The organism is Novosphingobium sp. BL-S-34 (assembly GCF_056857015.1).
This window is the reverse complement of the sequence record NZ_CM166472.1, coordinates 792,257-906,052: the sequence shown is the minus strand read 5'-3', so window position 1 is coordinate 906,052 and position 113,796 is coordinate 792,257. Positions and strand designations below refer to the sequence as shown.

Below are 113,796 nucleotides of genomic sequence, written 5' to 3'. Positions count from 1 at the left end.
TCTGGTCCTTGGTCAGCCCGGCTTTTGCCAGCACCTTGTTGGCCGCCGGCACGGGGCCGTTGAGCATGAGGGTAGGGCAGTCTCCCGTCTCGGCCATGGCGACGATGCGCGCACGCGGCCTGAGGCCGTGCTTCTCGGCATAGTCCTTTGACGCCAGCAGGATCGCCGAGGCGCCGTCCACGACGCCGGACGATATGCCCACATGGTGGATCGGCTTGACGTCGAGATCGGGATAGACCTGCCTGATCAGTTCTACATAAGTCTTGCCGCCCGGCACGGAAGGCATGTCGAAGAACATCTTGAAGGCGGGCTTGAGCTGGGCGAGGCTTTCGGCCGTGGTGTCCGGGCGCGGGTATTCCTCATGGTCCAGGATGACATTGCCCTGATCGTCGCGGACCACGATGGTGGACTTGTCGAACCGGCCCTCTGCGATGGCCTGCGCGGCGCGGCGCTGGCTCTCGACGCCGAGCGCTTCCAGTTCCGCGCGGCCGATGCCTTCCATCGCCGCGATCGCATCGGCGGCGACGCCCTGGTTGGTCTGCGGATGCCTGGCCTGAAGCCGCGGATTGCCGGCGCCCATGCCCGCGCTGCCCAGCCCGGCCTCGCGCAACTTCATGCCATGGGCATTGGCGTAGGAGAGCATGTCCATCCCGCCGGCCACCATGAGATCCGACATGCCCGACATGATCATTGCGGAGGCGAGGCTGGTCGCGGTGAGGCTGGAGCCGCAGAAGCGGTTGAGCGTGACGCCGCCGGCCCGGATGTCGTAGCCGGCATCGAGCGCGGCCATGCGGCCGATGTCGCCGCCCTGAAGGCCGATGGCCGCCGAAACGCCCCAGATCACGTCGTCCACATCGGCCGTGTCGATGCCGTTGCGGTCCTTCAGCGCAGCCAGCACCGTGGCGGACAAGTGTTCCGGGTGCATGGCGGACAGCGCGCCCTTGCCCATCTTGCCGATGCTGCGCGGGGTGCGGACGGCGTCGATGATATAGGCGTCGGTCACGGTCTGCTCTCCTCGAAAATCCGCGCGGATCGGGCTTGCCTGCGCGCTTTGTCCGGGGTGATGCTGGCCCGGCCGGGGAATTGCAATTGGCGGCACGGCTCCTATCGCCTTGGCGATTGCCGCTGCGCCCAAGCATATCGTGGGGGCGGGGCCGGGTGCGAGGAAGGGGCCTGTTCGGTCAGCCGCCTTGACGCTGCGGCCACCCTCGCCATCATCTCCAGACAGAAAAATGCGAAAGGGCGGGCATGACGGGATTGGAACGGGCGGAGCAATCGGGGGGCGCCTTCGCACCTTTGCGCGAACCCACGTTCCGGCGGATCTGGACGGCCAGCCTGTTCTCGAATTTCGGACAGCTCTTCCTGGGCGTCGGCGCGGCCTGGGAAATGACGCGGCTCAGCAATTCGCCGAGCATGGTCGCGCTGGTGCAATCGGCGATGATGTTGCCGCTCGTCCTGGTGACGCTGCCTGCGGGCGCCATCGCCGACATGTTCGACCGTCGCCGCATCGCCATGACGGGCCTGACGTTCAGTGCGATCTGCGCGGCGGTGCTGGCGGTGGTGGCATTCCTCGGCCTGATCACGCCGTGGCTGCTGCTGTTGTTCTGCGCGCTGATCGGGGGAGGGGTCGCGCTCTATTCGCCGTCCTGGCAAGCGTCGATTCCCGAGCAGGTGTCGCGCGCGCATCTGCCTGCGGCGGTGGCTCTGGGGACGATCAGCTACAATGTCGCGCGCAGCTTCGGACCGGCCCTCGGCGGCCTGATCGTGGTGATCTACGGGGCCAAGGCTGTTTTCGGCATGACCTCGCTGCTCTATCTGCCGCTGCTGTTCGCCTTCTTCCTCTGGCGCCGCCGCCATGCACCTTCGCGGCTGCCGCCCGAGCGGATGGACCGCGCGATCATCGGCGGCGTTCGCTATGCGCTCCACGCCCCGGCGATCCGCACGGCGCTGGTGCGCGTGCTGGTCTTCGGCCTGAGCACGGCGACGGCCTCTGCCCTGGCGCCGCTGATCGCGCGGGACCTGCTGCACGGCGATGCGTCCACGTTCGGTGTGCTGCTCGGCGCGCAAGGCGTGGGCGCGGTGGCCGGCGCGCTGTTCGTCAGCCGCATCCGCGAGGCGATCTCGACCGAGTTGGCCGTGCGGATCTTCGCCATCGGGACCGGGCTGGCGCTTGTTGCGATCGGCATGAGCCATGACATCGTGGTGACCTGCGCGGCATTCCTGATCGTGGGCGCCTGCAATATCCTGACCGTCGCCATGCTCAACGTGACCGTGCAGCTCTCCGCGCCGCGCTGGGTGACGGCGCGGGCGCTCTCGCTGTTTTCCTCGGCCATCACCGCCGGAATCGGGCTGGGTGCCTGGGCCTGGGGCGAAGTGGCGGCGGGGTGGAGCGTGGCCTTTGCGCTGGTGGCTTCGGGCATCGCCGTTGGCGCGACCGCGCTGCTCGGACTGCTCATGCCCATCGGCGGCGACCAGGCCGATACCGAGGAAGTGCCGCTGGGCCACGAGCCCGCTGTGGGCATGGCCCTGACATTGCGGTCCGGGCCAGTGGTGATCGAGGTGGACTACGACGTCGATCCCGAACGCGCGCGGGACTTCTATGCAGTGATGATGAAAATGCAGTCGATGCGCAAACGCAACGGCGGCTTCGAATGGTCGCTTGCGCGGGACATCGCCGATCCCGCGCTCTGGACGGAGCGCTACCACTGCCCGACCTGGGGCGACTACTTGCGCCTGCGCGACCGCTTCACCCAGGCCGATATCGAGCTTCAGACCCAGGCCGATGCGTTCAACCGCTCCCACCAGGGCAACCGGGTGCGGCGCCGGCTGGAGCGGCCGTTCGGCTCGGTGCGATGGAAAGCCGATTCGCCCGACCCGCAGCAGGATACCGTCAGCTGGATGGCGCCCTGAACCCGCCGTTCCCATCCGGGGATTGCGGGAGTTCATGACCAGCGGCCAAGTCCGCACGAGACAAGAAACGGGAGAGAAGCGATGGAAGGCCGAAACTGGCGCGTCATCCAGTGGGCGACGGGCAATGTGGGCAGCCGCGCCTTGCGCACGGTGATCGAGCATCCCCGCATGGACCTTGTGGGGCTCTGGGTCAGCTCGCCCGAAAAGGTGGGCAAGGATGCAGGCGAACTCTGCGGATTGCCGCCCACGGGCGTGAAGGCCACCAATTCGCTGGACGAACTCGCGGCGCTCGATGCGGACTGCGTACTCTATATGCGGCAGGGCACCGACTGGGACGAGATCTGCACGCTGCTCGCATCGGGCAAGAACGTGGTCACCACGCGCGGCGACTTCCACAATCCCGCGCGGATGGACCCTGCACTTCGCGCACGGGTGGAGGAGGCCTGCCGCTCGGGCCAGACCTCGATCTACAGCACCGGATCGAGCCCCGGCTTCGTGACGGAAGCCCTGGCGATCCCGCTCCTGTCGCTCCAGCGTACGCACGGGCTACTGACCATTGACGAATATGCCGACGTCTCCAGCCGCAATTCGCCCGAGATGCTGTTCCAGGTCATGGGTTTCGCAGCGCCGATGGCGCCATTCGACCAGCGCCGGGCCGAGCATCTCAAGGGCGATTTCGGCAGCTCGCTGTCGCAGATTGCCGATGCCGTGGGCCTCAAGGTGGACGAGATCGAGGCGGTGGGCGAACTCTCGCCGACCCTCAAGGACCTGACGATCGCGGCGGGCACCGTCCCGGCCGGCACCGTCGGCGCGATGCGCACCACGATCACCTGCAAGAGCGGCGGCCGCCCGGTCATGCGGTTCCGCGCGAACTGGTATGTGACGACCGAGATCGAGCATGATTGGGACCTGCGCGAATCCGGATGGCGGATCACCACCGAGGGGGACACGCCGGTGAAGGTGGACATCACGTTCCCGGTCGCGGAGGAAGACTATGCCGCCTACACGCCGGGGTTGACGGCGCACCGGCCGGTCAATGCCATTCCCGCCGTCTGCGCTGCACCGCCGGGTATCCGCACGACGTCCGACTTGCCGCAGATCCTGCCGATCTACGGTTAGGGTCGAGAATCGCCGATGCGTGCCTGATCACACGGCCGAGAAGGCGCGGTTGCGGAACAGCGCGACCGCGTCCTTCGCGGACATCGGCCGTCCATAGTAATAGCCCTGGATCTTGCGGCAGCCGAGCTTGCGGATCATCTCGACTTCCTTTTCGGTCTCAGCGCCTTCCGCGGTCGTCGACATGTCGAGGCTGTCGGCCATGGCGACCACGGCGCGGATGATCGCCAGGCTTTCGGCATTGCCGGTGGCGGCGCCCTGCACGAAGGAGCGGTCGATCTTGATGGTCGAAAACCGCAACTTGCGCAGGTAGCCGAGCGAGGAATAGCCGGTGCCGAAATCGTCGAGCGCCACCTTGCAGCCCAGCGCCATGATCTTTTCGAGCGCGGAACGGGCGAGGGTGGCATCGCGCAGGAAGATGCTTTCGGTCACTTCCAGTTCGAGGCGCGCGGCCGGAAGCCCGCTTTCGGTGAGGGCGGAGACGACGCTGGTCACGAAATTCGGGTCGAGCAGTTGCTCGCCCGAGACATTCGCGGCCACGCGCACATGGTCCGGCCAGTTCATCGCTTCCCGGCAGGCTTCGCGCAGCACCCATTCGCCGATCGGGATGATCAGCCGGGTATCCTCCGCCAGGGGGATGAACTTCACCGGGCTGACCGCGCCGTGTTCCTTGCTGTTCCAGCGCAGCAGGGCCTCGAAGCTGACGACGGTTTCGTTCTGGGTATCCACCACGGGCTGGAAGTTGAGCGTGAACTCCTTGCGTTCCAGCGCCGAGCGCATGGACGATTCCAGCTTTCGGCGTTCCTCGGCGCGGGTGTGAAGCGCGGGTTCGTAAGTGAAATGGGCGTTGCCGCCTTCGTCTTTCGAGCGGTAGAGCGCGAGATCGGCATTGCGCATCAGCGTTTCCACTGCATCGCCGTCGCGCGGGCCGATGGCCGAGCCGATCGAGGCGCCCACGAACAGCGTATGGTGATCGACCTGGTAGGGCTGCGAGAGGCTCTGGATCACGCGCTGCGCCACGCGCTTGACGTAGTCGAGATCGGTGGCATCGCGGATGACGATGGCGAATTCGTCACCGCCCAGACGGCCGCAGACCTCGCGTTCCGTCATCTGTTCCTTCAGGCGCTCCGCCACGCGGGCCAGAAGCTGGTCGCCGACGTGATGCCCCAGGGTGTCGTTGATCGCCTTGAAGCGATCGAGGTCGATCATCAGGAACGCGCAGCGCATGCGCCACTGCGAAGCGTGGGAGAGTGCTTCGCCGAGGGCTTCGCCCAGCATCAGGCGATTGGGCATGCCGGTCAGCGGGTCGTACCGCGCGAGCCAGGCGATCTTGTCGGAGTTCTCGCGTGCTTCGGTCACATCGGAGCCGACGCCGTGGAACCCGTCGAACTGGCCGGTTTCGTCCACGTTCGGCGTTCCGGACAGCTCCCACCAGCGCGCCTTGCCTGACAGGGTGACGCGAATGAGCAAGTTGGAGAAGCTTTCGCGGCGCTTCAATCGTTCGGCCAGATCGTGAAGGCTTGCGGGGAAATCGCCGGTTTCCCAGTTCGCGCCGGCAATGAGCTGAAGGAACGGCAACCCTTCGATCTCGCGCGGTTGCTTGCCGAGCGCGAAGGCGAAACGCGGCGAGACGGCGCGGACCCGGCGGGTGGTGTCGATCTGCCAGAGCCAGTCGGCCTCGCCTTCCTCGAATTCGCGCAGCAGCAGCGAGACCACTTCGTCCCGCTCGACCATGCCCGCTTCGGCCACTTTGCCGGTAAGGAACTGCCGGGCGGACTGGATGGCGCCGGCCACGACCACGGCGATGAAGGCGGAAGCGACCAGCGCGACGTCGTAGAGGCCGAGCGCGAGGAAACAGGCGATGGCGGAACCGCCGGCAAGCCCGGTGAAGACGAGTGTGCCCATCGGCACGCCCGGGATCAGCACTGCGAAAGCCGTCATCAGCATCGCCAGGACGGTCCAGAGCTTCACTTGCACGTCCGCAGCCAGGAACGGCCCGAAGCCGCAGACCGGGATCGACCAGACCAGGCCCTTGACGATGGTTGCCGCCAGATAGGCGCGGGCCTCGCCGGGCCGCAGGTTCCGTCCCTCGGCTGCGGAAACGGCGTTGTCGATTCGGGCACCGTACCAGGCCGCGGCGCAGACGAGCACGGCCCAGCCCAGGATCAGCCGGGGATCGAGGCGCGGCGCCAGCAGTCCGGCGGCGGCCAGCATGGCGGCGAACTGCGTGACGAATCGGGCGACAGGCGCGCGGGAAAGGCACGAATATTGAATGCCGCGCAGACGCGCCCAATCCCCCTCCGCCGGCTGGGTCAGCCCAAGGATAGCGGAGACTGGCAGCTCCTTCGGGAGCGGTTGAGTGGGTTGCGACCGCTTTCTCACGCGGAGAGCCTATCGGGTGAAGGTTAGCGCGGAGTAAACCATCAGGCTGTTTTCAGGCGTCGTGCAAGATGGCCGGCAGCCGGGAAAATGCGCGCTGCCGCCATGATGGCCGCCGGGCTTCGGCTCGACCTGCGGCAAGGTCGAGCCGAAACGGCCTCTATTCGACGGTCACGCTCTTGGCGAGGTTGCGCGGCTGGTCGACGTCGGTGCCCTTCACGCAGGCGACGTGGTAGGCCAGCAGCTGCACCGGGACCGCATAGACCAGCGGGGCGATGAGCGGGTGGACGCGGGGCATCTCGATCGTGGCAATGCAGCCTTCGCCGGCTTCGGCAATGCCTTCGGCGTCCGAGATCAGCACGACCTTGCCGCCGCGCGCGCGCACTTCCTGCATGTTGCTGACGGTCTTCTCGAACAGCGGGCCGGAGGGGGCGAGGACGATCACCGGCACGGCTTCGTCGATGAGGGCGATGGGTCCGTGCTTCATTTCGCCCGAGGCGTAACCTTCGGCGTGGATGTAGCTGATTTCCTTCAGCTTCAGTGCGCCTTCCAGAGCCAGCGGATAGTCGGGGCCCCGGCCGAGGTAGAGCACATCGCGCGCCGGTGCGATCAGATGCGCCATGGCGGCGATCTCTTCGTCGAAGGCAAGCGCGGCGTTGAGGCTGGCAGGCGTTTGCAGCAGGTGGTGGACGACGTCCATCTCCTCGGCCCGGTCCATGCGCCCGCGCTTGACGGCGAGGTGCGCGGCCAGCGCCGCCAGCACGGCGAGCTGGCACGAGAAGGCCTTGGTGGAGGCCACGCCGATTTCCGGCCCGGCGTGAGTCGGCAGCAGCAGGTCGGCCTCGCGCGCCATCGTGCTGGTGGGCACGTTGACGACGACGGCGATCGTCTGCCCGGCCGCCTTGCAATGCTTGAGCGCGGCGAGCGTGTCCGCCGTCTCGCCCGATTGCGAGATGAACAGGGCCAGGCCGCCCGGCTCCAGCACGGGGTCGCGGTAGCGGAATTCGGAGGCCACATCGATGTCGACCGGCAGGCGGGCGAAGGTTTCGATCCAGTATTTCGCCACCATGCCCGCATAGAAGCTGGTGCCGCAGGCGACGATGGTGATGCGCTTGATCGCGGAAAGGTCGAAATCGATCTGCGGCAGTGCGACCGACTGGTCCACCTGGTGGATGTAGCTGCGCAGCGTCTGCGCCACCACGGTCGGCTGCTCGAAGATCTCCTTCTGCATGAAGTGGCGGTAATTGCCCTTCTCGATGGCGACGGCCGAGGCACCCGAGGAGACGATCTCGCGCTCCACCGGGTTGTTGTCGGCATCGAAGATCTGCGCGCCTTCGCGGGTGATGACGACCCAGTCGCCCTCGTCGAGATACGTGATGCGCTGGGTGAGGGGGGCCAGGGCGAGGGCGTCCGAACCGAGGTAGGTCTCGCCTTCGCCGTAGCCGACGACCAGCGGCGAGCCGAGGCGGGCGCCGATCAGCAGGTCGGGGTGCTGGCGGAAGGCGATCGCAAGCGCGAAGGCGCCGCGAAGCTGCGGGAGGACGACTTTCACGGCCTCTTGCGGGGAAAGCCCGGCCTCGACCTGTTCGGACACGAGGTGGGCTACCACTTCGGTGTCGGTCTGGCTCTCGAAAGTGCGGCCGCGCGATTCGAGGGCTTCGCGCAGCGGCTTGAAGTTCTCGATGATGCCGTTGTGGACCAGCGCCAGGTGCTCGGTGGCGTGGGGGTGCGCGTTGGCGGCCGTCGGCGCGCCGTGTGTGGCCCAGCGGGTGTGGGCGATGCCGATCAGGCCCGGTGCGGGATCGCGGGCAAGCTCGTTCACGAGATTGACCAGCTTGCCCTGCGCGCGGCGGCGGATCAGCTGGCCGTTCTCTACCGTGCAGACGCCCGCGCTGTCATAACCGCGATATTCCATGCGCCGAAGACCGTCGACCAGTCGATCCGCGACTTCTTCCTTGCCGACGATGCCGATGATTCCACACATTGCGCTTGCGTTACCTTAGTTCGAGCCGAAACTGGCGTGCCGTTACACCGATAATGGTTGGCGTTTGGTGGCGCCACCATGAAGGCTTGGTAATGTGTGCAAATCGGATGGGTTTTCGGATGTAATCCGAAGCGGTCAATCGTCCCCGCCGATCATCGCCGCAAGGCCGCCTACGGCGCCGAGGCCGAGCATGGTGCTCTCCCCGCGGTTCTGCCCGCCGTAAGGCACGGCGGCAGCCATCATCCGCCCGGCCAGACGCGAGAAGGGCAGGGACTGGATCCAGACGCGCCCGGGCCCGCGCAGCCGCGCGAAGAACACGCCCTCGCCGCCGAAGATCATCGACTTGACCGAACCGGCCCGGATCACGTCGAAGTCGATGCCCGCGGTGAAAGCGGCAACGCAGCCGGTATCGATGTGAAGTTCCTCGCCCGCGGCCAGGGTGCGTTCGATCACGGTGCCGCCCATCTGCACGAAGACCCAGCCATCGCCTTCGAGGCGCTGCATGATGAAGCCTTCGCCGCCGAACAGGCCGGTCATGATCTTCTGCTGGAAGTGCACCCCGATCGAGACCCCGCGCGCGGCGCAAAGGAAGGCGTCCTTCTGGCAGATCAGGCGGCCGTCCACGTCATCCAGCTTGATCGGCAGGATCGAGCCGGGGATCGGCGCGGCGAAGGCCACGCGGGCCTTGCCGCGGCCCTCATGGGTGAAGACGGTGGTGAACAGGCTCTCGCCCGTGACCAGCCGCTTGCCCGCGCCGAGCAGCTTGCCCATGAAACCGCCGCCCTGCTGCTCGGAGCCGTCTCCGAACACGGTAGACATGGCGATCGACGAATCCTTCCACACCATCGCTCCTGCCTCCGCAACCGCGCTTTCGCCGGGATCGAGCTCGATCTCCACGAACTGCAGCTCGTGGCCCTTGATCTCGAAATCGACATCGTCCGCGATCGCGGAATTTCGGCTGTGGCTCCAGGGGTTGTTGGACATGGATACTCCGTAGGCGGGAAAGATTCGGTGCCTGATATCTGGGTTTCGTGAAAGTTCTTGTCAAACCGCGTCCGTCGGATAGTCTGCAGGCTTCGACGAACACTGTTCCGACGACAATCGACCGGCAAAGACCGGCATACGATCGGTGTTCCTGGAGAGGATGTTCCTGGAGAGGATCGGCCGATGAACTTCATCAAGAAGTCGGTTTCATTTACTTCTATCGGTCTGGCCGGTGCTGTTGTCGGGATGGTCGCTACGGCCGGTTCCGGAGCTGCTTTCGCGCGTGACATCGGCGGCAGTGCCGCGGTGGTGAACACGGCGCTTCATGTCGAGAGCCAGAACGGCGTCAGCAAGGGCTTTGCCCTGATCCGTGCCGGCAAGCCCGCGCAGGCGGTAAAGATGTTCGATTCGGTGATCCTGGCCAGCGAGCAGGCGCTGAGCGGCGATGCCCGCCCGCGGCTCTGCCAGTCCCAGGCTGCGGATGCGCCGGTGGCCGCGGGCAAGGCGGTCGCGGTGAGCAGCGCCGTCTGCGATGCGCACTTTGGCAAGGGCTTCGCGCTCGTCGATCTCGGCCGGGGCGACCTTGCCGAGGGCGAGCTGCGGCGCGCCACGGAGCTGGCGCCGGACAATGCGCATTTCGCCAACGAATATGCGGAACTGTTCAAGTCCCGCCGTGAATGGCAGCGCTCTTACGATCTGTTCTCCCATGCCTGGGCGCTGGTGGACAAGGACGCCAAGGGTACTGACGCATCGGTGGCGGCGCGCGCGCTGCGCGGGATGGGCTACAACAAGATCGAGATGGGCCAGTTGGACGATGCCGCCAAGCTGTTCCGCCAGTCGCTCGATTACGATCCGAGCAACGCCGGCGCCAAGAGCGAACTGGACTTCATCGCCCAGAAGCAGGCCATCGGCGCCTGATCGGCCGGTTTCCTCGCAGACATGACGACGGGCGGTCCATGACCGCCCGTTTTCGCATCAGCCTGCCGACTTTTCGGCTTTTTTCTTCTTCATCGCATCGTGGAAACGGTCGGCCCAGCCGGGCTTGACCAGTTGTTCGCCGCGCACCAGCCGCAGCTCGCCGTCAGCGACGTCGCGGGTGACCGTGCTGCCGGCCGCGACGATGGCGTCGGCACCGATCTTGACCGGGGCGACGAGGGCGCTGTTCGAGCCGATGAAGGCGCGCTCGCCGATGACGGTCCGGTGCTTGAAGTAGCCGTCGTAATTGCAGGTGATGGTGCCTGCGCCGAGGTTGGCCTTGGCGCCGATCGTGGCATCGCCCACGTAAGTCAGGTGGTTGGCCTTGGCGCCTTCGCCCAGTTCGGCGTTCTTCACTTCGACGAAGTTGCCGACCTTGGCGCCCTTGCGCAGCACCGCGCCGGGGCGCAGCCTGGCGTAGGGACCGATGGCGACACCGCTTTCGAGGGTCGCGCCTTCGAGGTGCGAAAAGGCGTGGATGACGACATTGTCCGCCACGGTCACGCCGGGGGCAAAGACCACGTTGGGCTCGATGGTGACATCGCGGCCGAGCACGGTGTCCCAGGCGAAGAACACCGTTTCGGGTGCGATCAGGGTCACGCCGTCCGCCATGGCGGCGATGCGGCGCCGGGCCTGCCAGCGGGCTTCGGCCTCGGCCAGTTCGCCGCGGCTGTTGATGCCGCCCACTTCATCGGGATCCGGCGTGACGATCACCGCGCAGGCCCGTCCTTCGAGCGTCGCCACATTGACGATGTCGACCAGGTAATATTCGCCCTGGGCATTGTCGTTGCCGACACGGGCGAGCAGGTCGAACAGGTCTGCCGACTTCACTGCCATCAGCCCGGAATTGCAGAGGCGGCAGGCGCGCTGCTCTTCGGTGGCGTCCTTGTATTCCACCATCATCGCGATGCGCCCGTCGTCATGGGCGAGCACGCGGCCATATTGCAGCGGCTCGTCCGGCTCGAACCCGAGCACGACGACGGCCGGCGAATCGTCGGCATGGAGCCGGTCGATCATCGCGCGCATCGTTGCGGTGCTGACGAAAGGCACGTCGCCGTAGAGAATCAGCACGTCGCCCGCGAATCCCGAAAGCGCCGTTTCGGCCTGCTGCACCGCATGTCCGGTGCCGAGCTGGGGTTCCTGAACGGCAATCGCCGCGCGGCCGCCAAGGGCCTTTTCCAGCTGTTCGCGGCCGTGCCCGGCCACCACCACCTGCCGCTCTGGCGCCAGCGCTGCTGCACTTTCGAGCAGGTGTTCCAGCATCGGCCGCGCGGCTATGGGATGGAGAACCTTGTGCAAGTCACTCTTCATGCGAGTGCCCTTGCCGGCAGCGAGAACGACGATAGCGAGGGGCGTTGAATGTTCGACCATGTGCATCACTTGCCAGCAAATTGTTGCGGTTTCCACAGCGACAAGCCACTGATCGGGGAATGACGGACTTCCCTTTCGATATCGTCGGTTTCGATCTGGACGGAACCCTGCTGGATTCGCTCGGCGATCTGGCCGTAGCCCTCAACCATGCCTTGTCTCTGGAGGGGCGCCCGGCGATTCCCTTCGATGCCGTGCGCGACCTTGTGGGCGGCGGCGCCAAGAAGATGCTGGCCCGGGGGCTGGAAGTCACCGGCGGTCCGGTTTCGGACGCGCGGCTAAGCGCGCTGCACCAGGCGCTGATCGATTTCTACAGCGACCATGTCGCCGTGCAGACCCGGCTCTATCCGGGCGGAGAGGCCATGCTCCAGGGGCTGGCGGCGCGCGGCGTCAGGATCGCGGTGGTGACCAACAAGCTGGAGCACCTGGCCGTGAAGATATTCGCGGAGCTGGGCCTTTCGCATCATTTCTTCACGGTGATCGGCGGCGATACGCTCGGCCCCGGCCGGGCCAAGCCGAAACCGGATCTGATCGAACTCATGCTGGAGCGGGCCGGCAGCGCCGACAGGCCCATCCGCGCGGCCTTCGTCGGCGATACCACATACGATACCGGCGCGGCGGCCGCTGCGGGCATTCCCTGCGTGGCAGTGAGCTTCGGCTTCAACGATCGCCCGGCGCAGGAGCTTGGCGCGGCCGCCGTGATCGACCACTTCGACGAACTGATCCCCACGCTCGAACGCATCGGCGCGGCCGCGGAAGCGGTGTGATCGCAACGCCCCGCCGATAAGCGGGGCGCCGGCGGCCCTGGGCATACCGGGCGGCTTGTCCGCTCCCGGCAATCGTGCGAGCCCTCGCTCGACAAGAGCGGGAGAGAAACGCGATGCCGACGCCGGGTGAGAAACTGCGCGCGCTGATCGAGAACGGTGAGCACTTCGTCGCGGCCGAGGCCTATTCGGCCCTGACCGGGCGCATCGTCGAGCATGTCGGCTTCAAGGCGGCCTATCTTGGCGGCCATGCCTGCTCGGCGTTTCATTATGCGGTGCCGGACAACGGCGTGTTCAGCCAGGTCGAGATGATCGAGCAGTCCGCCCGGATCGCGCAGGCCATCGACATCCCGCTCATCGTCGACGCGGATACCCTGGGCGAGACGGTGGCCGACGCCTATCATTTCACGCGCCGTTACGCCGCGGCCGGGATCGCGGGCTACCATGTCGAGGACGAGGTCAATCCCAAGCATTCCAAGCATGTGAACGGTCTCTGTTCGGTCGAGGACATGCAGCTGCGAATCGAGGCCGGGGTGAAGGGACGGGGTGATTCCGGTCTGGTCATCATCGCGCGCTGCGACGAACTCTATACCAGCGCCAATGGCGGCGGCGGGGGCGGATCGGTCGAGGAAGCCATCCGCCGCGGCCACGCTTATGCCGAGGCCGGCGCCGATGCCATCGTCTTCGCCAGCGCACCGCCCGAGCAGCAGGCCGAAGTGATCCCGCACATGACCATCCCGGTCTGCACGCTGGGCTTCAACCTGCCTGACACGGCCTTCACCCTCTCCACCGCCTGGGGCTGGGTCTCGGCTGCGGTGGGCCATCTTGCCATGGCCCGCGAGCTGATGGAAACCGGCGCGGTGAAAAGCGCGATGAACGCTTTCACCAACTTCCCGGAAAAATACGACCTGATCGACCAAAGCCTCTACGACGACCTCATCGCCGAATGGGCGGAGCGCACCGGCCGGCCCACCCGCCCCAACCACGCGCGCTAGAGGGGGGCTGCACTGGCCTTGCAGTTCGGGCGGGCGCTTAAAGCCCGATCCCTCAAGGCCTGGGCGATTCGGCGCCCTCGGGCAAGGCCAGGACCTCCAGGCCCTCGTTCGGATCGAGATAGCGCTGTGCCATCGTCTGGAGGTCTCCGGCCGTGATCCTGATCAGCCGCTCGCGGGCCTGGGTGAAGCGGGCGATGCGGTCGGGCTGGCTCTGCGCGCGGTCGACCAGCGAGAGCCAGGTCGCGTTGCCTTTCAGTGCGTTCTGGTAGGCTTCGAGCAGGGGGGCGCGGGCGCGCTGCAGCACGTCGTCGCTGACGGGCGCGGCGCGGAGATCGAGCAGGACCTTGCGGATCGCCTCGCGGCTGGCGGGAACGTCGGCAACGTCGATCGAGGCGGCGATGGCGAACGTGCCGTAACCCTTCCAGTAATGCGACAGCGAGCTGCCGGCCGAGGGTGAATAGGCCTTGCCCAGGGCTTCGCGCAGACTGTCGGTCAGCTCGATGCGGACGACACGCTCGAGCATTTCCAGCCTGAGCGTGTCGAGCGGGTCCGAATCGTCGCGCGTGGGCCAGGTCAGCCGCAACAGGGCCTGATCGGCAGGGCCGGTGTGGCGAACCACCCGGGCGCTGCGGTCTGCCGTGAAGGTGCGCTGCGGCTGTTCGTCATAAGCCCGGAACGCCGCTTCACGCGGCGGGAGAGCGCCCAGCGTCCCGGCCACGAAGGCGATGGCCTTGTCCTCGTCGAAATCGCCGACGAGGCCCACTTCCACGGCGCCATGGGCAAGGCGATCCGAAATGCTCTTCTGCAGCCGGGCATAAGTCAGCCGCCGATAGGTCTCGACCGGCTGGAGGCTGAAGCGCGGGTCGTTGTCGGAAACGATGCGGCCAAGATCCGCGCTCATCGCCGAGGACGGCGTGGCGCGAAGCCGGGCGAAAGTGTTGTTCACCTGCTGGCGGTACTGCACTTCACCCTCTGCGCGGTATCCGGGATCGGTGACCAGGGCGGTGAGCAGCTGAAGTTGCAGTTCCAGGTCGCGCGGGGTGGTGACCGTCTGTGCGTCGAAACTGGCCGTGCTGCTCGACAGGCCGAAGCCCAGCGTATGGCCCGCCATGATGCTGTCCAGATCGTCGCGGCTGTGCTTGCCGAGGCCGCCCTTTTCGAGCCAGCCCACCATATCCGTGGCCAGGGGGTCGTCCCGCGTCTCCAGCATGTCGCCACCGTCGATGGAGAGGCTGACGCGCACGCGATCCTTTTCCAGTTCGGTCTGCTTGAGATTGAGCATGACGCCGTTGGAAAAACGCAGCTCGCGAATGCCCAGCAGGGGATCGCGGGTATCGCTGACGACCGCGCCGGGCGTGCCGAAGGCGGTATAGCCGAAGTTCGCGGCTGCGGCCGCGTTTTCGCGAGGCACGGGGCCGCGCATGGCTTGCTGCCAGGCGCTGCGCAGGGCTGGTTCGCCGCCGTCCGGCGCCTTGCGGCCCTCGAAGCGGATCAGGGGCTTGTCGAGCGCCAGCGCCTCGCGCCGGACAGCGGCCAGCACGGCCTTGGGCGTGATCCGGGGCGCAAAAGCCTCGAAGCGTTCGAGCCCGGAGGCCGGCGTGGAGGGCACCAGCCGATCGTCGACGAGCGCCAGCGCGATAGCCGCCAGCACCGCATTGCTGCGGGTATTCGCCGAACCGGCCGCATCGACGAGCGAACTGCGCAATTGGGCGAGCTGTTCGGAGACTTCGGCGGCGCTGAAACCGTGCGCCAGGGCGCGGCGATACTCGCGGGCGACGGCGGCCACGCCGTCCGCCCATTTGCCGTCCACGCTGTCGATGATGAGGCGGGTGGAGCGAGCGGTTTCGAAAACGTCTCCCGTGCCGAAGCCGGCGCCGCGGAATGGGGGCTGGGCACTGCGCGAAAGGCGCTGCAGGCGGCGGTTGACGATGGCGTAGCCGATCGAGCGCAGCAGGTTCTCCTGCCGCTGGGCGATCGTGTCGGGCTCGTCCAGCCAGGCGCCGTTGCGCTGGATGGTCAGCCGTTCCGACAGTGCGGGATCGACCCAGATGCCGGTGCGCTTGCGATCCTTGGCATCCACCGGCCCGGCATCGGGCTGCAGCTCGGCCTGCGGACCCTGCCAGTCTCCGAAGTGGCGCACGATCCCGGCCTCGACCGCTGCCGGATCGAAGTCTCCGACGATGACCAGGATGACATGGCCTGGAACATATTCGCGCGCATAGAACGCGCGCAGGTTCTGTGCGTTGGCGGCATTGAGCGTGGCGACGGTGCCGATGGGGAAGCGGCTGGAATAGAGCGCGCGGGGGTAGAAGAAGCGCGTCGAATCGATGGTGTTGCGCAAGGCGAAGGTGTTGCGATCGCGCATTTCCGAAAGGATCACGCCGCGCTCGCGGTCGATCGCGGCTTGCGAGATCGTCAGCTCGCCCGCGGTCTCGCGCATGAGCATGAGCGCCGTGTCGAGAAGGGCGGCGTCGCTGCGCGGCAGGTCCAGCTTGTAGACGGTGCGTTCGAAGCTGGTGGAGGCATTGGTGTCCGCGCCGAAAGCCAGGCCGTCGCGTTCGAGAAGAGGGATCATCTGACCTTCGGGCACGCGCTTGCTGCCGTTGAAGGCCATGTGCTCCACGAAATGCGCGAAGCCCTGTTCGTCGTCATGCTCGTCGAGCGAGCCGGCGGCGACTTCCATCCGCACCACGGCGGTTCCGACGGGGGTGGCATTGCGCCGCACGATATAGCGCATGCCGTTGGCGAGGCGCCCGAAGCGGAACTCGGAATCGAGCGGGATGTCGCTCTTTTCGAAGGCCCAGCTGGTGTCGTTGGTGCCGGCTCTCTCGGCGCGCGGCACGGCCTCTCGGGCCGATGCGCCGAGCGGCGCGGCAAAGAGCAGGGCGGTGAGGAGAATCTTCCGCATCGCGCGGGAGTGCCTCACCAAGTCGCTGATAACAAGAGGCTGCGGCCTTCCGCTATCCTGGCGAGGCGGACAACGGGCAAACGAAAAGAGCCCGGCGCGCCTCGTGGCGGCCGGGCTCTTTTCAAGGTCCTGCGAGACTTACTTGCCGCGCAGCTTGCGGTGCTTCGACAGGTCGAGCACTTCGCTCGGGCCGTTGTCGTCCTGCAGCAGGCCGAGGCGGCGCGCGACTTCCTGGTAGGCCTCTTCTTCACCGCCGAGGTCGCGGCGGAAGCGGTCCTTGTCCAGCTTTTCGCCGGTGAACATGTCCCACAGGCGGCAGCCGTCAGGGCTGATCTCGTCCGCCAGGATCACGCGGCTGTAGTCGCCGTCCCAGATGCGGCCGAATTCGAGCTTGAAGTCCACGAGGCGAATGTTGATCGCCGCGAACATGCCGCACATGAAGTCGTTCACGCGGATCGCCATCGCCGAGATGTCCTGCATCTCTTCGTTGGTGGCCCAGCCGAAGCAGGCGATGTGCTCTTCGGCGATCATCGGATCGCCCAGCGCATCGTCCTTGTAGTAATATTCGATCAGCGTGTGCGGCAGGGGCTCGCCCTCAGGAATGCCCAGGCGCTTCGAGATCGAACCGGCCGCCACATTGCGCACCACGACCTCGATCGGGATGATCTCGACCTGGCGGACGAGCTGCTCGCGCATGTTGAGGCGGCGGATGAAGTGGTTGGGCACGCCAATGTGATTCAGGCGCGTGAACACGTACTCGCTGATGCGGTTGTTGATCACGCCCTTGCCCTGGATCGTGCCCTTTTTCTGCGCGTTGAACGCAGTGGCATCGTCCTTGAAATACTGAATCAGGGTGCCGGGTTCAGGGCCTTCGTAGAGGATCTTGGCCTTGCCCTCGTAGATCTGGCGGCGACGGGACATGCGTGTTCGTCCTTGAAACTGTATAAAGAGCAAACCCCGGCTTGTAGGACGTCGGGCGACCGCGGGCCGGGGCGTTCGAGCGGGCATATAATGGAAGCAGGGGTAAAAGCAAACCGGTTGGGCCCGTCCGGCAGGGGCGCCCATCGGTGGATCGCTCCAGAGCTATCCGTACGCCGGGGTCAGCGGCCCGATCCGGCGATTTCCGCCACGAGATTGCGGGCCGCCTCGCGCACCTGACGCCAGGTCGTCTCGAAGCCTTCGGGGCCGCCATAATAGGGATCTTCCACGTCCTGCCCTTCCAGTCCGGGCACATGGTCCAGGAGGAGCGAAAGGCGGGCGGAATGGCCGGCAGGGGCGATGCGCCTCAAATTCGCGAGATTGCTGGCGTCCAGCGCGACGATGCGGTCGAATCTGCGGAAGTCGTCGGCTTTGACCTGCCTGGCGCGATAGGATGAGATATCGATGCCGTGGCGGAGCGCCTCGGCGCAGGAGCGCGGGTCGGGGCCTTTGCCGATATGCCAGGCGCCGGTCCCGGCAGAGTCGATATCGAGGTCCAGTCCCGCTTCGTCCGCCGCCTCGCGAAGCGCCGCTTCGGCAACTGGGGAGCGGCAGATATTGCCGAGGCAGACGAAAAGGATGGACGCTGGAGGCACTACGGACATGGCGCCTAGCCTACAGGCGGTCGGTGCCGATCTCAAATGCGTTTGGAGGGTGGTCCGGGGTCAGCGATGCCCGAACAGGCGTTCGAGGAAAGTGGGCTGGTCCATCGGCTGGATGGGGCCATGGAAGCGGCGGCGCAGGCCGGGATCGAGCGGCGCGCGCGGCGTCCAGATCCGTTCCGAGCGATAAGTGCTGTCTTGCGTCAGGGCCATTGGCGGCTCCATTTCTAGGGATCATTCCTGAGAATAAACCCTAGGACGCGCGGAAAGTTTCCTTTTCCGCGCGCCGCGGAGCCGTTGTCCGAGGTTCAGCGGGCGAGGGCGCCGGCCTCTTCGGCGAGCTGGCGGACCATGGCGCCGACTTCCCGGCCCAGGAAGGGCTTGCCCAGCATGGGCCGCTCGCTGTGGTCCTTGGGCAGGTGCTGACGGTCGTAGCCGCTGACGAAGGCGAAGGGCGTGGACCTTGCTGCCAGTTCGTCCGCCACGGCGTCGATTCGCTCGCCATTCAGGTTGCCGTCCAGGAGGGCGAGGTCGGGGCCGGTCTCGCGGATCATGGCAATGGCCTGTTCGCAGGACGTGGCAGGGCCGAGAGCGATGGCGCCCGAGTCCTCGATCTCCATCATCAGTTCCATGGCCACCAGCGGCTCGTCCTCGACGATCAGCACCCGCAGGCCCTGCGGGCTCGGGCGGTGTGCCGCCGCATCGACGGCGAGGGCGTCGGCCGACATTGAGTCAGCGGCCAGGGAGATAACAGACTGAGGGCCAGCGGCCTCATGGATCGCCGCGGCGGGCGCGCCGCCAGCAGTTTCGCTTACCAGGAGCGGTGGCGGTTCGAGTGCGGCATCGTCGGCCAGCGGCAGTACCAGGTGCCAGCGCACGCCTTCGGGGGCATATTCGGCGCTGATGCGGGCGCCGTCGGCAGCCATGCTGCTTTCGATGAGGGTCGAGCCGAAGCCCCGGCGCTGCGGCGCGACGACCGGCGGACCGCCCCGTTCGCTCCATGTGAGCGAGAGGACATGGCGCGTCAGCGACCAGTCGAGCGCGACCGTGCCGGTCTCGTTGGACAAAGCGCCGTACTTGTGCGCGTTGGTGGCCAGCTCATGGAGGATCAGCGAAAAACGCAAGGCGAGTTCGGGCGGCAGGTCCACGTCGGGTCCGGCCAGGCGCAGCCGTTCCTCGCTCACGGCGCCGATCGCCACCTGGTCCGCGATGAGCCGGCGCAGGCTGGCGGGTTCCCAGGTCGTGGCGCTGAGGAGCGAATGGGCGCGGGCGAGAGACTGCAGGCGCCCACCGAACGATTGCTGGAATTCCTCCGCCGAACGGGCATGGCGGAACCCCTGCGAGGCGATGGCCTGCACTGTGGCCAGCGTGTTCTTCACGCGGTGGTTCAGCTCGCCGATCAGCAGGCGCTGCGTTTCCTCGGCGCGGTGGCGCTCGGTCACGTCGAGCAGTTCGATCATCACGCTGGCCCCGCGCGAGCCCGTGCCCGCCAGCGAGGAACAGTACCATTCGCCTTCGCGCAGAGCCTTGTCGGCCCGCAGGAAGCGGTGCTCCTGCGTTTCGCGGCGATCTTCCCCGCCGAGCAGGGCGCGCATGCCTTCGACGAAGCGCGCGCGGTCGGCCGGGGCCAGGAAGGGGGCTTCCTCCACTTTCAGGCCGAGCACGTCCTGCGCGGAGAAGCCGATCTCGCGCTCCGCGCTGCGATACCAGCTGACGATCCGCAAGTTGGCGTCGATCTCCAGCACGGCGAGCGGCGAATTGTCGCCGTGCGCGCGCAGGCGACCGAGCGCGAGGCCGAGTTCGTCGCGCTGGCGTGCGATCTCGCGGCGCTGGCGGGCGAGTTCGACGAAGACCGCGACCTTGGAGTTCAGCTCGACCATGTCGAGCGGCTTGAGCAGGTAATCGACGGCCCCGGCTTCGTAGCCACGGAACCGGCGGCGTTCGTCGGTGGCGAGCGCGGTCAGGAAGATGATGGGGACGGCGCGGGTACGCTCTGTACCGCGCATCAGTTCGGCCAGTTCGAAGCCGTCCATCTCGGGCATCATCACGTCGAGCAGGGCCAGCGCGAAATCGTCGCGCAGCATGGCTTCGAGCGCCTCGAAGCCGGACGAGACGGTGACGAGTTCGACACCCGGCTGGTCGAGCGCGGCTTCCAGGACGAGCAGGTTCTCCCGGATATCGTCCACGGCCAGGATCTTGAGCGGCTCATTCAGCAAAGGCGGCCTCCTGGACGTCGTGTTTGGTGCGTCGCCAGATCTTTTCCATTGGCGCGAACTCGGCGAAGCTATCGCCCTCTGCGGAGAAGTGCACGGTTTCCTTCGAGCCAAGCCCCAGGAATCCGCCGGGCGGAAGGGACTGCGCGAACAGGCCGAGCGCGCGGTCCTGAAGCGCCCTGTCGAAATAGATCAGCACGTTGCGGCTGGACACCAGTTGAACCTCGGAGAACACGGCGTCGCTCGCCAGATTGTGGTCGGCGAAGACCGCGCGGCGGCGCAGGGTCGGGTCGAACCGGGCCACGCCGTAGTTCGCGGTGTAATAGTCCGCAAGCGACCCCTGGCCGCCTGCCTCGTGATAATTGCGGGAAAAGCCTGCGATCCGGTCGATCTCGTAGACCCCGGCTTCCGCCTTGGCGAGGGCGGCGGGGTTGATGTCGGTGCAGTAGAACAAGGTGCGTTCTTCCAGCCCTTCCTCGCGGAACAGGATGGCCAGCGAGTAGAATTCCTCGCCATTGGCGCAGCCGGCCACCCAGACCTTGATCGAGGGCCAGGTGCGCAGATGCGGGATGACCTGTTCGCGGATGGCCCGGAAATACTCGGGGTCGCGGAACATCTCGCTGACCTGGATGGTCAGGAAACCGATCAGGACGTTGAGGCTCTCGGGATCGTGGAGAATCCGATCGAGCAGGCTGGAGAGGTGCGGATAGCCGAAATGGGATTGCGCCCGCTGCAGCCGGCGCAGCAGCGAGGCGCGGGAATAGTCCCGGAAATCGTACTGGTATCGCCGCCAGATCGCCTCGATGAGGAGGTCTACCTCGATATCCTCCACCGCTTCGACGGCGCGCCGTCCAAGGAGTTTCATCGCGGCATCCACACGCGGACGAGGCTGAGCAGCTTGTCGACGTCTAGCGGCTTGGAGAGATAGTCGTTGGCGCCGGCTTCCAGGCACTCGCGATGGTCGCGTTCCATGGCCTTGGCGGTGAGGGCGATGATCGGCAGGCCCTTCCACTGCGGGTTCTTGCGGATTTCGCGCGTGCAGGCGAGGCCGTCCATTTCCGGCATCATCACGTCCATCAGCACCAGGTCGACACCGACCCCGCCGCTGTCGCGGATATCGCTGTCCGCGACGCGGGCGAGTTCGTTCAGAGCCTCGATGCCGTTACGGGCGATGCGGACGTGGACGCCATGCGGTTCGAGCACCGAGGTGAGGGCGTAGATGTTGCGGATGTCGTCTTCCACCACCAGGATCTGGCGGCCTTCCAGCGCGGCATCGCGGCCCAGCGAGCGGGCGAGGAGCTGCTGCTTCTCGTCCGGCATCTCGGACACGACCTGGTGCAGGAACAGCGTCACTTCGTCGAGCAGGCGCTCGGGGCTCTTGGCGCCCTTGACGATGATCGACTTGGAATAGCGCCGCAGCCGCATCTCTTCCTCTTCGGAGAGTTCGCGGCCGGTATAGACGATCACCGGCGGGAAGCCGACGCTCTCGTCGTGGGAGAGACGTTCGAGCAGGTCGAGACCGGACATGTCGGGCAGGTTGAGATCCAGCACCATGCAGTCGAAGGTTTCCTCGCCAAGGCGGGCAAGGCAGTCGGCGGCGCTCTGGACGTCCACGGTCTCGACATCGCGCGAGGCGAGGAGGAGGTGGATCGCCTCGGCCTGGCGGGGGTCGTCCTCCACCACCAGCACGCGGCGCAGGCGTTGGTCCATGCGGGCTTCGAGGCCCTCCAGCATGCCTACCAGCGTGTCGCGGCTGACCGGCTTGAACAGATAGCCCACCGCGCCGCTGGCCAGCGCGGCATGGTCGTCGTGATCGGCAGAGACGATGTGGACGGGGATGTGGCGCGTGCGGGTGTCGCGCTTGATGCGGTCGAGCACGGAAAGCCCGGTGTGGTCGGGCAGGTGCATGTCCAGGATCACCGCCTGCGGCAGATATTGCCGGGCGAGCAGGGCGCCTTCGTCGGCCGTGCCCGCGATCAGGCATTCGAAGCCCACTTCATGCGCCAGATCACTGAGAATCCGGGCAAAAGCGGGGTCATCCTCGACGATCAGGATGACGCGGGAATCACCCGAAAGCGTCTCGCGGTCGTCGGAAGGAGCAGGGCCGCGGCGGGTCGCGGGGGCTGTCGTCTGCGATGCGGCCGGGGTGGGCGTGGGGCTGGACCGGCCCGGGATCAGCGGGGTGCTGGCGGTATCGCCGGGCGTGAAGGTCTCGGGCAGTTCCAGAGTGAACACGCTGCCCGTGCCGGGCGTGCTGTCCACCGTGATGGTGCCGCCGAGCAAGTGCGCCAGTTCGCGGGAGATCGACAGGCCCAGCCCGGTGCCGCCGTACTTGCGGGCGATGCCGCCGTCCGCCTGGCGGAAGGCCTCGAAGATCGCGTCCTGCTGGTCCGTGGGAATGCCGGGGCCGGTGTCGCGCACCGCGAAGGCGATGCGGCCTTTCGCGGCCCGCGCGACGACGAGCGAGACTTCGCCCTGCGAGGTGAACTTGATGGCGTTGGAGAGGAAGTTCTTGAGCACCTGCTCCAGCCGCAGCGGGTCGGTCTCGATCTCGGTCACGCCCTCGGCCGCATGCATCGTCAGCGACAGGCCCTTGCCCGAGGCTGCGGCGGAGAAAGTGTTCTCCAGCTTGCCGAGCATGGCGTCCATCGGCACGCGGTGCGGTTCCAGTTCGAGCCGCCCGGCCTCGATCTTGGAAATGTCGAGCACGTCGTTGATCAGCGTCAGCAGATCGTTGCCGGAAGATTCGATGGTCTCGGCATAACGGACCTGCTCGCCCGAGAGGTTGCCCTGGCGATTGTCGGCCAGGAGGCGGGCCATGATGAGCAGCGAATTGAGCGGCGTACGCAGTTCGTGGCTCATATTGGCGAGGAATTCGGACTTGTAGCGGCTCGCCTGTTCCAACTCGTCCGTCTGGCTGCGCAGGCGGGTCTGCGAACGGGTCAGTTCATCGCGCTGAGCTTCGAGCGACTGGGCCTGTTCCTCGAGCTGCGAATTGCTGCGCTCCAGCTCGGCCTGCTGCTCTTCGAGCTGGGTCTGAGAGTGAAGCAGCAGCTTGCTCTGCGCTTCCAGTTCGTCGTTGGTGGCGCGCAGTTCCTCGCTCTGGTTCTGGAGTTCCTCGGCCTGCTGCTGGGTCTCCGAAAGCAGGTGTTCCAGGCGGGCGCGATACTTGGCCGAACGCAGGGTGATGCCGAGCGAACTGCCGACGAGATCGAGGAAGGCGGCGAGGTCTTCCGGCCGCGCTTCCGGCGTGTCGAGGAAACCGAGTTCGACCACGGCATTGACCGTACCGTCGACGTGGGGCGCGCCCAGCACCAGCCGGGCCGGCGTTGCCTGGCCGAGCGCGGTTCCGAACGAGAGGTAGCCTGCCGGAACGCGGGCGATGGTGGTGGTGCGGCCATGGCGCATGACTTCGCCGAGCAGGCTCTCGCCCGGCTCCATGCGCTCGGGAACGGTGGCTCCGGCCGGCACGCCATATGTGGCGATCTTGCGGAAGGCGCCATCGTCCTTGACGTAGAGGGCGCCGGCGATCGCGCCGAAGCGCTCGGCCAGGAAGGAGAGGGTGCGGCTGCCCAGTTCGTCCAGCGCGATGCTGCCGGCTGTGGCCCGCGCCAGGTCCGTCTCGCTTTCGCGCAGCCATTGCTGGTGACGGTTGTCGTTACGGTAGCGGATGAGGAAGAAACCGATGACCGCCAGCAGGATATTGGTGATGCCCGACAAGGCGCGGTTCGTCATCGCCACTTCCAGGCCCAGCCCCTGCGGCGCCATGAAATAGGCGACGATGGTGCAGCCGATCCCGGAGATGGCGGCCAGCAGCGGCGTCACCGGGCGGCGGGCGACAAAGGCGATCACCGTGGGCAGCAGGTAGAGAACGCTCACCCCCGTTCCCAGGGGAATGGTGGCGTCGATCAGGAGGCAGAGCCCCAGGGTAATGATAATGACGAGCGCTAGCTGGACGTGAGGACTGAAAGCCTTGCTGGGCGACATTATGAATCTCAAGGGGAAACGCCGGCTGCAGGCGGACCGCTCCTCCCCCCAAACTTCAAGGGCGGTCCCCGGATCGGGAGGTTGAACGCAGGCAGGGTTCCATCGGTTCCCGAGGGAACGTGATAAATCTTATATTACCCAAGATTTTCGAGGTTTCGTGAAGCGCAGCGGCGCAGGGTGAGTGAGGGTTTCATTAAGTAAGTTCCGGTAGGGCGTGCTGAAATCCCGACGAACTTCGCCGAAAGACTGGTCCTCCGATGCGCAGAATCACTCACCAGTTGCACCGCCTCCTCAAGGACATATCCGGCAATATCCTGCCGATGGCGGCCATCGGCATGGTCGTGGCGGCGGCGATCGTGGGATCGGCCATCGATCTCAGCCGCAACTTCAAGGTGGAGAACCAGCTCCAGGCCGCCTGCGACTCCGCGGTGCTGGCGGCGCGGCGCACCGTGGCGACGGACGCGGATTCGACGACGCCGGTCAACGGACTGGCGCCGTCCGTCCACACCGTGGCAGACAACTACTTCAAGACCAATTTCGACGATTCCACTCTTGGCACGGGCACCACGAACTTCGAGGTGTCTTCCCCGGACAAGGGCCAGACCGTCGAGGGCACGGCCGCGACCGTGCTGGACACCGTGGTCATGCGCCTGTTCGGGTTCAACAATTTCGCTCTGAGCGTGAAATGCACATCGTCCATGGGCATCGGCAATGCCGACGTGATGATGGTGCTGGATACCACCGGCTCGATGGCGGAATCGCTGAGCGGATCGACCCGCATCGCCGCGCTGCGCAGCGCGATGAAGAACTTCTACACCACGGTTTCCGGCGCGACCAAGGAAACCAATGCCCGTGTGCGCTACGGCTTCGTGCCCTACAGTTCGTCGGTCAACGTCGGCAAGCTGCTCAACGCCGTGGACAAGAGCTACATCGCCGACAGCTGGAACTACCAGTCGCGCGTGCCGATCTTCCTGAACGTCGCAAATGGGACGAAGACGGGGACTTCGGTAGACTATTCCAATCCCACATCGAAAACGACCCAGGGCAATACCGGCTACAACCAAAACCAGTGCTCGAAGAATTTGCCGTCCAGCCAGACGAGCTATTCGGACAACGGCTCGTCCACGTCCGAGACCACGATGTCCGGCACGAGCCCGAATATCATCGTTACGATTGTGACCAAGCAGCCCCAGCAAATGCTGACGTACGAATGCAAGAGCAGCAAAGGCACGTATTATATTTATACGACCACCTACTCGCGCACGAAGACGACCACTGACACTTACAAGAACGCCACGAATTCTACAAATGTGAAGGGTTCTACCTTCGACCATTGGGAATATCGCCAGGTCACCGGCGTCGATACGTCCAAGTTCAAGACGTTCGGCTCTACCCCCGTGCTCAACGGCAATAACGGCGCGTCCGTTTCCTACACCTGGGGCGGTTGCATCGAGGAGCGCAGCACGTCGAACACGGCGAACTTCAGCTACAACTCGATCACGGGCCTCAGCCCGTCGACGGCGCTGGACATCGATATCGACAGCGCGCCAACGTCGGATGCCAAGACCAAGTGGGGCCCGCTCTGGCCGGAGATCTCCTACCGCCGTGCGGGCAGCAGTTCCAGCACCTGGACACGCAACACGACGACGGATGGCGCATCGGCCGGAACCTATTGCCCCGCCGAAGCGAAGCTCCTGACCGAGATGGACCAGTCCAGCTTCAACACTTACGCGAACTCGCTGACGGCGGTGGGCGGCACTTACCTCGACATCGGCATGATCTGGGGCGGGCGGATGCTCTCGCCCGACGGTATCTTCAAAGACACGGTGAACCTGGAGCCCACCAACGGCGGTGAAGTCGCCCGGCACATCATCTTCATGACCGACGGCCAGATGGACACGTCCAACTATGTGCCGACGGCCTGGGGCATGGACTGGTGGGACCTGCGCACGACGGCCGGCGGCTCGGAAAGCGATGCCGACGCGCGCCACACGTCGCGCTTCCTCGCCGTCTGCGAGGCGATCAAGGCCAAGGGTATCCGCGTCTGGGTGATCGCCTTCACTTCGGGGCTTTCCACCGACCTGAAGACCTGCGCCTCCGACGACAGTTCCTATGTCGCCACCAACGCCACCGATCTCAACACCGCGTTCCAGGAAATCGCCAAGCAGGTCGGCGAACTGAGGATCACCGAGTGATGCTGCGCCGCCTGTCGCATTCGGCTGCCGGAGCGCTCCGGCGCCTCCGGGCCGACTGCCGGGCCGATACCCGGGGCGTGACCGCGATCGAGTTCGCCGTGGCGGGCCCGGTCCTCATCATCCTGCTCATGGGCATCTTCGATCTTGGCCACATGGCTTACATCCGCGCCGTGCTCCAGGGCGGCGTACAGCAAGTGGCCCGCAACGGCACGCTGGAGACTGCCGAGACGGAAGCGGGCGATGCCTATGTCAAGCGACTGGTCGACGGCGTCGCGCCGGGAGCCAAAGTGGAAATCACGCGGTCGAGCTATTTCGACTTCACCGACATCGCCCGGCCGGAGGCCTGGAACGACAAGAACAACAACAGCATCTGCGACAATGGCGAATCCTACACGGACGAGAACAAGAACGGCCATTGGGACGCCGATGTCGGCAAGAGCGGCAATGGCGGCGCGAACGACGTGGTCGTTTACACCGTGAAGGTCACGTATACGCCCGTGTTCCCCGTTCCCGGACTGACCGACGGGAACACCAAGCGCACGCTCTCGGCCACGGCCGTCAGGAAGAACCAGCCTTACGCCCTTCAGCAGGCGGTAGGCTCGGCAGCAGGGACCTGCCAATGATGGCATCGCCGAACAGGCCGAAGGACTGGCCGCGCTGCGCCGCGCTCCTGCACCGTCTGCGCGAGGACCAGAGCGGCGTCTCGTTCATCGAACTGGCGCTTATCCTGCCGGTGCTGCTGACCCTGGGGCTTTACGGCACCGAAGTGGCGATGATGGCCATGACCAACATGCAGGTCGGCGAAATCGCGACGTCCGTGGCGGACAATGCCTCCCGCCTCGGGCAGACGGACAACAGCACCGTCAGCCCGACGGTCAAGGAAGCGCAAGTCGATTCGGTCATGTGGGGCGCCCTGAAAGAGGGCAGCAGCTTCGATTTCGAAACCAATGGCCGCGTCGTCCTGTCCAGCCTGGAATACGACAGCGATACCAAGCGGCAGTTCATCCACTGGCAGCGGTGCCGCGGCGATCTGGACCGCAAGTCAGCTTATGGTGAGGCGGATCCCTACAAGACCGGCCCGGTGCTGGACGGCATGGGTGTGAAGGACCACAAGATCTACTCGGTGCCCAATTCCGCAGTGATGTTCGTGGAAGTCTACTACCACTACCAGCCGCTGTTCGGGACGATGTTCGTGAAGGACCAGGTGTTCAAGCACGAGGCGGCCTTCCTGATTCGCGACGACCGCAGCCTCAACCCCAGCGGCACCAAGAACGGCATTACCGGAACCGGCAGCCAGTCGCTCTGCACCTGAGGCGAAGGCCCTTGGGGCCCGCCCCTTGCAGGGATGTTTTCAGATCTGCGGAAAAAACGAATTGGTCGGGGAGACAGGATTCGAACCTGCGACATCTTGCTCCCAAAGCAAGCGCGCTACCGGGCTGCGCCACTCCCCGACCCTTCGGTCGTCGATGTTGATCCGGGACCAGAAGTCCCGGTGCCGTTGGTGGGCCCGGCAGGATTCGAACCCGCGACCTAGCCGTTATGAGCGGCCAGCTCTAACCGCTGAGCTACAGGCCCCAACTGCCACGCCCGGCTCCATCGACGAGGCCGGACGAGAAGCCCGTTAGCTTGGCAATTCGTTCTGCGCAAGCGCTACGCTGGACATGATGTTGGCAACATTGCTCGGTTTTACACCGCGGCGTTCCAGATGCGCGAAAAGTGTGCGCCACCAGCCGTAGAGCGCGTCCAGATCCTGCGCGTCCCGCACGTAAGGCGTATAGCCGGGAACGAGCGAGGGGCTGTGGAAGGAGAAGACCAGCACCGGCAACCCGGCATCGATGGCCACGTCGACACCGCGCAGCGCTTCCTCGGCCGTGATTCCCTCCGGCGTCAGGGGGATGCGCTCCAGCAGTCCGGCACGGGCGAGGGCGCCGCGCAGCTGCGGCATGCGCCAGAGCGCGGGGTATATCGTATTGCCAAGCTGCCGCAGCGGTCCCCAATAGACGGTGGTCAGCGGCAGTTCGAGCAGCCGCCGCGCGTTGTCCGTCCAATAAGGTTGCAGCGGATGGGTGCGATAGTTCGGCCCGCCGGAAGCGCTGTAGTCGAACCGCGCGCGTACCGAAGTGTCGATGGCGATGCCGAATTCGTCCAGGATCTCGGCAGTGCGCGGGCCGAGCCCGTAGCGTCCGGCCCGGTAGATGCGCGGCGCCGTGCCGAAAGCCTCGACGATTCGGCCGTGAAGGCGCGCGAACTTCTCGCGCTCCAGTTCGAAGCCCAGGTTCCCGGCGTAGGAGTTGAACTCGGTCACGGCCTCGTCGAACGGGGGGTTCACCCAGGGGTGAAGCTGGACGCCCACTTCCGCCCGCCCGGCCGCGACCGCTTCGCCGATGGCTTCGGGTGCCAGCGGCGAATCGGCGACCGGATAATCCACGAGATAGATCGGCACGACGCCGAACTCCTCGCAGAACTGCTGGAACGTGCGCAGTGCCGGGACGGAAAGCGTGCCATGCCCGTGCCGGTCGAGCGGCGCGTTCCAGTCGAACTCTTCCTCGGTATCGACCGTGACGATGAAACGCTGGCCGAATCCCTCGCTGAATTGCGCAAGGGCATCGGCGCGCGGCGGCAGGAGGAGGTTGGTCCCCGGCAAGACAGAATATTCCCTCAATCGGGTCGCATCCGACAGAACGACAATATGGACGAAGCGGCTCCGGGACCAGGCAGGCTGGCCTGCGAATCCGCAAGTACGGCAGGAACGGCCTAGAGGAAAAGTGTTCCGCTTCGGTAAAGGGGCGGGACGAAAGTCTTCCCCCGCACGGTCTGGAACCCTCTCCGCGAGGGGCTCAGAGCGCGCGGCTTTCGGCGTCCTGCGCGCGGCCCAGCGCCGATGCCGCAAAGGCGGGGAGCGACAGCCGCAGCTCGTCGCCGTCGCGCTGGAGGCTGCCGCCGGCAGCGTCGGCTTCGGCCGCTGCCAGGCGTAAGGTGAAGCCGATGCCGAACATGCCGGTGGAAAGCGACTGGCCGCGCTCGCTCACCGGCGTTTCGAACAGGCTCTGGGCATCGCGCGCCAGCAGCAGCGAGGGCAAGGTCACTCGCATGGCCACGCGCCCGTTCTCCACGGCGAGCCGGACCGGCAGCAGTTCGTGCGGCGCAGTCATCCCTGCGAGTACGGCGAAGACGCGCCATATCATACGCTCGATCTCGGTCCGCTCGATGGCGATCGGCAGCGCCGGCCCGCCCGTTTCGGGAAGGACGAAACCACTGCCGCGCGGCTCGGTCCAGGCCTTGAGGCGCGCAACGGTCTCGGACAGGACGGCGACGAGGTCGCTTTCGCCCGATTCGATGCCGAGGGCGCCCGATTCGAGCTTTACCAACCGGTCGAGTTCCTCGAATCCGGCCAGGATATGGGCGCAGTCCCCGGCGATGGCCGCGGCAAGGGCGCGATATTCGTGCGGCGCAGGGCCGTAGAGCTGCTGCTGGATGATCTCCGCGGCGACCTGGATGGCATTGGCCGGCGTGCGCAGTTCGTGCAACACCTGGCGCATGCGGTCCGCCTCGCTGGGTTCGGCGGCCGGGGCCGCGTCGACGGCGGCGATCTTGCCGGGGCGGCGCAGGCGCCCGGCATAGCCTGTGAATCGGCCGCTCGCGGGGTCGAAGTGCGGCACGGCATCCACTTGCCAGGCACCGCTCACGGCAGGAGCGCCGGTGATCTCGATGGCAACCGCGCGGAGGGGTTGGCGGTGCCGGATGGAAAGTGCCAGACCGGGAATATGCATCGAGGCCATCTGCACGGACGGCAGCGGCGCTGCAGGATCGAGCGGCTCACTCACCATCGGGTCGAGCGCCGCGAGGTTGAGGCCGATCAGCGCGCTGGCATGGGAACCGTCGGCCCAGCAGACGCGGCCTTCCGAATCCGTCGCGAAATCCATGGCGACGGGGGCGCTGGCGCTGGGCGAATCGCCCAAAGGCAGGCGGGGAGAGCCGCCGGCAATGCCCGGTGCGTGATGCTCGCGTGCCTTGCGGAATTCCTCGATGCGGCGGACGATCGCGCCGATGCCGTCGCCGCCTTCTATGCCGGTCCCGCCGCCGCTGGTCTCCAGCCCGCTGCGCAGCGCGGCCGAACGGCGCGAGGTGGCGGCCTGTTCGAAATCGGCAAAGGAAATCGGCTCGGCGCCCCGCGGGTGCTCCGTCTCCGGTTCCTCTTCGGCGTCCGGCAGTTCGGCTTCGTCGAGCAAGTCGAAAGGTTCGCCCTCAACGGGCGTCTGAGGCGCGGCGTGGTTTTCGCTCGCGGCCTCGCTCGGAAACTGAATTTCGAAAGTGGAAACGGAGACTTCCAGGACTTGCGCGTTCGGGGCGGGTGGCAGGCCGCGATCCTGGATGCCCAGACGGTCGAGCAGCGCGCCGACTTCCGGGCCGAGATCGCGGCGGTGGCGCAAGATGCCGCGGGCGCGCACGGGCAGGGCGGGCACGAGGCGAAGCCAGCCCGCTTCGTCCAGTCGCGCCGTGCCGATGGCAGCCAGGGCGACCTCGGGTTCCGCTTCGGCGAACAGGGCCAGAAGACGGGCATTGGTCAGGGGCTGGAGCGGCTGGCGCACCAGCCGCGCACGGTCTGCCGCGCCGATCTGTGCGCCGAGTTCTTCGACCCGGGCAAAGCCGGCCTCGATGGCGTCGGAACGGGCGTCCTCGGGCAGGCGCCCCAGGATGTCGATCAACTGCCGGTACTGGATGCGCGCCAGCGCGTCCCCGGAGGACGGCAGGCGCAGTACCGTGGCAAGGCGATCGTCGAAATGCATTCCGGCTCCATAGGCGGTCTGCAAGCCCTTGCGAAGCCGCCCTATCCCTATTGTTACCCGAAGTAGGCCCTTAGAGGTTAAGTCAGGGTCACCAAGGGGCGAACTTTACTTCGAAAAATGCAGCGGCGCCCGTGTTTCCTGCCCGCCCGGTAGGAGGCTTTGCCGGTCTTCCATGTTCCGCCGATGGGGGAAAGGAGCCGGAAAGGCCCGCAAATCCGGCCGCCGGCCTATGCGAAAACGCTCTCTAGCAAACTGTGCAGACGCTGTAAGTCGGCAGATTGTAGGCGTTGCAATGCGGGACGATTACGCTAAGGGATAATATTATTACAGGGGTGTCAGCGTTTTCGAGTGGATATTGCATGCCGGATCACGCTGCGCGCCCGCAAGGAAAGTTTCGCATGATTAATCTCGATGACATCGATCGCCGCTTGCTTGCAGAGTTGCAGGACGAAGGCCGCATCACCAATGTCGAACTCGCCCAGCGCGTCGGTCTCACCGCTCCGCCGTGCCTGCGCCGTGTGCGCAGCCTGGAGGAATCGGGCATCATCCAGGGCTACCACGCCGATCTGGACGCTTCGAAGCTGGGCTTCACCATCACCGTCTTCGCGCTGGTCAGCCTGAAGAGCCAGGCCGAGGAATCGCTGCGCGCCTTCGAGGACCACATGAAGGGTCTGCCCGAAGTGCGCGAGTGCCACATGCTCAACGGCGAGATCGACTTCATTCTGAAGATCGTCAGTCGCGACCTGCAGAGCTTCCAGGAATTCCTCACCAGCAAGCTGACGCCCGCACCGAACGTGGACAGCGTCAAGACCTCGCTGACGATCCGCACCGCCAAAAGCGTGCCGGGCGTTCCGCTGGAAGCCTGAAAGCGAATCACCGCGTGGCAATGACGAGAAAAAGGCGCCGCGTCCTGCTCCTGGGCGCGGCGTTGCTGTTGGCAGCCGGGAACCTCTGGTGGTTCACACGGGGAAGCAGTCAGCCCGAGCCGGACTTCGTGCTGGGCGCGACGTTCGAATATGCGAGCATCGCGGCGCAGGACCTGCCTTCACTGCCGCGCTACGATGCCGCCAAGGGAACGTGGCAGGCCCGCGGCCGGCCGGTCACCGCGATAAAGGATCACGTTCGCCCTTATCGCGCCTCCGATTCTGTCACGAAGTGGAGCCCCACGTCCTATGTGGCGATAGGGGTGGAGGCGAGTGCCGGTCCCAGCCAGCTTCACCCGATCTTTCTCGATCTCGTCCGCGCGGGGATCTGCGATGTTGCCGTCGTTCAGGACGGCATGTCGCCCGATCCGCGCGGGGAGGTGGCTGTCTTGATCCAGCATGTCGTGTCCGTCAGGGACGGCACGGGCAGCGCGGTGAAATGCCACGCGCGTCAGAGCGCGGCAGCGCCCTCCAGCGCCAGCAGATAGCTCTTCGCACCGAAACCGGCGACGGTGGCCTTTGCCGCCATGCCGACCCATGACGTGTGGCGGAATTCCTCGCGGGCGTGCGGGTTGGAGAGGTGCACCTCGATCACCGGCACCTTGATAGACCGGATCGCGTCATGCAGTGCGATAGAGGTGTGCGTATAGGCGCCGGGATTGATCAGCACCGCATGGGCGCCTTCGTCCTCGGCTTCGTGCAGCCAGTCGATCAGGTGGCCTTCGTGGTTCGACTGGCGCATCTCGATGGAGCAATCCAGCGTCTCGCCGCGCTCCACCAGCATGGCGCCGATGTCGTCCAGCGTCTGCGAACCGTAGATGCCGGGTTCGCGCTTGCCCAGGCGGTTGAGGTTCGGTCCGTTGAGGACGTAGACGAGCTTGCTGGCCATTTCGCGATTTCCCGGTGCGGTTGCTATCCGGGCGCGGCTCTAGAGCATTTTCAGGCCCGCTGGAAACACCCCGAGGCGCCGAACCGGCAAAGTAGCGCGGCGCGTCAGCGGGGTGCGGGCATCTGGTCGTCGATGGGGCGGCCGTCCGCCTGCGTACCGACGGGAGGCTGCGGCGCGCTGCCGCCGAAGTCGGGTGCAGCATCCTGCGCACCCTCCGGCGGCGTTTCCGCCTCCGACTGGTCGGCATCGGCGTCGCCCTGATAGAACTTCGCGAGTTCGGCGTCGTTGGCCTTGAGCCGCGCGGAGGCTGCCGCGCTTTCCGCCTGCTGCCGGGCGGAGGCTTCCTGTTCCGCGGAACTCTTCGCCGCGGCCAGCTGCTTTTCCAGCTCTTCCTCGCGGCTCGGCCCGCAGGCTGCCAGCACCAGGGCCGGGCTCAAGACCAGTGCAATGGGCAAGACATTCCGAAACACGCAGTGGCTCCCCGCCAGACATCGCCGTGAGACCGCAAAAGTGACGGTCCTGCCGGGATCTCTAGCGGGGAAGGTTTGGCTTAATCTTAACGGGCGAAAATCTAGCGATCCGAGCCCTTGGCCTTGCCCCACTGCCGCATCGCCGAATATCCGAGGTATCCGGTGCCGAAGAGGGCGTAGAGCGGCTCCGGGATGCCGTTCAGATAGGCCGACATGCTGCTGCCGATGGCTTCGGCGGTCCGGGGGCTCAGGGCACCGATCAGGCCCATGGGCAGCGACCACAGGATCATGAGGTAGATGACGTAGAGAAAGCTCGGCCTGGCCCGGCTGGTCCAGGGATCGCGCGACTCGGCTTCTGCGACGATCGGCGAGAGACCTGCCTGAAGCATCTGCAATTCCTGAGAATTTTCGAGTTTAAGCAGTTCCAGCTTGGCGCGGTCCCGTGCATCGGGATCGGGGATCACCTTGTCGATGATCTTCGAGACCGGCGCGAGTATCGAATCGAACAGGGGCATTGGCGGGCACTCCCTAGGATGGTGGCCCGCAACCAGATAATCGAAGCGATCGATGTAGGAAAATGCTGCCAGTCATCGCCGCAGTCGGCGGTTCTTGCAGGAAGTGAGGCGGGGAGAAACTGCTCCAGCCGCCTCGCGGATCAGACGTCGGACGGTATCGGCCGGTCGAGATAAGTGGTTTCGCCCTGCCGGCGCGCTTCCCAGGCATTGGTGCGCTCGCGGGCATAGGCCTTCTGCACGCGAACCCGGCTGATGCCGTATCGCTTGGCGAGGTCGCCGTAAGTCGCGCCATCGATCACGGCGACATAGATCGCGGCATTGCGCTCTTCGCTGGAGCTAGGATTCTCAGAGGACATCGACATTCTCCCGCGTTCTGCGCCGTGCTGGTTGGTCACCCGTCGCAGGCGATTCGCCCTCGGCAACGTATCAAGCCTGGGTTCCGATCCCAATCGGACGCGGTCTTGTCCGAAAACGAAATGAGGGCTGAAACGAAAACGCCGTCTCCCGCACGAAGCAGGAGACGGCGTTTTTCATTGGTCGGGACGAGAGGATTCGAACCTCCGACCCCCACACCCCCAGTGTGATGCGCTACCAGGCTGCGCTACGTCCCGACCGGAGCGCGGCCTATAGGAGGCCTTTTTCGAGAGCGCAAGCGTCTGAATGACACTTTCTTCACGGTGCTTGAACGGCACTTGTGGATACCTATTTGGCGACGGCTTCGGTGAGGCCCACGGGGGATGGCGGCTTTCCGCAGGAAGGCCGCGCGTTGCCAGTGCTCCGCTTTGTTGCTAACCGCGCGCATCCGGCAAAGTCCATAGAATGGATTTTCCCGGCGAGGCGTGCGGCAGATCGGATGCCGCGTATTGCCGCGCCGGCACGAACACGACGAGAAGGCCCTTCAGTTCAATGCAAAGCTCGATTCTCAACCAGCTCGCCGCCGCCGCTCCTGCCGGCGCGCCGCCGGCATGGATCCAGTATCTGCCCTTCGTCGCGATGGCGGTGATCTTCTGGTTCCTCATCCTGCGTCCGCAGATGAAGCAGCAGAAGGAGCACAAGAATAAGCTTTCGGCGCTCAAGAAGGGTGACGAAGTGCTGACCGGAGGCGGCCTCGTCGGCAAGATCGTCAAGATCGACGACAACTACGCCGATATCCAGCTTGCGCAGGGCGTCGTCGTCAAGGCGGTCAAGTCGACCATCGTCGATGTGATCCCGCCGGCCGGCTCGAAGCCCGCAAACGACTGAATTTCCGGCATCGCCGGGCTGAACCTGGCGATTCCCGATATCATGGAGCGCCCTGGACCGGGCGCTCTTTCGGAGAGAAGCCACAGGCTATGCTCGAATTTCCTACCTGGAAGAAGCTCTGGTACTGGGCGCTGACGATCGTCATCGCCCTTTGCGCCGTGCCGTCGCTGGTCTCGCTGACCAATGCGCGCTGGCCCGCATTCCTGCCGGAGCCAAAGATCAATCTCGGCCTCGACCTGGCCGGCGGCAGCCGCCTCCTGCTGGAGGCCGACCGCAAGCAGGTCGTCCAGCAGCGCCTGGAAGGCATGGAGGAATCCGTGCGCACGCGCCTGCGCCAGGCCAGCCCGACCATCGCCATCGGCGATTTTTCCAGCAACGGCGGCCAGCTGGCCTTCACCGTGCGCGACGCTTCGCAGGTGGATGCCGCGCGGGAAGCGATCCTGCCGCTGACCTCCGGCGCGGGCCTGACCGGCCAGCGTGACTGGGACATCACCGTACAGGACGGCACGCGCTTCATCCTCGTGCCGACCCAGGCCGGTATCGACCTGGCAATCAGCAATGCGATGGAAACTGCGGTCGAAGTGGTCCGCAAGCGCATCGACGCGCTCGGCACCAAGGAGCCCGACATCCGCCGCCTCGGCGGTACCCGCATCGACGTGCAGGTGCCCGGCCTCCAGGACCCGCAGGCGCTGAAGAACCTGCTTGGCCAGACCGCCAAGCTCGAATTCAAGCTGGTCGACGAAACGGCTGTGCCCAGCGATCTGGCCAAGGGCATCGTGCCTCCGGGCGACGAGATCGTGCCTTACGCCGATCCCACTTCGCCGGCTGCCGGCGGCGTTCCCGCCATTGCGGTGAAGCGTCTGGGCGGTATCAAGGGCGACGAACTGACCGATGCCAAGCAGGCCTTCGAACCGAAGACCAACGCGGCGGTCGTCTCGATCACCTTCAATCAGCAGGGCGGCGAGAAGTTCGCCAAGCTGACGACCGAGAACGTCAACAAGCGCTTCGCCATCATCCTCGACGGCAAAGTGCTCTCCGCGCCCAGCATCAACGAGCCGATCCTGGGCGGCAGCGCCCAGATCTCGGGCAGCTTCAACGTCCAGTCTGCCACGCAGCTCGCCATCGCCCTGCGTTCGGGCGCGCTTCCGGTCGATCTGACCGTCGTCGAGGAGCGCACCGTCGGTCCCGACCTCGGCGCCGATTCGATCCAGAAGGGCGTCGTCGCCATGGGCGTCGGCTCGCTGCTGCTGATGGTGTTCATCTTCCTGACTTATGGCCGCCTCGGCGCCTATGCGAACCTGGCGCTGGTCATCAACGTGCTGATGATCCTGGGCGTGATGGCGGTGCTGGGCACCACCCTGACGCTTCCCGGCATCGCCGGCTTCGTGCTGACGATCGGTGCGGCGGTCGACGCCAACGTGCTCATCAACGAGCGTATCCGCGAGGAACGCCATCGCGGCCGCCGCGTGGTGCAGTCGGTCGAGCTGGGCTACAAGGAGGCGAGCCGCGCCATCTTCGACGCCAACATCACCAACGCCATCTCGGCGGTGCTGATGTTCGCCTTCGGCTCGGGTCCGGTCCGCGGTTTCGCGGTCGTCCTCATGATCGGTATCGCGACTTCGGTGTTCACCGCCGTCACGATGAGCCGGATGTGGGTTGCGGGCTGGCTGCGTCGCACCCGTCCCAGCGACCTGAACGTATAAAGGTACTGGCGCATGAAGCTCCTCAAGCTCATTCCCGATCACACGAACATCCACTTCCTGCGCTGGCAGTGGCCGTTCTTCATCACCAACCTGCTGGCGATGGCGGCATCGATCGTGCTGCTGTTCACGCATGGCCTCAACCTGGGTGTTGACTTCGTCGGCGGCCAGATGATCCGCGTGACGTTCGAGCAGAGCGCCACGGCGCCGGTCGGCAAGCTGCGCGACAGCGTGGATTCGCTCGGCTTCGGCGAGCCGGTGATCCAGACTTTCGGCAAGCCCAACGAAGTCTCGGTCCGCATGAAGCTGCCGGAAGGTGCGGAGGACAACCCGAAGCTGGCCGACGGCATGGCGCGCAAGATTACCGAAAAGGTGCGTCATGACTTCGCCGACGCCCGTGTCGACGGCGTCGACTCGGTCTCGGGCAAAGTCTCCGGCGAGCTGTTCCACACCGGCATGCTCGCCCTCGGCCTGGCGATGATCTGTATCTCGATCTACATCTGGATCCGGTTCGAATGGCAGTTCGCCGCCGGCGCGCTGTTCGCGCTGGTGCAGGACATCCTGCTGACCGTGGGCATGTTCTCGCTGACGCAGATGGAGTTCGACCTCAACATCGTCGCCGCGCTGCTGACGCTGCTGGGCTACTCGCTGAACGACAAGATCGTCGTTTACGACCGCATCCGCGAGAACATGAAGAAGCACCGCCGCATGCCGATGAGCGAGCTGCTCGACCTCTCGGTGAACGAGACGCTGTCGCGCACGATCGCGACCTCGCTCTCGGTGCTGATCATGCTCGTCTCGCTGCTGCTGCTCGGCCCCGACGTGATCTTCGGCTTCACCGCTGCGATCACCCTGGGCATCTTCATCGGTACCTACAGCTCGATCTTCATGTCCGCGCCGATCCTGATCTGGCTGGGCGTGAAGTCGGACTCCTTCGTGAAGACGGAAACCGATATCGACCGCCAGGAACGCCTCGCCCGCGAGGGCGGCGCGCGGCCCTGAGCCGAAGCACCTCAAGATGACGAAAGGGCCGTTCCTGCAAGGGAGCGGCCCTTTTCATATCAGGCCGCAGCGTAGACCGGCTCGCCCGAAAGCACGTCGCGCCAGAAGCGGACGAGGTTCTGGGCATTCACGCCCCAGGAGAATCTGCTGACGTTCGCGGAAACGTCCTGCTGGCTCGGCGGATCGGCCAGGATGTCGCGCACGGCATCGGCGATCGCTTCGGGGGTGCGCTCGGCGATGATGCGCCCGGCGCTTTCGTCCTTCACCACCTCGCGGGCGCCGCCGATGTCGGGGATGACGATCGGCGTGCCGCAGGCCAGTCCTTCCACCCAGACATTGGCGAGGCCCTCGCTGGCCGAAGGCAGGACCAGCACGTCGGCCGCGCAAAGGACATGGGGCAGCAGGTCGTGGCCGACGAGGCCGAGGAACTGCACCCGGTCGGCCACGCCCAGCCAGTCTGCCAGGGCATGGAGCGACTTGTCGTCCTCGCCCGTGCCGGCAAGGGCGAGACGCGCACCGGGCAGGTGAGTGAGTGCCTCGATCACCAGGCGCTGTCCCTTGCGCGGGATCAGCGAGCCGGGCGTGACGATCAGCGGCCCTTCCGACCAGATCCCGAGGTTGGGCATCGCCGAGACGAGTGCCCGGGCGGCGCCGCGTGCCACGGGGTGGAAGCGCTCATGGTCGAGGCCGGTGTAGTGAACGCCGATCCGTTCGGCGGGCATGCCCAGGGCGATCATGTCGCTGCGCAAGGCCTCGCTGACCGCCAGCATTCCGGCGGCCTGCTGCGCCGCCCGCTGCATCTGTTTGAGCGCAACGGGGCGCTGTCCCCAGTAATGGATGTCCGCCCCGCGCGACTTGATGGTGAGCGGCAGCCCCAGTTCGCGCGCGATCAGCGCGGCGGCGGGGCCGTCCGGGAAGAAGAACTGCGCATCGACCAGGTCGAACGGCCGCTCGGCATGGAGGCGGCGGACGAGCGGCAGCACGGCGCGGGCGATCCGGCCGGGATTGGTATCGCCGCCGATCTTCGGGATCAGCGTGAACTTGGGATAGTGCACTTCGAAGCCGGCGATGCTGCTGGATTCGGGAATGTGCCTGAGCTTGTCGTAGGGATGGCGGCGGGACAGCGGCCAGGGCGGAATGCCGATGGGGCTGACCATGGTGAGGTCCACCTCGCCCCCGGCGACGATCGCCCGCATCTGGTTGCCGACGAAGACGCCGAAGGACGGCTTCACCGGATTCGGAAACAGCGTGGCAATGGAGAGGATGCGCATGGCTTCCCTTTAGAGGCGGAAAGTTAGAGCTTTCTGACGAGCATGTCCGCAACGGCCAGCCACTGGGGATGTTCCACCGGTACGGGCGGCTGGCCGCTGATCGGGGGCAGCAGGACCAGCGCCTCGCCGCCGCTCTCGATCAGCCTTCCGAATGCGAATCGGCCGCCGGGGAGTGGGGCGAGCACGTCGCGGTTCAGCAGGCGCGAAGCCTGGTGCAGGGGCGTCTGTCGCAGCCAGACCTGGTCTCCGGTGCGGTATTCGCCGCAGGTCGCCTCCACTTCCATCACCATCCACGGCAGGTCGGCGGCAAGATCGCTCGGCAGCAGGGCCTCGCGCCGGAGACGCGGGCTTTCGGCGCCGCTTTCGGAGAGGAGAGCCACGACCATGACCGGCTCGCTGGCCTCGCTGCGCAGGAGGCTCTCCGGATCGACACCCAGCGCCTGGGCGATCCGGTTCATCCAGACGAGCGAGAGGTTGCGCATGCCCGTCTCAAGGCGGCCGATGGTCTGCGCGGTCGTGACGGGCCGGCACGCGGCAGCGACATCGGCCAGGGTCAGGCCCTTCTGAAGCCGGATGTCGCGAATGCGGTTGATCATCGAGAAGCTGGCCCCTTGCCGATCCGGCGCAGCCTTGGCGGAGGGCTAACCGATCTGGTTTCCCTCATCGCCGCGGAGAGCCGTCTTGGCAAGGGACGGCGGGCAGGCGCGGCGGCTTGCCCGCCTGCCGCGCCTAGGCACCAGGCTCCCTTATCCCTCGACCAGTTCGGCCAGTTCCAGCCAGCGTTCTTCCGCGGCTTCCTTTTCGCCGCGCGACTTGTCGATGGCGGCGGTCAGGCTGGCGAATTTCGCCGGATCGCGGGTGTAGAGCGCTGGATCGGCCATGGCCGCTTCGTCGCGGGCGATGGCGGCTTCCAGTTCCTCGATCCGCTTGGGCAACAGTTCGTAGTCGCGCTGGTCCTTGTAGGACAGCTTGCCCTTCCTGGGCGGCGGCGGAGCGGCGGTATTGGCGCTCTCCTTCGCCTTGGCCTTGCCGCTGGCGGTGCGCTGGCGGCGCTTGGCCTCCCAATCGGCATAGCCGCCGGCGATCACATCGATATGGCCGGTGCCGTCGAGGCCGAGCGTGACGTTGACCGTGCGGTCGAGGAAGTCACGGTCGTGGCTGACGATCAGCACCGTGCCGTTATAGTCCGCGATCACTTCCTGAAGCAGGTCGAGCGTTTCGAGGTCGAGGTCGTTGGTCGGCTCGTCCAGTACCAGCAGGTTCGATGTTCGCGCGAATTCGCGGGCGAACAGCAGGCGCGAGCGCTCGCCGCCCGAAAGCGTGCCCACTTTCGCCTCGACCAGACCGGGATCGAACAGGAAGTCCTTGAGATAGCCCTGGATGTGCTTGCGCACGCCCACCACGTCGATCCAGTCCCCGCCCTCGGCCAGGACGTCGCGAATGCGCATTTCCGGGCTCATGCGGCTGCGCTGCTGGTCGATGACGGTGGCGTCAAGCGTGGCGGCGCGCGTCACGGTGCCGGAATCCGGCTGCAATTCGCCGATCAGCAGCTTCAGCAGCGTCGTCTTGCCCGAGCCGTTGGAGCCGACGATGCCGATGCGGTCGCCGCGCTGGATGCGCAAGTTGAAGTCCTTGATGACCGTGCGGGCGGCCTCTCCGGTTCCGAACGTCTTGGTGACGTGCTCGGCGACGATGACGGACTTGGTCTTGCTGTCGTCCGCCACGACGGCGAGCTTGGCTGCGCCCTGCGGCCCCATCATGGCCGCGCGCTGGGCCCGCATTTCCCAGAGCTTGGCAAGGCGCCCCTGGTTGCGCTTGCGCCGCGCGGTCACGCCGCGTTCCAGCCAGTGCGCCTCGATCTTGAGCTTGGCGTCCAGCTTCTGGGCGGCGCGTTCCTCTTCGGCGTAGACCTCGTTTTCCCAGGCTTCGTAGCCGCCGAAGCCGATGTCCCTGCGGCGCATGCTGCCCCGGTCCAGCCAGAGCGTCGCATTGGTCAGGCGGGTCAGGAAGGTGCGATCGTGGCTGATTACGACGAAAGCGCCGTTGTAGCGCTGCAGCCAGGATTCCAGCCAGTCGATCGCGGCAAGGTCGAGGTGGTTGGTCGGCTCGTCCAGCAGCAGCAGGTCGGGCTCGGAGGCGAGGGCACGGCACAAGGCGGCGCGACGGCGTTCACCGCCGCTGGCGCTCTTCGCCTCGCGCGAGAGGTCGATGCCGAGCTGATCGGCGATCGATTCGACTTCGTGGCGCGGCGGGGCATCGTCGCCGTGAATGGCGAAATCGAGAAGGGTGTCGAACCCGGTGAAGAATGGGTCCTGTTCCAGCGTGACCACGCGGGTGCCCGGCTGGACCGAGCGCGTGCCCTTGTCCGCATCGACGCTGCCGGCAATCAGCTTGAGCAGCGTGGTCTTGCCCGCGCCGTTGCGCCCGATCAGCGCCAGCCGATCGCGCGGGGCGATGTTGATGTCGAGGTCCTGGAAGAGCCAGCCGGAGCCCTGGATCAGGCCGAGGCCTTCCCAGCTGAGAATAGGTGCGATTGCCATGGCTCGGCGCCCTACAGGGCCGGGCGGGGGGCTGGCAAGCCGCACGGCGCGGCATTGCGAGCGTGGACTTTCGGCCACACCTCCGATCCGGCGCTGCCTTCCTGCCACATTCAGGACTTGTTCAAGGCGGCGGGCTTAGGCAGCAAGTCGATATGAAACAGGCTCTTTCTTTCCTGGCGGCCCCTGCCGCGCTGGCTCTTGCGGCCTTCGGGTCGGTCGTGCCCACGCTGACTGCGCATGCAGCCGATCCCGGCGGCGAGCAGGGTGAGGTGCGCCGCGAACGCAGGGCCGGCAACATCCTGTCCATCCGCGAGATCGAGCAGATCGTTCTGCCGCGCATGTCCGGGAAGCAATATCTCGGCCCGGATTACGATTCGGCCGCCATGGCCTATCGCCTGAAGTTCATCCAGAGCGGCAAGGTCTACTACGTCGATGTCGACGCGCGCACGGGGCGGGTGATCGGCCAATCGCGTTGAACGATGCCGCGTAGAAGCGCAGGCCCGTCGATCCGCGGGAACCAACGCGGGGGCCGTCGCTTGACGCTGCCGGGCTTTCGCCCCATTTGAACTCCGCCCCCACCGGCCCACTTTCATTGGGCCCGCCCTCTTAGGGAGAGACCGAATTGCGCATCCTGATCGTCGAGGATGAACCCACGCTCGGCAACCAGCTCAAGACCACGCTGGAACAGACCGGATATGCCGTAGACTTGTCCGTCGATGGCGAGGACGGCCACTTCCTGGGTTCGACCGAGGAATACGACGCCGTTATCCTCGACCTTGGCCTGCCGGAGATCGATGGCCTTACCGTGCTGGGCATGTGGCGCAGGGAAGGGCGCAATTTCCCCGTCCTGGTCCTTACCGCCCGCGATTCCTGGTCCGACAAGGTGGCCGGGCTCGACGCCGGCGCGGACGACTATCTGGCCAAGCCCTTCCAGACCGAGGAACTGATCGCCCGCCTGCGCGCGCTGATCCGCCGTGCCTCGGGCAACACTTCCAGCGAACTGACCGCCGGCGACGTGCGGCTGGACACCCGTTCGGGCCGCGTCACCCTGGCCGGGGAGCCGGTCAAGCTGACCGCGCAGGAATACAAGCTGCTGTCCTACCTGATGCACCACAAGGGCAAGGTGGTCAGCCGCACCGAACTGATCGAGCACATCTACGATCAGGATTTCGACCGCGATTCGAACACGATCGAGGTCTTCGTCACGCGCATCCGCAAGAAGCTGGGTGCCGATGTCATCACGACGATCCGTGGCCTTGGCTACAGCCTCGACGACCCCGCAGAACCCGGCCGCGGCTGACGTGTCAGCCCCGGAACCGGGCCTCCCGGAAGCGGGATCCGGCACGAAAGCGTCCCGTGCGGCGGCTGCCGGCGTAGCGGGGGCCGGCGCGGCGGGGGCCAGCGAAGCCGGGTCCCATGCGCCGGGAACCGGAGAGAGCGGCGGCGCCCAGGTGCGGGCCGCCAATACCGGCTCGCTCGCGCGCCGCATGATGCTGATCGCTGCGGGATGGATCTTCATCCTGCTGCTGGTCGGCGGACTGGCGCTCGACCGGACGCTGACCGGCCTCATCACGCGCAATTTCGACGAGCAGCTCGGCTACATGCTCACCGGCATGATCGGCTCGGTGGAAATAGGGCCGGACGGCGAAGTCTTCTTCATCCGTCCGCTGGGCGACCAGCGCTTTCTGGAGCCCAATTCCGGGCTCTACTGGCAGATTCGCGCCAAGGGCCATGAGGATTTCCCGTCGCGTTCGCTATGGGACCGCAGCATCAACGTGCCGCCCGAGCATTTCGACGCCCAGCAACACGTCTATGACAGCCCGCAGTTTCCCGGCGAGCCCCTGCGCGTGATGGAGCGGGCGGTGATCCTGCCGGGCAGCGATGCCCAGTGGATGTTCACGGTCGCGGCCAGCCGGGTCGATCTGAACGACCAGATCAAGATGGTGCGCGGCATTCTCGTCTATAGCTTCGTCGCGCTGGGCTTCGGCCTGCTGCTCATGGCGGGCATGCAGACCTGGTACGGCCTGTTCCCGCTGCGCCATGTGCGCCGCGCAATCCAGAAGCTGCGCACGACCGGGGCCAGCCGCGTCACCCAGCCGCTGCCGCAGGAAGTGGAACCGCTGGTCGACGAGCTGAATGCACTGCTCGCCCATACCGAAAGACAGGCCGAGGAAGCGCGCATGCATGCAGGCAACCTCGCTCACGCGCTCAAGACGCCGCTTACGGTGGTGATGAACGCGGCCACGGCCAAGGCGCCCGATCTCTCGGACACCGTGATTCGCGAGGCAGCGGTCATGCGCCGCCAGGTCGATCACCATCTGGCGCGGGCGAGGGCGGTCGGCCGCCGCGCCGTCGGGCAATCGCGCGCGGAAGTCTGGCCGAGCCTGGAGGCCGTGCTGCGCGCTGTGGAGCGGCTCTACGACCAGGCGCGGCTGGACCTGGATGGCAATCACGACGCCGTCGTGGCCCTTGAAAAGCAGGATCTCGAGGAGATTCTCGGCAACCTGATCGAGAATGCGGCCAAGTACGGCGGCGGCAGCGTGTTCGTGACGGTGGATCCCGATCGCACCTCGCGCTTGTGCGAAGTGTGGATCGAGGACGACGGCATGGGCATTCCCGAAACCGAGCGTATCCGCATCTTCGATCGCGGCGCGCGTCTCGATACCGGCAAGCCCGGCACCGGGCTGGGCCTTGCCATCGTGCGCGATGTCGTGGAAATCTACGGCGGCACCGTGGAACTCGACGAGAGCGAGGACCTGGGCGGCTTGCTGGTCAAGCTCAAGCTGCCGCGGGTCGATGCCTAGGTTCACGATCCCATCCGGCGCCTGGCTTCCCTTATCCGGCTTCGGACGGGATTTTCGTGGGAACCGGCGCAGAGGCGGTTGCGGCTCCGTTCATTCATCCCCATTGGCGCGGTTTGCCAGATCAAGGACCCTTTCATGACCGATTCCATCAACCTGTCGCTGTCGTCGGACGAGATCGAAATCATCGTCGACGCCCTCGAAGCCGATCTCGAAGGCTACGTAGAAGCTGCCAAGGAAGCGCGCGGCAACAACAACCGCGAGGACGTGGCGACCTTCACCGAAGCGGCCACGCGTATCCAGACGCTGATGTCGAAGCTTCAGGATCTGGTGGAAGACTGACCTTCCGGGCCAGCTTTTCCTTCAGGAGCTGCCGTCCCGGGCCATCCCGGGACGACGGCTCCCTATACGGATCCGATTCCCTGAGAACCTGGGCTCAGGCCTGGTTCTTCGCGCGCTCGTGGTGGCGGATCACTTCGTCGATGATGAAGCGGATGAACTTCTCGCCGAAATCGGGGTCGAGATGGGCGTCTTCCGCCAGCTTGCGCAGACGCACGATCTGGCGTTCCTCGCGGCCGGGGTCGGAGGCGGGAAGGTCGTTCTTCGCCTTATAGGCGCCTACCGCCTGGGTGATCCGGAAGCGTTCCGCCAACATGTGGATCAGAGCGGCGTCGATATTGTCGATGCTCGCACGGAAACCGGCGAGTACGAGGTCGGCTGCGGGAGTGTCCTGGGTCATCGCGTGGTCCGCTAGCACGGGTTCGCCGCCTCTTCCAGTCGGGGCGTTCGACCGTCCCGTGGCATTCGCTCTTGCGTTACGGACGCCGAACGCGCAATGCGCGGGTCGATGAGTGCCGATGTCATTCCCCTGCGCGCACGCGGGTCGCAGCCTACCCTCGCTCCCATGCTGGCGCTCACCGCTCCCGGCATGAACAGCGTCAACGCCGTCATTCTGGACCGGATGCAGAGCGAGATTCCGCTCATCCCGGCGCTTGCCGGGCATCTGATCTCGGGCGGTGGCAAGCGCATGCGCCCGATGCTGATGGTCGCGGCGGCGGAGCTGTGCGGCTATCAAGGCACCCGCCATCACAAGCTGGCCGCGGCCGTGGAATTCCTTCACACCGCCACGCTGCTTCATGACGATGTCGTCGACGGTTCGGACATGCGCCGCGGCAAGGCCGCCGCCAATATCGTCTTCGGCAATCCCGCGACGGTCCTGGTGGGCGATTTCCTGTTCACGCGCGCTTTCGAATTGATGGTGGAAGACGGCAGCCTCAAGGTCCTCAAGATCTTCTCCAAGGCCAGCTCGATCATTGCCGAGGGCGAGGTCGATCAGTTGACCGCCCAGCGCCGGATCGAGACGAGCGAGGAGCACTACCTCCAGATCATCGGTTCCAAGACCGCGGCGCTCTTCGCCGCCGCCACGCGCATTCCGGCGATAGTTGCTGAAAAGAACGAAGCGGAGGAGCACGCGCTCGACGCCTACGGTCGCAATCTCGGCATCGCGTTCCAGCTGGTCGACGACGCCATCGACTACGATTCGGAAGCCTCCGAATCGGGCAAGGACAAGGGTGACGATTTCCGCGAGGGCAAGATGACCCTGCCGGTGATCCTGGCCTATGCGCGCGGCAATGCCGAGGAACGCAAGTTCTGGGAAGACGCCATCGCCGGTTTCCGCACCGAGGATGAGGACCTGGCCCACGCCGTGGAACTCATCAACCGCCACGGCTGCGTGGAGGCGACGCGGGAACGCGCGCGTCTCTATGCCCAGCGGGCCATCGATTCGCTCTCGATCTTCCCCGCCGGCGCGGCGCGGGAGGCCATGTGCGAAGCGGTCGAGTTCGCGGTGGCGCGCCGCTACTGAGCCTCGGGCTTTTCCATCTTCGTTATCGGACGCCGGGCAGCATCTGTCCGGCGTTTTCGTATGTGCTCTGCCGATAGTTATCGTTGGCGTAACTTTAATGGCGCTGGAAATTTTGCGACGAGGCTGCCGGGGTAAATGAGTAAAGCGTCGATCTATTCGGTTGATACTATAGGACAATGGCTATAGGTTCGCGGCGTTACGAGTTCCTGCCTCGGGAGATCGTCGTTGGTTCGAAGTGGTCGATCCTCATTTCGGTTCCTTCTCGCGGGCATCCTGCTTTGTGGGCTTGCCGGACTTTCCGAGGCGAGGGCGCAAGGTGCTCCGGACGATGCCTCTGGCGTTCAGGCCGGCGGCGTTTCTGTCGATACCGTCGATGAAGGGCGGGTCCCAATACCCCCTCCGGCCGGACGCGGCGGCACCGGCTGGACGCTCATCGTTAGTCCTTATGTCTGGGGCGCTTCCATTGGCGGCGACCTTGGCCTGGCCGGGTTGCAGACACAGGCGCATTTGCCCTTCGGCGATATCTTCCACCATCTCGACCTTGCGGCCATGGGGACCGTCGAAGCGGTGAACGGCCGCTGGGGCGGATATCTCGATGCCCAGCATGTGAAGACCTCGCAGACCGAGCAGGTGCTGTCGCTGCCCGTGGATCTCAGCATCCGCACCACGCGCGTGGCGGGCGGGTTCTACTACAAGGCCTGGATCGTTCCGCTTCCCGGCGAGACGGCCTTCGGCAGTCCCCGAAACGTCTCTTTCGAACCGACCGTAGGCCTGCGCTGGACCGACCTGAAGGCCAGCGCCGCCGTCGCGCCCCTGGCCCTGCAGACGGGGAAAGGGGCGAACTGGGTCGATCCCTTCGTGGGTCTGCGCATGAATGCCGATCTCTCGCGGCGCTGGAATCTGTTCGCCCAGGCCGACGTGGGCGGCTTCGGCGCCGGCTCCGACATCAGCGTCAATGCTGTCGCCATGCTGGGGTACCGCACGCATGTCTTCGGGCAGCGCACGATCCTGCGGGCAGGCTACCGCTTCATCTACGAGGATTACGACCAGCCCGATTTCACCGGGCGCGGCAAGTTCGTCTGGGACATGCAGCAACGCGGCCCGCTGATGGGACTGTCGATGCTCTTCTGATTGCTCCGTTGCCACGAGGAGAATTGCCGATGCGCATGACGACCACATTCGGGCGGGCGCTTTGCGCGCTGGCCTTGCCGGGCCTGCTGACCGCGGGTGTCGCCGCCGATGCCTGCACGCGGGCAGTCTATCTGGGGCCGAACGACAACGTCATCACGGCCCGCTCGATGGACTGGAAGAGCGACATCGTCTCCAACTTGTGGATCCTGCCGCGGGGCATGGCGCGGACCGGCGAGGCAGGGGCCAATTCCATCAAGTGGACTTCGAAATACGGCAGCGTCGTCGTCAGCGGCTATGACGTCTCCAGCACGGACGGCGTCAACGAGAAAGGGCTCAACGCCAACATGCTCTGGCTGGTCGAATCGGAATATCCGCATTTCGATGGCAAGGGTAAGCCGGGGCTGACGATCGCGGCCTGGGCGCAATATGCGCTCGACAACTTCGCGACCGTTGCCGAGGCCGTGGCGGCGTTCGAAAAGGAGCCTTTCACGGTCGTCACCGACAGTGTGCCGGGCGAGGACCGCCTGACGACCGTGCACCTCTCCATGTCGGACGCCACGGGAGACAGCGCCATCGTCGAATATATCGGCGGCAAGCAGGTGATCCACCACGGTCGCCAGTTCCAGGTCATGACCAATTCGCCGACTTACGACGAGCAACTGGCACTCAATACCTACTGGAAAGGCATCGGCGGCACGACCATGCTGCCGGGCACTAACCGCGCGGCGGATCGCTTCGCGCGAGCTTCCTTCTATATCAACGCCATTCCCAAGGAACCGGACCCCAACAAGGCGCTCGCCGCGGTGTTCAGCGTGATCCGCAATGCCTCGGTGCCCTATGGCATCAACACGCCGGAAGAACCGAACATCTCATCCACCCGCTGGCGCATCGTCTTCGATCACAAGCGACAGCTGTACTTCTTCGAATCGGCTTTGACGCCCAACACCTTCTGGGTCGACCTGAAGAAGATCGATTTCTCGAAGGAGACGGGCAAAGTGAAAAAGCTCGATCTCGGTCCAGATCAGAACCACACGTTCTCGGGCGAGGCGAACAAGGACTTCGTGGACCACGCACCGTTCCGGTTCCTGGGTTTGACGGGCTGAATTTCCGCTATTTTCAAGGATGTTGGACGGTGACGGGCGCCCGGCATCGCTCGCACGGTGGGCTTTTCGCGCAACAGTCCACCGTGCAATGAAGTTGCAATAAGGCCGCAATTGCGGTGGCAGGGGAAGCACCCTATTCAGGCCGCGTCATGCCCTCCGAATCCGAGCAGGCGCCGTCGGGTTATCAACCTGGCTCGCCGCGCCAACGCCTCGTATCATCGTTCCTCTCCGCGGGGCTGATCCTTCTTGCGCTGTTGCTGGCCATCTACCAGACGGGCCTCGTTCCCGAACTTGCGAAGAAGACGACCGCGCTGACCACGTTCGACGTCGTCGACCATGATCGCGACAAGGGCGGGGACAAACCGGCCCAGCCCAAGCAGCGCGAGGAAAAGAAGGTCGAGCAGAAGCAGCAGGCCGCGGTGGTGCAGGAAAAAGTGCCGACGCCACCTGTCGAAACGCCGGTGGAGAAGAAGCCGGCTTTCACCTTCCTCAAGATGTCCAGCCAGGACTTCGCCGCGGCGGATATCGGCAAGATGAAGGGGCAGGGGCTGGCGCAGGGTGCTCCGGCACCGGGCGGTTCGGGCGGGACTTACGGCCCCGGCGAAGGCCCCGGCGGCGCGACGCTCTACAACGCGGACTGGTTCCGCCGGCCCACCGATGCGCAGCTTGGCGGGTACTTGCCGGAAAAGCGGCCCAATACCGGCTGGGGCATGATCGCCTGCCAGACCATGGAGCATTACAAGGTCGACAATTGCCAGATCCTGGGCGAATCGCCGCGCGGCTCTGGCTTCGGCCGGGCGGTGCTCAATGCGGCTTGGCAGTTCGAGGTTCTTCCGCCGCGCATCAACGGCAAGCCGCAGCTGGGGACCTGGGTGCGCATCCGCATCGACTACGGGACTAAGAGCGACATCTGAACGGGCCGCGAAAGCGGATGGTGGACTGAATCGGGCCTAGCCGCCCGGGCAAGCCGCCCGGTCAGGCCATGTGCCAGGTCTTGGAAGAGGTCTCGATCCGGGCCAGCATATCATCCAGCGACATGGGCCGGGCGATGTGGAAGCCCTGGGCCAGCGAGAACCCGGCGATCCGGGCGCTGAGGAGCTGGTCTTCGGTCTCGATCCCTTCGATCACGCATTCCAGCGAGAGCGCGCGCGCAAGGTTACGGATTGCCGAGATCAGGCGGCGGCCCACGGTCTCGTCGAGCCGGGGCGCGAAGCTGCGGTCGATCTTGACCATGTCGAGCGGCAACTGGTGCAGCGACGACAGGCTCGAATAGCCGGTGCCGAAGTCGTCCAGCGCAATCCGGGCGCCGGTGGCGCGCAGGCGCTCCAGGACGATACGAGCGGTGTCGAGTTCGGCGATCAGGGTCGTCTCGGTGATTTCGAAGAGCAGGCGACGGGCGTCGCTGCCGCTCGTTTCGATCCGTTCCAGCAAAGTGCCGATTGTCTCGGCGTCCGAAATGTCGTGGCCCGACAAGTTGAACGAGACCGAGATAGGGTGCGGCAGGCGGGCCAGGGTATCGAGCGCATGATCGAACAGGGTCGCCGTCACTTCGCGGGCACGGCCCACGCGTTCGGCCGCGGCGATCATCATTTCCGGCGCGATCACGCCCAGCGTGGGCGAGGTCCAGCGGGCGAGGCATTCGAAGCCGACTGGCTGGTTGCTTTCGGTGGCGATGATCGGCTGATAGGCGACCGAGAGTTCGTGCGAGAGGTCCGCGCTCTGCATCGCTGCATCGAGTGCCTGCTCGGAGCGGATCAGGGTTTCCAGGTGATCGGAAAAGCGCACGCACTGGCCGCGCCGGTGATTCTTGGCATGGTAGAGCGCAAAGTCGGCGCGGTCGTAAAGCGAATGCGCGGTGCGCGCGCTTTCCGGATAGATCGCAATTCCCGCCGATCCGCCGACGGCCATCGTCACTTCGCCGATCCGGGCCGGGCTGCGGATGGCGGCGCAGAACTTCTGCGCGATCGCCTCCGCCTCGTCGGGGCCACCGGGCACGATGAAGCCGAATTCGTCGCCGCCGAGGCGGGCGATCGTCACGCTGGGATCGCACTGCGCGATCAGGCGCGTGCCGATGACCTGGAGCAGCCGGTCGCCCTGGGCATGGCCATAAGTATCGTTGACGGGCTTGAAGCGGTCCAGATCTATCAGGCCGACGCAGAAGACTTTGTCTTCGCCGCTTTCCAGCAGGTTTTCGAGCGTGGCGAAGAAATAGCGGCGGTTGGGCAGGCCGGTAAGTGCGTCGGTCTGCGCCAGCCGGGCGTTCTCGTCACCCAGCGCCTGAGCCTGCCGGCGTTCGGCGCGCAAGTCGCGCTGGGCGACCTCCAGTTCGACGAACGAATCGTACGTGTCGCGCAGGATCTTGAGGATCACGGCCGCCACCAGCGCGATGTTGATCGCCACGGCGGTGAGCGTCGCCGAACCCGTCGTCACGCAATAGACGAGGAACATGCCCAGTGCCGTCAGGCAGATCAGCAGGGCGGCGGTGGGCAGGAACGTCAGGCAGAACACGCAGCCGAGTACGGTGACGGACACGAAAACCGCGACATGGCCATGCTCGTAAGGGCCGCCGTAACGGTCGAGGCAGAGCGACCAGACGGCGAAAGCCATGGCGAAGACCAGCGCCAGCCAGATCGCCCGGCGCATGCGCCGCAGCGCGACATCCGCTTCCAGATCGCGCTGGCCGATGGGGCGCAGCCATACCAGCATGCGAATCAGGCAGCAGGCGATGAGGACGGCGGGGATCGTAAGGGTGAGAAATCCGGGAGCCAGCGCACGATGCGTATAGGCCAGGATGGCCGCATTGACCGACAAGAGTCCGTAAAGCGGCGGGATTCGTTCGCGCAGGCGCAAGTACTGCGCCACGGGCAAGGGGTAATGCCCGGCGCGGTGCATCTTGTATTCGATTACATTGGCGTCAGGCAAAACGTGAACTCCTGAGAGTTTTGCTTAGGTATGATTCCTTGATGAAGAGTAGACGTCTTCAACAATTTCATCCGTTTCGGATCAGGGTCCAGTGAGGCTGGAGCCTTTCCCGCTCCCGCCACGCGCACTAAGGAGTCGTGCGTGAGCGACCTTCCCATCCAAGCCGTATTGCCCGAAGTCCTGTCCGCATTGCGTGACGGTCCTCACGCTGTGCTGATAGCGCCGCCGGGCGCCGGCAAGACGACCGCACTGGCTCCGGCACTGCTGGCGGAGCCCTGGTGCACGGGCACGGTGATCCTGCTTTCGCCGCGCCGCGTGGCTGCCCGTGCCGCGGCCGAGCGCATGGCCGAGCAACTGGGCGAGAAGGCCGGGGAGACGATCGGCTACGTCACCCGTCTCGATGTGAAGCGCTCCGCCCGGACGCGGATCGTGGTCATGACCGAGGCGATCTTCGTGGCCACCATCGTATCCGATCCGGAGCTGTCCGGCGTCTCTGCGGTGTTGTTCGATGAGGCCCACGAGCGGCATCTCGACAGCGACCTCGGCCTCGCGCTCGCCATCGAATCGAGTCAGGTCCTGCGCGAGGATCTGCGCATCGTCGTCATGTCGGCGACGATCGACGGCGCGCGTTTTTCACGGTTGCTGGGCGGGAATGCGCCGGTGATCGAAAGTGCGGGCAAGGCGTGGCCGCTGGCGATCCGCTGGCTGGGCGGGTCGCCCGACCAGCGGATCGAAGATGCCATGACGTCCGCCGTGCTCACCGCATGGCGCGAGCAGGAGGGGGACATTCTTGCCTTCCTCCCCGGCGTGCGGGACATCGACCGGGTGGCGGAGCGGCTGGCGGAACGCCTGCCGGCCGCGCTCGTCCTGCCTCTGCATGGCCAATGCGAGCCGGCAGCCCAGCGCGCGGCGATCCGCCGCGACTCGCAGGGACGCCGCCGGATCGTGCTTTCCACGGCGATTGCAGAAACTTCGCTGACGCTCGAGGGCGTTTCCGTGGTCGTCGACAGCGGCCTGTCGCGCCGGGCTGAATTCGACAAGGCCGCCGGGGTCACCCGGCTGGCGACTCACCGCGCGAGTCGCGCCTCGGCTGCCCAGCGCGCGGGCCGCGCGGCCCGACAGGGGCCGGGCACGGCCTACCGGCTGTGGGAAGAGGCGGCGCATCCCGGGCGTCCCGAATTCGACCCGCCGGAGATGCTCACCAGCGACCTGGCGCCGCTGACCCTGTCGCTGGCCCAATGGGGTGGCGGTGATCCGGCGGCGATGGCCTGGCTCGATCCCCCGCCGCCGCCCGCTCTGGATGCCGCGCGGCGGCAACTGGCCGCCCTTGGCGCGCTGGACGGAGACGACCGGATCACGGCTTTCGGCCGCAAGGTTGCGGCACTGCCCATGGACCCCGCGCAGGCGGCGATGATCCTTCATGCCGCCGAGTGCGGCGCCGCCCCCGTCGCGGCCCGGCTCGCCCTGCTGCTGCAGGAGCGTGGGCTGGGTGGCCGCAGCGAGGATCTGGCGCAGCGCCTCTCGCGCTGGGATGGCGATCGCTCGCCGCGGGCGGAAGCGTCTCGCAAGCTTGCGGCGGGCTGGGCGCGCCGGGCCCGCGCGCTGATCGCAGGGGAGGACGACAGGCAGGACGTGCCTCCCGGCGTTCTGCTGGCGCTGGGGCGGCCCGACATGGTTGCGCGCCGCCGCGATGCGAGTGGTGAGAACTGGCTCTCCGCCGGGGGCAGGGGCTACGTGCTCGACCCGGCCTCGCCGCTGGCCTCGCGCGAATGGCTGGTGATCGGCGACGCCCAGGGCCAGGCCAAGGGCGCGCGGATCCTGTCCGGCGCGTCGCTGGAGGCGACGGACGTGGAGCAGGGCCTGACCGACCGGATCGAGCGCCGCTCCGTCCTGCGCTGGAACGAGGCTGAGGGCCGGGTGGAGGCGCGGCTAGAACGGCGGCTGGGCGCGATCACGCTGGCCAGCGGCCCCGATCCGGCGCCCGATCCGGTGGCCATCGCCGCGTTCCTGCTCGAACGGGTGCGGGAGAAGGGGCTCGACCTCGTGCCTTTCGGCAAGGGCACGCTCTCGCTGCTGCGCCGGGCGCGCTACGCGGGGATCGCGGCGCTTTCCGAGCAGGCCCTGCTGGCCGATCTCGACGCATGGCTGGGGCCGCTGCTCGGACGGCGGCTCGATGCGATCGACAAGGGCGCTCTGGCCGAATCGCTGCGCAATCGCCTGGCCTGGGACGACCAGCAAGCGCTGGAGAAGCTGGCTCCGCCCGAGTTCCGCAGTCCGGCGGGGAGCACGCATGCCATCGATTACGAGGACGAGGGCGGGCCAAGCGTGGAAGTGCGGGTTCAGGCCCTGTTCGGCCTCGACCGCCATCCGACGTTCGGCCAGCCGCCGCAGCCGCTCCTTCTCAAGCTGACGTCTCCTGCCGGCCGTCCGATCCAGACAACCCGCGATTTGCCGGGATTCTGGCGCGGATCCTGGCGCGATGTGCAGCGCGACATGAAGGGGCGATATCCCCGACATCGCTGGCCCGACGCGCCCTGGACCGAGGATCCCAGCCTCAAGACGCGCAACGCATTCGAGAGGTCAAAAGGAGAAGCATCCGGGAAGACGTGATTTGCGCTTGATTCTCTCCCTGATTCGGAGGCAAAGCGCTCGGCCATGAGTGCACGCATCTATCAGCGCCCGAAGAACGCCATGCAGTCCGGCAACGCACTGCTGGACCAGTGGGTCCTCGAGTTCGCCCCTTCCGAAGCGAAGAAGCCCGATCCCCTGATGGGGTGGGCCGGTTCCGGCGACATGCAGCAGCAGGTCACGCTGAGGTTCCCGGATCTGGAAGAGGCCAAGGCCTATGCCGCGCGCTACGGTATCGAGGCCGAAGTGCACAGCACCCCGCCGCGCCGCCTCAAGATCCAGGCTTACGCCGACAACTTCCGCTGATCCGCTGCGCTGCGGCGCACGTTTCTGAGCAAATCGGCCCGCGTTTCCGGCAAGGATACGCGGGCCGCTGCCGTTATGGCGTCGGCACGGCTCGCCGCCGTCATGGCCCGCACGAAGCCCCTGTTGAAAAGCCCGACAATCCGGGCTGGACAAACCGGGCGCGCCTCTCCATATGGCCGCCCGGGAGTCGGGTGGACGTTTGCGTTCGCCAACCTGGTCAGGTCCGGAAGGAAGCAGCCACAACGGATAGCGGCGGGTCGCCCGGCTCCTTCAGCCCACATCATGCAACATGATTGCCGGACCCGCCGATGCCCAGCGCTTCGGTTGGGGGATTCGGCTCTGGGCTGTGGAGCAAATTGCTTTTCCCCTGACATTCCCGTCCCCAGTCCCTAGTTTACGCGCGATGGACGATTCACGCGACATGTTCGGCGATACCCCCCCTTGGGACGACAAGGAGGAGGAGGCGCCCGCACCGACCCAAGCCGAGCTGGAACAGGCCGGTCAGGCGTCGATGTTCGGCGCGCCTGACGCCGCGCCTGTCGCATCGACGCCGGCCCCGGCGGAAGCGAAGCCTGAGGCTGCGGTGTCCAAGCCTGTCGCCAAGGCCGAGCCGGCCCAGGCCGAACCGGTCCAGGCGGAACCGGCCAAGCCTGAATCCGGCAAGCCCGCGGCCGCTCCGGCGCAGCCCTACCGGGTGCTGGCGCGCAAGTATCGTCCGCAGACTTTCGCCGAGCTGATCGGTCAGGAAGCCATGGTCCAGACCCTGGCCAACGCCATCAAGCGCGACCGGCTGGCCCATGCCTTCCTGATGACCGGCGTGCGCGGGGTGGGCAAGACGTCCACCGCGCGGCTGATCGCAAAGGCGCTCAACTGCATCGGCCCGGACGGGCAGGGCGGCCCGACCATCGATCCCTGCGGCCAGTGCGAGCCCTGCCTGGCGATTGCCGAGGGCCGCCATATCGACGTGATCGAGATGGATGCCGCCTCGCATACGGGTGTCGACGACGTGCGCGAGATCATCGAGGCCGTGCGCTATGCCGCGGTTTCGGCGCGCTACAAGATCTACATCATCGACGAAGTCCACATGCTTTCCCGCAACGCTTTCAATGCCTTGCTGAAGACGCTTGAGGAACCGCCGGCCCATGTGAAGTTCCTTTTCGCGACAACCGAAGTGGACAAGCTGCCGGTCACGGTGCTGTCCCGCTGCCAGCGCTTCGACTTGCGCCGTATCCCGGCACCGATGCTGGCCGCGCATTTCGCCCGGGTCTGCGGCCTGGAGGGCGTGGAAGCCGAGGACGAGGCGCTGGCCATGGTCGCCGCCGCCGCCGAAGGTTCGGTGCGCGACGGGCTCTCGATCCTCGACCAGGCCATCGCCCATGCCGATCTCGATGGCGAGGGGCAGGTCCTGGCCGAGAAGGTGCGCGACATGCTCGGCCTTTCGGACAAGAGCGTGCAGCGCGGCCTCGTCACCGCGATTCTCGACGGCAAGGGCGGCGAACTGCTCGAACTCGTGGCGCGCCAGTTCTCGCTGGGCGTCGAGCCGATCGCGATCATGCGCGGGCTGATGACCCTGGTTCACCGCATCGCCGTGGCGCAAGTCGCCGGCGGCGCGCACGATGCCCATTCCGCGGAAGAACGCGAGGCGATCGAAGGCTGGGCGAAGTCGCTCAAGGCCGGGCAGGTCCATCGCATCTGGCAGCTCCTGCTCAAGGGGCACGAGGAAGTGAAATCCGCGCCCGATCCGCTGGTCGCCGCGCAAATGGCGCTGCTGCGGATCCTGCATGCCTCGGACATGCCGGACCCGGGCTCGCTGGTGAAGAAGCTGGAAGAGCTGGCCGCGCGGGCCCCTGCTACCGCGCCGGTGCCTGTCGCTTCCGGTGCGCCGGAAACAGGCGGCGCTGGGGGCGAGGGCATGGCACAGGCCGCTCCCGTCCCGGCCGCGCCTGCCCCGGCGCCCAGTGTGGAGATGATCGCGCGCCGCTGGGAAGAGCTGATCGACGATGTCGAGCATATGGGCGAGCTTTCCAGCGCCAATACCATGCGCATGCAGGTGCGGGTGGTCGAGCTGGGCGCCAGCCTGCTGCGCTTCTCGCAGCCGCCCGGCTTCAGCGAAGACATCACCGGCATCCTGCGCGCCTGCCTGACCAAGGCCACCGGCGAGCGCTGGGAGGTCTACAAGGTCGGCGAGCAGGGCGCGCCCACCCTGGTGGAGCAGGCCGAGGCGAAGAAGAACGCGGAAAGCGATGCCGTGAACCGGCATCCGTTGATCCTGGCCACCAAGGCCGCTTTCCCGCAAGCCGAAGTTATCGAAGATGATCGTCCGATTGCCGTTGGCGGCGGCGGACGGAACTGGAGACATTGAAATGAAGTCGATGGAAGAGATGCTCAAGGCGGCCCAGCAGGCGGCCGAGACCATCCAGAAGCAGATGGACGAAGCGCAGACCAAGCTGGACGCGATGGAAGTCGAAGGACTTTCGGGCGGCGGACTGGTCAAGATCCGCTGCTCGGCCAAGGGCCGCGTGATCGGCGTGTCGATCGACGACAGCCTGATGCAGCCAGGCGAAAAGCAGATCCTCGAAGACCTGATCGCCGCTGCCTACAATGACGCGCGCGTCAAGGCGGACTCGGTCGCCGGCGAGGAACTGGCCAAGGCCCAGCAGGGCATGGGCCTGCCGCCCGGCTTCAAGATGCCGTTCTGATCCATGCAGTGCCTTCCTGCGCCCGCTGGTCCACGCCGTCACAGGCGAACGAGCGCAGGCGCAGGAACCGCGATTTCCACCAGGGTTGACGAAACTCCGGCTGAATCGCGCTATATTGGATCAGGGGCCCGGTGTTTTCTATGAACCGGGATCTAGGGGAAGGGTGAAGTGGTGCGGTTAGCGCTTCCACAGTCTTTCGGCGTCAATCCCATTGCGTGAGGCGCCAGAGACCCCATATCGTCCCGCGAAGGCCGGGGGGCTCACAGCCTACCCGCGTGTGTGTTGAAATGGATATGACCTTGAACCTGCTTCCCCTGCTTCCCTTGCGCGACATCGTCGTGTTCCCCGGCATGGTCGTGCCGCTTTTCGTCGGACGCGAGAAATCGGTGGCCGCGCTCGAAGCGGCGATGGCGGGTGAAAAGGATATCTTCCTCCTCGCGCAGCTCGATCCCGGTTGCGACGATCCCGACCGCGACGATCTTTACGATACCGGCGTGATCGCCAGCGTCCTCCAGCTGCTCAAGCTGCCGGACGGCACCGTGCGCGTCCTCGTCGAAGGACAGGAACGCGCGAAGCTGGAAACGCTGCGCTCCGAGCAGTCCGCCGAGGGCGAGATGCTGGTCGCGCAAGTCGAGCGCGTGGAGCAGGTCGAGGCCGACGGCACCGAAACCGCCGCGATGATGCGTTCGGTGGTCGAGCAGTTCGGCGAATATGCGAAGCTCAACAAGAAGCTTTCGCAGGATGCCGGCGACCAGCTCGGCGACATCGAGGACGCGGCCAAGCTGGCCGACACCATCGCCGCGCAGCTTTCCGCCAAAGTGGGCGACAAGCAGGCCGTGCTGTCCGAGCCGGACCCGCTCAAGCGCCTGGAAATGGTCTTCTCCTTCATGGAAGGCGAACTCGGCGTCCTGCAGGTCGAGCGCAAGATCCGTGGCCGCGTGAAGCGGCAGATGGAAAAGACCCAGCGCGAATATTACCTCAACGAGCAGCTGAAGGCGATCCAGTCGGAACTCGGCGGCGGCGACGGCGAGGAAGCGAACGAACTTCAGGAGCTTCAGGAGCGCATCGAAAGCACGCGTCTCTCGAAGGAAGCGCGTGAAAAGGCTACGGGCGAGCTGAAGAAGCTGCGCTCGATGCAGCCGATGAGCGCCGAAGCCACGGTCATCCGCAATTACCTCGACGTGCTGCTGGGCCTGCCCTGGGGCAAGAAGAGCAAGCTGAAGCGCGACATTTCCTCTGCGCAGGAAATCCTCGACGCCGATCACTACGCGCTGGACAAGGTCAAGGATCGCATCGTCGAGTACCTGGCAGTGCAGGCGCGCACCAACAAGCTGAAGGGGCCGATCCTCTGCCTCGTCGGCCCGCCGGGCGTGGGCAAGACCTCGCTGGGCAAGTCGATCGCCAAGGCGACCGGCCGCGAATTCATCCGCCAATCGCTGGGCGGCGTGCGCGACGAAGCCGAAATTCGGGGACACCGTCGCACGTACATCGGCTCGCTGCCGGGCAAGATCGTCACCAACCTCAAGAAGGCCGGCAAATCGAACCCGCTCTTCCTGCTCGACGAGATCGACAAGCTGGGCCAGGATTTCCGCGGCGATCCCGCCTCGGCGCTGCTCGAAGTGCTGGATCCGGAGCAGAACTCGAAGTTCCAGGACCACTACCTGGAACTGGACATCGACCTTTCGGACGTGATGTTCGTCTGCACCGCGAACAGCCTGAACCTGCCGCAGCCGCTGCTCGACCGCATGGAGATCATCCGCCTCGAAGGCTATACCGAGGACGAGAAGGTCGAGATCGCCGAGCGTCACCTCGTGCGCAAGCAGGTCGAGGCGCATGGGCTTAAGAAGGGTGAGTTCACGCTGACCCAGGAAGGCCTGCGTGACCTGATCCGCTACTACACCCGTGAGGCGGGCGTCCGCACGCTGGAGCGCGAGATCGCCAAGCTGGCGCGCAAGTCGCTGCGCCAGATCCTGGAAGGCAAGGCGAGCGAAGTCACGATCACGCCGGAAAACCTCTCCGACTTCGCGGGCGTGCGCAAGTTCCGCCACGGCGTGGGCGAGGAAGAGCATCAGGTGGGCGCCGTCACCGGCCTTGCCTGGACCGAAGTGGGCGGCGAACTGCTGACCATCGAAAGCGTGACCGTGCCCGGCAAGGGCCAGATCAAGGCGACCGGCAAGCTCGGCGATGTGATGAGCGAGTCGATCCAGGCCGCCTTCAGCTTCGTGAAGGCGCGCTCGCCCGCTTACGGCATCAAGCCTTCGACGATCCAGAAGAAGGACATCCACATCCACCTGCCCGAAGGCGCGGTGCCCAAGGATGGTCCCTCGGCCGGTATCGGCATGGTAACGTCGATCGTCTCGACGCTCAGCGGCGTGCCGGTTCGCAAGGACGTCGCCATGACCGGCGAGGTTACTTTGCGCGGGCGTGTGCTGCCGATCGGCGGGCTCAAGGAAAAGCTCCTGGCCGCCCTGCGCGGCGGCATCACTACGGTGCTGATCCCGGAGGAGAACCGCAAGGACCTGGCGGAGATCCCCGAGAACGTGAAACAGGGCCTGGACATCATTCCGGTCGCGCATGTCGACGAAGTGCTTGCCCGGGCGCTTACCGAGCCGCTCGAGGCCATCGAGTGGACCGAGGCGGACGAACTGGCAGCAGCGCCTTCGCAAACGCCGGCGCCGTCTGCCACCGCGCACTGATAGGCTGCGGGACATCCTTTTCATGTCTGGAGAGGGTGTCCCGCGGTAATTTTCGGTTAAACGGATGGGCCTGAAAGAAAGTCTTTTGCGTGACGGCGCTTGTCAGGAGCGAAGTCACCCTGTAACGGCCCCCGTTCCTGCCGCGCATCTTGCCGCAGGATTTTGCTAGAAGGATCTTGAAATGGGTTACCGGGTTGCCGTCGTCGGCGCGACCGGAAATGTCGGCCGCGAAATGCTCAACATCCTCGCCGAGCGCGAATTCCCCTGCGACGAAATCGCAGCGGTGGCTTCGTCGCGTTCGACCGGGACCGAGATTGAATTCGGCGAAACCGGCAAAATGCTCAAAGTAAAGAACATCGAGCATTTCGATTTCACCGGCTGGGACATCGCTCTCTTCGCCGCCGGATCCGGCCCGACCGCGATCCACGCTCCGCGTGCTGCCGCGCAGGGCTGCGTCGTGATCGACAACTCGTCGCTTTACCGCATGGAGCCGGACATTCCGCTGGTGGTGCCGGAAGTGAACCCGGACGCGATCGACGGCTACAAGGCGCGCAACATCATCGCCAACCCCAACTGCTCGACCGCGCAGATGGTGGTGGCGCTGAAGCCGCTGCACGACAAGGCGAAGATCAAGCGCGTCGTCGTCTCGACCTACCAGTCGGTTTCCGGCGCGGGCAAGGAAGGCATGGACGAGCTGTTCGAGCAGAGCCGCGCGATCTTCGTGGGCGACCAGGTCGAGGCGAAGAAGTTCACCAAGCAGATCGCCTTCAACGTGATCCCGCACATCGACGTTTTCCTGGACGATGGTTCGACCAAGGAAGAATGGAAGATGGTCGTGGAAACCAAGAAGATCCTCGATCCCAAGATCAAGGTTCAGGCCACGTGCGTGCGCGTGCCGGTCTTCGTGGGCCACTCGGAATCGCTCAACATCGAGTTCGAGGAAGAAATCTCGGCGATCGAAGCCCAGGACATCCTGCGTGAAGCGCCGGGCGTGATGCTCGTCGACAAGCGCGAGGACGGCGGATACGTCACCCCGGTGGAAGCCGTGGGCGATGGCGCCACCTACATCAGCCGCGTTCGCGAGGACTCGACCGTCGACAACGGCCTGGCGCTGTGGTGCGTCTCCGACAACTTGCGCAAGGGCGCCGCCCTCAACGCGGTGCAGATCGCCGAACTGCTGGGCCGCCGTCACCTCAAGAAGGGCTGACGCGGCGGGCTTCGGCCCGAATCGATAAAAAAAGGGCCTGTGGAGCATTCGCTTCGCAGGCCCTTTTTCTATTGGCAGCTCAAGTATTCTGCCTTCCCCGGGGGCGACGGATCAGCCCTCGGTCTCGTCCGATCTTGCCGCGCCGGCCTTCATCTCGGCATAGGCGGCGTCGCGCGCTTCGCCTTCCAGCGTGAGGAGATAGCCCGAGGCTTCCTTGTAAGTGAGGAACGGCAGGCCGTCGGCAACGATCGGCTCGGTGCGGCTGTTGTAGATTCGTTTCAGCAGGCGTCGCTGCGGCCTGCTCAGCGGCGGGTTTTCGCCTGCCGGTTGCGCGTCGGTGGTTTCCATGCAGCGCTCTATCATGCCCCGGTTTGCAACGGCAATGGCGCGGGCGTGTTCGACAGGTTAGTCTGGCGCCCATGACCCGAACCCTGACCGGCGGCTGCCAGTGCGGCCGCATTCGCTACGAGGCCCAGGTCGAGAACGACGAGGCCTATCTTTGCCACTGCCGCTATTGCCAGAAGGCGACGGGCGGCTTTGCGGCGGCGTTCGTGCAAGTGGCGAAGGCCGGTGTCGCCTGGGCGCATGAACCGGACTGGTACCAAAGCTCGGCCATCGCTCGCCGGCCGTTCTGTTCGCACTGCGGAACGCCGCTCGGCTTCGACTTCATCGAAAGCAGCGGCAATATGGACCTGACACTCGGCAGCTTCGACGATCCCGGTTTCTTCCGCCCGACCACGCATTCCGGCTGCGAAAGCTTGCATCCTGCGTGGCTCGATACCAAGGACTTGCCGAGACATTACAGCGCGGAGACCGAAAGCGTCGCCTCGCGCTGGAAGGCGGCAGGACTGGAGGTTCCCTAAGTGAGCGATCTGCGCAAGGAAGTCATCGAAGGTTACGCAGGCACCGATCTGGCCGTGCATGTCATGAGCGACACCGGCGCGCGGCCGTTGCTGCTGCTCCACGGCCTGTTTTCCAGCGCCGACGTGAACTGGATCAAGTACGGCAACGCGAAGATCCTTGCCGATGCCGGGTTCGAGGTCTTCATGCCCGACCTTCGCGCTCACGGCCAGAGCGGCGCGCCGCACGACCCGGCGGCCTATCCCGCCGACGTGCTGGTTGAGGACCTGAAGCTGGTGATCGCGGCGCTCGGCCTTGCCGACTACGACCTCGGCGGTTTCTCGCTCGGCGCTCGGACGGCGGTGCGCGGCGTCCTGGCGGGGCTAGCGCCGCGCAAGCTGATCCTGGGCGGCATGGGCCTCACCGGCCTGTCCGGCTGGGCACGGCGCAGCGCGCACTTCGTGGATGCCATCGACCGTTTCGGCACCATCGAGCGCGGCGACAAGGCTTTCGTCGCGCAGGCCTTCATGAAGTCGATGAAGATCGACCGCGTCGCCGCGCGGCTGTTGCTGGGTTCGGTCGACGATACGGGGGCGGATGCGATCGCGCGGATCACCATGCCCACGCTCTGCGTCTGCGGCGGCGAGGACCACGACAACGGTTCGGCGACGGAACTGGCCGAGGCGCTGCCGCAAGGCGAGTATGTCGAGACGCCGGGCAATCACATGTCCTCGGTGACGTTCAAGGATATGGGGCGGGCTATGGCGGCGTTTCTGCTCGATTGAACCTCGTCATTGCGAGGAGGCGAAACCGACGTGGCAATCCAGAGCGGCGCGGGACTGCCCTGGATTGCTTCGCTACGCTCGCAATGACGAAGTGAGGGAAGGGGGAAGGGGTACAGGCATGTAGGAGGGAACGCACGCATCGGTGTCTCCCCTGCTTATTCTCCTCCCTTTCTGCCTCAACGGTTGATCTGACGCAGCGGGCGACTAGTCTCCCGCGCCATCAGAGAGAAAAATGAGGCAAACCCCATGAAATTCGCATCCACTGCGCTTGCCGCGCTCGCGGCCGGGCTTTCGTTCGGCATTGCCGCGCCGGCCTTCGCCGAAGACGCACCGGCCTATCCGCAGACCGCGCAAGGCGCCGCGCAGTTCATCGCGGCGGCCGAGAAGGACCTGTTCGATTTCTCGGTCGACAATGCCCGCGTCAACTGGGTGAACTACACGTATCTCACTGACGACACCGATGCCCTGGCGGCGCAGTCCAACGGGCTGCTGACCGAGAAGCAGGTCGCCTATGCCGTGGAAGCCGCGAAGTTTTCCAAGCTGCCCGGCCTCGACGCCGACGTCTCGCGCAAGCTGGGCATCCTGCGCCAGGGCATCGTCCTGCCGGCGCCGACCACGCCGGGCGCGGCGGCGCAGTTGAGCGAGATCAGCACGCGGCTTGCCTCCACTTACGGCAAGGGCCGCGGCACGCTGGACGGCAAGGAGATCAACGGCTCGGATATCGAGGCGGAGATGGGCAACCTCACGCACACGCCTGCCGAGTTCGCCGAGATGTGGACGACCTGGCACGACAATGTCGGCAAGCCGATGAAGGGCGACTACGTCAAGATGGTCGGCATCGCCAACCAGGGCGCCAAGGAACTCGGCTATGCCGACGTCGGTGCCATGTGGCGTTCGGGCTACGACATGAGCCCCGAGCAGTTCTCCGCCGAAACGCAGCGCCTGTGGGAAGAAGTGAAGCCGCTCTATCTCGCGCTGCATACGTACGTCCGCCATAAGCTGAACGAGAAGTACGGCGATGCCGTGCAGCCCAAGACCGGACCGATCCGCGCCGACCTGCTGGGCAACATGTGGGCGCAGGAGTGGGGTACGATCTATCCGCTGGTCGCGCCGAAGGGTGCCGGCGATCTCGGCTACGACATCGGCGATCTGCTGAAGGCGCAGGGGCGCACGCCGATCGACATGGTCAAGGCGGGTGAGGGCTTCTACTCGTCGCTCGGCTTTGCGGCGCTGCCCGAGACCTTCTGGAAGCGCTCGATGATCGTGAAGCCCGCCGACCGCGAGGTGATCTGCCACGCCTCGGCCTGGGACGTGGACAACAAGGACGACGTGCGCATCAAGATGTGCACCAAGGTGGATTCGACCGACTTCGTGACGATCCATCACGAGCTCGGCCACAACTATTACCAGCGCGCCTACAACAAGCAGCCGTTCCTCTACCTCAACGGCGCCAACGACGGCTTCCACGAGGCCATCGGTGATTTCATCGCGCTGTCGATCACGCCGCAGTACCTCGTGCAGATCGGCCTGCTCGACAAGGCCAAGGTGCCCAGCGCCGACAAGGACATCGGCCTCCTGCTGCGCCAGGCGATGGACAAAGTGGCGTTCCTGCCCTTCGGCCTGCTGATCGACCGTTATCGCTGGGGCATCTTCGACGGTTCGATCCAGCCCGCCGACTACAACAAGGCCTGGACCAAGATGCGGCTGGACTACCAGGGCGTTACCCCGCCCGCCGCACGCAGCGACGACGGTTTCGATGCCGGCGCGAAGTTCCATGTTCCCGGCAACACGCCTTACACGCGCTACTTCCTCGCCCGCATCCTGCAGTTCCAGTTCTACCAGGCGGCGTGCAAGCAGGCCGGCTGGAAAGGGCCGCTGCACCGTTGCAGCTTCTACGGCGACAAGAAGGTCGGCGCGAACCTGAACAAGATGCTGGAAATGGGCATGTCGAAGCCCTGGCCGGAAGCGCTCAAGGCTTTCACCGGCACCCCGCAGATGAGTGCCAAGCCGATGCTCGACTACTTCGCGCCGCTGAAGAAGTGGCTCGACGAGCAGAACAAGGGCGAGAAGCAGGGCTGGTGACGCCTGCGCCCGCGCGATCGAGGGCGGCGCGAGGTGGCCCTGGATTGCCGCGGGCCTTCGGCCCTCGCAATGACGAGGTTGGGGAAGATACTTTGAATTGAAAAAGGGGAGCCGGTTTGCACCGGCTCCCCTTTTTGTTTGCGCGGCAAGGGGTGATCGCCCCCTGTCCGTCCTTGGACGCTTAGAAGTCCACCGTGATGCCGGTGAAGAACGTGCGGCCGTAGACGTCATACGTCGTCGGGTAAGTGTTGGCCTGTTCCTGGTTGTCGCCGAGGATCGGCGGCTTCCTATTGAACATGTTGTTCATGCCGATATTCCAGGTGAAGCGCTTGGCCACGTCGATCTGCGCGGTGAGATCGAAGTAGTCGTAGGCCTTGATCCGCTCGACGCTGTAAGTGGTCGAGCCGTCGTCGTCCTTGACCGGCGAGAGGTGACGCCAGGCGAGCGAGAGCGTCTTGCCCTCGGTCGACCAGGTCGCGCGGCCGTTGAGGCGCCACTTGGCGTAGACGTTGCCGCAGAGCAGGCCGAACTTGCCGGCGCATTCCACGGTGAGGTCCGACAGGGCCGCGATCGGCTTGAACGTGAAGTTCATCAGGCGCGTGCCGCTGAAGCGCAGGGTCAGCTTGCTGGAATCGTGCACGCCGAATGCCAGCGGAACCGCGTACTGCATGTCGAAGTCGATGCCGTCGGTCTTCACGCCGCCCGAGTTGGACAGGTTGTCGGCTGCGCCGGTGATCGTGTAGCTGTTGGCGTCACGCGGCAGCATCGAGCAATAGCTGGTGTCGTAAGGCGTCCAGCCGTTCGCGGCGGTGCCGTAGCAGGCCGAGATGATGTTCGAGGTGCCGGCGGCGGTGATGTAGTTGTCGATCTTGATGTGGTAGTAATCGACGGTCAGCGACAGGCCCGGGATGAAGCGGGGCTGGATCATCGTGCCGAAGGTCCAGGTGTTCGCCGTTTCTTCACGCAGCGAGGTGTTGCCGCCGTTGTAGCTGTCGATCTGCGAATCGCCGCCGTTGTATTCGGTGCCGATCAGGTTCGCCGGAATGCCTGCCGAAACGCAGCTGGCGTTGAGGTTGGCATTCGAGAGCGCTGCCGTCGTCGCGCAGGGGTCGGTGGCCTGCTCGAAGTTCTGGGCGTTGCCGCTGTAGAGGTCGTTGACCGTGGGTGCCCGCACCGCGCGCGAGAACTGGCCGCGCAGGCTGACGTCCTTGATCGGCGCCCAGACGAGGCCGCCAGAGAACGTGCCGACCGACTTGGCCGCCGTCGAATAGTACGAATAGCGTGCGGCGCCGTTGAATTCGAGGCGGTCGATGAAGGGCTTGTCGGCGATCAGGGGCACGTTGAACTCGGCGAAGAGTTCCTTGACGTTGTAGCTGCCCGAAATCGGTTCCGAACCGTTGAAGCCGATCACGTCACCCGAAGCGAGGGCTTCGTCGGGATCGAAGCTGCCGTGCTCGCTGCGATACTCGCCGCCGATCGCCAGGCCGGCCGGACCGGCGCCGAGATCGAACAGGTTGTTGTTGGTGATCGCGCCGCTGACGACCTTCTCGGTGATGGTCGAGCGATTCACCGTGTCGATCGAGATGAAGTCGGCCGCTTCCTGGCTGATGTTGCCGGCGCCGAAGATGTTCAGCGGGACGCAGCCATTGCTGGTGTCCGAGCAGACGAGATTGCCGTCGGCATCGTACGTGGTGCGCAGGGCCTGCTGGACGCGGCTGGCCGAGACGTTGCCATACTGGTGCTCGACCTGCTTCGTGCGCGAATAGCTGAAGTAGGCGTCGTAGCTCCAGTCGCCCGAAATCTCGCCGCGCGCGCCGATCAGGCCGCGATAGGCCTTGCTGTCGAGGTTGGAGATGCGGTTGCCCACTTCGGACAGGCGGCGATAGACCGATGCCGAGGTGTAGCCGTCGCCGTCGGTGTCGTAGCTGCCCAGCAGCGATTGGGCATCGGCCGACAGGAACGAGGAATCGGTGTCGAGCGAGAACGTGCCGGTCAGCGGGGTCGGCGCGAGCTGGTTCTTCACGCGGTTGTGGATGTACTGGCCTTCGCCGTAGATCGTCAGGTGATCGCTGACGTCGAAGTGCGCCTGGGCCGAGAAGAGCGCGCGCTTCTGCGGGACCTGGAGGTAGTTCTCCGAGGCGTAGTTATAGGCATCGGCCGAAGTGTAGGCAGAGGTGCTGCCGTCCTGGCCGAACTTGTAGTTGCTGCCGTCAAGCGCGATACGGCCGGCCGGGATCGAGCTGGAACCGCCGCCGGTCAGGCCGCCTTCGCCGTCATCGGTCTGCGCGATCGAGGTGTAGCTGCGGGCGGACTGCAGGATCGACTTGCGGCGCATGTAGTCGCCGTAGATCGTGATGTTGCCGCGGCCTTCGGCGAAGTTCTTGCCGACGAGAAGCCCGCCATTGTACTGGGCGCCGTCGCCATCGCCGGTCAGGCGGTAGTTGGCGTTGGCCTGCACGCCTTCGAAATCCTGCTTGGTGATGAAGTTCACCACGCCGGTCACGGCGTCGGAGCCATAGACCGCGGACTTGCCGCCGGTCACCACGTCCACGCGCTCGATCAGCGCGGTCGGAATCGTGTTGAGGTCGACGATCTGGTTGGTGTCATAGGACACGTAGCGATGGCCGTTGACGAGCACCAGCGTGCGGGCGGCGCCCAGGCCGCGCAAGTCGGCCGTGGCGACGCCGCCGCCCGGATTGTTCGACGCGGCGGTCGCGCCCGGCAGGATCTGCGGCAGGTCCTTGAGGATGTTCTCGACGTTGACCTGGCCGGTCAGCGCGATTTCCTTGGCGGAAACGGCCATGATCGGCGCGGCCTGTTCCAGGTTCGGATTGGACAGGCGCGAGCCGGTGACGACGATGGCGCCGCCTTCGGGCTCGGCATCGGCGGAGGCTTGGGCATGCGCCACGGCGGGCAAGCCCATCAGCAGGGTGGACGCCAGCAGCAGGCGCTTCATCTCGGATGTCATTCGGTACTCCCTTTGCAGTTTCCGGCGCGGGATTTGCCGCAGGCCGGAACCAGATCAGGGGGTGTGCTCCCAAGATGAACTATCTGTCATCATGTAATAATAGTTCAATTATATTGTTGGATCGCCGAGTTGTAGATGGGCAACTATTATTTCAAACGCTGATACATCTATGTAAAAATAGCGTGAAATATTGAAACAAACGCGTCACATGGAATAACTTGTTGATGGCTCTTGTTTGAATAATATTATTATCATGCGCTAAAGTTTGGCATCACAAGATTGCTGAATTCGTTGGCCGATGCAATGGATCATTCTGACCGTTCGCCGGGAAATTCTGAAACAAAACGGGCGCCGCTCCTTTCGGAACGGCGCCCGCCGGATGTCTCGCTGCGCCGCGGCTTAGCGGAACGGCGGCTCGTTGAAGGCGCGCAGCTTGCGGGAATGGAGTTTCTCACCCTCGGCGCGAAGCAGGTCGCAGGCGTGGAGACCGATCTTGAGGTGGCTGGCGATGGCCTCCTCGTAGAAGCGGTTGGCCTGGCCCGGTAGCTTGAGTTCGCCGTGAATCGGCTTGTCGGACACGCAGAGCAGGGTGCCGTAGGGCACGCGGAAGCGATAGCCCTGGGCGCTGATCGTCGCGCTTTCCATGTCGATGCCGATGGCGCGGCTGAGGCTGAAGCGATGGGCGGATTCGGTATAGCGCAGTTCCCAGTTGCGATCGTCGGTAGTGACGACGGTGCCGGTGCGCATCCGCTTCTTGAGATTGGCGCCGCCTTCGCCGCTGACGGCCTCGGCAGCCGAGGCCAGTGCCTGCTGCACTTCGGCGATCGCGGGAAGCGGGATTTCCGGCGGGAGCACCGGATCGAGCACATGGTCGTCGCGCAGATAGGCATGGGCGAGCACGTAGTCGCCGATGCGCTGCCCTTCGCGCAGGCCGCCGCAGTGGCCGATCATCAGCCAGACTTCGGGGCGGATCACCGCGAGGTGATCGGTGATGGTCTTGGCGTTCGAGGGGCCGACGCCGATGTTGACGAGCGTGATGCCCGACTTGTCCGGCCGGATCAGGTGGTAGGCCGGCATCTGGTGGCGGCGCCAGGCCGTATCGGACAGACGCTCGCGCGCATTGTCCACCGGCGTGTCGAGGTAGAGGCCGCCGGCGCCCGACAGCGCGGTGTAGCCGTCCGAACCGATCTGCTTGCCGGCCCAGTCCACGAACTCGTCCACGTAGCGGTGGTAGTTGGTGAAGAGGATATAGCGCTGGCAATGCTCGACGCTGGTGCCGGTGTAGTGCTGCAGGCGCGCCAGGCTGAAGTCGGTGCGCAGGCCATCGAAGAGGGCCAGCGGCAGCGGCTCGTCGGAGCCCTGGCGGAAGACGCCGTCGGCGATTTCGTCACCGATCATGGCCAGTTCGGTGGTCGGGAAATGCGCGGCCAGTTCCTGCGGGGTGACGCTGCCCATGCCGACGCCGTCGAGGACGTAGGGGAAGGGGATTTCCTGCGTCGAGCGGCCGACCTCGATCTCCACCTCGTAATCCTCGTGGAGCAGCGCGAGCTGTTCCGTCAGGTAGTCCGCGAAAAGACGCGGCTTGGTGATCGTGGTGACGTAGACCCCGCTTTCGTTCAGGCGGCCGAAGGATCGGCTGTAGAACGTGCCGCGCTCGATGCCGGCATAAGTGATGCGCAACTCGGGATAAGACCAGGCGCGCGTCTCGCGGCGGTCGAGCGGGGGCGGGGTGCCGTTTTCGATGAAGGCGGAAATGTCTGCGCGCAGGGTGTTGACGGCAGTTTCGTATACGCGGACCAGTTCCGCGAGGGTGTTTTCTATCGTTTCCATCGCCCACTCTTACGCGATTCGTATTGCAGTGCAATAGTCGCGGGCGAGGATGGCTGAACCCTGCGGTCGCCAGGCGCGGTGGCTACAGCGGCCGCATCAGATAAGTCACGGTCTTGCCGTTCTCCAGCAGCGCCTCGCCAACGGGTTCGAAGCCGAGGGCGCAATGGAAGGCTTCGCTGGCGGGATTGGGCGGATCGGAATTGACCTCGCAGACCGCCCGGTCGTGACCGGCCGCGCGGGCCTCATCGAACAAATGGGCATAGAGCTTGCGGGCAAGGCCGCGTCCCCGCGCCTGGGGAGCGGTGACGACGCGGTCGATATAGACGAAACGCGGATACTTCGCGCGGAACCACTGGAAGTTGGCGCTATCGTAATCGGCGTCCTGATCGAAAGCGATCAGGGCTGCGTCGAGTCGCCCGATCCGCGCCGCCACGAAAGCGCGCTCCACCAGCATGTCCATGCGGGCCTTGTCGGCGAGCGAGAGTTCCACGGCATGGCTGTTGTTGAGCGCCAGCAGTGCGGCGCGCAGGTCTTCGTCGGCCGCGTAGTCGTGCCGAAGCTCGACCGGGATGTCGGTGATCATGGTCTGTTTCCTGCAAAAAGAGAAAGGCCCCCGCTCCGGTTGGAGCGAGGGCCCTGAATCTCTTCGGTCGTTACCGCGAAAAGGAAGCTCAGGCTTCTTCTTCGGTCTCGGCAACTTCCTCTTCGACCGCGATTTCGCCGGGTTCGGCGTTCGGGTCGTAGGCTTCGGTGAAGCCGGAGACGTCCTGTTCGAACATCGCGGCCATCACGTCCACGCCCTGCGACTGCAGGTCGGCTTCGTCGGGCGAACGGGCAACGTTCACCTTGACGTTCACCGAGACTTCGGGGTGCAGGTTAACGCGAACGTCGAACACGCCGATGGTCTTGATCGGGCGTTCGAGCACGATCATCTGCTTGCTGACTTCGGCGCCCTGCTCGTTGAGAGCGTCGACGATGTCACGCACCGAGACCGAACCGTAGAGCTGGCCCGAGTTCGACGAAGCGCGGATCAGGACGACCTGCTTGCCTTCGACGTTACCCGAGTGCGCTTCGGCCGAGGTACGGCGTTCGGCGTTTTCGGATTCGATCTTCGCGCGGTTGGCTTCGAAGACCTTCTTGTTCTTCTCGTTGGCGCGCAGGGCCTTCTTGTTGGGAAGAAGGTAGTTGCGGGCGTAACCGTCCTTGACGGAAACGACATCGCCGATGGCGCCGAGCTTTTCGACGCGTTCGAGGAGGATGATGTCCATGGGGCTAGCCCTCCTTACTTGACGATGTAGGGCAGCAGGCCGATGTGCCGGGCGCGCTTGATCGCCTGGCTCAGCTCACGCTGCTTCTTTGCGGAAACCGCGGTGATGCGGCTGGGAACGATCTTGCCACGCTCGGACATGAAGCCCTGAAGCAGACGCACGTCCTTGTAGTCGATGGCCGGAGCGTTCTTGCCCGAGAACGGGCAGGACTTGCGGCGGCGGAAGAATGCACGTGCCATGGAAATCAGTTCCCTTCACGTTCACGACGGCGAGTACGCTCGCGGTCGCTCTTGCGCATCATGACCGACGGACCGGCTTCGTGTTCGTCGACACGAATGGTCACGTAACGAATGACGTCTTCGTTGATCTGCGTCTGGCGCTCGAGCTCGGCGACGACGTCGCCCGAAGCTTCGATGTTCAGCATCACGAAGTGCGCCTTGCGGTTGCGCTTGATCTTGTAGGCGAGATTCTTGAGGCCCCAGGTCTCGGTCTTGGTGACCTTGCCCTGGTTCGACTCGACGATCTCGGTAGCGGTGGTGGCAAGCGCGTCGACTTGCGCCTGGCTGAGGTCCTGGCGTGCCAGGAACACGTGCTCATATAGAGCCACGGCAGCTTCCTTTTCTCTAGTCTAACCGATCGCTGGCTTGTCCGCGGGATTGCGGGGCCCCTCCGGCTTTCTTCCCTCCCGTCCGGCATGTCGCACGAGACGGAAGGCGGCCCCTTAGCGGATCTGGCGCGGAACGCAAGACAAAGCTGCATTCCCGGCGGCCGGGAAACGTTCCTAACCGCAATCCAGCCTCGGGCGCAATCGGGGCGGCAGGCGATCCCCCGCGCATGGCAAGACGGCGGACCTTGCGGCCCGCCGTCTGCTTGCGACCCTTCCCGGGCTAGTCTTGCGTCAGCGCAGCAGGCTCATGACGTTCTGCTGGGCCTGGTTGGCCTGGGCCAGCATCGCGGTCGAGGCTTGGCTGAGGATCTGCGCCTTGGCCATCTGCGTGGTCTCGGTGGAATAGTCGGCATCCTCGATCCGCGACTTGGCATCGGACAAGTTGGTGACGTTGTTGGTCAGGTTGTTGATCGCCGATTCGAGGCGGTTCTGACCGGCGCCGAGCGAGGCGCGGTTGGCATTGACGTCCGCCAGGGCGTCGTCGACGTTGTCGAGCGTGGCGGAGGCAGCGGTGCTGGTCGAGACGTCGAGCGCCGAGGCGGTGAGGTTGGCGCCGTCGATCACCTTGGAGGTCAGCGTAACGGTTTCACCCGAGTTCGCGCCGGTCTGGATGTCGAAGGTGACGTCGCTGCCGGTCGTGGCGAAGAGGTTGTTGCCGTTGAACTTGGTCTGCGAAAGGACGTCGCCGATCTGGTCGGTGAGCGCCGTGACTTCCTGCTGCATCGCGTCGCGGTCGCTGTCCTGATAGGTGCTGGAAGCCGACTGGATCGCCAGTTCGCGCACCCGCTGCAGCATGTTCGACACTTCGGAAAGCGCGCCGTCGGCGGTCTGGGCGAGCGAGATGCCGTCGTTGGCATTGCGGATGCCCTGGCTCATGCCGCGAACCTGCGCGGTCATCGAGGTGGAGATGGCGAGGCCGGCGGCGTCGTCCTTCGCGGAGTTGATGCGCTTGCCGGTGGAGAGGCGCTCCATGGCGGTGCCCAGCATCTTGTTGGCGGAGTTGGAAGCGTTTGCGGCGCGCAGGGCGCTGATATTGGTATTGATGACGGACATCGTAAATCCCCGGATTGTCAGGCGGTTGGCAGGTGGCGGAAGCTCTCTTCCGTTCGAAGCTGAGAACGGATGCCGGCTTGCGGAGTTAAGGGCAGGGCGGGGATTTCGTGAGCGTTGGGGGCGCAAGTCGCTTGGGACTCACGACTTTGTCCGCTTTCGCTTGATCGCGGGTGGTTTCCCCCGCATGGCTGCTGCCACCATTCAACAGGGGATATTCTTCAAGATGGCTTCCGGCCTCGTTGCTCTTCTCGATGACGTTGCGGTGATCGCCCGCGCCGCCGCAGCCTCGCTCGACGACGTGGGACTGGGCGTCGCCAAGGCCGGGAGCAAGGCGGCGGGCGTCGTGATCGACGATGCCGCGGTGACGCCGGGCTATGTCACCGACTTCACGCCCGAGCGCGAATTGCCGATCATCTGGAAGATCACCAAGGGCAGCTTGCGCAACAAGCTGTTCATCCTGCTGCCGATCGCGCTGGTGCTGAGCGCGTTCATGCCCTGGCTGATCACGCCGATCCTGATGCTGGGCGGTAGCTATCTGGCGTTCGAAGGCGCCGAGAAGGTCATCGAAAAGTTCGGCGGCGCCCATCACGGAGAGACGCTGGAAGCCCCCGTCACCGACGTGGCCGCTTTCGAGCAGGCGCGGGTTTCGGGCGCGATCCGCACCGACCTGATCCTCTCGGCGGAGATCATGGCGATCGCCCTTTCGGAAGTGGCCGACAGTTCGCTTCTCACCCGCGCGGTGGCGCTGGCGCTGGTGGGCATTCTCATCACCGCGGGCGTTTACGGCGCTGTCGCGCTGATCGTGAAGATGGACGACATCGGCCTGCATCTCGCCAAGAAGCAGGGCAAGGGCACGCAGGCTTTCGGGCGCATGCTGGTGAACGGCATGCCGAAAGTGCTGACGGTGCTGGCCTCGGTCGGCACACTGGCGATGCTCTGGGTCGGCGGCGGGATCATCCTGCACGGGCTGGAAGAGCTGGGCGTTCCCGCTCCCGCGCATGTGGCGCACCAGTTCCAGCACTGGCTGGCCGTGCTGGGCGGCCCGGTCGGCGGCGCGCTCGGCTGGCTGGGCTATGCCGCGGCGTCGGCCGTGGTGGGCCTGGCGCTGGGCGCGGTGATCGCGGCGATCGTGCACTTCATCGCCAAGGCGCGCGGCGGGGCGCATTGATCCAGAATAGCCGTCGTCCCGGATCGAGTCCGGGGCTGACGTTTCAGAGCCTCGCCAGCAGGTCCTTCGCGAACACCGTCAGCGTATCGTCTCGCGCGCCCATGACGACCACGCGGTCGCCGGGTTTGGCGATTTCGGCGATGCGAGCGGCGCAGTCTTCGCGGGAGGGTACGTACTCGGCCTTTCCGCCATCGGCCTCGATCAGGCGCACGATGCGTTCGCTGCCTTCGGAGCGGTCCACGGTGCCGCCGAAGTAGACCGGATCGCACAGGATCGTCATATCGTCCGGCCCCAGCCTGGTTGCCAGAACTTGCGCCAGTTCACGGCCCATCTGCTTGAGCGGGCCATAGCCGTGGGGCTGGAAGAACGCGATCACGCGCCCCGGATGGGCCTTGAGCGTTGCCAGCGTGGCGGAAACCTTGTCCGGGTTGTGGCCGAAGTCGTCGATCACCGTCACGCCCGAGGGAGAGGTGCCGACGATGTCGAACCGCCGGGCCAGACCGACGAAGCTGCCGAGCCCTGCAACCGCATCGGCCACGGCAACCCCGGCCGCGTTGGCGGCGGCAATGGCGGCCAGCGCGTTGTAGAGATTGTGACGCCCCGGCACCTTGAGTACGAGCGCGTGTGAAGATCCGTCGCGGCGATCGAGCACGGTGGCGGTCAGCGAAGTCGGGCCTTCGACTACTTCGGTCGCGCCGATCTGCGCGTCCGGTGAGGTGATTCCAAACGTCACCAGAGCCTTGGCATGCGGGGCGAGGGCGGCGGTCTCCGCGTCGTCGAGATTGATCGCCGAAACGTCCGCGCGGCCCAGGAAATCCCCGAAAAGCTGGCGCAGTTCCTCAAGGCTCTTGTGGTCCAGGCTGACATTGCCAAGCACCGCTACCTTGGGGCGATAAAGCGCGATGGAGCCGTCGCTCTCGTCCACTTCCGACACGAAGACCTCGCCCTCACCGACGCGGGCGCTGGCGAAAGGCGCGTCGGGGCTGGCGAAGTTCTTCATCACCGCGCCGTTCATGATCGTGGGGTCGCGGCCCGCATGAGTCATGATCCAGCCGGTCATGCCGGTGACAGTGGACTTGCCCGATGTGCCGCCTATCGCCACACCGAAAGGAGCGGCGTTGAACAGCGTCGCCAGAAGTTCGGCGCGGCTCATGCGCGGGCAGCCGAATTCCTTGGCGCGGACCACTTCGGGCACGGTATCTTCAACGGCCGCCGAAGCCACCAGCGTCTGCTCCGCGCCGGTGATCCCGCTGCCGTCCTGCGGGTGCAGGTCGAAGCCGAGGCTCTCCAGCCAGGCGAACTTCTCGGGCGTGCGGCCCTGGTCGCGGCTACGGTCCGAGCCGGCGACTTGCGCGCCGTGGCCCTTGAGGATCAGCGCGAGCGGCAACATGCCCGATCCGCCGATGCCGCAGAAGAACCAGGGATGTGAAGTGAGTTCGTGATGCGCGGAAGTCATGACGCTTCGGTATGCGGCCTTGTTCGTCCTGACAACCTCGATAGGAAGGTGCCATGACCCGTATCGCAGTTTGTGCACCGTCCACCCCGATCACCCGCGAGGATGCGGAGGCCGTCACCGCGCTTGCCGCCGCCGAGTTCCCCGATGTGGAGCTGGCGATCCACGACCAGTGCTTCGAGGTGGAGGGCCACTTCGCCGGCAGCGATGCGCGGCGGATCGCGGCGCTGGTGGAATGCGCGAACGATCCCTCGGTGGACGCGGTGTGGTTCGCCCGCGGCGGCTATGGAGCCTGCCGCGTCGCCGAAGCGGCCATCGCGAAGTTCACGCACGATGCGCAGGGCAAGACGTTCCTCGGCTATTCCGATGCCGGCTATCTGCTCGGCGGCCTCTACCGGGCGCGGATCGGCAAGCCCGTTCATGGCCCGATGCTGGCCGACATCCGGCGCGAGGGCGGCGCGGAGGCGGTGCGCCGCGCGCTTCGCTGGCTGACCGGCGATACCTCGGGCCTGGAGCCGACCGGAGACGATCATCCGCGCGTCGCCTTCAACCTGATGACGCTGGCGATGCTCTGCGGCACCCCGCTGATGCCGGGGCTCGCCAAGCATGTCGTGCTGGTGGAAGAGGTGTCGGAGTATCTCTACGCGGTGGACCGCCTGTTCTTCCACCTGACTGCGCATCTCGGCGGGGTGGCGGGATTGCGGCTTGGCCGGGTCAGCGACGTGCCCGAAAACGACCGCCCGTTCGGCGTCGAGGCCGAGGAGATCGTGCGTCACTGGTGCACGCACCATTCGATCCCCTACCTTGGCCGCGCGGATATCGGCCACGATGCGGCGAACCGTATCGTGCCCTTCGGGCTTGCAGAGCGGCTCCAAGGTCAATAACGCGCCGCGCCACACAAGAATTTCAAAAATCGGCAGGGCGCAACCGTAGGGCCCGCCGGACAGAAGGAGCCGCCAAGATGCGTGCATTCGTTTTCCCCGGACAGGGCAGCCAGAAGGTCGGCATGGGCGCCGAACTCGCCGAAGCCAGCGCCGTCGCGCGCGAAGTCTTCCAGGAAGTGGACGAGGCGCTCGGCCAGAACCTCTTCCGCGTGATGACGCAGGGCCCCGAGGAGGAACTGACCCTCACCGAGAACGCCCAGCCCGCGATCATGGCCAATGCCATCGCCGTGCTGCGCGTGCTGGAGAAGGAAGGCGGCGTGACGCTGGCCGACAAGGCGGACTTCGTCGCCGGGCACTCGCTGGGCGAATATACCGCGCTCTGCGCCGCCGGTGCCTTCAGCCTTGCCGACACCGCGCGTCTGCTGAAGCTGCGCGGCCAGTCGATGCAGGCGGCCGTTCCGGTCGGCCTTGGCGCGATGGCGGCACTGCTGGGTGCGGACATCGAGAAGGCCACCGAACTCGCTGCTGCTGCGGCCGAAGGTCAGGTCTGCACCGTCGCCAACGACAACGACCCCACGCAAGTCGTGATCTCGGGCCATCGCGAGGCCATCGAACGCGCTGTTGCGCTGGTGAAGGACTTCGGGATCAAGCGCGGCGTGCTGCTGCCGGTTTCGGCGCCGTTCCACTGCCCGCTGATGCAGCCCGCTGCCGACGCCATGGCCGAAGCCCTGGGCAAGACCCCTCCCGGCAGCCTGCATGTGCCGCTCTTCGCCAACGTCACTGCCTCGGTCGTCACCGATCCCGCCGAAGTCCAGCGCCTGCTGGTCGAGCAGGTCACCGGCCGCGTCCGCTGGCGCGAAAGCGCCATCGCCATGCGCGAAGCGGGCGTCGAGACTTTCGTCGAACTCGGCGGCAAAGTGCTCGGCCCGATGATCAAGCGCTCGGCCGGCGAAGTGGAGGTGATCTCCGCCGTGACCATGGCCGAGATCGAGGAGCTGGCCAAAACCCTTTGATCCGCGTCGTCCCGGGCTTGACCCGGGACCGCAGGAGGCATGAAGAAAGGTCCGTTCAGCGGGCCAGCGCTCCCCGCCTTGGGAGAGCGCGTCACGGAGATTTGAAAAGATGTTCAACCTCAACGGAATGACCGCCCTCGTCACCGGCGCCTCGGGCGGCATCGGCTCCTCGATCGCCCGCGCGCTGGCCGCGCAGGGTGCGCGCCTGGCCATCTCGGGCTCGAATGCCGACAAGCTGCGCGCCTTCCGCGACGAGCTGGACGAGCACACCCCGCAGCATGTGCAGGACGTCGATCACGTCGCCATCGCCTGCAACCTCGGCGATCCCGAGCAAGTGGAGAAGCTGGTTCCCGCCGCGCTCGAATCGCTCGGCAAGATCGACATCCTCATCAACAACGCCGGCATCACGCGCGACAACCTCGCCATGCGGATGAAGGACGAGGAGTGGGATCAGGTCATCAAGATCAACCTCGAATCGACCTTCCGCCTGATGCGCGCCGTCACCAAGCCGATGATGAAGGCGCGCTTCGGCCGCATCATCAACGTCACCTCGGTCGTCGGCACCACCGGCAATCCCGGCCAGATGAACTACTGCGCGGCCAAGGGCGGCATCACCGCCATGTCGAAGAGCCTCGCGCAGGAACTCGCCAGCCGCAATGTCACTGTGAACTGCGTCGCGCCGGGCTTCATTCGCACCGCGATGACCGACGTTCTGCCCGATGCGCAGAAGGACGCGCTGAACGGCCGCATCCCGATGGGCCGCATGGGCGAGGGCGAGGATATCGCTGCCGCCGCCGTGTTCCTCGCCTCGAAGGAAGCGGGCTACGTCACCGGCCAGACGATCCACGTCAACGGCGGCATGGTGATGATCTGACAGGACGCGCGGGGTCGTGCGGATGGTGAGGGTCGAACCTTGCGATCCGCGCGAGCCCGATGCGGCCGCGATGATGGCGCGCCTTTCGGGTGCGCTCGCCGCGATCACCGGCGATGGCGGCACGGCCTCGTTCGATCCGTCCGACGTCCTTGTGCCCCGCTCCCTTTTCGTGCTGGCGCGGGACGGGGAGGGCGCCGCGATCGGTTGCGGCGCCTATCGGCCTCTCGAAGGCGATATGGCCGAGATCAAGCGCATGTATGCCGAGCAGGGCTGCGGCGCGGCGCTCCTGGCCAAGCTGGAAAGGGCTGCATCGGCCGATGGCTATCGACAGGTCTGCCTTTCCACCCGCAAGATCAACGAACGGGCGACGGCCTTTTATCGGCGGCACGGCTACCTGCCCATTGCGCCTTATGGGCGATATGCGGGCCGGAAAGAATCGATCTGCCTGGGCAAGGCGTTGATTGAAGCAATTTGACGGGGCGGAGCACGAAGCGCGTTCGAAGTGGACGAAAAACGTCTAAAGTCCCCTCATTTATCCCCAGATTCACCGGTACCCGGTCAATACTCGCTTGCCGCATGCCTTCCGTTCGCTAGAGATATTCGTCCTGAAATTCGGGATGTTTTGCATCCCTTGCCCGATCAAGGGGGACTAAAGGCTGTCATGAAGGCCACCATCGAACGTTCCACGCTCCTGCGCTGCCTGTCGCACGTGCAGTCCGTTGTCGAGCGGCGCAATACCATTCCCATTCTCTCGAACGTCCTGATCGAGGCCTCGGGCACCGGGTCCTTGCGCATCATGGCGACCGACCTCGATCTGCAGGTCGTCGAGACGCTTGGCGTCGTCTCGGTCGAGCAGGCCGGCGCGATCACCGTTTCCGCCCACTTGCTGTTCGACATCGCGCGCAAGCTGCCCGATGGCAGCCAGGTGAGCCTCGACGCTTCGGACAACCGCATGGTCGTGAAGGCCGGACGCAGCCGCTTCCAGCTTCCCACCTTGCCGCGCGACGATTTCCCGATGATCGCCGAGGGCGAGCTGCCGACCAGCTTCGAGATTCCGGCCGCCACGCTGGGTCAGCTGATCGACCGCACGCGCTTTGCGATCTCGACCGAAGAGACGCGCTATTACCTCAACGGCATCTTCCTCCACGTTTCGGACGAGGAACTGAAGGCCGCGGCCACTGACGGTCACCGCCTTGCGCGCTTCACCCTGGCCCGCCCGGACGGCGCCGAGGGCATGCCCGATGTGATCGTGCCCCGCAAATGCGTCGGCGAGCTGCGCAAGCTGCTTGAAGAAGCGCTCGCTACCAATGTCCTGGTCGATCTTTCGGCCAGCAAGATCCGCTTCACTCTGGGCGGCGAGCACGGCGTTGTGCTGACGAGCAAGCTGATCGACGGCACGTTCCCCGATTACACGCGCGTGATCCCGACCGGCAACGACAAGCTGCTCAAGATCGATCCCAAGAGCTTCTTCGAAGGCGTGGACCGCGTGGCGACCATCGCCACCGAGAAGACCCGTGCCGTGAAGATGGCGCTGGAGCAGGACCGCGTGACCCTGTCCGTCACCTCGCCGGACAACGGCACGGCAGCGGAAGAAGTCCCGGCGGACTACTCTTCGGATGGTTTCGAGATCGGCTTCAACGCCAACTATCTCAAGGACATCCTGGGCCAGATCGACGGCGATACCGTGGAACTCCACCTTGCCGACGCCGGCGCGCCGACGCTGATCCGCCAGGACGAGAAGAGCCCCGCGCTCTATGTCCTGATGCCGATGCGCGTCTGACCGGACGGTTCGATCGAACAGGAAAAGGCCGGGGTTCACCCCCGGCCTTTTTTGTTGGCGCCGTAACCGCCGCTGTCACCGCCGCCGTCCGGGCTGCCCTGGGCCCGGAGCGGCAGCCTGCTCTCAGCTTTCCTGGATCGAGGGGTGGGCCTTGGCGATCATGCGGTCCACTTCGGTGAACTTCTCGCGCGGGGCGCCCTGGCGGGCATTGGCGACTTCGGCCTCGTCGATCTTCTGCCACTCGGTGAACTTCACGTAATCGATCCCTCGCTCGGCGGCGAGGGCGTCGAAACCGGGACGTCCGGCCTTGCCGCTGCCGGCTTCGCCCAGGGCGCCGACATCGGCGTCGATCTTCTCCACGATGGCGAAACCATCGGGGCGGTTGGTGCCGATCGTGCCGGTCGGTCCACGCCGCGCCCAGCCGACGCAGTAGAGGCCGGGCATGATCCGCCCATCGACATTGGCAAAGCGGCCACCCTGCTCGTCGTAGGGCACGTCGGGAATGCGGGAGGTCTGATAGCCGATGCAGGCCACGACGATTCCGGCCGGCACATGATAAGTCTCGCCCGTTCCCATTGGCTTGCCGTCAACCAGCCGCGTGCGTTCCACCTCCACGCCTTCCACCCGGTCGGTGCCGAGTATGGCGCGGGGCGCGGCGAAGAAATCGAACTCGATTCGCACGTCGCGGTCCGGGCAGGGCGCGTCGTCGGCCATGCCGGTGCCGTTGTCGTTCGCGCTGCCGCCCGCCATCGCGAAGCTGCGCAAGTGGCCCATGGTCTTGCGCATGCCCGGATCGAGCGCCGCGTCTTCCGCCAGGGGCGGCAGGTCGGCGGGATCGACGCGGGGGCAGGCGCGCGAGAGCTTCGCCAGTTCGCCCAGCTCCTTCGGCGTCATCGTCACCTGGTGCGGTCCGCGCCGCCCGAGAATGACGATGCGCCTGATCCGCGAGGCTTCGAGGGCGGTGAGAGCATGGGCGACGATGTCGCTCCCTTCGAATTCGGCGCCGGACTTGGCAAGGATCCGCGCCACGTCGAGCGCGACATTGCCGTTGCCCACGACCACGGCCGTGTCATGCGCGAAATCGGGATGCAGCTCCGCGAATTGCGGATGCCCGTTATACCAGCCGACGAAGGAGGCGCTGCCGAAGACATTGGGCAGGTCTTCTCCCGGAAGGTCCAGCCTGCGGTCGTTCGGCGCGCCCGTGGCGAGGACGACGGCGTCGTAGAGGCCGCGCAGTTCGTCGATCGAGATGTCCCGGCCCACCATGACATTGCCGACGAAGCGCACGTTCTCGCTGAGGGCGGTGGTTTCGTAGCGGCGGGCCACGCTCTTGATCGACTGGTGATCGGGGGCAACGCCGGTACGGATCAGGCCGAAGGGGACGGGCGAGGAATCGAAGATGTCGACCCGGACGCCGTCTTTCCATTGCTTGAGCGCTGCCTCGGCCGTGTAGTATCCGGCCGGTCCCGATCCGACGATGGCGATGTGTCGCATGGATTTTTCTCCCAAGCGGGCGGAACCTGGGCAAATGCGCCCGCCAGCAAAGAAGCAAACACGGCTGCGGACCGGCGGCAAGCGAAATCCGGCAGATCTGGCGAGATGTGCCATATCCGGTCGACAATGGGTTTGGTTGTCGGGACTTAACACTTTCGCAATGGCCGCGCGGCAATAGCCGATGCGATGGCGAGGAAGGGATTCAACAAGCTGCCGGGGGCACCGCGTGAAGACGCGCAGAACCCGCATGCCCCTGCGACTCGTCCCGAGGCCCAGAACCGGCCCGGCATTCCGAATTTCGCCTTTTTGCGCCCGCGCGGACCGAGCAGCGATCCCCTTCATTTCTTCATAGCCCGGCGCTGGGAACTCATGGCGCCGGCCATGGTCTGCATCATGGTGGGGCTGGGCGTCGTCTCGCACAGCGCGCCGGGCCGGCTGCCCCTGGCGCTGTCCTTTGCGGCCATGCTGCTCTGTCTTGGCGCGCCGCTGCTGGCGACCGTGGAGAACAGGTTCCATCATCGCAGCTGGAAACGCTATCCGCTGATGTTGCTGGCGGTGGCCATGCCCATGCTGCTCTTCGGCGTCGCCGCGGCGCAATGGACTCAGGATACCGCCGCGCTCGACTGGCGGCTGACCGTCAAGGGCTATGGCATTCTGGTTCTGCTCGCCACCGTGCTGCTCGACCGCCGCCTGACCTCGATCGTGGCCGCCACCGTCGGTCTCTGGGCCGGCGCTGCGGCGCATTCCGCTTCCACCGCGACCCTGGGCATGCTGGGCGCGGGCCTGGGCATCGGCCTTGTCGTGGCGATGCGCCAGGCGCGGCTCGGCGCCGAGGAATCGGCGCACCGGGCGGAGCAGGAACGCGAACGGCACCGTGCCGAGGAACTCCTGCGCGAATATGAGGATACCGGGCAGGGCTGGTTCTGGGAAACCGACCGCCGGGGCTGCATCGCCTACGTCTCGCCGCGCATTGCCGAACTGCTCGATACCGAACAGATCCAGCTTTACGGACGACCCTTTCTGAGCCTGTTCCGCCTGCGCGCGGAAGACCATGACAGCGAGCGGACGCTGGCGTTCCACCTCTCGACCCGCTCGTCCTTCCAGGACGTGACGGTGCGGGCGGCGACGAACGAGAAGGACGAGCGCTGGTGGTCGATCAACGGTCGCCCGGTGCTCGACCAGTTCCACAATTTCCTGGGGTTCCGCGGCTCGGGCATAGACCTCACCGAAACGCGCAAGTCGCAGCAGCACGTCACCCAACTGGCGCGCTTCGATTCGCTGACCAAGCTGGCCAACCGGTTCCAGATGTCGGAATGGCTGGAAAAGGTCATCAACTCGCCCCGCATCGAGAACCGCGCCTGCGCGGTGTTCCTGCTGGATCTCGACCGCTTCAAGCAGGTCAACGATACGATGGGGCATCCGGCCGGCGACGCCCTGCTCAAGCAAGTGGCAGAGCGCCTGCGCGTGACCGTGGCGAACATGGGCCGGGTCGGACGGCTGGGCGGCGACGAGTTCCAGGTCATCCTGCCCGGCTATCACCAGCACGAGGGGCTTGGCCATCTCGCCCGCCGGATCATCGAGAATCTCTCGCAGCCCTATTCGATCGACGGCACCCGCGTCATCATCGGTGCTTCCCTGGGCATCGCCATGTGCCCCGAAGACGGTACCACGGTCGAAACGCTGATCCGCAATGCCGACCTCGCGCTCTATGCCGCCAAGGGTGGTGGCCGCGGGCGCCATCATTTCTACGACGACGATCTTCATTCCGACGCCCGCGAGCGCCAGCAGCTTGAACAGGACTTGCGCGACGCCATCGACGCGGGCGCGCTGGAGCTGCACTACCAGCCGCAAGTGCACACCACGACCGAGAAGATCACCGGATTCGAGGCGCTGCTGCGCTGGAAGCATCCCAAGCACGGCTATCTCTCGCCCGCCAAATTCGTGCCCGTGGCCGAGGAAACCGGCCTGGTGGCGGAAATCGGCGAATGGGCACTGCGAAAGGCCTGCAGCGATCTGGCCGGCTGGCCGCACGCGGTGCGCGTGGCCGTGAACGTCTCGCCGCTCCAGTTCGCCAATACCGAACTGCCGGCGATCGTCGCGCGCGCGATCGCCGATTCGGGCATCGATCCCGGCCGCCTCGAACTGGAAATCACGGAAAGCGTGTTTCTGGGCGAGGATATCTCCACCGAGGCGATGTTCAGCGCCCTCAAGGATGTCGGCGTACGCCTGGCGCTCGACGATTTCGGAACCGGCTACTCCTCGCTCGGCTATCTGAAGAAGGCGCCGTTCGACAAGATCAAGATCGACCAGAGTTTCGTGCGCGGCGCCACCATCGAGGGCAGCCGCAACGGCGCGATCATTTCCTCCATCGTCAGCCTCGCCGAGGCGCTGGGCATGGAAACGACGGCGGAAGGAGTGGAGACGCTCGACGAACTCGATCTGGTACGCCTGCTCGGATGCAGCCATGTCCAAGGCTATATCTATGAAAAGTCGCTGACTTCCGCCGAAGTCGTGGCGCGGCTGGAGCGGGGGTTGATCGCGGTGGCCGTGGGCCCGCGCTCGGCCCGCGCACCTCGCCAGACCATGCTGCGCAAGGTCGTGCTGGAGCACGGCGGGCACATCTATCACGCCACGATCCGCAACATCTCCAGCACCGGCGCCATGGTCGAGGGCTTGTGGAACGTGCCCGCGGAGACCCAGTTCGGCATTCATCTCGCCGACGACAATGTCGTTCTGGCCACCGCGCGCTGGTGCCGGGAGGATCGCATGGGCGTGGAATTCGTCCGCCCGCTCGAACTCGATGCCACCGGCGGGGTGCAGTTCACGCCGGCCCGCGCCGGTCCGGAATCGGCTCCGGAAGGCGGCGATGCGGGATTGCTGCGCAAGGCCGGCTGACGCCCTACCCGAAAATGCGCGATCACCGCATTTTCAAACGATCCAAGCGCTGCTAACGGCGCTTCCATGACCGAACTCGCCCAGATCCGAAATTTCTCGATCATTGCCCATATCGACCACGGCAAGTCGACGCTTGCCGACCGTCTGATCCAGCGCACCGGTGGCCTCTCCGACCGTGAGATGAGCGCCCAGGTGCTCGACAACATGGACATCGAGAAGGAACGCGGCATCACCATCAAGGCGCAGACCGTGCGCCTGAACTACACCGCGTCCGACGGGCTCACTTATGAGCTGAACCTGATGGACACGCCGGGCCACGTCGACTTCGCTTATGAAGTCAGCCGCAGCCTGGCCGCCTGCGAAGGCGCGCTGCTGGTGGTGGACGCCGCGCAGGGCGTGGAAGCGCAGACCCTGGCCAATGTCTATCAGTCAATCGAGCACGACCACGAGATCGTCCCGGTCATCAACAAGATCGACCTGCCTGCCGCCGAACCCGAAAAGGTGCGCCACGAAATCGAGGAAGTGATCGGCATCGACGCTTCCGAAGCCGTGCTGGCCTCCGCCAAGTCGGGCATCGGCATCGACGAGATCCTCGAAGCCGTCGTCGCCAAGATACCTGCGCCGAAGGGCGACCGTACCGCGCCGCTGAAGGCCATGCTGGTCGATTCCTGGTACGATCCGTACCTGGGCGTCGTCATTCTGGTGCGCGTGATCGACGGCGTCATCAAGAAGGGCTTGAACGTCAAGTTCATGCAGGGCGGCACCGATCACCTGGTGGACCGCGTGGGCTGCTTCACGCCCAAGCGCATCGACCTGCCGGAACTCGGTCCGGGCGAGATCGGCTTCATCACCGCGCAGATCAAGGAAGTGGAGCAGGCCAAGGTCGGCGACACCATCACCACGGTGAAGGGCGGCGCGACGCAGGCCCTGCCGGGCTACAAGGAAGTGCAGTCCGTGGTGTTCTGCGGCCTGTTCCCGGTCGACGCCAACGACTTCGAGAAGCTGCGCGAATCGATTGGCAAGCTGCGCCTGAACGACGCCTCCTTCAGCTTCGAGATGGAATCGAGCGCGGCGCTGGGCTTCGGCTTCCGCTGCGGCTTCCTGGGTCTGCTGCATCTGGAAATCATCCAGGAGCGCCTGAGCCGCGAGTACGACCTCGATCTCATCACCACCGCGCCGTCCGTGGTCTATCGCCTGACGATGACCGACGGCACCGTGAAGGAACTGCACAACCCGGCCGACATGCCCGATCCCGTGAAGATCGACTTCATGGAAGAGCCGTGGATCAAGGCGGTGATCTACACGCCGGACGAATACCTCGGCTCGATCCTGAAGCTCTGTCAGGACCGTCGCGGTATCCAGAAGGACCTGACTTACGTGGGCGGCCGCGCCCAGGTGACCTACGAGCTGCCGCTGAACGAAGTGGTGTTCGACTTCTACGACCGCCTGAAGTCGATCAGCCGCGGCTATGCCAGCTTCGACTACGAGCAGATCGGGCTTCAGGAGGGTGACCTCGTGATGATGAACATCCTCGTGAACAACGAGCCGGTCGATGCGCTGTCGATGGTGGTCCACCGCAGCCAGGCCGAACCGCGCGGCCGAGCGCTGGTGGAACGCCTGAAGGAACTGATCCCCCGGCACATGTTCAAGATCCCGATCCAGGCCGCCATCGGCGCCAAGGTGATCGCGCGCGAGACGATTTCCGCGATGCGCAAGGACGTGACCGCCAAGTGCTACGGCGGCGACATCACCCGTAAGAAGAAGCTCCTGGAAAAGCAGAAGGAAGGCAAGAAGCGCATGCGCGAGTACGGCAACGTGCAGATCCCGCAGGAAGCCTTCATCGCCGCACTGCGCATGGGCGAGGAATAAGTCCCGCCCGACCCGGCGGCGGTTCGAATGACCGCCGCCGCCTCCATCATTGAAACGCTTGTCCGTCCGCGCCGAGATGTCGGTGCGGGGTGGCCGGATGCTCGCGCCCTGGTTCGCGCCCGTTCTTGACCGGATGCGGGGTAAATCAGTTCATTTCCGATCCAATTCCCCTTGGAATTCGCTGAAATCGGTTGCGACTCGTTGCCTGAGCAAGGTTGGTTAAGGTTCCCGACTTAGCTCGGGGATGGCTGACGGCGCGATTCGATGTCTTCAGCAATCGATTCCAACGAAATGCCTTGGTCATAGTGGCCCGGCGATGAGTCCATTGTGGTTAAATTGGCGCCTGTAACGGGTTGATAGTACGTTTACAGACAACCTATAACTGCGTGGCAACGGTGGCGCGGATGAGGCACGACGGAACGAGGGTGGTTCGGTAGCGTTATGGAACTTGAGCGAATGGACGCTGGCGGCGACATGACGCAGTTTCAACGCATTCTTGCGATATTTCCCAGTCTGACTTCGAAACAGCACGAGGTGTTGGGCTTCGTCGCCGAAAACCGCACCAGCAAGGAAATTGCCTGGGAATTGGGCATTTCCGAAAGCGCCGTGAACCAGCGGATCGAAGGCGTTCGCAGCCGCACCGGATCGCCGCCGCGTGCCGAGCTCGCCCGTGCTTACAGGCAGTTCCAACAGGACCAGGCTCAACCGGAACAGATTCAGCCGGACCTGGCAGCAGCCTGTAATCCGCTACCAGAGAAGAATCCTCAGGTTCCGACCGTTTCCCTCTTCGATGAGGATCGGGGCAGGGACGAACTGGTCGAAAGGCTCACGCTTGCCGACGGCGCCACATTCAAGGTGACGGCGCCCTGGCAGGAAGAGAATTTCTCCCGGGTCGTTCCGGAGGTGCTCGATGGAGCGAACGCGGGTCTCAGCCGCACGGCCGCCATGATCGCCATCGCCGGGGGATTGCTCCTCGTCGCGGTGTTCGGTCTGGACCTGGCCACCAAGCTGAGCAGCCTGCTTTGACCCAACCTCCTGCCACGATTGAGACACGCGCATCGGACGGGCCGATGCCGCTGGATGGGGGTCACTATGTCGATCACGATTTCCGCTGCTACCGCCCGGATCGCGCGCCAGCTTCCCGAGGCCGAACTTTCGCTCGATTCGGCTCTGCTCGCTTCGGCGCGTCTGATGGAATCGATGCTGCTGGCACGCCAGGCAGATGGCATCGCCACGTTCACCGGCCAGACCGCGCTGATGCGCCTGGCCAAGACCCAGCGCACTTTGCTCGAAAGCCAGAACGACATGATCCGCGTCCACCAGGAACTCCTGGGCATCGGCCGCGACATCAATGCGATTGCCGACGAGCCGGAAGCCTGCCCGGATCGCGCCCAGCTGGTGGACGACGCCGCCATGTTGCGATCGGCCTAAGCGACCCAGGTACGATCGCGGGTTCCGCGCGTTTCGGGCGGCATGGCCATGGGGGGCTTGCATGCTGACCTGGGGCGCGCGGGCCTACGTTCAATATGGGCTCTACCTCATACTCTTCCTCTTGGCCTGGCGGCGCGGCGATGCACCTGAGCGCGTCCTTGCCGGGATCATGCTCGGCATGGTCGTGGTGGACCGGATCTATCATCTCGGCCGCGGCACGGACCTGCTGGTGTACCACGGGGTGGATGTCGTCCATCTGGCGATCGACACGTCGAGCCTGCTCGGCATCGGCTACGTCGCGCTCCATGCCAACAGGTTCTACCCTTTATGGATAGGTGGGGCGCAGATCATCGCCTTTTCGAGCCATTTCTATCGGCTGGGTCTCGTCGAAATCCAGACGACGGCCTATCAGGTGATGTCGATCATACCATCTTACGTGCAGCTGCTGGCGATGGCCCTGGGCCTGGCGTGTCACATGCGGCGGCAGAAGCGACGGGGCAATTATCCGTCCTGGCGCAGATACTCCGCCCCGTCGTCGGCGCGGGGAGCGAGGTCGTTGCCCGCCGTCTGATTCGGCGCTTTGGCTCGCTGAGCACGATCTACACCGCTTCGGCCCAGGCGCTGGCGGACGAAATCGACGAATCGGGCATCAACAGCCGCGCCATCGCGGCAGTGATCGTCGCGGCGCGAGACCTTGCAGCCGTTGCCGGGCGGGAGACCCTGCTGGGCGAACCGATGAAGACGGGCAGCCCGGCTTTCCGCCAGTATCTCGCCAAAAGGCTGCTCGGCCGCCGCGAGGAATGCGTGATGGTGCTGTTCTTCACCCATGAAGGCCTGTTCATCGCGGAGGACTTCCACGTCGGCACGCGCCAATCCACCTGCGAACTGCCCCTGCGGCGGACGGTTCGCCGGGCTTTCGACCTCGACGCCCGCCGCTTGGTGATGGCGCACAACCACCCCTCCGGCGATCCCACGCCCAGCGCCGACGACGTCCAGTCCACCCGGACTTTCCGGCAGGTGATGGGGGCTCTGGAATTCAGCCTGGACGACCATTTCGTCGTCGCGCGGGGGGGTATCTTCAGTATGAGTGACAACGGTCTGATTTAGATGGCGATTTGCCTTAAGGGACGTGCAACCGGATTGTCTTAGGGGCTATCTATACCGACACGCGCATTCGCGCCGCACGCCTGCATGGAGATTGGGTTTGACCGACATCGTCACCGTACCGACCACGCCTTTCGAGGGACAGGCGCCAGGAACGTCCGGCCTGCGCAAGAAAGTGCGCGTGTTCCAGCAGCCGAACTATGCCGAGAACTTCATCCAGTCGGTGTTCGACGTGGTGAAGCCGCAGTCTGGCGCTGCTTCGGCCGAAGCGGCGCTGGTGATCGGCGGTGACGGCCGCTTCCACAACCGCGCGGTGATCCAGCAGGCGATCCGCATGGCCGCGGCCAATGGCTATGCCCGCGTACTGGTAGGGCAGGGCGGCATTCTTTCCACGCCAGCCGCCAGCAACGTGATCCGCCAATACGGCGCCAGCGGCGGCCTGATCCTCTCGGCCAGCCACAACCCCGGCGGCCCGGATGAGGACTTCGGCATCAAGTACAACATCGCCAATGGCGGTCCTGCACCGGAGGGCGTGACGGACGCGATCCTGGCGCGGACCAAGGAAATCAGCCTCTGGCTGACCGTCGACACGCCGGACATCGATCTCGACACGCCGGGCGAAGTCACGATTGGCGATATGGTGGTGCAGGTGATCGACCCGGTCGCCGACTATGCCGACCTGATGGAAGAGCTGTTCGACTTCGACGCGATCCGAAAGGCGGTCGCCAGCGGCTTCACGATGCGCTTCGACGCCATGAGCGCGGTCACCGGTCCTTACGCGGTCGAGATCCTCGAAAACCGGCTGGGCTTCGCTGCGGGCACCGTGGTCAACGGCACGCCGCTGGAAGATTTCGGCGGCCATCATCCCGACCCCAACCTGATCCACGCCAAGGAACTCTACGACCTCATGATGGGGCCGGATGCGCCGGACTTGGGCGCCGCGTCGGACGGGGACGGGGATCGCAACCTGATCATCGGGCGCGGGCGCTTCGTTACGCCTTCCGATTCGCTCGCCATGCTGGCCGCCAATATCGAAATCGCACCGGCCTATCGCGGCCGTCTCTCGGGCATTGCCCGTTCGATGCCGACCAGTGGCGCCGCGGATCGCGTGGCGGAAGCTCTCGGCATCCCGTGCTTCGAAACGCCAACGGGCTGGAAATTCTTCGGCAACCTGCTCGATGCCGGAATGGTCACGATCTGCGGCGAGGAAAGCGCGGGCACGGGATCGGACCACGTGCGCGAGAAGGACGGGCTCTGGGCCGTGCTGCTCTGGCTGAACATCCTGGCCGTTCGCGACATCAGCGTGGACCAACTCGCCCGCACCCATTGGGCGCGCTTCGGCCGCAACTACTACGCCCGCCACGATTACGAGGCCGTCGATAGCCAGGCTGCCGCTGGCCTGATGTCCGAGCTGAAGGGCGCGCTTGCGGACTTGCCGGGCAAGAGGTTCGGATCGCTCACCGTGTCCCATGCGGACAGCTTTGCCTATACCGACCCCGTGGATCAGTCGGTCAGCGAGAACCAGGGCGTGCGCGTGCTGTTCGAGGACGGCAGCCGCGTGGTCTTCCGCCTCTCAGGCACCGGCACACAAGGCGCCACCTTGCGGGTCTATCTGGAGCGTTACGAGCCGGCGTCCGGCCAGATCGATGCGGATACCGGCGTCATGCTGGAAGCCCAGATCGCCGCCGCGCAGGAAATCGCCGGTATCGCCCGCCACACCGGGCGGATGGCGCCCGACGTGGTGACCTGAGCGTCAGAAGTCGATCCGCGCAATCACGTCTTCGCCGAACTTCAGGGCCTGGTCACAATACTCGGCCCGGGTTTCGGCGTAGACGGAGGCGCCCGCACCGTGGATGCCGAGTGATTTCAGGTGCGCGAAATGGTCCAGCGCTTCCTGCGCGTTCCACCCCGGCTTGATCGAATACGTCGATGAGGCGATGACTTTAGGCGGCTCGGCGCGGCCGATCTTTTCCGCATGGGCGTTCATGTAGGCGATCGCTTCGCTGATGTCCTCGTCGCCCTCCAGATTGGCCGTGCGCGCCGTGTCGGTGACCGACTTGGGCACGAAGAAGGGGTGCCAGGCGTCGCCCATCTCGGCAGCACGGCGCAAGGCGCGCTTTGAATTGCCGCCGACCAGCAGCGGCGGATTGGGCTTTTGCGCCGGGGTAGGCAGGACGCGGTTGCCCAGCGCCGTGTAGCCCGTGCCTTCGAACGTGAATTCGTCGCCGGTCCAGGCCAGCTTCATGGCGGTGATGTACTCATCCATGAGATCGTTGCGCGCATCGAAATCGACGCCGAGCGCCTTGTACTCGGCTTTCATGTAACCTGCGCCGAGGCCCAGGATCACGCGGCCTTGCGTGAAGTGATCCAGCGTCGAGACCCCCCGCGCCACCACGAAAGGGTTGCGATAGGGCAGGACGAGGATGTTGGTCTGCAGGCGCAGCCTGGTCGTCACAGCGCCCAGCATCGAAAGCATGACGAACGGGTCCTGCGCATAGTGTCCGCCGGCATCCAGCCAGCGCGCGGAAGGCACCGGATGGTCAGTGACCGTTCCGGCGTAGAAGCCGGCCCGTTCCACCGTGCGCGCGATTTCCTGCAGGGCTTCGAGCGTGCCGTATTCCTCGGGCCTGTCGATGCGATCGAAGGGCAGGCTGGTGCTGAGCGTGAAGGTCATGGCTGGCTTTCTCTCGTTCGCGATGCGGCTTCGGGGGGCAGGACCCAGTCGTCCTGATCGTTGCGGACCCAGCCTCCGGAGGCCCATGTGCCGCCATCGACGGGGATGATCGTGCCCGTGACGTAGCTTGCGAGTTCGGAGGCGAGAAACACCGCGACGCGGCCGCATTCCTCGTCGATTCCGGCTCGGCCCAGCGGGATGCGGCGGCGGATCGCTTCCTCCTGCTGCGGCGTCGGCCGGTGCCAGAGCGCCGGATCGACCGGCCCCGCGAACTGGCCTCGCGTGCCCGGCGTCTCGGTGAAGTCCGGCGCGATGGCATTCACGCGGATGCCGTGATGGGCAAGTTCCACGGCCAGGGTGCGGGTCAGGTTGTTCAGCCCGGCCTTGCAGGCGGCATAGACCGCATATCCCGGCGCGGCGCGCGAGCCTTCGATACTGGTGACATTGATGATCGAGCCGCCGTTGCCGCCTTCGATCATGATCGACACGGCAGCCTGCGTCGCGGCGAGGTTGGACACCAGGTTGAGATCGATGTGCCGGCGCCAGTTCTTCTCGGCGAGGTCTACGAAAGGCCGCCGCGAGACGCCGCCGACATTGTTCGCCAGCACGTCGAGCCGGCCGAACACGCGTGCGGCCTCTGCCACGGCGTTCTGGACGACATCCGCGTCCATGGCATTGCCTGCGATGCAGAGCGCCCGCCGCCCGCGCGCTTCCACCAGTTCGGCCACCTGGTCGCAGCGTTCGGGAATGGCTTCCAGAATGGCGACGTCCGCGCCCATGTCTGCCATGCAGAGCGCAATCGAGCGCCCTATGCCGCCGCCGCCGCCGGTGACGAACACGACTTTACCTGTCAGGTCGATGACCGTGCCATCCACACCGCTTCTCCCATCATGCCGGCCGTTTTCGGCGCTCCATGCGTGGTCGGCGGCCTGGTCCGGCGTTGAACACGCGTCTTAGCAGGCGGACAGCATCCGCGAGATCGAGGGGGTGGTCTATATCTTTCTCCAACCCGCACGAGACGATCGTCTCCACGGTAAGTCCGCGATTTATGGCGTGATTGCAGTGGGTTGGAAAACTGTTCTGGCCGAAGGAAAAGGGAAACCAGATACCGTCAGGCAACGGCAGGGACAGGCCGTTGGTGCCGGTGTGATGGCGGTCGGGGGCGATGCCGACGGTGCCTGCGGGAAGGCGCGCCAGTCGCTCCACGTCGGCGAGGCTCAGGCAGGGTAGGTCGGCCGGGAGGATGACGATGCGTTCCGGCCCGGCGGCGGTGATGGCGGCCATGGTGCTTTCCAGCGCGCCATTGAGATCGGGGCCGGGATCGTCGAAGCGCAGGATGCCGGTGCCGAGATTGGGCCGGGCCGGGCCCAACACGCAGACGCGCTGGATCGCAGGGCAGGCACTCACCGTGTCGAGGACGTGGCGCAGCATCCCGGAAACCAGCGCCTCGCGCGCCTCTGGGTCCAAGGCAGAGGCCAATCGGGTCTTGCCCAGACGCGGCGCCTTGACCGGGATGAGTGCCCAGCAGCTCACGGCACTTGCGGCGCTGCGGTGAGGTTGGTGAAGCGTATCCCGGCGCCGTCGGCCTTGTAGGTCTTGTTCATGTAGATGAGGATCGAGGTCAACGCTTCCGCCGCCGCGGAATTGGCCAGAGCACCGCCGGAAAGCCCGCGCAGGCCCATGCCGGGGCAGAGGTCCACCACTGTCTGGCGCGCCTCCACGTCGTCCGAGAAGACCAGCACGTCGCAGTCGATCGCATGGTCGCTGTCGAGGTGGTGGGCGGAGACGTTATGGAAGGCGGTGACGAGCCGTGCGTCCGGTCCCAGATGCGCGCGCGCCTGCATGGCGGCGCTGCCCTCGGCCGGTAGCTGCACGCGCATGACCTTGGGCGGCACCAGCGGCACGGTGGTATCGACGACCACGGCATTGCCCACCACGCCCGCGATCTGCTGCAGCGTTTCACCTTGCGAGGCGTGGGGCACGGCGACGATCACCACATCCTTGCCCTTTGCGGCATCCCCGTTCTCGGCATGGCCGGCCGCGCCCAGTTCCTCGGCCACCGCACGGGCCTTGTCCGCTGTGCGTGAGCCGATGGTCACCTGATGCCCCGCCTTGACGAGCCTTCGCGCGATACCCTTGCCGAGCGCTCCGGTTCCGCCGATCACCGCGATTGCTGCCATCAGATTATCTCTCCCGCGAATTCTTGGTTGTTGTCATTGTCGTTCCCGGCATTTTCGTTTCCGATAGGGCGGTTTTTAGAAAGGCGTTCGGGAAGACCGATGAAGCGAAATCCAGAACTGACCGTGCGACCGCTCGCCGGATTGCCCATGTTCGCTACCGGAATGTCGATTGCGCAAGCGATATGCGCGAGCCTTGCGGCCGAAGGTGACCGGTTCCGCGATGGCGATATCTTGGTGGTCGCGCAGAAGATCGTCTCCAAGGTGGAGGGCCGCGCCCGCGATCTCGCGGATTTCTCCGCTTCTGAGGAAGCACTTGAACTTGCAGGCGCAACCGGACGGGAGCCGGAGATGATGCAGGCGATACTGGAGGAAAGCTCTCGGATCCTGCGCCGCACGCCCGCTGCCGTGATCGCAGCGCACCGGACGGGCCACGTACTGGCCAACGCGGGGATCGATGCGTCCAATGTCGAGGGCGGGGAGAGTGGCCGTGTGCTGCTCTGGCCGCTCGACCCGGACGCCTCTGCCCGTGCCTTACGGGCCGAAGTTCAAAACGCGTGTGAAGTCAGGGTTGGCGTCGTGATCGCGGATTCGATGGGTCGGGCCTGGCGGATCGGGACGCTCGGTACTGCGATCGGGTGCGCGGGGCTGATCGTACTGGAAGACCGTCGGGGCCGTGCGCAGGACTTATATGGCCGCACCTTGCAGGCAACCGTGATCGGTGTTGCCGACTCCATTGCGGTCATGGCGGCGCTGGCCATGGGAGAGGGAGCGGAAGGAACCCCGGCTGCTCTTGTGCGCGGCTGCGAACGCTGGGTAACCGAGGAAGACGGGCCGGGCGCGGTCAGCGGGCTACGGCCCATTGAGCAGGATATGTTTCGATGAGCGGCAAGCACATTCTCGCGCTGTCCGGCGGGGTCGGAGGCGCGAAACTGGCGGCGGGACTGGCTGCCGTCATGGCGCCCGACGATCTCACCTTGGTCGTCAACACCGGAGACGATTTCGAGCATCTTGGTCTAACTATCTGCCCTGACCTGGATTCCGTAACTTATGCGTTGGCCGGGCTTAACGATGCCGTGCGCGGTTGGGGCGTGAAGGACGAAACATGGCAGACCATGGCCATGCTGCGTGCATTGGGTGAAGAGGGCTGGTTCAACCTTGGCGACCGCGACATGGGCATGCACATCGCGCGGTCCTGGCGGCTGCGCGCAGGTGAGACGCTTTCCGAGGTGACGGCGCGGCTGACGCGGGAACTCGGCATTGCCCATGCAGTGGTGCCGATGAGCGACGATCCGGTGCGTACGCAAGTTCTCACCGATGCAGGATGGACCGATTTCCAGAGATGGTTCGTGGAAAATCAATGTGTTGATCCGGTACTTGATGTGCGGTTCGAGGGAGTGCCGGGTGCGAGGCCGTCGCCCTGTCTGGCGAAGACATTGGCGCGGGACGACCTCGCCGCCGTCATCATCTGCCCTTCCAACCCCTTTCTCAGCGTCGATCCGATTCTTGCGCTCGATGGCGTGCGGGACGCGCTGGCGGCGCTGCGGGTGCCGGTGATCGCGGTCTCGCCGCTGGTGGGAGGGGCTGCAATCAAAGGGCCGCTGGCCAAGATGCTCGCCGAGCGCGGGCACGGCGTCAGCAACGAGGCCATTGCCTGTCACTACCAAGATCATTGGGGCGATCTTCTCGACCACCTCTTGATCGACGAGGCCGATGAGGCCGATGTCTCATGCTTGCAGGCACGGGGCCTTCGGGTCACCGTGACGAAGACAATGATGCGCGAAGCCGCCGATCGGGAAAGGCTCGCGAAGGAGGTGCTTGCCATCGCAGGCATCTGAAGGGTGAGCAGATGCAGGATGAGACCCGCCAGTTGAAGGCATGGTTGCTGGCCGCTCCGCTGGAGGAGGTCACCGCCCGGGCAAGAGCCCGCCGCGATGCGAAGGGCCCGGCGCGGATGACTTATTCGCCCAAGGTCTTCATTCCGCTGACGCGCCTTTGCGCCGACGTTTGCCACTACTGCACTTTCGCGACCACGCCCTCGCGGCTCGAGGCGCCCTACCTGACGCTTGAAGAGGTGCTGGAAATCGCCAGCGCCGGCGCCGGTGCGGGGTGCCGCGAGGCGCTGTTCACGCTGGGGGATGCGCCGGAGCGCCGCTATGCCGTCGCGCGCGAATGGTTGGCGGAGCGTGGTTTCACGCGCACCATCGATTACGTCCGCCACTGCGCCGATCGGGTGCTGAAGGAGACCGGCCTGCTGCCGCACGTCAATGCCGGCGTGCTGGAGGAGGACGACTACCGGATGCTCCGCCCGGTTTCGGCGTCGGCGGGGCTGATGCTGGAAAGCACCTCGGAGCGGCTGCTGGAAAAGGGCATGTGCCACCACGGCTCGCCCGACAAGGAGCCGGCCCTGCGTCTTGCCTCGCTGGCCGCTGCGGGCAGAGCGAAGGTGCCGATGACGAGCGGGGTGCTGATCGGCATCGGCGAGACGGCGGACGAGCGGATCGATGCCCTGCTGGCCCTGCGCGACCTGCATCTTGAGCACGGCCACTTGCAGGAAGTGATCGTCCAGAACTTCTGCCCCAAGCCGGGCACGAAGATGGCGAAAGCGCCCGAGGCGAGCGAGGCCGATTTCCTGCGCATTGTCGCGGCCGCGCGCATCCTGCTGCCGGACGGGGTTTCCGTGCAGGCTCCGCCCAATCTCAATGACGAGCGCCTGGTTGAGCTGATCGACGCGGGCATCGATGATTGGGGCGGCATTTCGCCGGTCACGCTCGATCATGTGAACCCGGAAGCGCCGTGGCCTGAAGTGGAACGGCTGCGCGCCATCTGCGCCGCGAAGGGCCTGCCACTGGTCGAGCGCCTGACCGTCTATCCGCGCTTCGTCATGAGCGAGGACCGATCATGGCTCGATCCGGCGATCCGTCCGGCGGTGCTACGCCACGCCGATGCCGAAGGGCTGGCGCGTGACAGTGCCTGGAGCCCGGGGCTGGCCGATCAGCATGCGCCGGGCAGTGTGCGGGCGCCGCTGGGGCGGTATCACGAAGGCCCGGTTGCGGCCTCGCTCCACCGTATCCTCGACCGCGCGGCGAGCGGGGCGACATTGAGCGAGGACGAGATCGTCGCGCTGTTCGCGACGCGCGGTGCTGCGGCGCAAGCGGTGGTTGCGGCGGCGGACGCGCTGCGGGCGGAAGTCAGCGGCGATACCGTGACTTACGTGGTCAACCGCAATATCAACTATACCAATATCTGCACGCACACCTGCTCGTTCTGCGCGTTTTCCAAGACGAGCAGCAAGGCGGGCTTCCGCGACAAGCCGTATAATCTGGACCTGTCCGAGGTCGCCGGCCGCGCCCGCGAGGCGGTGGAGCGTGGGGCGACCGAGGTCTGCCTGCAGGGCGGCATTCACCCGAGCTATACCGGCGAAACCTATCTTGCGATCCTACGCGAGGTGAAGGAGGCTTGTCCCAGCCTGCACGTCCATGCCTTCTCGCCGCTCGAAGTCAGTCAGGGCGCGCGGACGCTGGGCATGCCGGTGCGGGACTATCTGGCGATGCTGAAGGACGCGGGGCTGGGCTCGCTGCCCGGCACGGCGGCCGAGATCCTCTGCGACGACATTCGCGAACAGATATGTCCCGGCAAGCTGACGACGCAGGAATGGCTCGACGTGGTCGGCACCGCTCACCGGGTCGGCCTGCCGACGACTTCGACAGTGATGTTCGGCCATCTCGAAGGTACCGAGCACTGGGCGCGGCATTTGCTGGCCTTGCGCCATCTCCAACTCGACACCGGCGGCATCACGGAGTTCGTGCCGCTGCCGCTGGTCCACATGGAAGCGCCGTTCTACCGGCGCGGACAGTGCCGCAAGGGGCCGACCTGGCGTGAGGCGGTGATGATGCACGCGGTGGCGCGCCTGGCGCTGAACGGGGCGATCAACTCGATCCAGTGCTCGTGGGTGAAGCTGGGCATGGACGGCGCGGCCGCCGTGCTGGCAGCGGGGGCCAACGACCTCGGCGGCGTGCTGATGGACGAAAGCATCAGCCGCGCGGCGGGCGCAGCGCACGGACAAGGCGTGACCATCGCTGAACTGCGCGCGGCGGCGGAGAGTGTGGGGCGCACACTGAAACAGCGGACCACGCTTTATGGGGAAGTGGTGCTGGAAACGGCTTAAAGCTGCGCCGCAGACTTTTCCTGGTCCCTAACTCGACATGAGCGCGGGACGTAGACTGCAAGCCCAAGGCGTGCGGTTCTGGGGTGCAGGGGCGATGGCCCCTGCTTTTCCGTTGTCTTACATCGCCTTGATCTGCTGCCACATGGCGTCAGGCATCCAGGTATATTCGATGTAGTGCCCAAGGATTTTGCGCGCATCGAGGTAGAGGAACTTCAGCGCGTTCGGATCGTCGCCTTCCGGCCGCTCCATGGCGAGCGGGAATTCCTGAGCGTCCACGCGCTTGCGGAAATCGGCCCAGTCGTCGACGCCGAAGCAGATGTGGTGGAAGCGCAGCGGGCCGCCGTTGGACTGGCAGCCTGCATAGATGCCCGCTTCATCGATCTCGTTTTCGATCAGTTCGATCTGGAGTTCGCCGATCCAGATGAAGCAGATCCGGCCCTTCTGGCGCTTCAGCCCCTGCGGGGTGAGCACTTGCTGATCCACCGGAATGATCATCGGTTCGCGGGTCAGCCCGCGCCCGCGGAACAAGTCGATCCCGGCTTCCAGATTGTCGCAGACATAGGCGTTCTGGTAGTGACGGCCTTCGAGCATCAGTCTCTCCTAAAGTTTCTAGCGCCCGGCCTTAATTGCCATCGCCCGCGAAAGCGGGGGCGATGGGCTCAGGTAGGCGGATGGGCGATCAGCCTTCGCGGGCCACGTCGTAGCGCGACAGATAGCGTTCGAAGAGCGGATCAAGCTCGGCCTTCTCGATGCCGTACTGGGCCAGCTTGTATTCGTGCTTGCCGAACTTGTCCTGCGGGTTGTCGTCCACCCATTGCTGGATGCCGGCCTCGGCCTCGGCGGTCCATTCGTCGCCGAGCTGCCGGTAGACCTTCTTCATCGTGCCGATGGGATCGGCGGTCATGTCCGCATAGTGGACGTCGATCACCTTGTCCTCGCCGTGCTTGTCGCGGAAATCCATGATCCGGTTGGCGTGTTCGGCTGCCTGCCAGGTGTAGTTCTCCTTGAGCCACGCGGTGTCCGGCTTGCCCATGTGCGCCATGTGGCTGAGCGAGATGACGGAGCACAGCGAGCCGGTGGCGGCGAAGGGATCGCGGTGGGCCCAGAGCACGCGGGCATCGGGATAGACCTTGAAGATCGTCTCCAGCCAGAGCGCGTGGCTCGGCTTCTTCACGTTCCAGACGCCGCCGGCATTCTGCTGCAGCAGCTGAAGGAACTTCTTGTGGTACTCATAGGCGCTGGTCATGTCGCAGGAGAAGATGAACTCCTTGTATTCCGGCAGCTTGCCCTTGGAATCGATCATCAGCGTCTTGAAGTCATGCGCCATGAAGAACACGCATTCGTTCGGGTAGACAGCCGATCCGCGATAGTACTTGCCCATGGCCGGATTGGCTTCCAGCATGGCCTTTTCCTGCGCCAGACGAGCCTGCGCGCGCGGATCGGTGGTGAGCAGGTCCTTCGAGGCGACCGGCGGCACCGGATCGTCGATTTCCCAGGTCAGCGGCGAACGGCGCGCCGGATCGGCGGCGAGCAGGTTGGACAGCAGCGTGGTGCCGGTGCGCGGCACGCCCATCACGAAGACGGGACGCTCGACCGGGCGGGTGAGCAGTTCCGGGTTCTGGCGCAGGTAGTCCGAGATTTTCAGGCGGCCGCGAAGGTAGTGGAGGGTATCGGCGGTGGCGCGGGCGATGCCGCCTTCGGTGTACTGGCCGCGCGCGATTCCGGCGTTGAAGTCGTTCACGAAGACGTCGAAGCCCTCGCGCCAGGTGTCGTTGTCGAAGGCATCGATGCCGGTGTCCTTCATTGCCTGTTCGACGAGGGCGTCGCCGACGATCTGGTCCGCCGTAAGTTGCTCGGCCATTGCGTGATCCTCTTTCCCGTGTCTCTGTGCGGGCCGCTGCGGCGGCCTCATGGATACGAGATAGCCTGCGCGCGGGGCCGATTGGCAATGCGGCAGGCGCGTCAGATCGGGCCGTTATGTCGAATCCGGGTCAAGACCGGCAGCAGCCTCACGCCGCGACCGACGTCGAGGCCAGGGCGCGTCCCTGCCGCTGGCGGAAGGTGCTGGGGCTGGCGCCGACCGCGCGGCGGAAGGCGAAAGTGAAGCTGGATGGCGAGGCGAAGCCCATCGAAAAGGCGATCGTCTTCACGCTCTCCCCCTCCATCAGCAGGCGCTTGGCGGCTTCCATGCGGCGCTGCTCGATATAGTCGCCGATCGAGCAGGCGCGGCTGACGCGGAACCCGCGCGTGAGCTGGCGCACCGAAAGGCCGCACAAGTCTGCCAGTTCCTTGAGTGGCGGCGCACTCAGGTCCCCGGCAAGGCGTTCCTCGATCACGCGCAGGCGCCAGCCGGACAGGCCGCCGGTCATCGGCCTTTCGGAGACCTCCAGGCCATAGCGCCCCAGTTCGATGGCCAGTTCGCCGCCCAGCAGTTCCAGCATTCGGCGTGACGCAAGGCCGGGGTGGCGCACTTCGGCGGTGATGCGGAACAGCAGCGCGCGCACTTGCGCGCTGCCGATATCCAGCGCGGCGGCCAGGTGTGCGTCGTCCCACGGCAGTTCGCGGCCGAGCAGTTCATGCACCAGCGATGCGTCGATCGTGCAGACCAGCGATGCCTGCCGCCCGCTCCCGCCCCGGATGTAGAGCGACTCGCCCGGCGGGATCACGAAGACGTCGCCCAGCCGCTCGAACCGGTGCGGCCCCCAACGCTCGCGATAGCCGCCGCGCGATTGCAGCGGGCGGGGCGTAAGACACAAGTTCACATGGTATCCGGCGCCCACCGCGTGGCGGGTGTCGGTGGGTTCGGGAATGTCGAAACGGACGATTTCGGCATGGATTCCCGGCGCGGAAAGCGCGGCGTCGACAGTCATGGTCGGCAGCGGGGCGGCCGTGCTGGCGGGCATCTCTCATTCTCCCGGACGCTTCAGGTCTCTATCGGGTCTCCGGCCCGAATTCGTGTCCCTGACGCTTGGATAAGGCCTGATTTCTATTCCCCCCACGCTTGCGGGACAAGGCCGCTGTCGGGAAACATCGCGCCAACGAAAGTGCCGGCAGGAAGGCCGGTAACGGGATCGAGGAGAGAATGATGGCCAAGGGCCTTTTCGACTGCACGGGCAAGGTGACGGTGGTGACCGGCGGCAACGGCGGCATCGGCTTCGGCTTTGCCATGGGCGTCGCCAAGATGGGGGGCGACGTGGCGATCTGGGCCCGCAATGCCGAGAAGAGCGCCAAGGCCAAGGCCGAACTGGAAGCGGCCGGTGCGGGCAAGGTGATCGCCTATCAGGTGGACGTTTCGCAGGAAGCGAACATCGTCGAAGGCTACAAGCAGGTCATGGCGGATTTCGGCCGGGTGGACTGCGTTTTCGCCAATTCAGGCGCTTCGCCGCGCTATAACTCGGTGTTCGAAATGCCGACCGAGCACTGGCACGAATTCCAGAACACCGCGCTCCACGGCGCTTTCTTCACCCTGCGCGAAGGTGCGCGGCTGATGAAGGAGCGGGTCGAGGCGGGTGACGAAAGCGGTGGCAGCCTGGTCGCTTGCGGTTCGCTCTCGTTGTTCCAGGGCCTGCCGGGCAAGATGGAATATGCCTCTTCGAAGGCCGCGATTGCGGCGGCGGTGCGCTGCCTTGCCATCGAACTGGCACCGTTGGGCATTCGCGCCAACGTCGTCGCGCCGGGCCTGATCATGACGCCGATGATGGGCGATGGCCCGCGTGCCGACGCAGTTGCCGCGCACTTCGCCCCGACGATCCCGATGAAGCGCACCGGCTATCCGGCGGACTTCGAAGGCATCGGCGCCTATCTGTGTTCGGACGCCAGCTCGTTCATGACGGGTGAGACCGTGACCATCGACGGCGGCTACATGGTCCGCCCCTGAGCGGCCGGATGAGGAGAGAAGCTATGGAACTGCTCAAGATCCACGGCGTCGGCGATGTCCGCGTCGATGCTTACGAACGTCCGGCGGCGGGGCCGAAGGATGTGGTCGTCAAGATGAAGTCGGTCGGCATCTGCGGATCGGACCTGTCCTACATCAAGATGGGCGGCATTCCGCCGGGTGTGGAGACCGCGCTGGGCCATGAAGGCGCCGGCGAAGTGATGGAAGTGGGCGCGGAAGTCTCCGGCATTGCCGTCGGCGATGCGGTGATCGTCAATCCGATGATGACGCCCAGCAACATCGGTTCGGGCGGACCGGAGGGCGCGTTCACGCAGGAATTGCTGGTGCGGGAGGCGCGCCTGGGCGATTCGATCCTGCCGATCCCCGAAGGCATCTCCTACGACGTTGCCGCCATGTGCGAGCCGCTGGCCGTCGCCATGCACGGCGTCAACCGGGCGGACGTGAAGCCCGGCGACAAGGTCGTGGTGTTCGGTTGCGGGCCGATCGGCCTTGGCATGCTGCTCTGGCTGATCGATCGCGGCGTGACCGACGTGGTTGCGCTCGACCTTTCGGAAGAGCGGCTGGAGCGGGCGCGCGCGCTGGGCGTGCAGGCCGCCCTCGATCCCAGCAAGATCGATCTGCGCGCGGAACTGGCGAAGCTTCACGGCGAAGTGCCGAGCTATGGCCGCGTGGGCGTGGGCACCGATGCCTTCATCGACGCGGCGGGCGCGCCGAATATCCTGACCGAAGTGATCATGATGGCCAAGTTCCATGCGAAACTGGTCATCACGGCGGCCTATATGCGGCCCATCGAGTTTCCGGTCGGGCGCATGCTCACCAGCGAGATGACCATCACCACGGCGGTCGGCTATCCCACCGAGATGCCCGAAGTGATCGCCGCCATGCCACGCCTGAAGGACAAGATCGCGGCGATGATCAGCCACAAGCTGCCGTTCAGCGAGATCATGAAGGGCCTGGAAATCGCCGCAACGCCGCAGTCCGCCAAAGTCATGATCGGCATCGAGGAGGCTTGAGATGAGCGAAGTGAAAGACGCCGGACCGAAGCTGGCCGGTCTCGTCCGCTCGGGCGACGAACAGGCGGAAGCCATCGCGATCACCGATTTCGTGTTCCAGGCGAATGATATCTCGAACGCCTACCTCGTGACGACGTCGGAGGGCGACGTCATGGTCAACACCGGCTTCATGGACAATGCGGAGCGCACCAAGCGCCTGCTGACGCCGCCGCGCACCGGGCCGCTGGCCTTCATCATCCTCACCCAGAGCCATGCCGATCACTACGGCGGCGTGCCGGAATTCCTGGAAGACGGCACGCAAGTCGTCGGTGGGCCGGGCTTCAACGAGGCGCTGGGCGACATGATGGGCCTCCAGTCCTTCTTCGGGCCGAGGAGCGGCAAGCTCTGGGGATCGACCCTGAAGCGCGGCGGCACACCCAAGCCGGCGCCGAACGTGGTTCCTGACATTTTGGTCGACCGCAAGCTGACCATCGAACTGGGCGGCCGAACCTTCGAGTTGATCTCCACGCCAGAGGGTGAGACGGTCGACTCGCTGACGGTATGGATGCCCAAGGAGAGGATCGCCTTCACCGGCAATGTCTTCGGCCCGGTCTGGCTGTCGATGCCGTTCCTCAACACCTTGCGCGGTGACAAGCCGCGTCTGGTGCGGAACTACCTGAAGTCGCTGGAGACGATCCGCGACCTTGGGGCCGAAATCATCGTCACCGGTCACGGTGAGGCCATTCGCGGTGCGGAGCGCATTCGTGCGGATCTCGACAAGATGCACGCGGCCGTGAGCTTCGTGCGCGACTACACGCTTGACGGCATGAAAGCGGGCAAGGACGTCCACACGCTGATGCGCGAATTCGCCTGGCCGGAAGGGCTGGAGATCGGTGAGTTCCACGGCAAGGCGTCCTGGGCGGTCAAGTCGATCTGGCGCGAGTATTCGGGCTGGCTTCACTACGAGGATGGCACCACCGCGCTCTACGGCGTGCCGCGTTCGAGCGTGGATGCCGATCTTGTCGAATTGGCGGGCGGCGCGGCGAAACTGGCGGAGCGGGCGCAGGCCAAGCTGGATGCGGGGGCTCCGCTGGAGGCCGTGCATCTGACCGATATTGCGCTCAGTGCCGAGCCGGACAATGCGGCGGTGCTCACCGTGCGCAAGGCGGCACACGAGGCGCTGCTGGCGGCGTCCGGCGGCAAGAACCTGTCCGAGACGATGTGGCTGCGGTCCGAGATTGCGGCGATGGAGGCCAAGCTCAGCGATTGATGGTTTGGGTAAGGGCCATCGGCCCATCACCTCCGACCAGACAATCTAAAACCCCGTCGTCCCCACGAAGGCGGGGACGACGGAGGGTGGTTGCGATAGCTTGTGACGTACTATTCAGGTGGTAGTCGCCTTAGGTGTAGTCAGGGCGTGAATGATATTGCGGCACTACCCCATCACCGCACTGCTCTCGTAAACCAGCCGCACCAATTCCGCCTGTCCGCGCACGCCCAGCTTAGCATAGAGCCGTTTGGAGTAGTTTCGCGCCGTTTCCAAAGTCAGCCCCATGCGCTCGGCGGCTTCGGTGATGGAGTGGCCGTCCGCCAGCGCCATCGCCAGTTCCGCCTCGCGCCGGGGCAAGTCGAATACTTCGGCCAATCGGTCCGCGCCATCACCGGAAAGTGCGCGAGGAAGGGTGCAGAGCGCGAGCAGGGCCGGCGCGGCGAGGGCCTGTTCCGCTGCATCCTCGGCCGGCATCAAAAGTGCCTCGACATGCGGCTTCTCCCGCAGCAACAGCGGCCGTGCCGTCAACGAGCGATCCTGCGCCATTTCCGCCGCCACGCCCGCTAGCTTGCGCTCTGCCATGAGATCGAGCCCCAGCACGCGCTCGCCGGGGCGCAGGGCGGCGCCGCAGTGCTCCTGCCAGAACTGCGATAGCGCCGGATCGGCCGCCACCACGCGCGCCTCGGCGTCGAGCAGCATCCAGCCTTTGCCCGTGCGTTCCAGTCCCATGGCGTTGATCCGCGCCGCCATCCGCTCGCGGTCCATCGAAACGAGGTTTTCGACCGCGATGGCGACATAGGGTGTCAGGCTGGAGAGCAGGGCGCTGTCGGACGCCGTGCACTCGCGCGTGCGGGCCATCATCAGCCACGCGCTGTAACGCTCGCCCCCCGCGATCCGCACCACACGCTCATCGCCGATGCCGAGCTTCGCCATGCGCCGGTTGCGATCCGCGCGCGCCACGGGGTCGTGATCGATCATCTCCCCGATCGAATAGACGCGGCCCGGTCGCAGCCCATCGTAGAGGTAACGGTCGAGGTCGAACGGGCCTTGCGTTTCCGACTCGCGGGCGCGTTTTCTGAGGTCGATTCCGGCGTAGCTTTCCACGATTACGGCATGTGGCCCATCGCCCATGCGAAGGATCAGGCTGACGTAATCGGCTTGGGTGCGACGGCGCAATCTTTCCAGAAATGTCGAAAAGCGCGGATTTTCGGCACTTCCCTGAAAGAGCGGGATCAGGAGATCAGTCTCGTCGTTGCTGGTGAGAGCCATACCCTCCCATATGGGAGGTTCGCGCAAATGTCATCCCTGCGATTCGGTTTGAGACAGAGCCAGAGGAAACAGCCAACGGGCACGCGCCCCGGCAGAGGAAACCTGATGAAGACACTCACGCACCTGGAGCGCCTCGAAGCCGAGAGCATCCACATTATCCGCGAAGTCGTCGCCGAGGCCGAGAAGCCGGTGATGCTCTATTCGGTCGGCAAGGACAGCGCCGTGATGCTGCACCTTGCCCGCAAGGCCTTCTATCCCTCGCCGCCGCCGTTCCCGCTGCTCCACGTCGACACGACCTGGAAGTTCAAGGCGATGTACGAGTTGCGCGACAAGATGGCGCGTGAGAGCGGCATGGAACTGCTGGTCTATCAAAACCCGGAAGCCATCGAGAAGGGCATCAATCCCTTCGACCACGGCGCGCTCCACACCGACATGTGGAAGACCGAAGGCCTGAAGCAGGCGCTCGACAAGTACGGCTTCGACGCGGCCTTCGGCGGCGCCCGCCGCGACGAGGAGAAGAGCCGCGCCAAGGAACGCATCTTCTCGTTCCGCACCTCCTCGCACGGCTGGGACCCGAAGAACCAGCGCCCGGAACTGTGGAACCTCTACAATGCCCGCAAGGCGCGCGGAGAATCGATCCGCGTCTTCCCGATCTCCAACTGGACCGAGCTGGATATCTGGCAGTACATCCACCTGAACGACATCCCGATCGTGCCGCTCTACTTCGCCGAAAAGCGCCCCACCGTGGAGCGTGACGGCATGCTGCTGATGGTCGACGATGAACGCTTCCCGCTCCAGCCGGGCGAGGTTCCCGTGGAGCGCTCGATCCGCTTCCGCACGCTCGGCTGCTACCCGCTGACCGGCGCGGTGGAGAGCGAGGCGAAGACGCTTCCCGAAGTGATCCAGGAAACGCTCCTCACCACTACATCGGAGCGGCAGGGCCGCGCCATCGACAAGGACGCCGGCGGTGCCGGCATGGAAGTCAAGAAGCAGCAGGGGTACTTCTGATGGCCGATATCGAAACCAAGGAAGCGGTCTACGTCACCGACCAGCTGATCGCCGACGACATCGACGCTTATCTCGTCCAGCACGAGCACAAGACGATGCTGCGCTTCATCACCTGTGGCAGCGTCGATGACGGCAAGTCCACCCTGATCGGGCGCCTGCTCTACGATTCGAAGATGATCTTCGAGGACCAGCTGGACGCGCTCCAGTCGGATTCCAAGAAGGTCGGCACGCAGGGCCAGGAAATCGACTTCGCACTGCTGGTCGACGGTCTCGCCGCCGAGCGTGAGCAGGGCATCACCATCGACGTGGCCTACCGCTTCTTCAACACCGAGAAGCGCAAGTTCATCGTCGCCGACTGCCCGGGCCACGAACAGTACACCCGCAACATGGTGACCGGCGCCTCCACCGCCGACCTGGCGGTGATCCTGATCGATGCGCGCAAGGGCGTGCTGGTGCAGACGCGCCGCCACTCGTACTTGTGCCATCTCATCGGCATCAAGAACATCGTCCTGGCCGTCAACAAGATGGACCTTGTGGATTACAGCCAGGAAGTCTTCGACAAGATCGTCGAGGAATATGGCGAGTTCGCGCGGGAAATCGGGATCGAGAGCTTCACCGCTCTGCCGATCTCGGGCTTCAAGGGCGACAACATCACCACGCTTTCGGACAAGACCCCGTGGTATAAGGCGCCGCAGTACGCGGGCATCACGCTGGTCGAGCATCTGGAAACGGTGGAGGTCCTGTCCTCGGTCGATGCCGACAAGCCGCTGCGCCTGCCGGTGCAGTGGGTGAACCGTCCGAACCTCGATTTCCGCGGTTTCTCAGGGCTCATTGCCACCGGTTCGGTGAAGGCGGGCGACAAGATCCGCGTCCTGCCCTCGGGCAAGACCAGCACGATCACCCGCGTCGTCACTTATGACGGCGATCTGGAAGAAGCGGTTGCGGGCCAGTCGGTCACCGTCTGCTTCGCCGACGAGATCGATTGTTCGCGCGGTTCGGTGATCTCGGTCGCGGACAATCCGCCGCAGACTGCCGACCAGTTCGAAGCGACTTTCGTGTGGATGGCCGATGAGGCCATGGTGCCCGGCCGCGCCTACTGGCTGAAGGTCGGCACGCAGATGGTTTCGGCGACGGTTCAGGAGCCGAAGTACGAAGTCAACGTCAACACGATGGAGAAGCTGGCGGCCAAGACGCTGGAGCTGAACTCGATCGGCGTGGCGGAACTGACCACCGACAAGCAGATCGTGTTCGAGGCTTATGCCGACAACCGGACGCTGGGCGGCTTCATCCTGATCGACAAGATGACCAATGCCACGGTGGCGGCGGGCATGATCCACTTCTCGCTGCGCCGTTCGCAGAACGTGCACTGGCAGGCCGTGGACATCGACCGCAAGCAGCACGCTGGCCTCAAGAACCAGCGCCCGGCGGTGCTGTGGTTCACCGGCCTGTCGGGTTCCGGCAAGTCGACCATCGCCAACCTTGTCGAGAAGAAGCTGCACCGGATGAACCGGCACACCTTCCTGCTCGATGGCGACAACGTGCGTCATGGCCTCAACAAGGACCTGGGCTTCACCGAGGCCGACCGCATCGAGAACATCCGCCGCGTGGGCGAAGTCTCGAAGCTGATGACCGACGCGGGCCTCATCGTCATCACCGCCTTCATCTCGCCCTTCCAGGCAGACCGCGAGATGGTGCGCTCGATGCTGCCTGAGGGCGAGTTCTTCGAAGTGTTCATCGACACGCCGCTGAAGGTGGCCGAGGCGCGCGACGTCAAGGGCCTCTACAAGAAGGCGCGTGCGGGTGAGCTGAAGAACTTCACGGGTATCGACAGCCCGTACGAAGCGCCGCGCAATCCGGAAATCCGCGTGGATACCACGCTGATCTCGCCGGAAGACGCTGCGAACCTGATCGTCGATACGCTGCTGGGAGACGCCTGATGAGCCTGAACGGTAGCCTGACCGATGGGGATCTCGCGGCCCATCTGGCCGAAGTGGCGGGGAAGATCCTGCTCGACGTGCGGGCCTCCGGCCTGTTCTCGGGCAAGTCGCTGGGCAAGGCGGGGGACCAGACCGCCAACCAGTTCCTCTGCCATGCCCTTCGCGAGCAGCGGCCCGAAGACGGGCTGCTCTCCGAAGAGGAGAAGGACAATGCCGAGCGTCTGGCCAAGGAGCGGGTATGGATCGTCGATCCGGTCGACGGCACCCGCGAATATGGCGAGGAGCGCGCGGACTGGGCCGTCCATGTCGGCATGGCGGTGGACGGCGCGCCGGTGCTGGGGGCGGTCGCGCTTCCCGGTGCGGGTGTGGTCCTGCGCTCCGACCAGCCGGGCGAAGTGCCGCCCGCACCTGAGCGGCTGCGCATGGTCGTCAGCCGCACGCGTCCCGCCAAGGAAGCGACCGGCGTGGCCGAAGCCATCGGCGCCGAACTCGTTCCGATGGGATCGGCCGGGGCCAAGGCCATGGCGATCCTGCGCGGGGAGGCGGATATCTACCTCCATTCCGGCGGCCAGTACGAGTGGGACAGCTGCGCGCCTGCCGCCGTCGCCCAGGGCTGGGGCCTCCACGTCTCACGCATCGACGGCAGCCCGCTGGTCTACAATCGGGAAGACGTCTATATGCCGGACTTGCTGATCTGCCGGCAGGAGCACGCAGAACTGGTGCTGGAAAAGGTCAAAGCCTTCCTCTGAGGTCAAGCTGATCAACATTGTCGATTAGTAAGCCTGCCGCTATGCTCGCCCTTTGATAATGAGAGGGGCGAGCATGGAGGCGAAAATCAGGCGCAGGACGCGCGACCCGGTCGCGACGCGCGCGGTGATCCTCGATGCCGCTGCCAACCTGCTGGCCAAGGACGGGCCTGAGGGCGTCAGCCTCTCCGCCGTCGCCCATCTCGCCGCCGTCAATCGCGGCACCGCCTACCAGCATTTCGAAACGCGTGAAAAGCTTATCGAGGCGACCATGCAGTGGGTCTCCGACAAGCTGTTCCACGCCGTTTTCGGTGATCCCGAAACTGTCGGAGAGCGCCGCGTCGAGGACGTCGACGTGGTCGCGCTGACCGAGCGGCTATGCGATTTCGCGATGGAAAATCCGGACATCTGCCGCGTCTGGCTCCAGCAGGTGCTGGCCTCGCCCAACCCGGCGCAGGATCCGTTCTGGCGGGAGTATTGCGGCTCGCTCGGCCGCTTTGCGGGCACCGATCTGGCGGAGCCGGGTATCGATTTCGAGGTCTATTCGGTGATGAACCTGGCCGGGGTGTTCTTCTGGCCGATCCTCGCCCGCGCGCATGCCGCTGACGAGAGCGAGCGCCAGGAACTGTCGCGCCGCTACTCGCGCGAGATTCTGCGGCTTTCGATGTACGGTACGATGCGGGCCAAGGCGTTCCCCAAGGTGGCGGATTTGCTCGCCGCGCACGGGGTTTCGCCGGGCGGCTGAGGCGACGTCGCTCTCATGCGGCCCGTCTTTTCTTCTCCTCGTCATTGCGAGCGCAGCGAAGCAATCCAGGGCGGTTTAAGCGACTCTGGATTGCTTCGCTGCGCTCGCAATGACGAATGAACAGGTTCGAGCAAAATCGCGAAAAGACGGCTTTCCTGTCAGCTTCGGATACCCTGCCCATGATGCCGCTTCGCCTAGGCGATGCCGTGGCGCGCCGGCATTGACGCAGCGGCGCATATTCCCTTTCAGCTAGGGCCTGCATCGTCGGGCCGGAAAGGGCCCCTGAGGGAGTATGCCATGTTTTCCGCTATCGTGATCGACAAGACCGATGAGGGCCAGACGGTCGCTCTCCAGCAGCTCGACGAAAGCGCGCTGCCCGAAGGTGATGTCGCCATCGACGTCGCGTTCTCGACGCTCAACTTCAAGGACGGCCTGGCCGTTACCGGCGCTTCGCCGGTCGTGCGCAAGTTCCCGATGGTGCCCGGCATCGACCTCGTCGGCACCGTTACCGAAAGCAGCCATGGCGACTGGAAGGCCGGCGATACCGTCGTGCTCAACGGCTGGGGCGTGGGTGAGGGGCACTGGGGCGGCCTGTCGCAGAAAGCCAGGCTCAAGGGCGAGTGGCTGGTGCCGCTGCCCTCCGCCTTCACGCCGAAGCAGGCCATGGCGATCGGCACGGCCGGCTATACCGCCGCACTCTGCGTCGATGCGCTGGTGGACTGGGGCGTGACCCCCGATCAGGGCGAAATCCTCGTCACCGGTGCCACTGGCGGCGTCGGCTCGGTCGCCATCGCGATCCTCAAGAAGCTGGGCTACTCGGTCGCCGCGCTCACCGGCAAGCCGGGCGAGGCGGACTACCTGAAGTCGCTGGGCGCAGAGACGATCATCGACCGCGCCGAACTTTCCGAGAAGGGCAAGCCGCTCCAGAAGGAGCGCTGGGCCGGTGTCGTCGATACGGCCGGCAGCCACACGCTGGCCAATGCCATCGCCCAGACCAAGTACGGCGGCGCGGTTGCCGCTTGCGGTCTGGCGCAGGGCTTCGATCTGCCTTCGACCGTCATGCCCTTCATCCTGCGCGGCGTTTCGCTGCTGGGGATCGACAGCGTCATGGCCCCCAAGGCGAAGCGCCTGAAGGCCTGGGACCGTCTCGCCAAGGATCTGGACCCTGCCGCACTCGAAACCATCGGCCAGACCATTGGGCTGGGCGATGCCATCGAGGCTGCTCGCAAGTTCATGTCCGGTGAGGTCACCGGCCGTTACATCGTTGACGTGAACGCCTGATGCAGCCGGCGCGGCAGGCGGCTTGAGGGAGCCGCCCGCCGCGCCTGTACTTTGATGCGACAAGCGGGCCGCAGGCGCGCAAGGACGATGAGGAACGCATGGTCGAGGTAACCGCAGGCTTGTCCATCGCAAACGGCATTCCGCTGGCGGAAGAGCAAGGCATCGGCCCGCTTACGCTGGGCGGCTTCGTCCGCGAGGTATCGCGTCGTTATGGCCCGTCCGAAGCGGCGGTGATCCACCTTGGCGACAAGATCGAGCGCTGGACGTACGACGAGCTTTGGGCCCGCTCAATGGAAGTTGCCCGCGCGCTCACGGCCTGCGGCGTCGGCAAGGGCACGCGTGTCGGCGTGCTGGCGACGAACCGGCTCGAATTCCTCTCCGGCGTCTTCGGCACCGCACTCGCGGGCGGCGTCGCCATGACGGTGAGCACCTTCTTCACGCCGGCGGAACTCGAAACCGTCTTGCAGATGGGCGGCTGCTCGGTGCTGCTGCTCGAACGCCGCGTCCTCAAGAAGGATTTCGCGCAGACCCTCGTCGATCTCGAACCGCAGATCGGCACGGCCAAGCCGGGCGAGGTCGCTTCCACCAAGTTCCCGTTCCTGCGCCATCTCGCGGTGATCGACAGCGACGAAGGCCTCGGCGCGATCGAAGGCTGGAGCACGTTCCTCGCGCGCGGCAACAGTGTCGATCCGGCGCTCGTCGATGCCGCCGCAGCCTCGGTGCAGCCCAGCGATCCCGGCGTGCTGTTCTTCTCCTCCGGCTCGACCGGCAAGGCCAAGGGCATTCTGTCGGCGCATCGCGGTGTTTGCCTGCAACTCTGGCGCTGGCCGCAGTGGTATGACGTCAAAGTGCCACCGCGCACCTGGTCGGCCAACGGCTTCTTCTGGTCGGGCAATTTCTCGATGGCGCTGGGCGGTACGCTTGGATGTGGCGGGTCGCTGGTGCTCCAGCGCTGGTTCGATGCCGAGGAAGCGCTGGCGCTGATGGAGGCCGAGAAGGCGTCGATGATGCTCGCCTGGCCACACCAATGGGCGCAGCTCATGGCAGCGTCGAATTACGACAGCGTCGACCTTTCGGCGATGCACTATATCGACGCGCTGACGCCCTGCGCACAGCACCAGACGATCGATACCGACTGGCGCGAGCCAGCACAGGCCTTCGGCAATACCGAGACGTTCACGCTGATCTCTGTCTTCGCCTCAGGCACGGCGGAAGCGATCGCCGGCAAGTCGCACGGGGTGCCGACCGCCGGCTCCACGATCAAGATCGTCGATCCGATGACCGGCGCGACGATGCCCTTGGGCGAGCGCGGCGAGATCGCCGTCAAGGGCCCGACGCTGATGCTCGGCTATCTCGGCGTGCCGCTGGACGAATCGCTCGACGGCGAAGGTTTCCTGCGCACCGCGGACGGCGGCTACATCGACGAGCAGGGCCGCCTGTTCTGGGAAGGCCGCCTGAACGACATCATAAAGACCGGCGGTGCCAACGTCTCTCCGATCGAGATCGACGAAGTGATCCGTGCCCATCCCGAAGTGAAGATGGTGCAGACCGTCGGCGTGCCGGACGATCTTCTGGGGGAACTGGTGGTTTCCTGCGTCGTCGCAGTCGATGGGTCGCGCCCGGATGCCGGTGCGATCCGCGATTTCGCGAAGGAAAAGCTGGCGAGCTACAAAGTGCCGCGCCGCGTGCTCTTCGTGGCCGAGGGCGACCTCAAGACCACGGGCAGCGCCAAGATCAAGACCGCGGACTTGCGCAAGCTGGCCGCCGAACGATTGGAAGCGGAAGTGAGTCCAGGCTGACCGGGCCTGGATAACAGGGCCAAGCTGACGCCAGAGGGGAGAAGCGCATGACACAGGCACTCGATTTCGGGGACTGGCTGGATATCTGCAATCTCAAGGCCCGTTACTGCCGCCTGCTCGACACCAAGGACTGGGACGGCTGGGCAGCGCTCTTTACCGAGGATTGCGAGATCGACACGCGCCCGGCCGGCGGCACATTGGAAAAGGGGCGGGACAGGTTCGTCTCCATGGTCCGCCAGTCGCTGGCGGACGCGAAGACCGCGCATCAGATCCATTCGCCGGAAATGAAGCTGGACGACGGGAAGGTCGAAGTGATCTGGGCCATGCAGGACCGCGTCATCAAGGACAGTTTCGCGCTCACCGGCTACGGGCACTATCACGAGACCTGCGTGCGGACGGCCGAAGGCTGGAAGATCGCCAGGCAGACGTTGTCCCGGCTGATCGTGGACATGTCCCGGCCCTCCTGACCACTGCTGTTTCGAAGAGCGGCGCCCGGCGGGCGCGCCGGGTGTGGGAAGGCTCCTCAAGACCGGGAAGCGATGCCGGTTTGAAGCCCGCCGATCCGGGCGGTGAGGGGGCGGTATCGGCGCGTTTCTTCGCGGCCAAGGTATCGCGGGGACGCTCCCGTCGAACCATCGTCGCCGCGATAGGCGGCGGCTTGCGGAGAGGCTAGTGTGTGCGAAATCGTGTCGGCAAGCACCGGCACTCGATAGCCGTAAAAGCGGGAGGATGCGTGGGTAAGACGATCGTGATCACTGGCGCCGGGGCCGGCCTCGGACGTGCGCTGGCAAGGCGCTTCGCCGGTGAGGGGGAAACCGTGATCCTGCTGGGGCGCACGCTGTCCAAGGTGCAGGAACTCGCGAGCGAAATCGGCGGCGCGGCCATGGCCGTGGAATGCGATGTCGCCTCTGCCGAATCCGTGCGCAAGGCCTTCGCGGCGATCGCTGAAAAGCACCCGAAGATCGACGTGCTGATCAACAATGCCGCAATCTACGAGCCGTTCACGGTGGCCGAGGCTACCGACGCGCAGATCAACGACATCATCGCCACCAACCTCAACGGACCGATCTACTGCTGCCGTGCGGCCATTCCGATGATGGAGACGGGGGCTCAGATCATCAACGTGGGCAGCGAATCCATCGCCGTGCCTTTCGTGATGCTCTCGCTCTATCAGGCCACCAAGGCAGGCCTCGAGCGGTTTACGGAGGCCCTGGTGGAGGAACTGGAGCCCGCGGGCATCCGCGTCACCACCGTGCGCGCCGGGCCGATGTACGAACCGGGCAAGACCGCGCCGGGCTGGGATCAGGACGCGGCCATGCGCTT

At 65.4% G+C, this 113,796-nt stretch carries 98 protein-coding genes, 3 tRNA genes and 1 other RNA gene (2 of these 102 only partly in view); 58 read left to right on the top strand and 44 right to left on the bottom strand.

The features are described 5' to 3' along the window. Window positions 1-1,003, bottom strand: the 5' portion of a protein-coding gene (locus AC1VV3_RS04235; RefSeq protein ID WP_482961965.1) for an acetyl-CoA C-acetyltransferase. 251 nt of this gene lie to the left of the window's left edge; only the first 1,003 of its 1,254 coding nucleotides appear in the window; its start codon is at window positions 1,001-1,003; its stop codon lies beyond the left edge, outside the window. A 245-nt stretch (window positions 1,004-1,248) separates the two neighbouring features. Here AC1VV3_RS04235 and AC1VV3_RS04230 point away from each other — a divergent pair, with 245 nt between their 5' ends. Both AC1VV3_RS04230 and AC1VV3_RS04225 read left to right on the top strand, forming a co-directional pair. Beyond that, window positions 1,249-2,910, top strand: coding sequence for an MFS transporter (locus tag AC1VV3_RS04230; protein WP_431566888.1), 1,662 nt, complete (start codon window positions 1,249-1,251; stop codon window positions 2,908-2,910). An 81-nt stretch (window positions 2,911-2,991) separates the two neighbouring features. Next, the gene (locus tag AC1VV3_RS04225) at window positions 2,992-4,029 is read left to right on the top strand and encodes an NAD(P)H-dependent amine dehydrogenase family protein (protein ID WP_431566887.1); all 1,038 of its coding nucleotides are present in this window, start codon (window positions 2,992-2,994) and stop codon (window positions 4,027-4,029) included. 27 nt (window positions 4,030-4,056) lie between these two features. Here the strand turns inward: AC1VV3_RS04225 and AC1VV3_RS04220 are convergent, their stop codons facing one another. From AC1VV3_RS04220 to AC1VV3_RS04210, 3 genes are all read right to left on the bottom strand, one after another. Then, window positions 4,057-6,240: a putative bifunctional diguanylate cyclase/phosphodiesterase gene (locus tag AC1VV3_RS04220; RefSeq protein ID WP_431566886.1), complete on the bottom strand. Its 2,184-nt coding sequence runs from the start codon at window positions 6,238-6,240 to the stop codon at window positions 4,057-4,059. A 325-nt stretch (window positions 6,241-6,565) separates the two neighbouring features. Continuing rightward, window positions 6,566-8,389 carry a glutamine--fructose-6-phosphate transaminase (isomerizing) gene (gene glmS / locus AC1VV3_RS04215; protein WP_314465733.1) on the bottom strand — a complete coding sequence of 608 codons (1,824 nt, stop codon included), beginning with the start codon at window positions 8,387-8,389 and terminating at the stop codon, window positions 6,566-6,568. A 135-nt stretch (window positions 8,390-8,524) separates the two neighbouring features. Further along, entirely contained in the window at window positions 8,525-9,373 is an 849-nt protein-coding gene (locus AC1VV3_RS04210) for a TIGR00266 family protein (RefSeq protein WP_134093105.1), read from the bottom strand. A gap of 183 nt (window positions 9,374-9,556) precedes the next feature. Between AC1VV3_RS04210 and AC1VV3_RS04205 the strand changes: the two genes are divergently transcribed. Further along, window positions 9,557-10,291: a tetratricopeptide repeat protein gene (locus AC1VV3_RS04205; protein ID WP_431566885.1), complete on the top strand. Its 735-nt coding sequence runs from the start codon at window positions 9,557-9,559 to the stop codon at window positions 10,289-10,291. Window positions 10,292-10,348: 57 nt separating this feature from the next. Here AC1VV3_RS04205 and glmU read toward each other — a convergent pair whose 3' ends face one another. Beyond that, window positions 10,349-11,719 carry a bifunctional UDP-N-acetylglucosamine diphosphorylase/glucosamine-1-phosphate N-acetyltransferase GlmU gene (gene glmU / locus AC1VV3_RS04200; protein WP_134093104.1) on the bottom strand — a complete coding sequence of 457 codons (1,371 nt, stop codon included), beginning with the start codon at window positions 11,717-11,719 and terminating at the stop codon, window positions 10,349-10,351. Window positions 11,720-11,778: 59 nt separating this feature from the next. Between glmU and AC1VV3_RS04195 the strand changes: the two genes are divergently transcribed. Together AC1VV3_RS04195 and AC1VV3_RS04190 are read left to right on the top strand one after the other, a co-directional pair. Further along, entirely contained in the window at window positions 11,779-12,483 is a 705-nt protein-coding gene (locus AC1VV3_RS04195) for an HAD hydrolase-like protein (protein ID WP_431566884.1), read from the top strand. A gap of 113 nt (window positions 12,484-12,596) precedes the next feature. Continuing rightward, entirely contained in the window at window positions 12,597-13,475 is an 879-nt protein-coding gene (locus AC1VV3_RS04190; RefSeq protein ID WP_134093102.1) for an isocitrate lyase/PEP mutase family protein, read from the top strand. A 52-nt stretch (window positions 13,476-13,527) separates the two neighbouring features. Here AC1VV3_RS04190 and AC1VV3_RS04185 read toward each other — a convergent pair whose 3' ends face one another. The 7 genes from AC1VV3_RS04185 to AC1VV3_RS04155 form a co-directional block, all read right to left on the bottom strand. Further along, window positions 13,528-16,383, bottom strand: coding sequence for a M16 family metallopeptidase (locus AC1VV3_RS04185; RefSeq protein WP_431566883.1), 2,856 nt, complete (start codon window positions 16,381-16,383; stop codon window positions 13,528-13,530). Window positions 16,384-16,521: 138 nt separating this feature from the next. Then, complete coding sequence (gene purC / locus AC1VV3_RS04180; protein WP_132263291.1) at window positions 16,522-17,304, bottom strand: phosphoribosylaminoimidazolesuccinocarboxamide synthase; 783 nt, start codon at window positions 17,302-17,304, stop codon at window positions 16,522-16,524. A 179-nt stretch (window positions 17,305-17,483) separates the two neighbouring features. After that, entirely contained in the window at window positions 17,484-17,966 is a 483-nt protein-coding gene (locus AC1VV3_RS04175; RefSeq protein ID WP_431566882.1) for a low molecular weight protein-tyrosine-phosphatase, read from the bottom strand. Window positions 17,967-18,026: 60 nt separating this feature from the next. Then, entirely contained in the window at window positions 18,027-18,176 is a 150-nt protein-coding gene (locus AC1VV3_RS04170; RefSeq protein WP_021235825.1) for a hypothetical protein, read from the bottom strand. A gap of 95 nt (window positions 18,177-18,271) precedes the next feature. Next, the gene (locus AC1VV3_RS04165) at window positions 18,272-20,179 is read right to left on the bottom strand and encodes a response regulator (RefSeq protein ID WP_431566881.1); all 1,908 of its coding nucleotides are present in this window, start codon (window positions 20,177-20,179) and stop codon (window positions 18,272-18,274) included. Then, the gene (locus AC1VV3_RS04160) at window positions 20,169-21,041 is read right to left on the bottom strand and encodes a CheR family methyltransferase (protein WP_431566880.1); all 873 of its coding nucleotides are present in this window, start codon (window positions 21,039-21,041) and stop codon (window positions 20,169-20,171) included. The genes AC1VV3_RS04165 and AC1VV3_RS04160 overlap by 11 nt, the downstream gene beginning before the upstream one ends. Beyond that, the gene (locus tag AC1VV3_RS04155) at window positions 21,038-24,163 is read right to left on the bottom strand and encodes a response regulator (protein WP_431566879.1); all 3,126 of its coding nucleotides are present in this window, start codon (window positions 24,161-24,163) and stop codon (window positions 21,038-21,040) included. The genes AC1VV3_RS04160 and AC1VV3_RS04155 overlap by 4 nt, the downstream gene beginning before the upstream one ends. A 257-nt stretch (window positions 24,164-24,420) precedes the next feature. On the opposite strand from AC1VV3_RS04155, the gene AC1VV3_RS04150 reads away from it, so the two are divergent. From AC1VV3_RS04150 to AC1VV3_RS04140, 3 genes are read left to right on the top strand one after another with little or no spacing between them, the layout of a single operon-like run. Further along, window positions 24,421-26,358 carry a TadE/TadG family type IV pilus assembly protein gene (locus AC1VV3_RS04150; protein ID WP_431566878.1) on the top strand — a complete coding sequence of 646 codons (1,938 nt, stop codon included), beginning with the start codon at window positions 24,421-24,423 and terminating at the stop codon, window positions 26,356-26,358. Next, the gene (locus AC1VV3_RS04145; RefSeq protein ID WP_132264156.1) at window positions 26,358-26,981 is read left to right on the top strand and encodes a TadE/TadG family type IV pilus assembly protein; all 624 of its coding nucleotides are present in this window, start codon (window positions 26,358-26,360) and stop codon (window positions 26,979-26,981) included. Before AC1VV3_RS04150 ends, AC1VV3_RS04145 begins: the two co-directional genes overlap by 1 nt. After that, window positions 26,978-27,670: a TadE/TadG family type IV pilus assembly protein gene (locus AC1VV3_RS04140; protein WP_482961964.1), complete on the top strand. Its 693-nt coding sequence runs from the start codon at window positions 26,978-26,980 to the stop codon at window positions 27,668-27,670. The genes AC1VV3_RS04145 and AC1VV3_RS04140 overlap by 4 nt, the downstream gene beginning before the upstream one ends. Before the next feature lie 62 nt (window positions 27,671-27,732). On the opposite strand, the gene AC1VV3_RS04135 is transcribed toward AC1VV3_RS04140, so the two are convergent. The 4 genes from AC1VV3_RS04135 to AC1VV3_RS04120 form a co-directional block, all read right to left on the bottom strand. Next, window positions 27,733-27,809, bottom strand: a tRNA-Pro gene (locus tag AC1VV3_RS04135). Between the two features lie 48 nt (window positions 27,810-27,857). After that, window positions 27,858-27,933, bottom strand: a tRNA-Ile gene (locus AC1VV3_RS04130). A gap of 46 nt (window positions 27,934-27,979) precedes the next feature. Further along, window positions 27,980-29,002: a polysaccharide deacetylase family protein gene (locus AC1VV3_RS04125; protein ID WP_431566876.1), complete on the bottom strand. Its 1,023-nt coding sequence runs from the start codon at window positions 29,000-29,002 to the stop codon at window positions 27,980-27,982. A 193-nt stretch (window positions 29,003-29,195) separates the two neighbouring features. Then, complete coding sequence (locus AC1VV3_RS04120) at window positions 29,196-31,145, bottom strand: histidine kinase (RefSeq protein WP_431566875.1); 1,950 nt, start codon at window positions 31,143-31,145, stop codon at window positions 29,196-29,198. A 398-nt stretch (window positions 31,146-31,543) separates the two neighbouring features. Between AC1VV3_RS04120 and AC1VV3_RS04115 the strand changes: the two genes are divergently transcribed. Beyond that, window positions 31,544-32,011, top strand: coding sequence for an Lrp/AsnC family transcriptional regulator (locus AC1VV3_RS04115; protein WP_031342574.1), 468 nt, complete (start codon window positions 31,544-31,546; stop codon window positions 32,009-32,011). A gap of 20 nt (window positions 32,012-32,031) precedes the next feature. Next, the gene (locus AC1VV3_RS04110; protein WP_431566874.1) at window positions 32,032-32,556 is read left to right on the top strand and encodes a hypothetical protein; all 525 of its coding nucleotides are present in this window, start codon (window positions 32,032-32,034) and stop codon (window positions 32,554-32,556) included. On the opposite strand, the gene aroQ is transcribed toward AC1VV3_RS04110, so the two are convergent. From aroQ to AC1VV3_RS04085, 5 genes are all read right to left on the bottom strand, one after another. Continuing rightward, window positions 32,520-32,957, bottom strand: coding sequence for a type II 3-dehydroquinate dehydratase (gene aroQ / locus AC1VV3_RS04105; protein WP_132263275.1), 438 nt, complete (start codon window positions 32,955-32,957; stop codon window positions 32,520-32,522). The two genes, AC1VV3_RS04110 and aroQ, sit on opposite strands and share 37 nt — an antisense overlap. A 104-nt stretch (window positions 32,958-33,061) precedes the next feature. Then, window positions 33,062-33,394: a hypothetical protein gene (locus AC1VV3_RS04100; protein ID WP_431566873.1), complete on the bottom strand. Its 333-nt coding sequence runs from the start codon at window positions 33,392-33,394 to the stop codon at window positions 33,062-33,064. A gap of 134 nt (window positions 33,395-33,528) precedes the next feature. After that, window positions 33,529-33,942, bottom strand: a complete 414-nt coding sequence (locus AC1VV3_RS04095; protein WP_431566872.1) for a holin family protein — start codon at window positions 33,940-33,942, stop codon at window positions 33,529-33,531. Window positions 33,943-34,082: 140 nt separating this feature from the next. Further along, window positions 34,083-34,298, bottom strand: coding sequence for a hypothetical protein (locus AC1VV3_RS04090; RefSeq protein WP_132263271.1), 216 nt, complete (start codon window positions 34,296-34,298; stop codon window positions 34,083-34,085). A 178-nt stretch (window positions 34,299-34,476) separates the two neighbouring features. Further along, window positions 34,477-34,553, bottom strand: a tRNA-Pro gene (locus AC1VV3_RS04085). A gap of 295 nt (window positions 34,554-34,848) precedes the next feature. On the opposite strand from AC1VV3_RS04085, the gene yajC reads away from it, so the two are divergent. The 3 genes from yajC to secF all read left to right on the top strand — a co-directional run bounded on the left by yajC (window position 34,849) and on the right by secF (window position 37,886). Continuing rightward, the gene (gene yajC, locus AC1VV3_RS04080) at window positions 34,849-35,184 is read left to right on the top strand and encodes a preprotein translocase subunit YajC (protein WP_086491997.1); all 336 of its coding nucleotides are present in this window, start codon (window positions 34,849-34,851) and stop codon (window positions 35,182-35,184) included. Window positions 35,185-35,273: 89 nt separating this feature from the next. After that, entirely contained in the window at window positions 35,274-36,887 is a 1,614-nt protein-coding gene (secD, locus tag AC1VV3_RS04075; RefSeq protein ID WP_132263269.1) for a protein translocase subunit SecD, read from the top strand. 12 nt (window positions 36,888-36,899) lie between these two features. Beyond that, a complete protein-coding gene (gene secF, locus AC1VV3_RS04070) occupies window positions 36,900-37,886 on the top strand; it encodes a protein translocase subunit SecF (RefSeq protein ID WP_132263267.1) in 987 nt (328 codons plus the stop codon). Window positions 37,887-37,945: 59 nt separating this feature from the next. Here secF and AC1VV3_RS04065 read toward each other — a convergent pair whose 3' ends face one another. From AC1VV3_RS04065 to AC1VV3_RS04055, 3 genes are all read right to left on the bottom strand, one after another. After that, window positions 37,946-39,157, bottom strand: a complete 1,212-nt coding sequence (locus AC1VV3_RS04065) for a glycosyltransferase (RefSeq protein WP_431566871.1) — start codon at window positions 39,155-39,157, stop codon at window positions 37,946-37,948. Between the two features lie 23 nt (window positions 39,158-39,180). After that, window positions 39,181-39,753, bottom strand: a complete 573-nt coding sequence (locus AC1VV3_RS04060) for a helix-turn-helix domain-containing protein (RefSeq protein ID WP_431566870.1) — start codon at window positions 39,751-39,753, stop codon at window positions 39,181-39,183. A gap of 150 nt (window positions 39,754-39,903) precedes the next feature. Then, the gene (locus tag AC1VV3_RS04055; protein ID WP_132263261.1) at window positions 39,904-41,697 is read right to left on the bottom strand and encodes an ABC-F family ATP-binding cassette domain-containing protein; all 1,794 of its coding nucleotides are present in this window, start codon (window positions 41,695-41,697) and stop codon (window positions 39,904-39,906) included. Between the two features lie 152 nt (window positions 41,698-41,849). On the opposite strand from AC1VV3_RS04055, the gene AC1VV3_RS04050 reads away from it, so the two are divergent. The 4 genes from AC1VV3_RS04050 to AC1VV3_RS04035 all read left to right on the top strand — a co-directional run bounded on the left by AC1VV3_RS04050 (window position 41,850) and on the right by AC1VV3_RS04035 (window position 44,840). Beyond that, entirely contained in the window at window positions 41,850-42,173 is a 324-nt protein-coding gene (locus tag AC1VV3_RS04050) for a PepSY domain-containing protein (RefSeq protein ID WP_314465700.1), read from the top strand. Between the two features lie 146 nt (window positions 42,174-42,319). Next, complete coding sequence (locus AC1VV3_RS04045; protein WP_021232972.1) at window positions 42,320-42,997, top strand: response regulator transcription factor; 678 nt, start codon at window positions 42,320-42,322, stop codon at window positions 42,995-42,997. Window positions 42,998-43,184: 187 nt separating this feature from the next. Then, window positions 43,185-44,501: a sensor histidine kinase gene (locus AC1VV3_RS04040; protein WP_132264152.1), complete on the top strand. Its 1,317-nt coding sequence runs from the start codon at window positions 43,185-43,187 to the stop codon at window positions 44,499-44,501. A gap of 135 nt (window positions 44,502-44,636) precedes the next feature. Then, window positions 44,637-44,840, top strand: coding sequence for a hypothetical protein (locus tag AC1VV3_RS04035; RefSeq protein ID WP_132263258.1), 204 nt, complete (start codon window positions 44,637-44,639; stop codon window positions 44,838-44,840). A gap of 94 nt (window positions 44,841-44,934) precedes the next feature. Here the strand turns inward: AC1VV3_RS04035 and AC1VV3_RS04030 are convergent, their stop codons facing one another. Beyond that, window positions 44,935-45,237 (bottom strand): chorismate mutase, encoded by a 303-nt coding sequence (locus tag AC1VV3_RS04030; RefSeq protein ID WP_132263256.1) that lies wholly within the window; start codon window positions 45,235-45,237, stop codon window positions 44,935-44,937. Window positions 45,238-45,345: 108 nt separating this feature from the next. Between AC1VV3_RS04030 and AC1VV3_RS04025 the strand changes: the two genes are divergently transcribed. From AC1VV3_RS04025 to AC1VV3_RS04010, 4 genes are all read left to right on the top strand, one after another. Then, entirely contained in the window at window positions 45,346-46,362 is a 1,017-nt protein-coding gene (locus AC1VV3_RS04025; protein ID WP_132263255.1) for a polyprenyl synthetase family protein, read from the top strand. Window positions 46,363-46,587: 225 nt separating this feature from the next. Beyond that, window positions 46,588-47,493, top strand: a complete 906-nt coding sequence (locus AC1VV3_RS04020; RefSeq protein ID WP_482961963.1) for a hypothetical protein — start codon at window positions 46,588-46,590, stop codon at window positions 47,491-47,493. A gap of 35 nt (window positions 47,494-47,528) precedes the next feature. Continuing rightward, window positions 47,529-48,596, top strand: coding sequence for a linear amide C-N hydrolase (locus tag AC1VV3_RS04015; protein WP_431566867.1), 1,068 nt, complete (start codon window positions 47,529-47,531; stop codon window positions 48,594-48,596). Window positions 48,597-48,745: 149 nt separating this feature from the next. Continuing rightward, a complete protein-coding gene (locus AC1VV3_RS04010; protein ID WP_207912816.1) occupies window positions 48,746-49,510 on the top strand; it encodes an energy transducer TonB in 765 nt (254 codons plus the stop codon). 61 nt (window positions 49,511-49,571) lie between these two features. On the opposite strand, the gene AC1VV3_RS04005 is transcribed toward AC1VV3_RS04010, so the two are convergent. Continuing rightward, window positions 49,572-51,518: a putative bifunctional diguanylate cyclase/phosphodiesterase gene (locus AC1VV3_RS04005; RefSeq protein ID WP_431566866.1), complete on the bottom strand. Its 1,947-nt coding sequence runs from the start codon at window positions 51,516-51,518 to the stop codon at window positions 49,572-49,574. 141 nt (window positions 51,519-51,659) lie between these two features. Between AC1VV3_RS04005 and hrpB the strand changes: the two genes are divergently transcribed. From hrpB to AC1VV3_RS03970, 7 genes are all read left to right on the top strand, one after another. Next, entirely contained in the window at window positions 51,660-54,128 is a 2,469-nt protein-coding gene (gene hrpB, locus AC1VV3_RS04000; protein WP_431566865.1) for an ATP-dependent helicase HrpB, read from the top strand. 45 nt (window positions 54,129-54,173) lie between these two features. Continuing rightward, window positions 54,174-54,452 (top strand): ETC complex I subunit, encoded by a 279-nt coding sequence (locus AC1VV3_RS03995; protein ID WP_482961962.1) that lies wholly within the window; start codon window positions 54,174-54,176, stop codon window positions 54,450-54,452. A 180-nt stretch (window positions 54,453-54,632) separates the two neighbouring features. Then, window positions 54,633-54,727: signal recognition particle sRNA small type (gene ffs, locus AC1VV3_RS03990), an RNA gene on the top strand. Between the two features lie 128 nt (window positions 54,728-54,855). Next, window positions 54,856-56,814 (top strand): DNA polymerase III subunit gamma/tau, encoded by a 1,959-nt coding sequence (locus tag AC1VV3_RS03985; protein WP_431566864.1) that lies wholly within the window; start codon window positions 54,856-54,858, stop codon window positions 56,812-56,814. A 1-nt stretch (window position 56,815) separates the two neighbouring features. After that, complete coding sequence (locus AC1VV3_RS03980; protein ID WP_132263246.1) at window positions 56,816-57,151, top strand: YbaB/EbfC family nucleoid-associated protein; 336 nt, start codon at window positions 56,816-56,818, stop codon at window positions 57,149-57,151. 293 nt (window positions 57,152-57,444) lie between these two features. Beyond that, on the top strand, window positions 57,445-59,847 hold the full coding sequence (gene lon / locus AC1VV3_RS03975) for an endopeptidase La (protein WP_132263245.1): 2,403 nt from the start codon (window positions 57,445-57,447) through the stop codon (window positions 59,845-59,847). A 181-nt stretch (window positions 59,848-60,028) separates the two neighbouring features. Further along, a complete protein-coding gene (locus AC1VV3_RS03970) occupies window positions 60,029-61,054 on the top strand; it encodes an aspartate-semialdehyde dehydrogenase (RefSeq protein ID WP_134093080.1) in 1,026 nt (341 codons plus the stop codon). A gap of 111 nt (window positions 61,055-61,165) precedes the next feature. Here the strand turns inward: AC1VV3_RS03970 and AC1VV3_RS03965 are convergent, their stop codons facing one another. Then, window positions 61,166-61,402, bottom strand: coding sequence for a hypothetical protein (locus AC1VV3_RS03965; RefSeq protein ID WP_431566863.1), 237 nt, complete (start codon window positions 61,400-61,402; stop codon window positions 61,166-61,168). 71 nt (window positions 61,403-61,473) lie between these two features. Between AC1VV3_RS03965 and AC1VV3_RS03960 the strand changes: the two genes are divergently transcribed. From AC1VV3_RS03960 to AC1VV3_RS03950, 3 genes are all read left to right on the top strand, one after another. Continuing rightward, window positions 61,474-61,917 carry a GFA family protein gene (locus tag AC1VV3_RS03960; RefSeq protein ID WP_431566862.1) on the top strand — a complete coding sequence of 148 codons (444 nt, stop codon included), beginning with the start codon at window positions 61,474-61,476 and terminating at the stop codon, window positions 61,915-61,917. Then, window positions 61,918-62,679: an alpha/beta fold hydrolase gene (locus AC1VV3_RS03955; RefSeq protein WP_482961961.1), complete on the top strand. Its 762-nt coding sequence runs from the start codon at window positions 61,918-61,920 to the stop codon at window positions 62,677-62,679. Window positions 62,680-62,925: 246 nt separating this feature from the next. Continuing rightward, window positions 62,926-64,761, top strand: a complete 1,836-nt coding sequence (locus AC1VV3_RS03950; protein WP_431566860.1) for a M2 family metallopeptidase — start codon at window positions 62,926-62,928, stop codon at window positions 64,759-64,761. A 181-nt stretch (window positions 64,762-64,942) separates the two neighbouring features. Here the strand turns inward: AC1VV3_RS03950 and AC1VV3_RS03945 are convergent, their stop codons facing one another. The 7 genes from AC1VV3_RS03945 to AC1VV3_RS03915 form a co-directional block, all read right to left on the bottom strand. Next, window positions 64,943-67,729 carry a TonB-dependent receptor gene (locus AC1VV3_RS03945; RefSeq protein ID WP_482961960.1) on the bottom strand — a complete coding sequence of 929 codons (2,787 nt, stop codon included), beginning with the start codon at window positions 67,727-67,729 and terminating at the stop codon, window positions 64,943-64,945. A gap of 399 nt (window positions 67,730-68,128) precedes the next feature. Beyond that, window positions 68,129-69,559 carry an AMP nucleosidase gene (locus AC1VV3_RS03940; RefSeq protein ID WP_431566858.1) on the bottom strand — a complete coding sequence of 477 codons (1,431 nt, stop codon included), beginning with the start codon at window positions 69,557-69,559 and terminating at the stop codon, window positions 68,129-68,131. Between the two features lie 82 nt (window positions 69,560-69,641). After that, complete coding sequence (locus AC1VV3_RS03935; protein ID WP_431566857.1) at window positions 69,642-70,142, bottom strand: GNAT family N-acetyltransferase; 501 nt, start codon at window positions 70,140-70,142, stop codon at window positions 69,642-69,644. An 88-nt stretch (window positions 70,143-70,230) separates the two neighbouring features. Next, a complete protein-coding gene (gene rplI / locus AC1VV3_RS03930) occupies window positions 70,231-70,827 on the bottom strand; it encodes a 50S ribosomal protein L9 (protein ID WP_132263229.1) in 597 nt (198 codons plus the stop codon). A gap of 14 nt (window positions 70,828-70,841) precedes the next feature. Next, window positions 70,842-71,066 (bottom strand): 30S ribosomal protein S18, encoded by a 225-nt coding sequence (gene rpsR, locus AC1VV3_RS03925; protein ID WP_021232952.1) that lies wholly within the window; start codon window positions 71,064-71,066, stop codon window positions 70,842-70,844. 5 nt (window positions 71,067-71,071) lie between these two features. Next, window positions 71,072-71,434 (bottom strand): 30S ribosomal protein S6, encoded by a 363-nt coding sequence (rpsF, locus tag AC1VV3_RS03920; protein WP_132263227.1) that lies wholly within the window; start codon window positions 71,432-71,434, stop codon window positions 71,072-71,074. A gap of 291 nt (window positions 71,435-71,725) precedes the next feature. Then, window positions 71,726-72,547 carry a flagellin N-terminal helical domain-containing protein gene (locus tag AC1VV3_RS03915; protein WP_132263226.1) on the bottom strand — a complete coding sequence of 274 codons (822 nt, stop codon included), beginning with the start codon at window positions 72,545-72,547 and terminating at the stop codon, window positions 71,726-71,728. 223 nt (window positions 72,548-72,770) lie between these two features. On the opposite strand from AC1VV3_RS03915, the gene AC1VV3_RS03910 reads away from it, so the two are divergent. Next, on the top strand, window positions 72,771-73,715 hold the full coding sequence (locus tag AC1VV3_RS03910; protein WP_431566856.1) for a DUF808 domain-containing protein: 945 nt from the start codon (window positions 72,771-72,773) through the stop codon (window positions 73,713-73,715). Window positions 73,716-73,758: 43 nt separating this feature from the next. Here AC1VV3_RS03910 and AC1VV3_RS03905 read toward each other — a convergent pair whose 3' ends face one another. Next, window positions 73,759-75,171 carry a glutamate ligase domain-containing protein gene (locus tag AC1VV3_RS03905; protein WP_431566855.1) on the bottom strand — a complete coding sequence of 471 codons (1,413 nt, stop codon included), beginning with the start codon at window positions 75,169-75,171 and terminating at the stop codon, window positions 73,759-73,761. A gap of 53 nt (window positions 75,172-75,224) precedes the next feature. On the opposite strand from AC1VV3_RS03905, the gene AC1VV3_RS03900 reads away from it, so the two are divergent. The 5 genes from AC1VV3_RS03900 (at window position 75,225) to dnaN (ending at window position 79,719) form a co-directional block, all read left to right on the top strand. Continuing rightward, window positions 75,225-76,052 (top strand): LD-carboxypeptidase, encoded by an 828-nt coding sequence (locus AC1VV3_RS03900; protein ID WP_431566854.1) that lies wholly within the window; start codon window positions 75,225-75,227, stop codon window positions 76,050-76,052. Window positions 76,053-76,129: 77 nt separating this feature from the next. Then, window positions 76,130-77,065, top strand: a complete 936-nt coding sequence (gene fabD, locus AC1VV3_RS03895; protein ID WP_132263220.1) for an ACP S-malonyltransferase — start codon at window positions 76,130-76,132, stop codon at window positions 77,063-77,065. 109 nt (window positions 77,066-77,174) lie between these two features. After that, window positions 77,175-77,939 carry a 3-oxoacyl-[acyl-carrier-protein] reductase gene (gene fabG, locus AC1VV3_RS03890; RefSeq protein ID WP_132263218.1) on the top strand — a complete coding sequence of 255 codons (765 nt, stop codon included), beginning with the start codon at window positions 77,175-77,177 and terminating at the stop codon, window positions 77,937-77,939. A 22-nt stretch (window positions 77,940-77,961) separates the two neighbouring features. Then, on the top strand, window positions 77,962-78,414 hold the full coding sequence (locus AC1VV3_RS03885) for a GNAT family N-acetyltransferase (RefSeq protein WP_431566970.1): 453 nt from the start codon (window positions 77,962-77,964) through the stop codon (window positions 78,412-78,414). Between the two features lie 186 nt (window positions 78,415-78,600). After that, window positions 78,601-79,719: a DNA polymerase III subunit beta gene (dnaN, locus tag AC1VV3_RS03880; protein ID WP_482961959.1), complete on the top strand. Its 1,119-nt coding sequence runs from the start codon at window positions 78,601-78,603 to the stop codon at window positions 79,717-79,719. A gap of 123 nt (window positions 79,720-79,842) precedes the next feature. Here the strand turns inward: dnaN and AC1VV3_RS03875 are convergent, their stop codons facing one another. Beyond that, window positions 79,843-81,213 carry an FAD-dependent oxidoreductase gene (locus AC1VV3_RS03875; RefSeq protein ID WP_482961958.1) on the bottom strand — a complete coding sequence of 457 codons (1,371 nt, stop codon included), beginning with the start codon at window positions 81,211-81,213 and terminating at the stop codon, window positions 79,843-79,845. A 186-nt stretch (window positions 81,214-81,399) separates the two neighbouring features. Here AC1VV3_RS03875 and AC1VV3_RS03870 point away from each other — a divergent pair, with 186 nt between their 5' ends. From AC1VV3_RS03870 to AC1VV3_RS03840, 7 genes are all read left to right on the top strand, one after another. Next, window positions 81,400-84,108, top strand: coding sequence for an EAL domain-containing protein (locus AC1VV3_RS03870; protein WP_431566853.1), 2,709 nt, complete (start codon window positions 81,400-81,402; stop codon window positions 84,106-84,108). Window positions 84,109-84,174: 66 nt separating this feature from the next. Then, window positions 84,175-85,977: a translation elongation factor 4 gene (gene lepA / locus AC1VV3_RS03865; RefSeq protein ID WP_132263211.1), complete on the top strand. Its 1,803-nt coding sequence runs from the start codon at window positions 84,175-84,177 to the stop codon at window positions 85,975-85,977. A gap of 474 nt (window positions 85,978-86,451) precedes the next feature. Continuing rightward, on the top strand, window positions 86,452-87,003 hold the full coding sequence (locus AC1VV3_RS03860) for a helix-turn-helix transcriptional regulator (RefSeq protein WP_482961957.1): 552 nt from the start codon (window positions 86,452-86,454) through the stop codon (window positions 87,001-87,003). Window positions 87,004-87,057: 54 nt separating this feature from the next. Further along, the gene (locus tag AC1VV3_RS03855) at window positions 87,058-87,408 is read left to right on the top strand and encodes a hypothetical protein (RefSeq protein WP_243840850.1); all 351 of its coding nucleotides are present in this window, start codon (window positions 87,058-87,060) and stop codon (window positions 87,406-87,408) included. A 61-nt stretch (window positions 87,409-87,469) separates the two neighbouring features. Further along, on the top strand, window positions 87,470-87,979 hold the full coding sequence (locus AC1VV3_RS03850; protein ID WP_134093068.1) for a hypothetical protein: 510 nt from the start codon (window positions 87,470-87,472) through the stop codon (window positions 87,977-87,979). Continuing rightward, complete coding sequence (locus AC1VV3_RS03845) at window positions 87,877-88,515, top strand: JAB domain-containing protein (protein WP_431566851.1); 639 nt, start codon at window positions 87,877-87,879, stop codon at window positions 88,513-88,515. Before AC1VV3_RS03850 ends, AC1VV3_RS03845 begins: the two co-directional genes overlap by 103 nt. 97 nt (window positions 88,516-88,612) lie before the next feature. Next, complete coding sequence (locus tag AC1VV3_RS03840; protein ID WP_431566850.1) at window positions 88,613-90,262, top strand: alpha-D-glucose phosphate-specific phosphoglucomutase; 1,650 nt, start codon at window positions 88,613-88,615, stop codon at window positions 90,260-90,262. A gap of 3 nt (window positions 90,263-90,265) precedes the next feature. Here the strand turns inward: AC1VV3_RS03840 and AC1VV3_RS03835 are convergent, their stop codons facing one another. From AC1VV3_RS03835 to npdG, 4 genes are read right to left on the bottom strand one after another with little or no spacing between them, the layout of a single operon-like run. Continuing rightward, window positions 90,266-91,186: an LLM class F420-dependent oxidoreductase gene (locus tag AC1VV3_RS03835; protein ID WP_431566849.1), complete on the bottom strand. Its 921-nt coding sequence runs from the start codon at window positions 91,184-91,186 to the stop codon at window positions 90,266-90,268. After that, the gene (locus AC1VV3_RS03830; protein WP_431566848.1) at window positions 91,183-92,061 is read right to left on the bottom strand and encodes an SDR family NAD(P)-dependent oxidoreductase; all 879 of its coding nucleotides are present in this window, start codon (window positions 92,059-92,061) and stop codon (window positions 91,183-91,185) included. Before AC1VV3_RS03830 ends, AC1VV3_RS03835 begins: the two co-directional genes overlap by 4 nt. A gap of 13 nt (window positions 92,062-92,074) precedes the next feature. Next, window positions 92,075-92,719, bottom strand: coding sequence for a 2-phospho-L-lactate guanylyltransferase (cofC, locus tag AC1VV3_RS03825; protein ID WP_132263201.1), 645 nt, complete (start codon window positions 92,717-92,719; stop codon window positions 92,075-92,077). After that, window positions 92,716-93,366 carry an NADPH-dependent F420 reductase gene (gene npdG, locus AC1VV3_RS03820; protein WP_431566847.1) on the bottom strand — a complete coding sequence of 217 codons (651 nt, stop codon included), beginning with the start codon at window positions 93,364-93,366 and terminating at the stop codon, window positions 92,716-92,718. The genes cofC and npdG overlap by 4 nt, the downstream gene beginning before the upstream one ends. 99 nt (window positions 93,367-93,465) lie before the next feature. On the opposite strand from npdG, the gene cofE reads away from it, so the two are divergent. Genes cofE through cofH form a run of 3 tightly spaced genes read left to right on the top strand, consistent with a single transcriptional unit; the run spans window position 93,466 to window position 97,531 of the window. Further along, a complete protein-coding gene (cofE, locus tag AC1VV3_RS03815) occupies window positions 93,466-94,248 on the top strand; it encodes a coenzyme F420-0:L-glutamate ligase (RefSeq protein ID WP_465128109.1) in 783 nt (260 codons plus the stop codon). After that, window positions 94,245-95,201 carry a 2-phospho-L-lactate transferase gene (cofD, locus tag AC1VV3_RS03810; RefSeq protein ID WP_431566845.1) on the top strand — a complete coding sequence of 319 codons (957 nt, stop codon included), beginning with the start codon at window positions 94,245-94,247 and terminating at the stop codon, window positions 95,199-95,201. The genes cofE and cofD overlap by 4 nt, the downstream gene beginning before the upstream one ends. 11 nt (window positions 95,202-95,212) lie before the next feature. Next, complete coding sequence (gene cofH, locus AC1VV3_RS03805; protein ID WP_431566844.1) at window positions 95,213-97,531, top strand: 5-amino-6-(D-ribitylamino)uracil--L-tyrosine 4-hydroxyphenyl transferase CofH; 2,319 nt, start codon at window positions 95,213-95,215, stop codon at window positions 97,529-97,531. 117 nt (window positions 97,532-97,648) lie between these two features. On the opposite strand, the gene AC1VV3_RS03800 is transcribed toward cofH, so the two are convergent. The 3 genes from AC1VV3_RS03800 to AC1VV3_RS03790 all read right to left on the bottom strand — a co-directional run bounded on the left by AC1VV3_RS03800 (window position 97,649) and on the right by AC1VV3_RS03790 (window position 100,434). Continuing rightward, on the bottom strand, window positions 97,649-98,122 hold the full coding sequence (locus AC1VV3_RS03800; protein WP_431566843.1) for a VOC family protein: 474 nt from the start codon (window positions 98,120-98,122) through the stop codon (window positions 97,649-97,651). An 88-nt stretch (window positions 98,123-98,210) separates the two neighbouring features. Then, window positions 98,211-99,392 (bottom strand): sulfotransferase family protein, encoded by a 1,182-nt coding sequence (locus tag AC1VV3_RS03795; RefSeq protein ID WP_431566842.1) that lies wholly within the window; start codon window positions 99,390-99,392, stop codon window positions 98,211-98,213. A 148-nt stretch (window positions 99,393-99,540) separates the two neighbouring features. Next, window positions 99,541-100,434, bottom strand: a complete 894-nt coding sequence (locus tag AC1VV3_RS03790) for a helix-turn-helix transcriptional regulator (RefSeq protein ID WP_431566841.1) — start codon at window positions 100,432-100,434, stop codon at window positions 99,541-99,543. A gap of 182 nt (window positions 100,435-100,616) precedes the next feature. Between AC1VV3_RS03790 and AC1VV3_RS03785 the strand changes: the two genes are divergently transcribed. The 3 genes from AC1VV3_RS03785 to AC1VV3_RS03775 are packed head-to-tail and all read left to right on the top strand — an operon-like array spanning window position 100,617 to window position 103,688. Then, the gene (locus AC1VV3_RS03785) at window positions 100,617-101,408 is read left to right on the top strand and encodes an SDR family NAD(P)-dependent oxidoreductase (protein ID WP_134093057.1); all 792 of its coding nucleotides are present in this window, start codon (window positions 100,617-100,619) and stop codon (window positions 101,406-101,408) included. A gap of 23 nt (window positions 101,409-101,431) precedes the next feature. Continuing rightward, window positions 101,432-102,439, top strand: coding sequence for a zinc-dependent alcohol dehydrogenase (locus tag AC1VV3_RS03780; RefSeq protein WP_132263187.1), 1,008 nt, complete (start codon window positions 101,432-101,434; stop codon window positions 102,437-102,439). 1 nt (window position 102,440) lies between these two features. After that, window positions 102,441-103,688 (top strand): MBL fold metallo-hydrolase, encoded by a 1,248-nt coding sequence (locus AC1VV3_RS03775; protein WP_431566840.1) that lies wholly within the window; start codon window positions 102,441-102,443, stop codon window positions 103,686-103,688. A 165-nt stretch (window positions 103,689-103,853) separates the two neighbouring features. On the opposite strand, the gene AC1VV3_RS03770 is transcribed toward AC1VV3_RS03775, so the two are convergent. Beyond that, window positions 103,854-104,864 (bottom strand): helix-turn-helix transcriptional regulator, encoded by a 1,011-nt coding sequence (locus tag AC1VV3_RS03770; RefSeq protein ID WP_465128108.1) that lies wholly within the window; start codon window positions 104,862-104,864, stop codon window positions 103,854-103,856. A 198-nt stretch (window positions 104,865-105,062) separates the two neighbouring features. Here AC1VV3_RS03770 and cysD point away from each other — a divergent pair, with 198 nt between their 5' ends. The 8 genes from cysD to AC1VV3_RS03730 form a co-directional block, all read left to right on the top strand. Then, window positions 105,063-105,965: a sulfate adenylyltransferase subunit CysD gene (gene cysD, locus AC1VV3_RS03765; RefSeq protein ID WP_314465638.1), complete on the top strand. Its 903-nt coding sequence runs from the start codon at window positions 105,063-105,065 to the stop codon at window positions 105,963-105,965. Continuing rightward, a complete protein-coding gene (cysN, locus tag AC1VV3_RS03760) occupies window positions 105,965-107,902 on the top strand; it encodes a sulfate adenylyltransferase subunit CysN (protein WP_395394530.1) in 1,938 nt (645 codons plus the stop codon). Before cysD ends, cysN begins: the two co-directional genes overlap by 1 nt. Then, a complete protein-coding gene (locus AC1VV3_RS03755) occupies window positions 107,902-108,651 on the top strand; it encodes a 3'(2'),5'-bisphosphate nucleotidase CysQ (RefSeq protein ID WP_431566838.1) in 750 nt (249 codons plus the stop codon). The genes cysN and AC1VV3_RS03755 overlap by 1 nt, the downstream gene beginning before the upstream one ends. Window positions 108,652-108,724: 73 nt before the next feature. Further along, on the top strand, window positions 108,725-109,393 hold the full coding sequence (locus AC1VV3_RS03750) for a TetR/AcrR family transcriptional regulator (RefSeq protein ID WP_431566837.1): 669 nt from the start codon (window positions 108,725-108,727) through the stop codon (window positions 109,391-109,393). 297 nt (window positions 109,394-109,690) lie between these two features. Next, the gene (gene acuI / locus AC1VV3_RS03745; protein ID WP_132263173.1) at window positions 109,691-110,674 is read left to right on the top strand and encodes an acrylyl-CoA reductase (NADPH); all 984 of its coding nucleotides are present in this window, start codon (window positions 109,691-109,693) and stop codon (window positions 110,672-110,674) included. A gap of 98 nt (window positions 110,675-110,772) precedes the next feature. Beyond that, entirely contained in the window at window positions 110,773-112,473 is a 1,701-nt protein-coding gene (locus tag AC1VV3_RS03740; protein WP_431567060.1) for a class I adenylate-forming enzyme family protein, read from the top strand. Window positions 112,474-112,520: 47 nt separating this feature from the next. Beyond that, window positions 112,521-112,940 carry a nuclear transport factor 2 family protein gene (locus tag AC1VV3_RS03735; protein WP_132263170.1) on the top strand — a complete coding sequence of 140 codons (420 nt, stop codon included), beginning with the start codon at window positions 112,521-112,523 and terminating at the stop codon, window positions 112,938-112,940. Between the two features lie 266 nt (window positions 112,941-113,206). Next, window positions 113,207-113,796, top strand: partial view of an SDR family oxidoreductase gene (locus AC1VV3_RS03730; RefSeq protein ID WP_314465627.1) — the 5' portion only. Its footprint extends 148 nt past the window's final position; only the first 590 of its 738 coding nucleotides appear in the window; its start codon is at window positions 113,207-113,209; its stop codon lies beyond the right edge, outside the window.

Bases quoted from the DNA above. Each gene is read 5' to 3' on its own strand.
- AC1VV3_RS04230 (WP_431566888.1), top strand. From the start codon at position 1,249: ATGACGGGATTGGAACGGGCGGAGCAATCGGGGGGCGCCTTCGCACCT.
- AC1VV3_RS04225 (WP_431566887.1), top strand. From the start codon at position 2,992: ATGGAAGGCCGAAACTGGCGCGTCATCCAGTGGGCGACGGGCAATGTG.
- AC1VV3_RS04220 (WP_431566886.1), bottom strand. From the start codon at position 6,240: ATGCTGGCCGCCGCCGGACTGCTGGCGCCGCGCCTCGATCCCCGGCTG.
- glmS (WP_314465733.1), bottom strand. From the start codon at position 8,389: ATGTGTGGAATCATCGGCATCGTCGGCAAGGAAGAAGTCGCGGATCGA.
- AC1VV3_RS04210 (WP_134093105.1), bottom strand. From the start codon at position 9,373: ATGTCCAACAACCCCTGGAGCCACAGCCGAAATTCCGCGATCGCGGAC.
- AC1VV3_RS04205 (WP_431566885.1), top strand. From the start codon at position 9,557: ATGAACTTCATCAAGAAGTCGGTTTCATTTACTTCTATCGGTCTGGCC.
- glmU (WP_134093104.1), bottom strand. From the start codon at position 11,719: ATGGTCGAACATTCAACGCCCCTCGCTATCGTCGTTCTCGCTGCCGGC.
- AC1VV3_RS04195 (WP_431566884.1), top strand. From the start codon at position 11,779: ATGACGGACTTCCCTTTCGATATCGTCGGTTTCGATCTGGACGGAACC.
- AC1VV3_RS04190 (WP_134093102.1), top strand. From the start codon at position 12,597: ATGCCGACGCCGGGTGAGAAACTGCGCGCGCTGATCGAGAACGGTGAG.
- AC1VV3_RS04185 (WP_431566883.1), bottom strand. From the start codon at position 16,383: ATGCGGAAGATTCTCCTCACCGCCCTGCTCTTTGCCGCGCCGCTCGGC.
- purC (WP_132263291.1), bottom strand. From the start codon at position 17,304: ATGTCCCGTCGCCGCCAGATCTACGAGGGCAAGGCCAAGATCCTCTAC.
- AC1VV3_RS04175 (WP_431566882.1), bottom strand. From the start codon at position 17,966: ATGTCCGTAGTGCCTCCAGCGTCCATCCTTTTCGTCTGCCTCGGCAAT.
- AC1VV3_RS04170 (WP_021235825.1), bottom strand. From the start codon at position 18,176: ATGGCCCTGACGCAAGACAGCACTTATCGCTCGGAACGGATCTGGACG.
- AC1VV3_RS04160 (WP_431566880.1), bottom strand. From the start codon at position 21,041: ATGAAACTCCTTGGACGGCGCGCCGTCGAAGCGGTGGAGGATATCGAG.
- AC1VV3_RS04155 (WP_431566879.1), bottom strand. From the start codon at position 24,163: ATGTCGCCCAGCAAGGCTTTCAGTCCTCACGTCCAGCTAGCGCTCGTC.
- AC1VV3_RS04150 (WP_431566878.1), top strand. From the start codon at position 24,421: ATGCGCAGAATCACTCACCAGTTGCACCGCCTCCTCAAGGACATATCC.
- AC1VV3_RS04145 (WP_132264156.1), top strand. From the start codon at position 26,358: ATGCTGCGCCGCCTGTCGCATTCGGCTGCCGGAGCGCTCCGGCGCCTC.
- AC1VV3_RS04140 (WP_482961964.1), top strand. From the start codon at position 26,978: ATGATGGCATCGCCGAACAGGCCGAAGGACTGGCCGCGCTGCGCCGCG.
- AC1VV3_RS04120 (WP_431566875.1), bottom strand. From the start codon at position 31,145: ATGCATTTCGACGATCGCCTTGCCACGGTACTGCGCCTGCCGTCCTCC.
- AC1VV3_RS04115 (WP_031342574.1), top strand. From the start codon at position 31,544: ATGATTAATCTCGATGACATCGATCGCCGCTTGCTTGCAGAGTTGCAG.
- AC1VV3_RS04110 (WP_431566874.1), top strand. From the start codon at position 32,032: ATGACGAGAAAAAGGCGCCGCGTCCTGCTCCTGGGCGCGGCGTTGCTG.
- aroQ (WP_132263275.1), bottom strand. From the start codon at position 32,957: ATGGCCAGCAAGCTCGTCTACGTCCTCAACGGACCGAACCTCAACCGC.
- AC1VV3_RS04095 (WP_431566872.1), bottom strand. From the start codon at position 33,942: ATGCCCCTGTTCGATTCGATACTCGCGCCGGTCTCGAAGATCATCGAC.
- AC1VV3_RS04090 (WP_132263271.1), bottom strand. From the start codon at position 34,298: ATGTCCTCTGAGAATCCTAGCTCCAGCGAAGAGCGCAATGCCGCGATC.
- yajC (WP_086491997.1), top strand. From the start codon at position 34,849: ATGCAAAGCTCGATTCTCAACCAGCTCGCCGCCGCCGCTCCTGCCGGC.
- secD (WP_132263269.1), top strand. From the start codon at position 35,274: ATGCTCGAATTTCCTACCTGGAAGAAGCTCTGGTACTGGGCGCTGACG.
- secF (WP_132263267.1), top strand. From the start codon at position 36,900: ATGAAGCTCCTCAAGCTCATTCCCGATCACACGAACATCCACTTCCTG.
- AC1VV3_RS04065 (WP_431566871.1), bottom strand. From the start codon at position 39,157: ATGCGCATCCTCTCCATTGCCACGCTGTTTCCGAATCCGGTGAAGCCG.
- AC1VV3_RS04060 (WP_431566870.1), bottom strand. From the start codon at position 39,753: ATGATCAACCGCATTCGCGACATCCGGCTTCAGAAGGGCCTGACCCTG.
- AC1VV3_RS04055 (WP_132263261.1), bottom strand. From the start codon at position 41,697: ATGGCAATCGCACCTATTCTCAGCTGGGAAGGCCTCGGCCTGATCCAG.
- AC1VV3_RS04050 (WP_314465700.1), top strand. From the start codon at position 41,850: ATGAAACAGGCTCTTTCTTTCCTGGCGGCCCCTGCCGCGCTGGCTCTT.
- AC1VV3_RS04040 (WP_132264152.1), top strand. From the start codon at position 43,185: ATGATGCTGATCGCTGCGGGATGGATCTTCATCCTGCTGCTGGTCGGC.
- AC1VV3_RS04035 (WP_132263258.1), top strand. From the start codon at position 44,637: ATGACCGATTCCATCAACCTGTCGCTGTCGTCGGACGAGATCGAAATC.
- AC1VV3_RS04030 (WP_132263256.1), bottom strand. From the start codon at position 45,237: ATGACCCAGGACACTCCCGCAGCCGACCTCGTACTCGCCGGTTTCCGT.
- AC1VV3_RS04025 (WP_132263255.1), top strand. From the start codon at position 45,346: ATGAGTGCCGATGTCATTCCCCTGCGCGCACGCGGGTCGCAGCCTACC.
- AC1VV3_RS04015 (WP_431566867.1), top strand. From the start codon at position 47,529: ATGACGACCACATTCGGGCGGGCGCTTTGCGCGCTGGCCTTGCCGGGC.
- AC1VV3_RS04010 (WP_207912816.1), top strand. From the start codon at position 48,746: ATGCCCTCCGAATCCGAGCAGGCGCCGTCGGGTTATCAACCTGGCTCG.
- AC1VV3_RS03995 (WP_482961962.1), top strand. From the start codon at position 54,174: ATGAGTGCACGCATCTATCAGCGCCCGAAGAACGCCATGCAGTCCGGC.
- AC1VV3_RS03985 (WP_431566864.1), top strand. From the start codon at position 54,856: ATGGACGATTCACGCGACATGTTCGGCGATACCCCCCCTTGGGACGAC.
- AC1VV3_RS03980 (WP_132263246.1), top strand. From the start codon at position 56,816: ATGAAGTCGATGGAAGAGATGCTCAAGGCGGCCCAGCAGGCGGCCGAG.
- lon (WP_132263245.1), top strand. From the start codon at position 57,445: ATGACCTTGAACCTGCTTCCCCTGCTTCCCTTGCGCGACATCGTCGTG.
- AC1VV3_RS03970 (WP_134093080.1), top strand. From the start codon at position 60,029: ATGGGTTACCGGGTTGCCGTCGTCGGCGCGACCGGAAATGTCGGCCGC.
- AC1VV3_RS03965 (WP_431566863.1), bottom strand. From the start codon at position 61,402: ATGGAAACCACCGACGCGCAACCGGCAGGCGAAAACCCGCCGCTGAGC.
- AC1VV3_RS03960 (WP_431566862.1), top strand. From the start codon at position 61,474: ATGACCCGAACCCTGACCGGCGGCTGCCAGTGCGGCCGCATTCGCTAC.
- AC1VV3_RS03950 (WP_431566860.1), top strand. From the start codon at position 62,926: ATGAAATTCGCATCCACTGCGCTTGCCGCGCTCGCGGCCGGGCTTTCG.
- AC1VV3_RS03945 (WP_482961960.1), bottom strand. From the start codon at position 67,729: ATGACATCCGAGATGAAGCGCCTGCTGCTGGCGTCCACCCTGCTGATG.
- AC1VV3_RS03940 (WP_431566858.1), bottom strand. From the start codon at position 69,559: ATGGAAACGATAGAAAACACCCTCGCGGAACTGGTCCGCGTATACGAA.
- AC1VV3_RS03935 (WP_431566857.1), bottom strand. From the start codon at position 70,142: ATGATCACCGACATCCCGGTCGAGCTTCGGCACGACTACGCGGCCGAC.
- rplI (WP_132263229.1), bottom strand. From the start codon at position 70,827: ATGGACATCATCCTCCTCGAACGCGTCGAAAAGCTCGGCGCCATCGGC.
- rpsR (WP_021232952.1), bottom strand. From the start codon at position 71,066: ATGGCACGTGCATTCTTCCGCCGCCGCAAGTCCTGCCCGTTCTCGGGC.
- AC1VV3_RS03915 (WP_132263226.1), bottom strand. From the start codon at position 72,547: ATGTCCGTCATCAATACCAATATCAGCGCCCTGCGCGCCGCAAACGCT.
- AC1VV3_RS03910 (WP_431566856.1), top strand. From the start codon at position 72,771: ATGGCTTCCGGCCTCGTTGCTCTTCTCGATGACGTTGCGGTGATCGCC.
- AC1VV3_RS03905 (WP_431566855.1), bottom strand. From the start codon at position 75,171: ATGACTTCCGCGCATCACGAACTCACTTCACATCCCTGGTTCTTCTGC.
- AC1VV3_RS03900 (WP_431566854.1), top strand. From the start codon at position 75,225: ATGACCCGTATCGCAGTTTGTGCACCGTCCACCCCGATCACCCGCGAG.
- fabD (WP_132263220.1), top strand. From the start codon at position 76,130: ATGCGTGCATTCGTTTTCCCCGGACAGGGCAGCCAGAAGGTCGGCATG.
- fabG (WP_132263218.1), top strand. From the start codon at position 77,175: ATGTTCAACCTCAACGGAATGACCGCCCTCGTCACCGGCGCCTCGGGC.
- AC1VV3_RS03885 (WP_431566970.1), top strand. From the start codon at position 77,962: ATGGTGAGGGTCGAACCTTGCGATCCGCGCGAGCCCGATGCGGCCGCG.
- dnaN (WP_482961959.1), top strand. From the start codon at position 78,601: ATGAAGGCCACCATCGAACGTTCCACGCTCCTGCGCTGCCTGTCGCAC.
- AC1VV3_RS03875 (WP_482961958.1), bottom strand. From the start codon at position 81,213: ATGCGACACATCGCCATCGTCGGATCGGGACCGGCCGGATACTACACG.
- AC1VV3_RS03870 (WP_431566853.1), top strand. From the start codon at position 81,400: ATGGCGAGGAAGGGATTCAACAAGCTGCCGGGGGCACCGCGTGAAGAC.
- lepA (WP_132263211.1), top strand. From the start codon at position 84,175: ATGACCGAACTCGCCCAGATCCGAAATTTCTCGATCATTGCCCATATC.
- AC1VV3_RS03860 (WP_482961957.1), top strand. From the start codon at position 86,452: ATGACGCAGTTTCAACGCATTCTTGCGATATTTCCCAGTCTGACTTCG.
- AC1VV3_RS03855 (WP_243840850.1), top strand. From the start codon at position 87,058: ATGGGGGTCACTATGTCGATCACGATTTCCGCTGCTACCGCCCGGATC.
- AC1VV3_RS03850 (WP_134093068.1), top strand. From the start codon at position 87,470: ATGCTGACCTGGGGCGCGCGGGCCTACGTTCAATATGGGCTCTACCTC.
- AC1VV3_RS03835 (WP_431566849.1), bottom strand. From the start codon at position 91,186: ATGACCTTCACGCTCAGCACCAGCCTGCCCTTCGATCGCATCGACAGG.
- npdG (WP_431566847.1), bottom strand. From the start codon at position 93,366: ATGGCAGCAATCGCGGTGATCGGCGGAACCGGAGCGCTCGGCAAGGGT.
- cofE (WP_465128109.1), top strand. From the start codon at position 93,466: ATGAAGCGAAATCCAGAACTGACCGTGCGACCGCTCGCCGGATTGCCC.
- cofD (WP_431566845.1), top strand. From the start codon at position 94,245: ATGAGCGGCAAGCACATTCTCGCGCTGTCCGGCGGGGTCGGAGGCGCG.
- cofH (WP_431566844.1), top strand. From the start codon at position 95,213: ATGCAGGATGAGACCCGCCAGTTGAAGGCATGGTTGCTGGCCGCTCCG.
- AC1VV3_RS03800 (WP_431566843.1), bottom strand. From the start codon at position 98,122: ATGCTCGAAGGCCGTCACTACCAGAACGCCTATGTCTGCGACAATCTG.
- AC1VV3_RS03795 (WP_431566842.1), bottom strand. From the start codon at position 99,392: ATGGCCGAGCAACTTACGGCGGACCAGATCGTCGGCGACGCCCTCGTC.
- AC1VV3_RS03790 (WP_431566841.1), bottom strand. From the start codon at position 100,434: ATGCCCGCCAGCACGGCCGCCCCGCTGCCGACCATGACTGTCGACGCC.
- AC1VV3_RS03785 (WP_134093057.1), top strand. From the start codon at position 100,617: ATGGCCAAGGGCCTTTTCGACTGCACGGGCAAGGTGACGGTGGTGACC.
- AC1VV3_RS03780 (WP_132263187.1), top strand. From the start codon at position 101,432: ATGGAACTGCTCAAGATCCACGGCGTCGGCGATGTCCGCGTCGATGCT.
- AC1VV3_RS03775 (WP_431566840.1), top strand. From the start codon at position 102,441: ATGAGCGAAGTGAAAGACGCCGGACCGAAGCTGGCCGGTCTCGTCCGC.
- cysD (WP_314465638.1), top strand. From the start codon at position 105,063: ATGAAGACACTCACGCACCTGGAGCGCCTCGAAGCCGAGAGCATCCAC.
- cysN (WP_395394530.1), top strand. From the start codon at position 105,965: ATGGCCGATATCGAAACCAAGGAAGCGGTCTACGTCACCGACCAGCTG.
- AC1VV3_RS03755 (WP_431566838.1), top strand. From the start codon at position 107,902: ATGAGCCTGAACGGTAGCCTGACCGATGGGGATCTCGCGGCCCATCTG.
- AC1VV3_RS03750 (WP_431566837.1), top strand. From the start codon at position 108,725: ATGGAGGCGAAAATCAGGCGCAGGACGCGCGACCCGGTCGCGACGCGC.
- acuI (WP_132263173.1), top strand. From the start codon at position 109,691: ATGTTTTCCGCTATCGTGATCGACAAGACCGATGAGGGCCAGACGGTC.
- AC1VV3_RS03740 (WP_431567060.1), top strand. From the start codon at position 110,773: ATGGTCGAGGTAACCGCAGGCTTGTCCATCGCAAACGGCATTCCGCTG.
- AC1VV3_RS03735 (WP_132263170.1), top strand. From the start codon at position 112,521: ATGACACAGGCACTCGATTTCGGGGACTGGCTGGATATCTGCAATCTC.